The 98,738-nt window shown below is 72.2% G+C and carries 97 protein-coding genes and 1 pseudogene (1 of these 98 running past the window's edge); 52 read left to right on the forward strand and 46 right to left on the reverse strand.

Going from position 1 to position 98,738, the window contains the following annotated elements:
* The 4 genes in view from ACIHAD_RS16420 to ACIHAD_RS16435 are tightly spaced (at most 53 nt apart) and all read left to right on the forward strand, a layout consistent with a single transcriptional unit that may run on beyond the window.
* On the forward strand, window positions 1-505 hold the 3' portion of the coding sequence (locus ACIHAD_RS16420; RefSeq protein WP_397355270.1) for a GH1 family beta-glucosidase. It extends 905 nt beyond the left edge of the window; only the last 505 of its 1,410 coding nucleotides appear in the window; its start codon lies beyond the left edge, outside the window; the stop codon is at window positions 503-505.
* A complete protein-coding gene (locus ACIHAD_RS16425; protein ID WP_397355271.1) occupies window positions 486-1,484 on the forward strand; it encodes a LacI family DNA-binding transcriptional regulator in 999 nt (332 codons plus the stop codon). The genes ACIHAD_RS16420 and ACIHAD_RS16425 overlap by 20 nt, the downstream gene beginning before the upstream one ends.
* A 53-nt stretch (window positions 1,485-1,537) precedes the next feature.
* A complete protein-coding gene (locus ACIHAD_RS16430; protein WP_397355272.1) occupies window positions 1,538-2,365 on the forward strand; it encodes an aldose 1-epimerase family protein in 828 nt (275 codons plus the stop codon).
* Between the two features lie 17 nt (window positions 2,366-2,382).
* The gene (locus ACIHAD_RS16435) at window positions 2,383-3,375 is read left to right on the forward strand and encodes a phosphotransferase family protein (RefSeq protein WP_397355273.1); all 993 of its coding nucleotides are present in this window, start codon (window positions 2,383-2,385) and stop codon (window positions 3,373-3,375) included.
* Here ACIHAD_RS16435 and ACIHAD_RS16440 read toward each other — a convergent pair.
* Window positions 3,322-5,565 carry a M64 family metallopeptidase gene (locus tag ACIHAD_RS16440; protein WP_397355274.1) on the reverse strand — a complete coding sequence of 748 codons (2,244 nt, stop codon included), beginning with the start codon at window positions 5,563-5,565 and terminating at the stop codon, window positions 3,322-3,324. The two genes, ACIHAD_RS16435 and ACIHAD_RS16440, sit on opposite strands and share 54 nt — an antisense overlap.
* 77 nt (window positions 5,566-5,642) lie before the next feature.
* Between ACIHAD_RS16440 and ACIHAD_RS16445 the strand changes: the two genes are divergently transcribed.
* The 4 genes from ACIHAD_RS16445 (at window position 5,643) to ACIHAD_RS16460 (ending at window position 10,206) form a co-directional block, all read left to right on the forward strand.
* On the forward strand, window positions 5,643-6,590 hold the full coding sequence (locus ACIHAD_RS16445) for a LysR substrate-binding domain-containing protein (protein ID WP_397355275.1): 948 nt from the start codon (window positions 5,643-5,645) through the stop codon (window positions 6,588-6,590).
* 89 nt (window positions 6,591-6,679) lie between these two features.
* Window positions 6,680-7,876 carry an FAD-dependent oxidoreductase gene (locus tag ACIHAD_RS16450; RefSeq protein WP_397355276.1) on the forward strand — a complete coding sequence of 399 codons (1,197 nt, stop codon included), beginning with the start codon at window positions 6,680-6,682 and terminating at the stop codon, window positions 7,874-7,876.
* Between the two features lie 68 nt (window positions 7,877-7,944).
* The gene (locus tag ACIHAD_RS16455; protein WP_397355277.1) at window positions 7,945-9,282 is read left to right on the forward strand and encodes a class II 3-deoxy-7-phosphoheptulonate synthase; all 1,338 of its coding nucleotides are present in this window, start codon (window positions 7,945-7,947) and stop codon (window positions 9,280-9,282) included.
* 156 nt (window positions 9,283-9,438) lie between these two features.
* Window positions 9,439-10,206, forward strand: a complete 768-nt coding sequence (locus ACIHAD_RS16460) for an SAM-dependent methyltransferase (protein ID WP_397355278.1) — start codon at window positions 9,439-9,441, stop codon at window positions 10,204-10,206.
* 25 nt (window positions 10,207-10,231) lie between these two features.
* Here the strand turns inward: ACIHAD_RS16460 and ACIHAD_RS16465 are convergent, their stop codons facing one another.
* Complete coding sequence (locus ACIHAD_RS16465) at window positions 10,232-11,152, reverse strand: LysR family transcriptional regulator (RefSeq protein ID WP_397355279.1); 921 nt, start codon at window positions 11,150-11,152, stop codon at window positions 10,232-10,234.
* Between ACIHAD_RS16465 and ACIHAD_RS16470 the strand changes: the two genes are divergently transcribed.
* Window positions 11,115-11,660 carry a hypothetical protein gene (locus ACIHAD_RS16470; protein ID WP_397355281.1) on the forward strand — a complete coding sequence of 182 codons (546 nt, stop codon included), beginning with the start codon at window positions 11,115-11,117 and terminating at the stop codon, window positions 11,658-11,660. The two genes, ACIHAD_RS16465 and ACIHAD_RS16470, sit on opposite strands and share 38 nt — an antisense overlap.
* On the opposite strand, the gene ACIHAD_RS16475 is transcribed toward ACIHAD_RS16470, so the two are convergent.
* Both ACIHAD_RS16475 and ACIHAD_RS16480 read right to left on the reverse strand, forming a co-directional pair.
* Window positions 11,626-12,000 carry a thioredoxin family protein gene (locus ACIHAD_RS16475; protein WP_397355282.1) on the reverse strand — a complete coding sequence of 125 codons (375 nt, stop codon included), beginning with the start codon at window positions 11,998-12,000 and terminating at the stop codon, window positions 11,626-11,628. The two genes, ACIHAD_RS16470 and ACIHAD_RS16475, sit on opposite strands and share 35 nt — an antisense overlap.
* Before the next feature lie 150 nt (window positions 12,001-12,150).
* Window positions 12,151-13,863 (reverse strand): ExeM/NucH family extracellular endonuclease, encoded by a 1,713-nt coding sequence (locus tag ACIHAD_RS16480; RefSeq protein ID WP_397355283.1) that lies wholly within the window; start codon window positions 13,861-13,863, stop codon window positions 12,151-12,153.
* A 105-nt stretch (window positions 13,864-13,968) separates the two neighbouring features.
* On the opposite strand from ACIHAD_RS16480, the gene ACIHAD_RS16485 reads away from it, so the two are divergent.
* Both ACIHAD_RS16485 and ACIHAD_RS16490 read left to right on the forward strand, forming a co-directional pair.
* Window positions 13,969-15,339: a pentapeptide repeat-containing protein gene (locus ACIHAD_RS16485; protein ID WP_397355284.1), complete on the forward strand. Its 1,371-nt coding sequence runs from the start codon at window positions 13,969-13,971 to the stop codon at window positions 15,337-15,339.
* Window positions 15,340-15,388: 49 nt separating this feature from the next.
* On the forward strand, window positions 15,389-16,555 hold the full coding sequence (locus tag ACIHAD_RS16490) for a hypothetical protein (protein WP_397355285.1): 1,167 nt from the start codon (window positions 15,389-15,391) through the stop codon (window positions 16,553-16,555).
* A 109-nt stretch (window positions 16,556-16,664) separates the two neighbouring features.
* On the opposite strand, the gene ACIHAD_RS16495 is transcribed toward ACIHAD_RS16490, so the two are convergent.
* From ACIHAD_RS16495 to ACIHAD_RS16505, 3 genes are read right to left on the reverse strand one after another with little or no spacing between them, the layout of a single operon-like run.
* Entirely contained in the window at window positions 16,665-17,096 is a 432-nt protein-coding gene (locus ACIHAD_RS16495) for an SRPBCC domain-containing protein (protein ID WP_397355286.1), read from the reverse strand.
* The gene (locus ACIHAD_RS16500; RefSeq protein WP_397355287.1) at window positions 17,089-17,415 is read right to left on the reverse strand and encodes an ArsR/SmtB family transcription factor; all 327 of its coding nucleotides are present in this window, start codon (window positions 17,413-17,415) and stop codon (window positions 17,089-17,091) included. Before ACIHAD_RS16500 ends, ACIHAD_RS16495 begins: the two co-directional genes overlap by 8 nt.
* Window positions 17,412-17,765, reverse strand: coding sequence for a VOC family protein (locus tag ACIHAD_RS16505; protein ID WP_397355288.1), 354 nt, complete (start codon window positions 17,763-17,765; stop codon window positions 17,412-17,414). Before ACIHAD_RS16505 ends, ACIHAD_RS16500 begins: the two co-directional genes overlap by 4 nt.
* A gap of 105 nt (window positions 17,766-17,870) precedes the next feature.
* Here ACIHAD_RS16505 and ACIHAD_RS16510 point away from each other — a divergent pair, with 105 nt between their 5' ends.
* Entirely contained in the window at window positions 17,871-18,554 is a 684-nt protein-coding gene (locus ACIHAD_RS16510; protein ID WP_397355289.1) for a permease prefix domain 1-containing protein, read from the forward strand.
* On the opposite strand, the gene ACIHAD_RS16515 is transcribed toward ACIHAD_RS16510, so the two are convergent.
* Window positions 18,546-18,881, reverse strand: a complete 336-nt coding sequence (locus tag ACIHAD_RS16515) for a helix-turn-helix transcriptional regulator (RefSeq protein WP_397355290.1) — start codon at window positions 18,879-18,881, stop codon at window positions 18,546-18,548. The genes ACIHAD_RS16510 and ACIHAD_RS16515 overlap by 9 nt on opposite strands.
* Before the next feature lie 89 nt (window positions 18,882-18,970).
* On the opposite strand from ACIHAD_RS16515, the gene ACIHAD_RS16520 reads away from it, so the two are divergent.
* From ACIHAD_RS16520 to ACIHAD_RS16555, 8 genes are all read left to right on the forward strand, one after another.
* Window positions 18,971-20,140 carry a cytochrome ubiquinol oxidase subunit I gene (locus tag ACIHAD_RS16520; RefSeq protein WP_397355291.1) on the forward strand — a complete coding sequence of 390 codons (1,170 nt, stop codon included), beginning with the start codon at window positions 18,971-18,973 and terminating at the stop codon, window positions 20,138-20,140.
* Between the two features lie 10 nt (window positions 20,141-20,150).
* Window positions 20,151-20,915, forward strand: coding sequence for a cytochrome d ubiquinol oxidase subunit II (locus ACIHAD_RS16525; RefSeq protein ID WP_397355292.1), 765 nt, complete (start codon window positions 20,151-20,153; stop codon window positions 20,913-20,915).
* A 7-nt stretch (window positions 20,916-20,922) separates the two neighbouring features.
* The gene (gene cydD, locus ACIHAD_RS16530; protein ID WP_397355293.1) at window positions 20,923-22,647 is read left to right on the forward strand and encodes a thiol reductant ABC exporter subunit CydD; all 1,725 of its coding nucleotides are present in this window, start codon (window positions 20,923-20,925) and stop codon (window positions 22,645-22,647) included.
* A complete protein-coding gene (gene cydC / locus ACIHAD_RS16535; protein ID WP_397355294.1) occupies window positions 22,644-24,323 on the forward strand; it encodes a thiol reductant ABC exporter subunit CydC in 1,680 nt (559 codons plus the stop codon). Before cydD ends, cydC begins: the two co-directional genes overlap by 4 nt.
* Window positions 24,324-24,404: 81 nt before the next feature.
* Window positions 24,405-25,025: a hypothetical protein gene (locus ACIHAD_RS16540; RefSeq protein WP_397355295.1), complete on the forward strand. Its 621-nt coding sequence runs from the start codon at window positions 24,405-24,407 to the stop codon at window positions 25,023-25,025.
* Entirely contained in the window at window positions 25,022-25,345 is a 324-nt protein-coding gene (locus ACIHAD_RS16545; RefSeq protein ID WP_352328377.1) for a transcriptional regulator, read from the forward strand. The genes ACIHAD_RS16540 and ACIHAD_RS16545 overlap by 4 nt, the downstream gene beginning before the upstream one ends.
* On the forward strand, window positions 25,342-26,244 hold the full coding sequence (locus tag ACIHAD_RS16550; protein WP_397355296.1) for an ABC transporter ATP-binding protein: 903 nt from the start codon (window positions 25,342-25,344) through the stop codon (window positions 26,242-26,244). Before ACIHAD_RS16545 ends, ACIHAD_RS16550 begins: the two co-directional genes overlap by 4 nt.
* On the forward strand, window positions 26,237-26,977 hold the full coding sequence (locus ACIHAD_RS16555; protein ID WP_397355297.1) for an ABC transporter permease: 741 nt from the start codon (window positions 26,237-26,239) through the stop codon (window positions 26,975-26,977). Before ACIHAD_RS16550 ends, ACIHAD_RS16555 begins: the two co-directional genes overlap by 8 nt.
* 70 nt (window positions 26,978-27,047) lie before the next feature.
* Here ACIHAD_RS16555 and ACIHAD_RS16560 read toward each other — a convergent pair whose 3' ends face one another.
* The 6 genes from ACIHAD_RS16560 to ACIHAD_RS16585 all read right to left on the reverse strand — a co-directional run bounded on the left by ACIHAD_RS16560 (window position 27,048) and on the right by ACIHAD_RS16585 (window position 33,751).
* Window positions 27,048-28,283, reverse strand: coding sequence for a S1C family serine protease (locus tag ACIHAD_RS16560; protein ID WP_397355298.1), 1,236 nt, complete (start codon window positions 28,281-28,283; stop codon window positions 27,048-27,050).
* 253 nt (window positions 28,284-28,536) lie between these two features.
* Window positions 28,537-30,072 (reverse strand): AMP-binding protein, encoded by a 1,536-nt coding sequence (locus ACIHAD_RS16565; RefSeq protein ID WP_397355299.1) that lies wholly within the window; start codon window positions 30,070-30,072, stop codon window positions 28,537-28,539.
* Between the two features lie 117 nt (window positions 30,073-30,189).
* Complete coding sequence (locus ACIHAD_RS16570; RefSeq protein ID WP_397355300.1) at window positions 30,190-31,017, reverse strand: MetQ/NlpA family ABC transporter substrate-binding protein; 828 nt, start codon at window positions 31,015-31,017, stop codon at window positions 30,190-30,192.
* 9 nt (window positions 31,018-31,026) lie between these two features.
* Window positions 31,027-31,683, reverse strand: coding sequence for a methionine ABC transporter permease (locus tag ACIHAD_RS16575; RefSeq protein WP_397355301.1), 657 nt, complete (start codon window positions 31,681-31,683; stop codon window positions 31,027-31,029).
* The gene (locus ACIHAD_RS16580; RefSeq protein ID WP_397355302.1) at window positions 31,680-32,642 is read right to left on the reverse strand and encodes a methionine ABC transporter ATP-binding protein; all 963 of its coding nucleotides are present in this window, start codon (window positions 32,640-32,642) and stop codon (window positions 31,680-31,682) included. The genes ACIHAD_RS16575 and ACIHAD_RS16580 overlap by 4 nt, the downstream gene beginning before the upstream one ends.
* A gap of 296 nt (window positions 32,643-32,938) precedes the next feature.
* Window positions 32,939-33,751 (reverse strand): SAM-dependent methyltransferase, encoded by an 813-nt coding sequence (locus tag ACIHAD_RS16585; protein WP_397355303.1) that lies wholly within the window; start codon window positions 33,749-33,751, stop codon window positions 32,939-32,941.
* Window positions 33,752-33,790: 39 nt separating this feature from the next.
* Here ACIHAD_RS16585 and ACIHAD_RS16590 point away from each other — a divergent pair, with 39 nt between their 5' ends.
* Complete coding sequence (locus ACIHAD_RS16590) at window positions 33,791-34,210, forward strand: MarR family winged helix-turn-helix transcriptional regulator (RefSeq protein WP_397355304.1); 420 nt, start codon at window positions 33,791-33,793, stop codon at window positions 34,208-34,210.
* A 162-nt stretch (window positions 34,211-34,372) separates the two neighbouring features.
* Here ACIHAD_RS16590 and lon read toward each other — a convergent pair whose 3' ends face one another.
* Window positions 34,373-36,745 carry an endopeptidase La gene (lon, locus tag ACIHAD_RS16595; RefSeq protein ID WP_397355306.1) on the reverse strand — a complete coding sequence of 791 codons (2,373 nt, stop codon included), beginning with the start codon at window positions 36,743-36,745 and terminating at the stop codon, window positions 34,373-34,375.
* A gap of 176 nt (window positions 36,746-36,921) precedes the next feature.
* Between lon and ACIHAD_RS16600 the strand changes: the two genes are divergently transcribed.
* From ACIHAD_RS16600 to ACIHAD_RS16610, 3 genes are all read left to right on the forward strand, one after another.
* On the forward strand, window positions 36,922-38,391 hold the full coding sequence (locus ACIHAD_RS16600) for a sensor histidine kinase (RefSeq protein ID WP_397355307.1): 1,470 nt from the start codon (window positions 36,922-36,924) through the stop codon (window positions 38,389-38,391).
* A complete protein-coding gene (locus ACIHAD_RS16605; RefSeq protein WP_397355308.1) occupies window positions 38,388-39,044 on the forward strand; it encodes a response regulator in 657 nt (218 codons plus the stop codon). Before ACIHAD_RS16600 ends, ACIHAD_RS16605 begins: the two co-directional genes overlap by 4 nt.
* Window positions 39,045-39,327: 283 nt before the next feature.
* The gene (locus ACIHAD_RS16610; protein WP_397355309.1) at window positions 39,328-40,662 is read left to right on the forward strand and encodes a phenylacetate--CoA ligase family protein; all 1,335 of its coding nucleotides are present in this window, start codon (window positions 39,328-39,330) and stop codon (window positions 40,660-40,662) included.
* A gap of 167 nt (window positions 40,663-40,829) precedes the next feature.
* Here ACIHAD_RS16610 and ACIHAD_RS16615 read toward each other — a convergent pair whose 3' ends face one another.
* The 6 genes from ACIHAD_RS16615 to ACIHAD_RS16640 are packed head-to-tail and all read right to left on the reverse strand — an operon-like array spanning window position 40,830 to window position 46,663.
* Window positions 40,830-42,419: a SpoIIE family protein phosphatase gene (locus tag ACIHAD_RS16615; protein WP_397355310.1), complete on the reverse strand. Its 1,590-nt coding sequence runs from the start codon at window positions 42,417-42,419 to the stop codon at window positions 40,830-40,832.
* The gene (locus ACIHAD_RS16620) at window positions 42,412-44,094 is read right to left on the reverse strand and encodes a hybrid sensor histidine kinase/response regulator (RefSeq protein ID WP_397355311.1); all 1,683 of its coding nucleotides are present in this window, start codon (window positions 44,092-44,094) and stop codon (window positions 42,412-42,414) included. The genes ACIHAD_RS16615 and ACIHAD_RS16620 overlap by 8 nt, the downstream gene beginning before the upstream one ends.
* Entirely contained in the window at window positions 44,081-45,082 is a 1,002-nt protein-coding gene (locus tag ACIHAD_RS16625) for an ATP-binding protein (protein WP_397355312.1), read from the reverse strand. Before ACIHAD_RS16625 ends, ACIHAD_RS16620 begins: the two co-directional genes overlap by 14 nt.
* Window positions 45,070-45,453 (reverse strand): anti-sigma regulatory factor, encoded by a 384-nt coding sequence (locus ACIHAD_RS16630; RefSeq protein WP_397355388.1) that lies wholly within the window; start codon window positions 45,451-45,453, stop codon window positions 45,070-45,072. Before ACIHAD_RS16630 ends, ACIHAD_RS16625 begins: the two co-directional genes overlap by 13 nt.
* An 8-nt stretch (window positions 45,454-45,461) precedes the next feature.
* Entirely contained in the window at window positions 45,462-45,827 is a 366-nt protein-coding gene (locus ACIHAD_RS16635) for an STAS domain-containing protein (protein ID WP_221762408.1), read from the reverse strand.
* Window positions 45,827-46,663 carry an STAS domain-containing protein gene (locus ACIHAD_RS16640; protein WP_397355313.1) on the reverse strand — a complete coding sequence of 279 codons (837 nt, stop codon included), beginning with the start codon at window positions 46,661-46,663 and terminating at the stop codon, window positions 45,827-45,829. The genes ACIHAD_RS16635 and ACIHAD_RS16640 overlap by 1 nt, the downstream gene beginning before the upstream one ends.
* Window positions 46,664-46,918: 255 nt before the next feature.
* Here ACIHAD_RS16640 and ACIHAD_RS16645 point away from each other — a divergent pair, with 255 nt between their 5' ends.
* Window positions 46,919-47,569, forward strand: a complete 651-nt coding sequence (locus tag ACIHAD_RS16645; protein ID WP_397355314.1) for a heme oxygenase (biliverdin-producing) — start codon at window positions 46,919-46,921, stop codon at window positions 47,567-47,569.
* On the opposite strand, the gene ACIHAD_RS16650 is transcribed toward ACIHAD_RS16645, so the two are convergent.
* From ACIHAD_RS16650 to ACIHAD_RS16665, 4 genes are read right to left on the reverse strand one after another with little or no spacing between them, the layout of a single operon-like run.
* Complete coding sequence (locus tag ACIHAD_RS16650) at window positions 47,566-49,578, reverse strand: APC family permease (protein ID WP_397355315.1); 2,013 nt, start codon at window positions 49,576-49,578, stop codon at window positions 47,566-47,568. The genes ACIHAD_RS16645 and ACIHAD_RS16650 overlap by 4 nt on opposite strands.
* Window positions 49,579-49,600: 22 nt before the next feature.
* A complete protein-coding gene (crcB, locus tag ACIHAD_RS16655) occupies window positions 49,601-49,978 on the reverse strand; it encodes a fluoride efflux transporter CrcB (RefSeq protein WP_397355316.1) in 378 nt (125 codons plus the stop codon).
* A complete protein-coding gene (locus ACIHAD_RS16660; RefSeq protein WP_397355317.1) occupies window positions 49,975-50,367 on the reverse strand; it encodes a fluoride efflux transporter FluC in 393 nt (130 codons plus the stop codon). Before ACIHAD_RS16660 ends, crcB begins: the two co-directional genes overlap by 4 nt.
* Window positions 50,367-51,584: an ammonium transporter gene (locus ACIHAD_RS16665; protein WP_397355319.1), complete on the reverse strand. Its 1,218-nt coding sequence runs from the start codon at window positions 51,582-51,584 to the stop codon at window positions 50,367-50,369. Before ACIHAD_RS16665 ends, ACIHAD_RS16660 begins: the two co-directional genes overlap by 1 nt.
* A gap of 222 nt (window positions 51,585-51,806) precedes the next feature.
* Between ACIHAD_RS16665 and ACIHAD_RS16670 the strand changes: the two genes are divergently transcribed.
* The 9 genes and pseudogenes from ACIHAD_RS16670 to ACIHAD_RS16710 all read left to right on the forward strand — a co-directional run bounded on the left by ACIHAD_RS16670 (window position 51,807) and on the right by ACIHAD_RS16710 (window position 59,742).
* Window positions 51,807-52,739 (forward strand): urea transporter, encoded by a 933-nt coding sequence (locus ACIHAD_RS16670; protein WP_397355320.1) that lies wholly within the window; start codon window positions 51,807-51,809, stop codon window positions 52,737-52,739.
* Between the two features lie 9 nt (window positions 52,740-52,748).
* Window positions 52,749-53,054, forward strand: coding sequence for an urease subunit gamma (locus tag ACIHAD_RS16675; RefSeq protein ID WP_397355321.1), 306 nt, complete (start codon window positions 52,749-52,751; stop codon window positions 53,052-53,054).
* A 31-nt stretch (window positions 53,055-53,085) separates the two neighbouring features.
* A pseudogene (locus tag ACIHAD_RS16680) lies at window positions 53,086-53,391 on the forward strand (urease subunit beta); the annotation flags it as partial.
* A gap of 208 nt (window positions 53,392-53,599) precedes the next feature.
* Window positions 53,600-55,324, forward strand: coding sequence for an urease subunit alpha (gene ureC / locus ACIHAD_RS16685; RefSeq protein ID WP_397355322.1), 1,725 nt, complete (start codon window positions 53,600-53,602; stop codon window positions 55,322-55,324).
* Window positions 55,321-55,992 (forward strand): urease accessory protein UreF, encoded by a 672-nt coding sequence (locus ACIHAD_RS16690; RefSeq protein WP_397355323.1) that lies wholly within the window; start codon window positions 55,321-55,323, stop codon window positions 55,990-55,992. The genes ureC and ACIHAD_RS16690 overlap by 4 nt, the downstream gene beginning before the upstream one ends.
* Window positions 55,993-56,008: 16 nt before the next feature.
* Complete coding sequence (gene ureG / locus ACIHAD_RS16695) at window positions 56,009-56,689, forward strand: urease accessory protein UreG (protein ID WP_397355324.1); 681 nt, start codon at window positions 56,009-56,011, stop codon at window positions 56,687-56,689.
* A complete protein-coding gene (locus ACIHAD_RS16700) occupies window positions 56,671-57,612 on the forward strand; it encodes an urease accessory protein UreD (protein WP_397355325.1) in 942 nt (313 codons plus the stop codon). The genes ureG and ACIHAD_RS16700 overlap by 19 nt, the downstream gene beginning before the upstream one ends.
* Window positions 57,613-57,679: 67 nt before the next feature.
* Window positions 57,680-58,279 carry a TetR/AcrR family transcriptional regulator gene (locus ACIHAD_RS16705; RefSeq protein ID WP_397355326.1) on the forward strand — a complete coding sequence of 200 codons (600 nt, stop codon included), beginning with the start codon at window positions 57,680-57,682 and terminating at the stop codon, window positions 58,277-58,279.
* Window positions 58,280-58,335: 56 nt separating this feature from the next.
* Complete coding sequence (locus ACIHAD_RS16710; RefSeq protein WP_397355327.1) at window positions 58,336-59,742, forward strand: MFS transporter; 1,407 nt, start codon at window positions 58,336-58,338, stop codon at window positions 59,740-59,742.
* On the opposite strand, the gene ACIHAD_RS16715 is transcribed toward ACIHAD_RS16710, so the two are convergent.
* Window positions 59,732-60,961 (reverse strand): cytochrome P450, encoded by a 1,230-nt coding sequence (locus ACIHAD_RS16715; protein WP_397355328.1) that lies wholly within the window; start codon window positions 60,959-60,961, stop codon window positions 59,732-59,734. The two genes, ACIHAD_RS16710 and ACIHAD_RS16715, sit on opposite strands and share 11 nt — an antisense overlap.
* 136 nt (window positions 60,962-61,097) lie before the next feature.
* On the opposite strand from ACIHAD_RS16715, the gene ACIHAD_RS16720 reads away from it, so the two are divergent.
* On the forward strand, window positions 61,098-62,477 hold the full coding sequence (locus ACIHAD_RS16720; protein WP_397355329.1) for an FG-GAP and VCBS repeat-containing protein: 1,380 nt from the start codon (window positions 61,098-61,100) through the stop codon (window positions 62,475-62,477).
* A gap of 113 nt (window positions 62,478-62,590) precedes the next feature.
* Here the strand turns inward: ACIHAD_RS16720 and ACIHAD_RS16725 are convergent, their stop codons facing one another.
* Genes ACIHAD_RS16725 through ACIHAD_RS16750 form a run of 6 tightly spaced genes read right to left on the reverse strand, consistent with a single transcriptional unit; the run spans window position 62,591 to window position 68,386 of the window.
* Complete coding sequence (locus ACIHAD_RS16725; protein ID WP_397355330.1) at window positions 62,591-64,048, reverse strand: ATP-binding protein; 1,458 nt, start codon at window positions 64,046-64,048, stop codon at window positions 62,591-62,593.
* Window positions 64,045-64,737, reverse strand: a complete 693-nt coding sequence (locus ACIHAD_RS16730) for a response regulator transcription factor (protein ID WP_397355331.1) — start codon at window positions 64,735-64,737, stop codon at window positions 64,045-64,047. Before ACIHAD_RS16730 ends, ACIHAD_RS16725 begins: the two co-directional genes overlap by 4 nt.
* Entirely contained in the window at window positions 64,734-65,267 is a 534-nt protein-coding gene (locus tag ACIHAD_RS16735) for a hypothetical protein (protein WP_397355332.1), read from the reverse strand. The genes ACIHAD_RS16730 and ACIHAD_RS16735 overlap by 4 nt, the downstream gene beginning before the upstream one ends.
* A gap of 23 nt (window positions 65,268-65,290) precedes the next feature.
* Window positions 65,291-66,547 (reverse strand): ABC transporter permease, encoded by a 1,257-nt coding sequence (locus tag ACIHAD_RS16740; protein ID WP_397355333.1) that lies wholly within the window; start codon window positions 66,545-66,547, stop codon window positions 65,291-65,293.
* Window positions 66,534-67,289, reverse strand: a complete 756-nt coding sequence (locus tag ACIHAD_RS16745; RefSeq protein ID WP_397355334.1) for an ABC transporter ATP-binding protein — start codon at window positions 67,287-67,289, stop codon at window positions 66,534-66,536. Before ACIHAD_RS16745 ends, ACIHAD_RS16740 begins: the two co-directional genes overlap by 14 nt.
* Window positions 67,286-68,386 (reverse strand): efflux RND transporter periplasmic adaptor subunit, encoded by a 1,101-nt coding sequence (locus ACIHAD_RS16750; protein WP_397355336.1) that lies wholly within the window; start codon window positions 68,384-68,386, stop codon window positions 67,286-67,288. The genes ACIHAD_RS16745 and ACIHAD_RS16750 overlap by 4 nt, the downstream gene beginning before the upstream one ends.
* 176 nt (window positions 68,387-68,562) lie before the next feature.
* Here ACIHAD_RS16750 and ACIHAD_RS16755 point away from each other — a divergent pair, with 176 nt between their 5' ends.
* Window positions 68,563-70,377: an efflux RND transporter periplasmic adaptor subunit gene (locus ACIHAD_RS16755; RefSeq protein WP_397355337.1), complete on the forward strand. Its 1,815-nt coding sequence runs from the start codon at window positions 68,563-68,565 to the stop codon at window positions 70,375-70,377.
* Window positions 70,378-70,457: 80 nt separating this feature from the next.
* Here ACIHAD_RS16755 and ACIHAD_RS16760 read toward each other — a convergent pair whose 3' ends face one another.
* The 3 genes from ACIHAD_RS16760 to ACIHAD_RS16770 all read right to left on the reverse strand — a co-directional run bounded on the left by ACIHAD_RS16760 (window position 70,458) and on the right by ACIHAD_RS16770 (window position 73,520).
* A complete protein-coding gene (locus ACIHAD_RS16760) occupies window positions 70,458-72,014 on the reverse strand; it encodes an alkaline phosphatase D family protein (protein ID WP_397355338.1) in 1,557 nt (518 codons plus the stop codon).
* Between the two features lie 97 nt (window positions 72,015-72,111).
* Window positions 72,112-72,702: an HAD family hydrolase gene (locus tag ACIHAD_RS16765; RefSeq protein ID WP_397355339.1), complete on the reverse strand. Its 591-nt coding sequence runs from the start codon at window positions 72,700-72,702 to the stop codon at window positions 72,112-72,114.
* Complete coding sequence (locus ACIHAD_RS16770; RefSeq protein WP_397355340.1) at window positions 72,699-73,520, reverse strand: hypothetical protein; 822 nt, start codon at window positions 73,518-73,520, stop codon at window positions 72,699-72,701. Before ACIHAD_RS16770 ends, ACIHAD_RS16765 begins: the two co-directional genes overlap by 4 nt.
* Window positions 73,521-73,679: 159 nt before the next feature.
* On the opposite strand from ACIHAD_RS16770, the gene ACIHAD_RS16775 reads away from it, so the two are divergent.
* On the forward strand, window positions 73,680-73,946 hold the full coding sequence (locus ACIHAD_RS16775; RefSeq protein WP_397355341.1) for a helix-turn-helix domain-containing protein: 267 nt from the start codon (window positions 73,680-73,682) through the stop codon (window positions 73,944-73,946).
* A 48-nt stretch (window positions 73,947-73,994) separates the two neighbouring features.
* Here the strand turns inward: ACIHAD_RS16775 and ACIHAD_RS16780 are convergent, their stop codons facing one another.
* Complete coding sequence (locus tag ACIHAD_RS16780) at window positions 73,995-74,774, reverse strand: hypothetical protein (protein ID WP_397355342.1); 780 nt, start codon at window positions 74,772-74,774, stop codon at window positions 73,995-73,997.
* A gap of 145 nt (window positions 74,775-74,919) precedes the next feature.
* On the opposite strand from ACIHAD_RS16780, the gene arfB reads away from it, so the two are divergent.
* On the forward strand, window positions 74,920-75,330 hold the full coding sequence (arfB, locus tag ACIHAD_RS16785; protein WP_397355343.1) for an alternative ribosome rescue aminoacyl-tRNA hydrolase ArfB: 411 nt from the start codon (window positions 74,920-74,922) through the stop codon (window positions 75,328-75,330).
* Window positions 75,331-75,342: 12 nt separating this feature from the next.
* Here arfB and ACIHAD_RS16790 read toward each other — a convergent pair whose 3' ends face one another.
* The 5 genes from ACIHAD_RS16790 to ACIHAD_RS16810 form a co-directional block, all read right to left on the reverse strand.
* A complete protein-coding gene (locus ACIHAD_RS16790) occupies window positions 75,343-75,876 on the reverse strand; it encodes an NADPH-dependent FMN reductase (protein ID WP_397355344.1) in 534 nt (177 codons plus the stop codon).
* A 96-nt stretch (window positions 75,877-75,972) separates the two neighbouring features.
* Window positions 75,973-77,940, reverse strand: a complete 1,968-nt coding sequence (locus ACIHAD_RS16795) for an ABC1 kinase family protein (protein WP_397355345.1) — start codon at window positions 77,938-77,940, stop codon at window positions 75,973-75,975.
* Window positions 77,941-77,985: 45 nt separating this feature from the next.
* A complete protein-coding gene (locus ACIHAD_RS16800) occupies window positions 77,986-78,915 on the reverse strand; it encodes an acyl-ACP desaturase (RefSeq protein WP_397355346.1) in 930 nt (309 codons plus the stop codon).
* Between the two features lie 79 nt (window positions 78,916-78,994).
* A complete protein-coding gene (locus ACIHAD_RS16805) occupies window positions 78,995-79,183 on the reverse strand; it encodes a hypothetical protein (protein ID WP_397355347.1) in 189 nt (62 codons plus the stop codon).
* A 168-nt stretch (window positions 79,184-79,351) separates the two neighbouring features.
* A complete protein-coding gene (locus tag ACIHAD_RS16810) occupies window positions 79,352-80,131 on the reverse strand; it encodes an HAD-IIA family hydrolase (RefSeq protein ID WP_397355348.1) in 780 nt (259 codons plus the stop codon).
* A gap of 61 nt (window positions 80,132-80,192) precedes the next feature.
* Between ACIHAD_RS16810 and ACIHAD_RS16815 the strand changes: the two genes are divergently transcribed.
* From ACIHAD_RS16815 to ACIHAD_RS16850, 8 genes are all read left to right on the forward strand, one after another.
* Window positions 80,193-81,386 (forward strand): M20 family metallopeptidase, encoded by a 1,194-nt coding sequence (locus ACIHAD_RS16815; RefSeq protein ID WP_397355350.1) that lies wholly within the window; start codon window positions 80,193-80,195, stop codon window positions 81,384-81,386.
* Window positions 81,386-82,351 carry a zinc-dependent alcohol dehydrogenase family protein gene (locus tag ACIHAD_RS16820; protein ID WP_397355351.1) on the forward strand — a complete coding sequence of 322 codons (966 nt, stop codon included), beginning with the start codon at window positions 81,386-81,388 and terminating at the stop codon, window positions 82,349-82,351. The genes ACIHAD_RS16815 and ACIHAD_RS16820 overlap by 1 nt, the downstream gene beginning before the upstream one ends.
* Before the next feature lie 182 nt (window positions 82,352-82,533).
* Window positions 82,534-84,366 carry an ABC transporter substrate-binding protein gene (locus ACIHAD_RS16825; RefSeq protein WP_397355353.1) on the forward strand — a complete coding sequence of 611 codons (1,833 nt, stop codon included), beginning with the start codon at window positions 82,534-82,536 and terminating at the stop codon, window positions 84,364-84,366.
* A 3-nt stretch (window positions 84,367-84,369) separates the two neighbouring features.
* A complete protein-coding gene (locus ACIHAD_RS16830) occupies window positions 84,370-85,377 on the forward strand; it encodes an ABC transporter permease (protein WP_397355354.1) in 1,008 nt (335 codons plus the stop codon).
* Window positions 85,374-86,279 (forward strand): ABC transporter permease, encoded by a 906-nt coding sequence (locus tag ACIHAD_RS16835; RefSeq protein WP_397355355.1) that lies wholly within the window; start codon window positions 85,374-85,376, stop codon window positions 86,277-86,279. Before ACIHAD_RS16830 ends, ACIHAD_RS16835 begins: the two co-directional genes overlap by 4 nt.
* Window positions 86,280-86,282: 3 nt before the next feature.
* Window positions 86,283-87,269 carry an ABC transporter ATP-binding protein gene (locus ACIHAD_RS16840; RefSeq protein ID WP_397355356.1) on the forward strand — a complete coding sequence of 329 codons (987 nt, stop codon included), beginning with the start codon at window positions 86,283-86,285 and terminating at the stop codon, window positions 87,267-87,269.
* Window positions 87,266-88,276: an ABC transporter ATP-binding protein gene (locus ACIHAD_RS16845; RefSeq protein WP_397355358.1), complete on the forward strand. Its 1,011-nt coding sequence runs from the start codon at window positions 87,266-87,268 to the stop codon at window positions 88,274-88,276. The genes ACIHAD_RS16840 and ACIHAD_RS16845 overlap by 4 nt, the downstream gene beginning before the upstream one ends.
* Window positions 88,276-89,130 (forward strand): GNAT family N-acetyltransferase, encoded by an 855-nt coding sequence (locus ACIHAD_RS16850; RefSeq protein ID WP_397355359.1) that lies wholly within the window; start codon window positions 88,276-88,278, stop codon window positions 89,128-89,130. The genes ACIHAD_RS16845 and ACIHAD_RS16850 overlap by 1 nt, the downstream gene beginning before the upstream one ends.
* Window positions 89,131-89,132: 2 nt before the next feature.
* On the opposite strand, the gene ACIHAD_RS16855 is transcribed toward ACIHAD_RS16850, so the two are convergent.
* Complete coding sequence (locus ACIHAD_RS16855; protein WP_397355360.1) at window positions 89,133-90,245, reverse strand: exo-beta-N-acetylmuramidase NamZ domain-containing protein; 1,113 nt, start codon at window positions 90,243-90,245, stop codon at window positions 89,133-89,135.
* A gap of 57 nt (window positions 90,246-90,302) precedes the next feature.
* Here ACIHAD_RS16855 and murQ point away from each other — a divergent pair, with 57 nt between their 5' ends.
* The 3 genes from murQ (at window position 90,303) to ACIHAD_RS16870 (ending at window position 92,829) form a co-directional block, all read left to right on the forward strand.
* Complete coding sequence (murQ, locus tag ACIHAD_RS16860) at window positions 90,303-91,202, forward strand: N-acetylmuramic acid 6-phosphate etherase (RefSeq protein ID WP_397355361.1); 900 nt, start codon at window positions 90,303-90,305, stop codon at window positions 91,200-91,202.
* An 84-nt stretch (window positions 91,203-91,286) separates the two neighbouring features.
* The gene (locus ACIHAD_RS16865; RefSeq protein ID WP_397355362.1) at window positions 91,287-92,447 is read left to right on the forward strand and encodes a serine hydrolase domain-containing protein; all 1,161 of its coding nucleotides are present in this window, start codon (window positions 91,287-91,289) and stop codon (window positions 92,445-92,447) included.
* 4 nt (window positions 92,448-92,451) lie between these two features.
* On the forward strand, window positions 92,452-92,829 hold the full coding sequence (locus tag ACIHAD_RS16870) for a VOC family protein (RefSeq protein ID WP_397355363.1): 378 nt from the start codon (window positions 92,452-92,454) through the stop codon (window positions 92,827-92,829).
* Here the strand turns inward: ACIHAD_RS16870 and ACIHAD_RS16875 are convergent.
* Complete coding sequence (locus tag ACIHAD_RS16875) at window positions 92,826-93,722, reverse strand: TIGR03619 family F420-dependent LLM class oxidoreductase (RefSeq protein WP_397355364.1); 897 nt, start codon at window positions 93,720-93,722, stop codon at window positions 92,826-92,828. The genes ACIHAD_RS16870 and ACIHAD_RS16875 overlap by 4 nt on opposite strands.
* An 18-nt stretch (window positions 93,723-93,740) precedes the next feature.
* On the opposite strand from ACIHAD_RS16875, the gene ACIHAD_RS16880 reads away from it, so the two are divergent.
* Window positions 93,741-94,595: a phosphotransferase family protein gene (locus tag ACIHAD_RS16880; RefSeq protein WP_397355365.1), complete on the forward strand. Its 855-nt coding sequence runs from the start codon at window positions 93,741-93,743 to the stop codon at window positions 94,593-94,595.
* A 59-nt stretch (window positions 94,596-94,654) separates the two neighbouring features.
* Window positions 94,655-94,909, forward strand: a complete 255-nt coding sequence (locus ACIHAD_RS16885) for a zf-TFIIB domain-containing protein (protein WP_125638842.1) — start codon at window positions 94,655-94,657, stop codon at window positions 94,907-94,909.
* Between the two features lie 99 nt (window positions 94,910-95,008).
* On the opposite strand, the gene ACIHAD_RS16890 is transcribed toward ACIHAD_RS16885, so the two are convergent.
* The 3 genes from ACIHAD_RS16890 to ACIHAD_RS16900 all read right to left on the reverse strand — a co-directional run bounded on the left by ACIHAD_RS16890 (window position 95,009) and on the right by ACIHAD_RS16900 (window position 98,442).
* Window positions 95,009-95,989, reverse strand: coding sequence for a hypothetical protein (locus ACIHAD_RS16890; RefSeq protein WP_397355366.1), 981 nt, complete (start codon window positions 95,987-95,989; stop codon window positions 95,009-95,011).
* Window positions 95,990-96,026: 37 nt separating this feature from the next.
* The gene (locus ACIHAD_RS16895; protein ID WP_397355367.1) at window positions 96,027-97,682 is read right to left on the reverse strand and encodes an ABC-F family ATP-binding cassette domain-containing protein; all 1,656 of its coding nucleotides are present in this window, start codon (window positions 97,680-97,682) and stop codon (window positions 96,027-96,029) included.
* 232 nt (window positions 97,683-97,914) lie between these two features.
* The gene (locus ACIHAD_RS16900; protein WP_397355368.1) at window positions 97,915-98,442 is read right to left on the reverse strand and encodes a CGNR zinc finger domain-containing protein; all 528 of its coding nucleotides are present in this window, start codon (window positions 98,440-98,442) and stop codon (window positions 97,915-97,917) included.
* 25 nt (window positions 98,443-98,467) lie between these two features.
* Here ACIHAD_RS16900 and ACIHAD_RS16905 point away from each other — a divergent pair, with 25 nt between their 5' ends.
* Complete coding sequence (locus tag ACIHAD_RS16905; protein WP_397355369.1) at window positions 98,468-98,650, forward strand: hypothetical protein; 183 nt, start codon at window positions 98,468-98,470, stop codon at window positions 98,648-98,650.
* Window positions 98,651-98,738: the final 88 nt, after the last annotated feature.

The raw sequence follows: 98,738 nt of genomic DNA on the forward strand, positions 1-98,738 counted from the left end.
GGTCTCCGGCGCGCCCGGCGGCAAGGCGTCGGCGGCGGCGGCCCCCACGGACACGGCCTCGCCCTGGGTGGGCAGCGAGCACGTCTCGTTCGTCAACGGCGGCCGGCCGGTCACCGCGATGGGCTGGGAGATCGACGAGGGCGGTCTGGTGGAGATCCTCACCCGGGTGGCGCGGGACTACCCGCCGATCCCGATGGTGGTCTCCGAGAACGGCGCCGCCTTCGACGACGTGCTGGCCGACGGCCGGATCCACGACGCGCGGCGGCAGGCGTACGTGGAGGCGCACCTCGGCGCGTGCCGGGAGGCGATCGACGCGGGCGTGCCCCTGGAGGGCTATTTCGCCTGGTCGCTGATGGACAACTTCGAATGGGCCTGGGGCTACGGCAAGCGTTTCGGTCTGGTCCACGTCGACTTCGACACCCAGGAGCGGCTGCTGAAGGACAGCGCGCACTGGTACTCGGAGATCATCCGGCAGAATAGGCGACATGAACCGACCGACTCTTGAGGCAGTCGCGGCTCGGGCCGGTGTGGGCCGGGGCACGGTGTCGAGAGTCATCAACGGCTCGCCGAACGTCAGCGCCAAGGCCCGCGAGGCCGTCGAGCTGGCCATCCGCGAGCTGGGCTACGTGCCCAACAGGGCGGCGCGTGCGCTCGTCACGCGCCGCACGGACACGGTCGCCCTGGTGGTGTCCGAGTCCCAGTTCCGGGTCTTCGACGAGCCGTACTTCGCCGGCACCATCCGCGGCATCGGCTCGGCGCTGGCCGAGACCGGGCTGCAGCTGATCCTGGCGATGGCGCGCTCCCCCGAGGAGCACGAGCGGCTGGAGACCTACCTGACGGGGCAGCACGTCGACGGCGTGCTGCTGCTGTCGCTGCACGGCGCCGACCCGCTGCCGGGCAGGCTGGAGGAGATGGGCGTGCCGACCGTGCTCGGCGGCAGGCCCGTCGGCCTCGACCCCTACAGCTTCGTGGACATGGACAACAGGGCGGGGGCCCGGCAGGCGGTCAAGCACCTGCTGAGCCTCGGCCGTGCCGCGATCGCCACGATCGCCGGTTCCCAGGACATGGGCGTGGGCGTCGACCGTCTGGCCGGCTACCGCGACGCCCTGCTGCCCTCGGGCCTGCCGGAGATCGTGGCCTTCGGCGACTTCTCCGAGGAGAGCGGCGCCACCGCCATGCGGGAGCTGCTGGACAGCCATCCCGATCTCGACGCGGTCTTCGCCGCCTCCGACCCGATGGCCCTGGGCGCGATGCGCGTGCTCAAGGCCGCGGGCAAGGCGATCCCGGGCGACGTGGCGGTGATCGGGTTCGACGACTCCAAGGCCGCGCTGCACGCCGACCCGCCGCTGACCACCGTCCACCAGCCCACCGAGGCCATGGGCCGGCAGATGGCCCAGCTCCTCGTGGCCCGCATCAACGGCGAGGAGCTGCGCCAGCCCGTGGTGATCCTCGACACGCACCTGGTTCGCCGAGAGTCGGCCTGACCAGGGATATCCTGGCCCGGCTGCTCGCACGCCCGATCGAAAGGACCTTCTCCGTGCCCCAGCTCGAAGGCGGCGGCTACACCGCGCAGATCAGCCCGCGCGGCGCCGCGCTCAGGACGCTCAGGCACGGCGGGCGCGACCTGGTGACGACCTGGCCCGAGCAGGGCCCGGTGCCCTACTTCGCGGGCACCGTCCTGGCTCCCTGGCCCAACCGGGTGGGCGGCGCCCGATACACCTTCCAGGGCCGCTCGCACCGGTTGGAGGTGACCGAGCCCGACCGCGGTCACGCGCTGCACGGCCTGGTCGCCGTCGTCGACTGGAAGGTGGCCGAGGCCGAGGCCGATCGGGCGCGCCTGACGTACGAGCTCGCCGAGGCCCCCGGCTACCCGTTCACGCTGGCGCTGTCGGTCGAGCACCGGCTCGGGCAGGGCGGGCTGACCACGACGGTCACGGCCCGCAACACCGGCGAGGCCGACGCCCCCTACGGCTGCGGGCCCCACCCGTGGCTGCTGGGCGAGGAGCTGGAGCTGCCCGCCGGGCGTTACCTGAAGACCGACGACCGGCTGCTGCCGGCCGGCCTGGCCGACGTCGCCGGCACCCCGTACGACTTCAGGAAGCCGCACCAGGTCGGCGACACCGTGATCGACCACGCCTTCACCGGGCTCGACCGCGGCGAGGTGCGGGTCGGCGGGGTGCGGCTCGGCTGGGACCCGGCCGTGCTGCCCTGGGTGCAGGTCTGCACGAGCCGGCAGCTCGGCTACGAGGGCGTCGCGGTCGAGCCGATGACCTGCCCGCCCGACGCCTTCAACTCCGGCACCGACCTGGTCGTGCTGCGGCCGGGCGACGAACACGTGGCGAGCTGGACGATCAGCGCCGCCTGAACCCGGAAGGGGCCCGCGTGGACAGTAGGACCAAGCGCCGCTTATCACCCGCCGAGCTCGACGCGCTGGCCAGGCGGGCCGTGGGGGCGGGCGTCTTCACGGCCACCGAGCTGACCGACGGCTTCGCCAACGCCGTGTGGCGGCTGACCCTGGAGGACGGCCGCGAGGTGGTGCTCAAGCTGTCGCCCTCCCCCGACCTCGACCAGCTCAGCTACGAGCGCAACCTGCTGCGCATGGAGGCCGACGCCTACGAGCTGGCCGCCACCGCCGGCGTGCCGATGGCGGAGCTGCTGGTGGCCGGGTTCGACGACCCGGTGCTCGGCGGCGACTACCTGATGCTGACCGCGCTCGACGGCGTCTCCTGGAACGACGTCAAGCCCGAGGGCGAGCAGGCGCTGCGCCGGGAGCTGGGCCGCCATCTGGCCGCCTTCAACGCGGTGACCGGCGAGGTGTTCGGCTACCCGCACGCCGGGATCGTCGGCTCGACCTGGCGGGAGGCGTTCCTGGCCATGGCGGGCGCGCTGCTGGCCGACACCGAGCGCTACCCGACGCCGCTGCCCCGCCCGGCCGCCGAGATCATGGCGGTCTTCGAGCGGGCCGCGCCGGTGCTGGACGAGGTGACCACGCCGTGCCTGGTGCACTTCGACGTGTGGGCCGGGAACGTGTTCCTCGACCTGACCGGCGAGCCGCGCATCCAGGCGATCATCGACCACGAGCGGGCGTTCTGGGGCGACCCGATCGCCGAGTTCGTCACCCCGACGATCTTCGACGAGCTGCGCGAGGACGACCCGCTGCTGGCCGGCTACCGCGAGGTGACGCCGCTGGAGCTCACCTTCTCGGCCCGCGCCCGGCTCGACCTCTACCGCGCCTATCTCTACCTGATCCTGCTGGTGGAGAACGGACCCCGGCAGTACCCGGAGTCCGAGTACGCCAGGGTCCGCGATCTGGCCGTCAGCTCACTGTCGGAGGTCCTGGACCGCCTCGTAAGGCTTCCCCTTGACGCCCGCTGACAGCTTGCCGCACTGACCGCCGCCCGAGCCGTTCACCTGGTTCGGCACGCCGAGGTCGGCCGGCGCCGGGGTGTTGCCGGTGCAGGCGAGCGCGCCCTTGACCGTGGCGCCCGACAGGATCGGCGCGGTGTTGCCGGTGAGCACGGCCGCGCCGCGCAGTTCGGCGCCCACCACTGTGAGCCGCGCCGCGCCCGTGACGCTGAGCGCGCCGTCCACGCGCGTCCTGATCAGGTGCACGGCGGCGGGCCTGGCGGCGGTGAGCGTGCCGCTGATCCGGCCGCCGTCGGTCACCAGCGAGGCGCCTGCCTTGACCGTGACCGGGCCGGTGACCTCGGCGTCCTTCAGGCAGGTGACGCCGCCGGCCACGGTGAGCGGGCCCCGGTGCGCGCCGGTGACCGTGCGGTCGCAGGCGGGCGGCGGGGCGATGGTGGTGACGGTGAAGCTCTTGGCCTGCCCGTAGTTGCCGGCGGCGTCGATCGAGCGGTACTCGACGGTGTGCCGGCCGCGCGGCAGCTTGCCGTAGACCAGGGAGTCGATGACCGTGCCCTCCTCGGTGAACGTCCAGGGCAGTTCGGAGGAGGTGGGCCAGCCGAAGTAGTTGAACCAGCCGTCGCCGTCCACCCGGGACTCCGAGACCACGTACCCGTCGCGGTCGTCGCCGCCGGTGAGCTTCATCGTGAACGGGCCGTTGTAGACGTAGGTGTCGCCGGAGCGCGCGAGCGGCTCGGACAACTCGTACCCGGTGGTGGGCTCGGTGGCGTCGACCTGCCAGGTCAGCGTCGTGGCGCCGAGGGTGGCGGTGAGGGTGTGGGCGCCGGGCGTCAGGCCGGCCGCGCCCAGGTCGAACTCGGTGCCGGTGCCCGCCTGCCGGCCGTCCAGCGCCCAGGTGACGGCGGGGAGGGAGGCCGCGGGGTGGGTGGTCTCGACGTACACGACGGTGGCGCGCCCGGCAGGGCGGTCCGTCGGCGTGGACGACACGATTCCGGCCTGGACGCCGTCGGGCGGCGTGGTGAGCGTGGTGTCCACGGTCCAGGTGCGGGTCCTGGTCATGGCGGCCCGGACCGCCGGGTCCCGGACGAACTCCGTCGGGTCGGCGACCGTGGCCGTGACCGTGTGCGTGCCGGGGGCCAGGCCCAGGGTGCGCAGGTCGAGGACGTCGGCGTCGCCGGGCAGGTTCTTGCCGTCCACGGCCCAGGTGGTGGTCAGCGAGTGCCCGGCCGGGCGCATCGGCTCGATCCAGAGCACCCGGTCCGCCCCGACGGGCGTGGACGTGGGCGCGGAGTCCTGGATCAGCATGGTCTTGGCGGTGATGCGCTGGGTCATGACCTCGCGGCTGACCTGGTCGAAGTAGTAGCCGAGGGTCTTCATCATGGAGTGCCTGCTCGGCCGCCACACGCCGCTCGTGTAGTACATGCCGCCCTCGTAGCGGGCGATCGGGCCGCCGGACTCGCTGTCCTCGCCCAGCCACCGCCACCACTTCCTGCGCTGGTCGAGCATCTGCTGCTCGGTCAGCAGGCTGTGGTGCGCGCTGGACGGCTCGGAGCCGCCGTAGGTCCCGCCGGGGACGCCGCGCTGGTAGTAGTCGTACTCGTCCTGGAGGCCGCCCAGGGAGTGGCCGAGCTCGTGCGGGCTGATCAGGGCGGACATGGAGTTGCTGCCGGAGGCGGTGGCGTAGCTGCCGCCCGCGCCGCCGTAGGTGCCGCTGTTGGCCAGGGCGAGGATCTGCCGGTTGCCCGACGTCGTCCCGGTGACCGAATTCGCGAAGCGGGTGGCCGCGGAGTTGTCCATGGTGATCAGGCGCTGCACGCTGCCCGGGTTGCACCCTCCCCAGAAGCCCATGCTCAGCGGCGTCGTACGGCGGGGCGCGTCCAGGCCGGGGTCGCAGCTCACGCCGGACTCGCCGGAGACGATGTCGATCCGGTAGACGTTGATGTAGTCGCGGTAGGTCTTGAACGGCTCGATCGACCACATCACGTTGAGGTGCCGGTCCACGTCGGCCCGGAACTTCGCCTGCTCGGCCTCGGTGTAGCCGTCGCCCATGACGATCAGGTTGAACCGCTTGGCCGGGGCGCCGGTGACCTGGACCGGCACGACCGTGGCCGCGCCGGGCCCGTCGGCGGCCGTGGACGCGTGGGCGGATGGGACATATAAGACGGCGGCGGCCAGCACCAGGGCCGCGAATCTACGCATGTCATGCACTATCGGGCCGATGGATGCGGCAGTCTCATCCCATAAGGGCATAACTCCGGAGTGATAGCTTCTGCGGGATGCAGCTCGAACTGAGACATCTCAGGACGCTGCGCGCCATCGCCGACCAGGGCAGCGTGACCAGGGCCGCGGCGGCGCTCGGCGTCTCCCAGCCCGCGCTCACCGCCCAGCTCGGGCGGATCGAGCGCCTGCTCGGCGGGGCGGTCTTCACCCGGGACCACCGCGGGGTGGCGGCCACCGCGTTCGGGGAGTTCGTGCTGGCCAGGGCGCGGGTGGTGCTCGCCGGGGTGGACGATCTGCTCGCGGCGGGGCCGTACGAGCTGGCCGGGCAGTCGATCCGGGTGGGCAGCTTCGAGAACCCCGTCGTCGTGCCCCTCGTCGCGAACCTGGCGGGCGCGCTGCCCGAGGCGCGCATCACGCTGCAGACCGAGCACTTCGTCCGGGTGCTGGTGGACATGGTGGCCAACGGACGGCTCGACGTGGCGCTGGTGGCCGACTACCCCGATCACGAGCTGCGGCCCAGCCCGGCCATGGGGATGGGGGTGGTGGCGGTCGAGCCGGTGTTCGTGGCGCTGCCCGCCGCCCATCCGCTGGCCGGGCGTACGGAGGTGGAGCTGGCCGAGCTGGCGGGCGAGCCGTGGGTGCTGCCGCCGCCCGACGGGATGGGCTGGCCGGAGCACCTGCTGGAGACGTGCGGGCGGGCCGGGTTCACGCCGCGCGGGCGGTACCAGCTCGTGGAGGCCGGGGTGCGGCGGGAGCTGATCGCGGCCGGGCACGCGGTGTCGGCCTGCCAGGCGCTCTACGAGGCGGGCGAGCGGGTGGCGGTGCTGCCGCTGCGCGGCAATCCGCTGTGGATGCGGCAGGTGCTCATCTGGCGGTCGTCGTTCGCGGCGCACGCGCCGGCGCTGCTGGAGAGCGCCCGCGCCGCCCACGCCGCCGTCGCGGCCCGCAGCCCGGCGTACACCGCCTGGACCACCCGCTACGGCCGCCCGCCCCTCCCTTCCTGACCCCGCCCCCCTTCGGTACGGACGCGCCGGAGGCGTGGGGCCTTGCTCATTTCCCCGGACGGGGAGACAATCTCACTGGGTGATGAATTATGACTTGCGTGATAGCCGGAGGCGGCCCCGCCGGGGCCGTGCTCGGACTGCTGCTGGCCAGGGCCGGCGTCGAGGTGACGCTGCTGGAGAAGCACGCCGACTTCCTGCGCGACTTCCGCGGCGACACGATCCACCCCTCCACCCTGCGCGTGCTCGGCGAGCTCGGGCTGGCGGAGGAGTTCCTCGAACTGCCCCACCGCAAGGCGCACGAGCTGAGGCTGGTGACCGACGCCGGTGACATCAGGCTCGCGAGCCTGCGCGGCCTGCCGGGCGGCTACGACTACATCGCGTTCGTGCCCCAGTGGGACTTCCTCAAGCTGGTCACCTCGGCCGCGAGCGCGTACCCGAACTTCAGGCTGCTGATGAACGCCGAGGCCCACGACCTGATCCGCGAGGACGGCGCCGTGCGCGGGGTGCGTTACCGCGACCCGTCCGGCGAGCACGAGCTGAGGGCCACCCTGACCGTGGCGGCCGACGGGCGGCACTCGGTGCTGCGCGCCCGCGCCGGCCTGGTCCCCCGGGACCTGCACGCGCCGATGGACGTGGTCTGGTTCAGGCTGCCCCGGCACGACAGCGACCCCGACGACACGTTCCTGCGCATCTCCAACGGCCACATGATGGTCGCCATCAACCGGGAGACCTACTGGCAGCTCGCCTACCTGATCCCCAAGGGCGGTTTCGGGCGACTGACCGAGCAGGGCATCGACGCCCTCAGGCGGCCGGTGGCCACGCTGCTGCCGTACCTGGCCGACCGGGTGGGGGAGATCGAGGGCTTCGACGACGTCAGCGTGCTCACGGTCGCGCTCAACCGGCTGCGCCGCTGGCACCGCCCGGGGTTCCTGTGCATCGGGGACGCGGCGCACGCCATGTCGCCGGTCTTCGGGGTGGGCATCAACCTGGCCGTCCAGGACGCGGTGGCCGCGGCCAACCTGCTGGCCGCGCCGCTCGCCGCGGGCCTGCCGATCCCGGAGGCCACGCTGCACCGGCTGCAGCGGCGGCGCATGCTGCCCACGCGGGTCACGCAGGCGGCCCAGCGGGTGGTGCAGAACCGGGTGATCAGCGCGGCGCTGGGGCGGCGGTTCGACCCGTCCAGGTTGCCGCGCGACGTGACCAGGATTCCGCTGCTCAACCGGCTGCCGCGGCGGTTCATCGGCCTGGGGGTGCTTCCCGAGCACGTCAAGTCTCCCGAAAGCTGATAAATGCATTCTCACAACGTGGACAAGAGGGTCGGTGGGGCCGGGTCAGTGGAATACCCTCGTATCTCGTGAGCAGCAATCTCGTGGATCTCGATTCCTGGCGAGCCCTCCCCGCGGCCCAGCAGCCCGACTGGCCCGATCGCGGTGAGCTCGACAAGGTCGTCGCCGAGCTCGGCGGCCTGCCCCCGCTCGTCTTCGCCGGCGAGTGCGACCAGCTCAAGAGGCAGCTGGCGGCCGTCTCGCGCGGGGAGGCGTTCGTCCTTCAGGGCGGCGACTGCGCCGAGACCTTCGCCGGCGCGACCGCCGACAACGTCCGCAACAAGCTCAAGACGTTGCTGCAGATGGCGATCGTGCTGACCTACGCGGCGAAGGTGCCGGTCGTGAAGATCGGCCGCGTGGCGGGCCAGTTCGCCAAGCCGCGCTCCAAGGGCACGGAGGTCCGCGACGGCGTGGAGCTGCCGGCCTACCGGGGCGACATGGTCAACGGGTTCGATTTCACCCCCGAGTCGCGCCGGCCCGACCCGTGGCGGCTGCTCAAGGCGTACCACTCCTCGGCGGTGACGCTCAACCTCGCGCGCGCCTTCACCAAGGGCGGCTACGCCGACCTGCGCCAGGTCCACGCCTGGAACCAGGACTTCGTGGGCGAGTCGCCCGCCGGCCGCCGCTACGAGCAGCTCGCCCGGGAGATCGACCAGGCGCTGGCCTTCATGCGGGCCTGCGGGGCCGAGCCCGAGGAGTTCCACACGGTCGAGTTCTACTCCTCCCACGAGGCGCTCATCCTCGACTACGACCGGGCGCTCACCCGCATCGACTCGCGCACCGGCCTGCCCTACGACGTCTCGGCGCACATGGTCTGGATCGGCGAGCGCACCCGCCAGCTCGACGGCGCGCACGTCGACTTCTTCGCCGGCATCCGCAACCCGATCGGCGTCAAGCTCGGGCCGACGACCTCGCCCGAAGAGGCGCTCGCGCTGATCCAGAAGCTCAACCCGGACAACGAGCCCGGCCGGCTCACGTTCATCACCCGGATGGGCGCGTCCAAGATCCGCGAGCACCTGCCCACGCTGGTCAAGGAGGTCACGGCCGCCGGCGCCCAGGTGGCCTGGATCTGCGACCCGATGCACGGCAACACCTTCGAGGCGCCGAGCGGGCACAAGACGCGCCACTTCGACGACGTGCTCGACGAGGTGGCGGGGTTCTTCGAGGTCCACCGCGCGCTCGGCACGCACCCGGGCGGCATCCACATCGAATTCACCGGCGACGACGTCACCGAGTGCGTGGGCGGCGGCCACGAGATCGTCGAGGGCGACCTCGGCACCCGTTACGAGACCGCCTGCGACCCGCGGCTCAACCGCGGCCAGTCGCTCGACCTCGCCTTCCGGGTGGCCGAGCTGTACCGGGGCTGAGCACGACGCCCTCCCGGGGCTGAGTGCGGCCTCCTGCCGGGCTGAGCGCGGCGCGTCCTTCCGGGGCGTGCCGCGCGGGCAACCGAACCGAATTCCAGTGCGGGCGGGGTCGGCAAAGCTATGATCACCCGAAAGACCGAAATTTCGGGAGAAATCGTGGATAGTGCCCCCGAGGGGGTCGACCCCAACGTCCCCAACGTCGCGCGGATGTACGACTACTACCTCGACGGCAAGGACAACTTCGCGGCCGACCGCGCCGCGGCTGAGCAGATCCTCAAGGTGTTCCCCAACACCAAGGAGGCCGCCCGCTCCAACCGGGCGTTCCTGCAACGGGCCGTCCGGCACCTGGTGGACTCGGGCGTACGGCAGATCGTCGACCTCGGGGCCGGGCTGCCGACGCAGGGCAACACCCACGAGATCGCCCCCGAGGCGCGCGTGGTCTACGTCGACTACGACTCGGTCGTGTGCGTCCACGGCCGGGCGCTGCTGGCCCGTACGGAGAACGTCGACTTCCTCCAGGCCGACATCCGCGAGGTGGACCTCCTGCTGGACAAGCTGGGCGCCCTGGTGGACTTCGACCAGCCGGTCGCCTTCCTCATGCTGGCGATCCTGCACTTCATCCCCGACGAGCAGGCCCACCCGATCGTGGCCGGGCTGCGCGAGGCGAGCGCTCCCGGCAGTCACCTGGTGATCAGCCACGCCATCGACGCCAAACCCGACACCACCCCGCAGGCGCTGGAGGTCTACAACCAGGCCACGGCCGCGCTGAGCCTCAGGACCGACAAGGAGATCCTGCGCTTCTTCGAGGGCTACGAGCTGGCCGACCCCGGCCTGGTGTTCCCCCAGGACTGGCGGCCCACCGAGCCGCCCGGCCTGACGAACGGCACCGACGTCGGCTACGTCGGCGTCGGCCGCAAGCCCTGACGAACGGCCGGGTCGCGGCCTGCGCTCAGGGCAGGGCCGCCAGAAGCCGCCGCACCCGGGCCGTCGGCGGCCCGGCGGGCACGGCCAGGTGGGTGAGCACCTCGGGCTCGTCCAGGCCGATGTAGGCCACGCCGCGGATGGGCGGCAGCTCGTCGAAGACGGGGTAGAACAGCGTCCACGACGGCGGCCCCGAGGCCAGGTCGATGAGCGTGTCGTGCAGCCCGGTGAAGGCCGGGCCGCGCGGCGGGTCCACCCCCGCCCGTGCCAGAGCCCCGGTGACCAGGTCGTGGAAGGGCGCGTTGCGCTCGCGGGGGGCGAGCCGTACGGGCAGGTCGCCCAGGTGGGCGAGGGTGAGCGTGCCGGCCGTGGCCAGGGCGTGGCCGGCGGGCAGCGCCACGACCAGCGGCTCGGTCCAGGCGGGGAAGAACTCCAGGCCGGGCGCGCTGTCCACGAGCCGGACGAGGGCGGCGTCCAGGTCGCCCGAGCGCACCGCCGCCAGCCGCTCGGCGAGCCCCTGCTTGCTGAGCCGGACCCGCAGGGCGGGGTCGAGCCGGTCGAGCATCGGGTACAGGCGGGTGCCGGGCGCGCGGGACACGCCGAGCCGCAGGGTGGCTCCGGCCAGGTGGCCGGTGACCGCCCGGCGGGCGCGTTCGGCCGCGGCGAGCACCTCGCGGGCCTCGGGCAGCAGCCGCTCCCCCGCCTCGGTCAGCCGTACGTGCCGGGTCGAGCGGTCGAACAGGCGCGCGCCCAGCTCGCGTTCGAGCCGGCTCACCTGCTGGCTGACCGCGGGCTGCACGATGTGCAGCCGCTCGGCGGCCCGGCCGAAGCCGCCCTCGTCGGCGACGGCGACGCTCGTCCAGTCGGCCAATCTCGGGCTGGCGTGGCCGGTCGCGGCGCTGGCCGGGGCGGTGGCGGCGCTCGCGGGGGCCGCGCTGGTCCGGCGCACCCGTACGGTCGCCGCCGGGTTCGTCCCGCCCGACCTGCCCGCCGACCGCGTCTTCCGCCGGGCCGCGCTGGCGGGCGTCGGCGTGTACGGCGGCCTGTTCGCCACCATGTGGGCCGCCCCGCAGCTCCTGGCGGGCGTGCACGGGTGGAGCGTGCTGACGATCGGGGCCTGGCTGCTGCCGGGTGCGCTGGTGGGCGTGGTGCTGGCCAGGATCGCGGGCGCCCGGTCCTGGCTGCTGCCCGCCGTGGCCGCCGCCTTCGCCGCCTGCCTGGTCGCGGCGGGGCTCGCCGGAGTGCTCGCCGGAGTGCTCGGCGGCGGGCTGACGGGCGCGGTGCTGCTGGTGGTGGCCGCCTCGCTCGGGTTCCCGGCGTTCTCGCTGGCCCAGGTGGTGATCGCGGCGTTCCCGCTGGCCGCCGCCCTGACTCGGGGCGGGGAACGCGAAGGCCCCGCCGTGCAGGCGGGGCCCGCCGGAGTCAGTTCTGCTCGGCGTTCTTCAGTTCCTCGCTGAGCTCGGCCCTGATCGCGTCCATGTCGAGGGCCCGGACCTGGCGGATGAGGTCGTCGAGGGCAGGGGCCGGGATCGCGCCGGCCTGGGCGAAGACCACGATGCCGTCGCGGATCGCCATCAGCGTGGGGATCGAGGTGATGTCGAAGCCCTGGGCGAGCGCCTGCTCCGCGTCGGTGTCGATCTTGCCGAAGGTGATGTCGTCGTGCTTGTCGGAGGCCGCTTCGAAGATCGGCCCGAACTTCTTGCACGGCGGGCACCAGGTCGCCCAGAAGTCGAGCAGCACGATGCCCTTGTCGGCGATGTCGTTGAAGTTCTTCCCTGTTACTTCGATGGTCGCCACAAGTGGCTCCTCGCTCTTCGGTGAAATTGCAACCGTGTCAACCACGTACCCCTCACCAGCATTCCATGCCGTGGCGGCCCTCAAGCCCGACACGGCAGGCCATCTGGAACGCCGGAAGGCGCGGCCCGCGGGCCGCGCCTCGGGCTCGGGTCAGTGGCCGCCGGGCAGGGTCAGGCCGATGACCAAGGGGTCGTGGTCGGAGGAGCGGTAGGCGTCCGGCTGGTAGAGGCCGGGCGGGTTGAACTCGGTGTTGTAGTCGCGGATGCGCGGCTCGTCGGAGTTGATGTGCCAGATCGTGGTGCTGGTCACCCGCTTGAGCAGCTGCTTGCCCGCGAAGGCGTGGTCGAGCTCGCCGGCCAGACCGTCGAACAGGTAGCTGTAGCGCTGGGACTCGGGCACGAACCGCTTGGTGAGGCTGGTCAGGCCGCCGGCCTCCAGCGTGTCGATCGGGTCCTCCTCGCCGTAGGCGTTGAGGTCGCCGAGCACGAGCGGGTTGGGCAGGTCCTGGTCGCCGATGATGCCCAGCAGGGCCTGAGCCTGCTTGACGCGGGTGGCGTTCCAGCAGCTCTGGCCGTCGCCCTGGTCGGCGTCGGGGCCGCCGGCCGGGCAGGTGCCCTTGGACTTGAGGTGGTTGACGATCATGGTGAACGGCTGGCCGCCGCCCTTCCTGCGGAAGGTCTGGATCAGCGGCGGGCGGCTGAAGACGGGGTCCTGGGAGGCCCTGGTCTCGCCGACCGGGGTGAGCTTGCCCGGCTTGTAGATCAGCCCGACCTGGATGACGTCCGTGCCGGGGTAGGGGTGGGTGAGCGCCGCGTACGTGCTGGCGCCGACCTCGGCGTTGACGGCGTCCACGAGCGCCTGCAGCGCGGTCTGGCCGTTGTTCTCGACCTCCATGAGGGCGACCGCGTCGGCGTCCAGGCCCTTCAGCGCGGCCACCAGTTTGGCGAGCTGCCGCTGCTGTTCGTTCGCGTTGCTCGCGCCGCGTGAGCCGATGGTGGTGAACCAGTTCAGGGTGTTGAACGAGGCCACCTTCACGTTGCCGGCCACCGGGAACGGGCGCGGCGTGCGCGGGTTGGCGTCCAGGTAGGTGATCGGCTTGGTGGGCTGGAGGCGGTACTCGCCGAAGCCGTACCCGAGCACGCCGGTGACGCCGGCGGCCACCGTCCCCGCCCGCGTGACGGGGGGCAGGGTCGCCGGGTTCTCCCGGTTGGAGCCGTCGTCGATGAGCAGCGAGCGGCGCAGGTCGCCGGCGGGGTCCACGCCGGGCCGGTCGGTGGGCTGGTACAGGCGGCCGTGCGCCGAGACCGTGACCTCGCCGAAGCGGCCCAGGTTGTAGTTGTCGTCCGCGGTGAGCGGCTGCGGGAAGGTGAGCAGCATGTTCTCGACGGACTCCAGCCCGTCCGGGGCTCCGGCCGGGGGCTCTATCGGCAGGGTGTACGGCTGCGCCGCCACGCTCCCGGTGCCGCAGACGTCCACGGCGGTGACCGGGGACAGCTCGGTCCAGCCGTTGTACTCGACGGCCTTGCCGGTGACCAGGACGCGGTCGCCGGCCTTGACGTCCTTGAAGGACTCGCGGGCGAAGACGAACAGGCCCTCGGACGTCCGCGGGTCGGCGTCGGGTCGCGGGTCCTGGAGGAAGAAGCCGCTGAGCTGGTCGGTCCGCTGGAAGTCGCCGGTCACGACGCCTTCGACCCGTACGGTCTGGCCGGCCAGGGGGCTGGCGTCGCCGCTGCCCTGCACCTCGGCGACGCGGCGGTCGGCCGGGGTGTCACAGGGCGCCGCCGCCGTCTCGGCGAGGGCCGGGGTGGCGGTCAGGGCGCCCGCCACGAGGGCAGCGAGTGCTGCTCGGGATAAAACGCGCATGACCGGCACTTTAGAGGGATTATTGCCCGCATATTTCCACACAAAAGTGGATAGAACATTAAATCATCGAACCTTGACATTGGCGCGCGCGGGTATGACCAGTGCATGGACTGGGTCACCTGCGCGTTTTCTGCTGCCTGCCCCGGAATCGCCCAACAGCCGTCGGGCCTGTGCCTGGCGCATCTGCCGGCCGAGGAACTGCCCGCCGTCCTCGCCCGGCTGTCCCCCGGCAGGCTGCTCGACCTCCGCGGCACCACCGTCACCGCCGACCTGCTGTCCCGGGTCCTGGAGGCGACGAGTTGCAGGCCGGGCCGTGCCCGGCTCGATCGGGCCAGGTTCACCGGCGACGTCAGGCTGTCGGACGTGACGTTCGCCGGTGACGTGTCGCTCGACGGGGCCCGGTTCGAGCGGCTGGCCTCCTTCTTCGGGGCGCGCTTCGAGGGCAACGTGTCGCTGGCGGCGGCCAGGTTCGCCCGCGAGCTGTCCTTCCACGGCGTACGCGTCCGGGGGCACGTCTCGCTCGACCGGGCCGTGATGTCCCGCGACGCCCTGTTCGGCCAGGCCGTCTTCGAGCGCGGGCTCTCGTGCGAGGGCGCCCGGTTCGACGGGTACGCCACCTTCGACGACGCCCGCCTGGGCACCGGCGGCACGTTCCGCGGCGCCAGGTTCGGCCGTACCCTCTCCTTCCGCAAGGTGCGCGGGCAGGCGGGGTTCGAGTACGCGCACTTCGCCGGCGACGCGTACCTGTCGGCCACCGGCAGGCTCACGGCCGCGCGCGCCCGCGCCGACGGCCTGCTCGACGTGACGGTCGCGCGCTGCGGGGTGGACCTGCGGCGGGTCGAGGTCTCGGGGGCCGCCACCGTACGGCTGACCGACTCCAGCGCCGACCTGGAGGGCGCCGTGCTGCACGGGCCCGCCTCGGTGACCGGCAAGGGCCTGTCGACGCTCAGCTCGCTGCGCCAGGTGGACGCCGCCAGCCTCACGCTGACCGGCCTCGACCTGTCGGGGTGCGGCTTCGCCGGGCTCACGCGTCCGGCCGGGGTGCGGGTCAGGGACTGCACGTTCGCGCTCACGCCGCGCGGCGTGCGGGTCAGCCTGCGCCGTCCGATGTTGCGCTGGTTCTCGCGGCGCAGCGCGCTGGCCGACGAGCACGCCCTGCGCGGCTGGGACGCCTCCCTCGGCTCCCCCACCACCCCCGACCGGCTGGCCGCCCTCTACGCCGAGCTCCGCGGCCGGATCGAGGACCGCGACACCTCGGCGGACTTCGCCTTCGCCGCCATGGAGATGCGCCGCCAGGCCGGTGAGCACTGGTGGCTGTCCCTGTCGTGGCTGCTGTGGGGGTACGGGATGCGGCTCGGGCGCGCGGTGGCCTGGTGCACGCTGCTCGCGGCGCTGACGGCGGCGGCGGTGTTGTGGAGCTCCACTTCGCACGCGGCCCGCCAGGCGGTCCACCACAACCCGGTCGTCCACCAGTAGCCGGAAACCCGGTGGCAGGCGGCGGATCGGGCCCGCTAGGGTCGCGCCGGTGAGCATCGATCCGCTGCCGCTGCTGTGGTTGTCGGGCCCCACGGGCGCCGGGAAGTCGTCGGCCGGGTGGGAGATCTTCGCCCGGCTCGGCCGCGGCGGCGTCAAGGCGGCCTTCCTCGACGCCGACCAGATCAGCCTCTGCCATCCGGCGCCGGAGGGCGGCACGCATCGCCTGCGGGCGCGCAACCTGGCGGCCCTGTGGCCCGGGTTCCGGCGCGAGGGGATGCGCTGCCTGGTCCTGGCCGGTTTCGTGGACACGCCCGAGGAGGTCCGCGAGTACACCGCGCTGCTTCCCGGCGCGGCGTTCACCGTGTGCCGGCTGCGGGTCCCCCACGCGGAGCTGAGGGAGCGGTTCCTGGGGCGGGGCTGGCGTCCGGACCTGGTGGAGGAGGCCGTGGCCGAGGCCGCGGCGCAGGACCGCAGCCGGTACGCCGACCTGTGCGTGGACACCGGCGGGCTGACGGTGCCGGAGACGGCCCGGCTGGTGCTCGACCGGCTCGGCGGCTGGCCGGCGGCCGTGCCCGCCCCGGGGCCCGTGACCGTGCCCGGCCCGCCCGTGCCAGTGCCCGGCCCGGGGCCGGAGCCCGCGCCGCTCGTCGGCGGGGAGGTTCCCCTGCTGTGGTTCTCGGGCGCGACGGCGGCCGGGAAGTCGACGGTGGGCTACGAGGTCTTCAGCCGCATCCACCGGTCGGGCGTACGGGCCGCCTACGTCGATCTCCGGCAGATCGCCGCGCTGCGCCCGTCCACCGGGGACGAGGGCCGCCGGCTCAAGGCGCACAACCTCGCCGCGCTGTGGGCCGGGTACCGGGCGGCCGGGGCCGGGTGCCTGGTCGTCTCCGGCGGGGCGGACTCCGACGAGACCGTCCGCGGCTTCGCGCGCCTGCTTCCCGGCCTGGCCCCGACCGTGTTCCGGCTGCACGCCTCCCCCGCCACGCTGCTCGAACGCGTGCTGCTGCGCGGCCGGGGAGGCGGCCCGGCGACGCCGGGCGACGAGCTGAGAGGGCTGAGCGCCGACGCCCTGCGGGCCGTGGCCGGGCGGGCGGCGCGGGAGGCCGCGGCCCTCGACCGGGCGGGGGCGGGCGACGTGCGCCTGGACACCGACGACCGCCCGCCGCACGAGCTGGCCAGGCAGGTGCTGGCCTGCCTCCCCTCTCCGATCCGGTGACGGACCCGGTCGTCATGCGGCTCACCGGCGGCGCGTTCCTGCCGGGCGGCCCCTGGTGCCCGGGGAGCTCGCGCCCGACCCGCGAGCTCCCCGCCATGCAGGAGCCGGCTCAGAGGGCGGCGGCCAGGGCCTCGATCGTGGCGAAGTGCCGGGGCCAGCCGCCGCCCATGATCCGGCGGGAGAGCTGCTGGGTGGGGTCGTCGGGGTCGAAGCCCTCGTGGTCGAGGAACAGCCGGGTCCCCCGGCCCTCCGGCACCAGCCGCCAGGTGACCGTCCAGTCGGCCTGCTTGCGGTCGCTCCAGCTGATCCGCAGCAGCTTCTCCTCCTCGAACTCCAGCACCTCGCAGTGCACGGTGCCGTCGAACCCCACCGCCTTCCTGGGCTGGGTGGTGAACGTGAACCGGTGGCCCACCTCCAGCCGGAAGTCGTTGGGCATGAGCCAGCGGGCCATCAGCTCCGGGTCGGTCAGCGCCCGCCACACCTTGCCCGGCGGGTGCGCGAGGAACTCGTCCAGCCGGATCGCTCTCCTGTCCTCAGCCATCTTCTTCTTCCATCTCGTCGAGCAGTGCGGACAGTCCGGCCAGCTTCTCGCGCCAGAACCTCTCGTACGGGGTGAGCCAGTCGCGGATCTCCATGAGCGGCTCCGCCTCCAGCCGGTAGTGCCGTTCCCGCCCCTTGCGGGCCTCGGCCACCAGCCCGGCGTCCCTGAGCACCTTGAGATGCTCCGAGACGCTGGGCCGGCTCATGTCGAACCGCTCGGCCAGCCGCCCGGCGGGCTGGGGCCCCTCCTGGAGCAGCAGGCGCAGCAGTTCGCGCCTGGCCGGGCTGGCCAGCGCGGTGAAGACGTGGTCGGCGGTCATGCCTGGCTGACCACGAACCCATTGCCGAAGGGGTCGCTGAACAGGAGCTGGCGCCCCCACGCCTCGTCGCTCGGCCCCTCGAAGGCGATCTCGCGGGCGGAGAGCCGGGCGGCCAGCGCGTCGAGGTCGGGCGCGGCCACCACGAGCCCGCCGACGGGGGCCATGCCGGGGAACCAGGAGGCGAGCAGCAGCGCGGTCGCCGCCCCCTTGGGCGCGACGGTGAGCCAGCGGCCCATCGGGAACGGATTGTCGGTGCGCACCTCGAAGTCGAGCACGCCGGTGTAGAAGTCGAGCGCCCGCGCCTGGTCGGCGACGGGCACGGTGACGGTGAGGATCCCGGAAATCAGCATGTGGGCCACTATACGTAGGATTTTTCCGACATATCAAGCCGGGGCGCGGAATATCGGGGACTTCCCTGATAGGCCAACGGCGGCGCACTCCGTAGACTGGGGATCATGCGGATCGACGACTACGTGGCCGACCTCGACCGCGCGCTGTCCGGCCCCTCCGGCGCGAAGCGCGACCTGGTCGTCGAAGCACGCGACAGCCTGTCCGACACCGCCGACGCCCTGGAGGCCGACGGGCTCGAACGCGCCGAGGCCGAGCGGCTGGCGGTCGCGGAGTTCGGCCCGGTCACCGAGATCGCCCCCGGCTACCAGAGCGAACTGACCGCCGTGGCCGGGCGGCGCCTTGGCCTGCTGCTGTTCATCAGCGTCCCGCTGACCGCGCTCATGTGGTCGCTGGTGTGGCGCGTCCATCCCGCCGACCCGGCGTTGTGGGTGGGCAGGCCGGCCTGGTACCACCTGCTCTCGCGGCTGCTGGACATCTGCCAGCTCGCGACCGGCCTGTACGGCGGCCTCGCCCTGCTGGCGCTGGGCCGGGGCTCCCGCTGGATCCGCCGTCCGCGCCTGGTGACCAGGTCGCTGGGCATCCTCGTGTGGGGCATGCTGCCGGTCTCGGGCGCCATGAGCCTCGTGCTGTCCTACAGCCCTCCCGGGCCGGGCTCGATGAGCGACTACCTGCCCGCGTTCCTGGCGAACCTGGTCACGACCGCGTTCTGGGGCCTGCAGATCTACGGCGCGACGCGCTGCCTGCGGGTCAGCCGCACCCGCCGGCCCGCCACGGCCCCGTCAGCCTGAGGCCCGCGCGTCGCCCTGGAGCACGCCGCCGATCACGCTGGTGAACTCCCGCCAGGCCGACCGTTCCCCTTCGAGCTGCTTCCTGCCCGAGTCGGTCAGCCGGTACGTGCGCCGCTTGCGCCCGCCCACGGTCGCCCACTCGCTGGCCAGGTAGCCGATGCGCTCCAGCCGCCGCAGCGCCGGATAAACGGTGCCGGTGGGCACGCTCAGCGCGCCCCCGCTGCGCTCCTGGAGCGCCTCGATGATCGCGTAGCCGTGCAGCGGCTCCCGCTCCACCACCGAGAGCAGCAGCGCGTCCATGTGCCCGCGCAGCGCGTCTGGATTCATGCCCTTGATCCTAGACAACCGTTTCGCATGTAGCCAGTCTACATGTAGGCTGCCTATATGTAGGTAGACACAACAACGGAGTCGAGGGAATGGACGTACTCGAACTCGCCCGCACGCAGTTCGCGGTGACGGGAAGCCTGCACTTCCTGTTCGTCGTGCTCACGCTCGGGCTGGCGCCAGTCGTGGCGCTCATGCACACCCGCCACGTGGTCTCCGGCAGCGCGCTGCACGGGGGCATGACCCGGTTCTGGGGTCAGATCTACGTCATCAACTACGCCCTGGGCATCGTCACCGGCCTGGTGATGGAGTTCCAGTTCGGGCTGTCGTGGAGCGGGCTGTCCCACTACGCCGGGGACGTGTTCGGCGCGCCCCTGGCCATGGAGACCCTGGTGGCCTTCTTCCTGGAGTCCACGTTCCTCGGATTGTGGATCTTCGGTTGGGGACGGCTGCCCAAGTGGCTGCACCTGGCCTGCATCTGGCTGGTGACGCTGACCGCGTACGCCAGCGCGTTCTTCATCATGGTCGCCAACTCCTTCCTGCAGAACCCGGCGGGCTCGGTGGTCAGGGGCGGCCGGCTGGCGCTGGTCGACTTCGGCGCCCTGCTCACGAACAAGACGCTGGTGTTCGCCTTCCCGCACGTCATCGGCGCGGGGCTGCTGGCCGGCGGCATGGTGGTGGCCGGAGCGAGCGCGTACCAGCTGCGCCGCCGTACGTCGGAGGCGCTGTTCTTCGGCAAGTCGCTGCGCACGGGGATCGCCGTGGCCTCCCTCGGCGCCTTCCTGGCCCTGGGGTTCGGTTACGCGCAGTTCGGCGGCGTCCAGGAGGGCAAGTTCGACGGCGACACGGGCGCCGGGGTGCCGCTCGCGCTCATGATCGAGATCGGCCAGCTCCTGGCGTTCGTGCTGCTGTTCCTGCTCCTGCCGCTCATCTACTGGCTGCCGCGCTGGCGGTGGACGCACGTGGTGCTGATGCTGATGACGCCGGTGCCGTTCGCGCTGGCGATCCTGGGCTGGATGGCCAGGGAGCTCGGCCGCCAGCCGTGGATGGTGTGGCACAAGCTCACCGTCGCCGACGCCCTGACGCCGGGGCTGACCTCGGGCATGGTCACGGCCTCGCTGATCGGGTTCGCCGGCGTGCTGGGGCTGCTGGCGGTCGTCGACTACGTCCTCATCGCCCGGGTCGTCCGGCGGGGCCCGCGCGACCTCGACCTCGGCGCGGTCCCCGCCGGCGCCCGGCCCGCCCCGGCGATGACCTTCTAGGAGTGCTGACATGGAAGTGATCTGGTTCCTGTTCTTCGCGGTGCTGCTGGCCGGGTACTTCGCCCTGGAGGGCTTCGACCTCGGCGTCGGCCTGCTGCTGCCGGTGCTGGGCAGGACGCGCGGCAACCGCGACCGCATGGTGGCCGCGATGGCGCCGTTCGTGCTGGCCAACGAGGTGTGGCTGGTCGCGGTCGCCGGGACGCTGTTCGGCGTGTACCCGCGCCTGGAGGGCGAGGTGCTGTTCGGGTTGTATCCGCTGGTGGTGGCCATGCTGCTGAGCTGGGTCGTGCGCGACGCCGGCCTGTGGTTCCGGCGGCGGCTGGACGGCGCCCGGTGGCGCGGCTTCTGGGACGCGATGATCGCGTTCGGGTCGCTGGGGCTGTCGTTCGGCTGGGGCATGGCGCTGCACGCCGCCGCCACCGGGTTCACCTCCTCGCCGGTGCATCCGGTCGGGGTGCTGCTGGGCGTGCTGACGACCATGCTGTTCGCCTTCCACGGGTGGACGTTCCTGGCCTGGCGGGAGCCGGGCGCGTTCGGGGGCGTGCGGTCGGGGCGGGCGCTGCTGATCTCGGGCCTGGTGTCCGCGCTGCCGGTGATCGGCCTGCTCCTGGGGGCGATGCCGTACTTGCTGGAGCACAGTGCGCCGGCGGCTACGTTGAATGTGCTCAGTGTCATGGCGCTCCCGTTCGCGCCGATCATGCTGGGCGCGCAAGTATGGGTATGGCGGACTTTCCGGCCAGGTAAGGGCGCCGTCCCACTCCCCTCGTTCTTCTGAAGGCCACGTGCACAAGGATCTTCTGCGGCTCATGCGGGCCGAGCGCTCGGTGCGCCGCCACCTGACCGTCACCATGGTCGCGGCCGTGCTGGCCGGGCTGCTCGTGCTCGCGCAGGCCGAGCTGCTGGCCGGCGTGCTGTCCGGCCGGTTCACCGCCGCCGCGCTGGGCGCGCTGGCCGCCGTCGTGGGCGTACGGGCGCTGCTGGCCTGGACGCAGGGCGTCTTCGCCGGGCGCACCGCGACGGGCGTGAAGTCCGCGTTGCGCCACCGGCTGCTGGCCCGCCTGGGCGAGCTGGGCCCGTCCAGGCTGACCGGTCACCGGTCGGGCGAGCTGGTCACGCTGACCGGCCGGGGCCTGGACGGCCTGGACGCCTACCTGACCGGCTACCTGCCCTCGATCGCGGTGGCGGCCGTGGTGCCGGTGGCCGTGCTGGTCCGGCTGTTCGCCGCCGACCTGGGCAGCGCGGTGATCGTCCTGGTCACGCTGCCGCTGATCCCCGTCTTCGGCGCGCTGGTCGGCATGACGACCAAGGCCGTCACCGAGCGGCAGTTCCATGCCCTGTCGCGGCTCGGCGGGCACTTCCTCGACGTCGTGCGCGGGCTGCCCACGCTGCGCGCCTTCGGGCGGGCCCGCTACCAGGCGACGGTCATCCGGGAGGTCGCCGACGCCCACCGGAGCGCGACCATGCGCACGTTGCGGGTGGCGTTCCTGTCGTCGCTGGTGCTGGAGCTGTGCGCGTCGTTGTCGCTGGCGCTGGTGGCGGTGCCCATCGGGCTGCGGCTGCTCGGCGGGTCGCTGGACCTGACGACGGCGCTGCTGGTGCTGCTGCTGGCGCCCGAGGCGTACCTGCCGCTGCGGGCCATGGGGACCCGCTTCCACGCCTCCATGGAGGGGGTGGCCGCCGCCGACGCGGCCTTCGCCGTCCTGGACGACGCCGCCGGTGACCCGCCCGGCGCGACCCGCCCGTACGACGGGCACGGCGCGCCGGAGATCCGCCTGGAGAACGTGACCGTCCGCTACCCCGGCAGGGACGAGCCCGCCCTGGAGAACGTGACGCTCACCATCGCGCCCGGAGAGCGGGTGGCGCTGGTCGGCGAGAGCGGCGGCGGCAAGAGCACGCTGCTCCACCTGGTCCTCGGCTTCCTGCGGCCGTCCGAGGGGCGCGTCCTGGTCGGCGGCGCCGACCTGCGCGAGCTGGACCTGGACAGCTGGCGGGCGGCCCTGGCGTACGTGCCGCAGCGCCCCCACCTGTTCACCACGTCCGTCGCCGACAACATCCGGCTCGGCGCGCCCGGCGCCACCCTGGAGGAGGTGCGCCGGGCCGCGGCCGCCGCGCACGCCGACTTCGTGGACGGCCTGCCCCAGGGGTTCGACACCGTGGTCGGCGAGCGCGGCGCGAACCTGTCGGCGGGCCAGCGGCAGCGCGTGGCGCTGGCCCGGGGCTTCTGCCGCCCGGACGCCACGGCGCTGCTGCTCGACGAGCCCACCGCCCGCCTCGACGGCCGCAGCGAGGCCGCCGTCGTGACGGCCACCGCCGAGCTGGCGCGGGGGCGCACCGCCGTCATCGTCGCCCACCGGCCCGCCATGATCGACCTGGCCGACCGGATCGTCCGGGTGCACGAGGGCCGCGTCGTCTCCGACACCACCCGCGACCGTCCGGCCCGCCCAGGCGGCGACGGTCACAGGGAGCCGCGGAGCGTGGCCTCCCTTCCCGAGGGGAGCGCGCGATGAACCGGCGCATGGGCACTCGGCTGGCCTGGGCCGTGCTGGCCGGGGCGGCCGCCGACCTGGCCGGGCTGGGGCTGATCGCGGCCGCCGCCTGGCTGATCACCCGGGCCGCGCAGCAGCCGTCCCTGGCCGCGCTGAGCGTGGCCATCGTGGCGACCAGGGCGTTCGCGACCGGCAAGGGCGTCTTCCGCTACGCCGAACGGCTCACCGGCCACGACGTGGCCCTGCGCGCCCAGGCGGGCACCCGTGAACGGCTCTACCAGGCGCTCATCCCGCCCCAGCGTCCCCGCCATGGCGGCGCGGACCTGCTCAGCCGCATGGTGGACGACACCGAGGCCGTCCAGGACCTGCTGGTCCGCGCGCTGCTCCCGGCTGCCGCCGCCCTCCTGACCGGCCTGGCGGCGGTCGTCATCGGGCTGTTCGTGCTGCCGGTGACCGCGCTGGTGCTGGTGGCCGGGCTCGTGGTGGCGGGCGTGCTGCTGCCCGCCGCGACCGCCGCCGCCGCGCGCCGCTGGTCGGCCCGGATCGCCCCGGCCCGGGCCACGCTCGCGGCCCGCGTGGCCGACCTCGTGCACGGCTCGGCCGACCTGGCCGCCTATGGCGCGGGCGAGCGGGCGCTGTCCGGCGCGCTGGCCGCCGACGAGTCGCTGGCCGCGCTGGAGCGCCGCCAGTCGCGCGTGCACGCCGCCGCCCTGGCGGTCGGCACGCTGGCCCAGGGCCTGACGGTGGCGGCCATCGTGCTGCTCGCCCAGGGCGCGGGCGCGGGCTCGGTCGCCACGGCGGTGCTCGCGCTGACCGCGCTGGTGTCGTTCGAGCCGGTGCTGCCGCTGGCGGCGGCGGGCGAGCGCATGGCCGGGATCACCGCCGCGATCCGGCGGCTGCGCGAGGTCCGCGCCGCCGCCCCGGCGGTCACCGAGCCCGCCGCGCCCGCGCCGGTGCCGTCCGCTCCCTTGACGGTCGAGGTCGACGACCTCGTCGTACGCCACCCCGGCGCCGCCAGGGCCGCCCTCGACGGCGTCTCCCTGCGCCTCGCCCCCGGCCGCCGGGTGGCGATCGTGGGCCCGAGCGGCGCGGGCAAGAGCACGCTGCTGGCCGCGCTGATGCGACTGGTCGAGCCCGAGTCGGGAAGCGTCCGCGTCAACGGGGCCGACCTGCGCGACCTGTCCGGCGACGACGTCCGCACGCTGATGACCGGGCTCACCCAGGACCCGTACATCTTCCGCACCTCCCTGCGCGACAACCTGCGCCTGGCCGGGCCGGACGCCGATGACGAGCGCCTGGCGGCGGCCGTACGGGAGGCCAGGCTCGGCCCGTGGGTCGAGCGCACCGGCTGGGACGCCGAGCTCGGCGAGGACGGCAGGACCGTCTCCGGCGGCCAGCTCCAGCGCCTGGCCCTGGCCAGGGCGCTGCTGTACGACCCGCCCGTCCTGCTGCTGGACGAGCCCGCCGAGGCGCTCGACGAGGAGACCGCCGACCGCCTGATGGCCGACCTGCTGGACGTCATCCGCGACCGCACCACCGTGCTGGTGACCCACCGGCTCAAGGGCCTGGAGTCGGTCGACGAGGTCGTGGTGCTCGACGAGGGCCGCGTCGTCCAGCGCGGGCGGCACGACGAGCTGGTGGCCGTGCCCGGCTATTACCGCGACCTGTGGGAGTCCGAGGCCCTGACCAGGCGGTAGCCGTTCCGTTCGTCCTGCTGTAGAGTTTGCGCCGTCATCAGGTTTATGATGCAAACCTGTTTGCGGATAAGAGGAGCTGGCATGGTGGACGACGATCAGGCGCGCACTCCGGAGGAGACGCTGCGGCTGATCGAGCAGCAGCGCACCGCCACGGTCAGGCGGCTGCACGGCGACCCCGTGCTGCTCTACGTGCCCTGGGGCGTGGCCTGGCTGCTCGGCTTCACGGCGCTGTTCCTGCACTACGGGCTCGACGGCGTCCCCTACGCGCCGATCTCCCGCCCGCAGGCGCTGGCGGTGCTGTTCGCGGGCATGTCGCTGGCCGGGGCGATCGCCGTCTTCGGCATGGTGAAGATGGGGGCGCAGGTCCGCGGCGAGACCTCGGCCAAGGGCATGATGTACGGCTACGCCTGGGCGGCCGGCCTGGTCTCCATGACGGTGATCGCCATCCGCCTGAGCCCCCAGCTCTCCGCCACCGAGAGCGGCCTGTTGTGGGGCGGCGGCTTCATGATGCTCGTCGCGCTGCTCTACATGGCCGGCGGCGCGATCTGGACGTACTGGCCGATGTTCTTCATCGGTGTGTGGACGGCGGTCGTCAACGGGGTGGGCATCGTGCTCGGCGCCGGCTGGCACGCGCTGCTGACGGCCGTGCTGACCGGCGGCGGCTACATCGCGGCCGGCATCGTGCTGCGGCGGCGGGTGTGAGCCCCGACGGGGCCGTCCCCGAGCTCGACCCGGTGATCCACGCGCAGGCCAGGCTGCGGGTGGTCGCCACGCTCAACACCCTCGGCGGGCGCGACGAGATCGCGTTCCCCTCGCTGAAGGACCTGCTCGGGATGACGGCCGGCAACCTCTCGGTGCACCTGACCAAGCTGGAGGACGCCGGTTACGTCCGCATCACCAAGACCCACAAGGGCCGCACCCCCGTCACGTACGTGGCGCTCACCCAGCGCGGACGGCTGGCCTTCGAGGACTACACCAAGGCGATCCGCGCCTTGCTCGACAACGCTGGAGGAACCCCATGACGGCCCTCGCCAGAACGGTGGAGGTCACCCGCCGCTACGGGGACGTGCTCGCGCTCGACCGCGTCTCGCTCGACATCCGGGCGGGAGAGCTGGTCGGCCTGCTCGGCCCGAACGGCGCGGGCAAGTCCACCCTGATCAACCTGTTCGTCGGGCTGCGCCGTCCGACCTCCGGCACGGTCGAGCTGCTCGGCGGCTCGCCCCAGGACCCGGTGATGCGCCGCGGCATCGGCGTGACCCCGCAGGAGACCGGCCTGCCGGAGTCGCTGCGGGTCGGCGAGATCACCGACTTCGTGCGCGCCCACTTCCCCGACGCGCTCGGCAAGGACGAGCTGCTCGACCGCTTCGGCCTGAGCGACCTGGCCAAGCGCCAGGTGGGCGGGCTGTCCGGCGGGCAGAAGCGGCGCCTGGCCGTGGCGCTGGCCTTCGTCGGCCGGCCGCGCCTGGTGTTCCTGGACGAGCCGACGACCGGCCTCGACGTCGAGGCCAGGCGGACGCTCTGGGACGGCATCCAGGCCTTCCACGCCGAGGGCGGCACGGTCGTCCTGACCAGCCACTACCTGGAGGAGATCGAGGCGCTGGCCCAGCGTGTGGTCGTCGTCGGCCAGGGACGCGTGCTGGCCGACGACACCGTACGGGCCGTGCGCGACATGGTGGGGGTGCGGCGCGTCTCGCTCGACGCCGAGGACCTGCCCGAGCTGCCCGGCGTGCTCAGCACCGAACGCCAGGACGGCAGGATCAGCCTGCTGACCACCGATCCCGACCGGCTGGTGGTCGAGCTGGTGCGCAGCGGCACGCCGTTCTCGGGGCTGGAGGTCAGGCCGACCACGCTGGAGGAGGCCTTCCTCACCATCACCTCGACCTCGGCTTCGCCCGATTCCAAGGAGGACGCGCATGTCTAACCTGATCGTGGCCCACACCCGGCTGCAGCTCGTCGAGCAGTTCAGGGTGCCCATCGGGATCCTGGCCAGCTCCATGTTCCCGGCCATCTCGATGCTGGCGTTCGTGGTGCCGTTCGCGGGCGGCGACCCGGCGGCGGCGACGGCGGCGACGGGGGCGCTGATGTTCTTCGGCGCGATGTCCTCGGCGGTGATCGGGCTCAGCGCCTCGGTCTCCCAGGATCGCGAGCAGCCGTGGGACCCCTACACGCGCACACTGCCCGCCGGGCCGTTCCCGCGCCTGGCCGGGCGGATGTTGTCGACGGTGGTCCTCATGCTGCTGTCGGTGGTTCCCGTGCTGGTGGTGGCGGCGCTGCTGACGGAGGCGGTCATCACGCCGGTGCGGCTGCTCCTGGGGCTGGCGGCGCTGGTCGGCGGGGGTGTGCCGTTCATGCTGATCGGGCTGTTCCTCGGCCTGACGCTGCCGTCGAAGGCGGCGCTCGCGGTGGCCCAGATCGTCTTCTTCCCCGTGGCGATCGTGGGCGGGCTGATCCTGCCGCCGCAGATCCTGCCGGACATCGTGGAGGCGGTCTCGCCGTACGTGCCGTCCAGGGGTGCGGCCGAGCTGATCTGGGCGGCCATCTCGGGGGTGCGGCCCGACGGGATCGCGCTGGTCATGCTGGGCGTCTGGACGGTCATCGCGGCGGCCGCCGCCACGTGGGCCTACCGCCGTGACGAGGGCCGCCGTTTCGCCTGATGGGGGGGTGTGCCGCCGAGTCCGCAGCGATCTCAACGGCACACCCGTCTCCGGGAGGGGGTCCTTGTGTTTACTTCTTCTCTTGGAGGGTGACGGTGAGCTCGCCGGACTGACCGTCCCTCATATATGTGATCTTGACCTGTTGGCCCGGTTTGAAACCTCTGACCTGTCCAACAACGGTATCGCCTGAGTCAACAGGTGTGTCCCCAATCTTGGTGATCAGGTCGCCCTCCTTCAGTCCGGCCTTGTCCGCCGGGCTGTTCGCGGTCACCTGACGGACAAGCGCGCCGGGCACGTCGCCGGTGGCGTCGGTGACGCTCACGCCGAGGAAGGCGTGACTGACCTTGCCGCTCTTGATGAGCTGCTCGGCGACCTGCTTGGCGGTGTTGACCGGGATCGCGAAGCCGACGCCGCCGCCGGCCGCGTCGGAGGCGATGGCGGTGTTGATGCCGACGAGCGCGCCGGCCGCGTTCACCAGCGCGCCGCCGGAGTTGCCGGGGTTGATCGCGGCGTCGGTCTGGATGACGTCGCCGATGGTGGTGCCCTGCACCGGGCTCTGCTGCTGCTCGCCGCCGAAGCCGGGCGGAAGCTGCTGACGCTGCTCGCCGCCCAGGTTGAGCGTACGGTTCAGGGCGCTGATGATGCCTCTGGTGACCGATCCGTCCAGGCCGAGCGGGCTGCCGACGGCCAGCACGTCGTCGCCGACCTTGAGCTGGTCGCTGTCGCCGAGCGTGGCCTTGGTCAGCCCCGAGACACCCTCGGCCTTGATGACCGCGAGGTCGGTGGCCGGGTCGGTGCCCACGACGCCGGCCTTGGCCGTCTTGCCGTCGCTGAACTTGACCGTCATCTGCCCCCCGCCCTGCGAGGCGCCGACCACCACGTGGTTGTTGGTGAGGATGAGGCCGTCCTCGGAGAGCACGACGCCCGACCCCTCGCCCGTCTGCCCCTGGATCATGACCACCGACGGCTGCACCCGCTCGGCCACCTCAGCGGTGGAGAGCTGGTTGGAGGCGGGCCGCAGCACCGGGCTGGGCGCGCTGACCACCTGCTGCTGCTCGGGCTGGAACGCGGTCGCGACGGCGGCGCCCACGACCCCGCCGCCGATGGCCATCGCGGCCAGCGCGAGCCCGGCCACGGCCTTCTGCCCGGCGCTCAGCCGCGCCTTGACGGGGGCGGACGGCGGAGGAGGAGGCGGCTGCTCCATGACGATCGTGTCCCGCCGGGGGAAGCCCCCGGCGGCCGGCGGGGTGGCGCCGAACTGGCTCCACCCACCGGTGCCCTGCTCGCGAGGCTCGTTCGCGTTCATCTGTCATCTCCCTCAAGTCCCTATGGCTCAAGGGTGCCAAGGACGGCGTAAGAGCTGGTTAAGCCGTTGATCGGAACTCTGTGAGACGACTCACTCACGCCTTATCTGCGCTGCTCAAGGGCCGGTCTTGTCCGCACAAAACCAGCAAAAAGATCTTCAGACCGGTTGCATGCGGGTGAAGGACGGCTTAAGCAGCGCTGCTCAGCTTATGCAGAATGCCGGGTTCGTCGTACCGCTCCAGGGCGGGGAAAGGTCAGGTGCGGGTGGGCCAGTATTCGTCCCTCAGTAGGCGTTTGTAGAGTTTGCCGGTCGGGTGGCGGGGGAGTTCGTCGCGGAAGTCGACCGACTTCGGGCACTTGTAGTGGGCCAGGTGCTCCCGGCAGTACGCGATCAGCTCCGCCTCCAGCGCCGGCCCCGCCTCCGCGGCCGTCATCGGCTGGACCACGGCCTTGACCTGCTCCCCCATCTCCTCGTCCGGTACGCCGAACACGGCCACGTCGGCCACCTTGGGATGGACCGCCAGCACGTTCTCGGCCTCCTGCGGGTAGATGTTCACCCCGCCGGAGATGATCATGTACGAGCGGCGGTCCGTGAGGTACAGGAAGCCGTCGGCGTCGAGGTAGCCGATGTCGCCGAGAGTGGTCCAGCCCCGGCCGTTCGGGTCCTGCGCCGAGCGGGTCTTGTCGGGGTCGCCGTGGTACTCGAAGCGGGCGCCGTTCTCGAAGTAGACAGTGCCGTGCTCGCCCGGCGGCAGGTCCTCGCCCTCCTCGTCGCAGATGTGCACGACGCCGAGCAGCGAACGGCCGACCGTGCCCTTGTGCTCCAGCCAGTCCTGGGAGCCGACGTAGAGGAAGCCGTTGCCCTCGGTTCCCGCGTAGTACTCGTGGATCACCGGGCCCCACCAGGAGATCATCTGCTCCTTGACCGGTACGGGACACGGCGCGGCGGCGTGGATGGCACAGACCAGCGACGACAGGTCGTACGTCTTCCGGGTCTCTTCGGGCAGCTTGAGCATCTTGACGAACATCGTCGGCACGAGCTGCGAGTGCGTCACCCCGTACCGCTCGACCAGCCGCAGGTACTCCTCGGGGTCGAAGCGTTCCATCACCACCACCGTGGCGCCGAGCCGCTGGAAGGACAGGCAGTAGCGCAGCGGCGCGGCGTGGTACAGCGGCGCGGGCGAGAGGTAGACGCTGTCCGCCGACGGCGCGAACAGCGCCTGGATGAGCCGGACCAGCGTGTTCGACTCGGTCAGCGGGGCCAGCGAGGCGGCCACCTTGACGCCCTTCGGCCGGCCGGTCGTGCCGGAGGAGTAGAGCATGTCGGCGCCCTGACACTCGTCGGCGATCGGGGTGACCGGGCAGCCGGCCACGGTCTCCTCGTAGGAGACGAAGCCCTCGGCGACGCCGTCGAGCATGAGCCGCAGCTCCACCCGCGGCGTGGCGGCGGTGATCGAGGTGGCCACCTCGGCCAGGTTCGCGCCGGAGATGAAGACCCGGGCGCCGCAGTTGTCCACGATGTAGGCGAGTTCGTCGGTCTGCAGGCGGGAGCTGATCGGCGTGTAGTACAGGCCGGCGCGGTGCGCGGCCCAGGCGATGGCCAGGAAGAGCGGGTGGTTGGCGAGCATGAAGGCGACGTGGTCGCCGGGCTTGAGCCCGGCCTCGCGGAAGGCGTGGGCCAGGCGGTTGGACTCCTCTTCGAGCTCGCGGTAGGTGAGGACCTGCCCGGAGCCCGCCATGATCACAGCGGGCTTGTCGGGGGTGACGGCTGCGATGGCTCCCGGGTACATTTTAGAACAGTATTCTGTCGCCCGGCGGCGGCGCTAGATCGCGCCGAAGCCGCGGCCCCTCCCCTGGAGGCGCCGCGGCTTCGGTACCGCTTCAGGCCGTCACCAGCGGGGTGTACGTCACTCGGCGGGGATCACCGAGCCCTCGTACTTCTGCTTGATGAAGTCCTTGACCTTCTGGTCCTGGAGCAGCTTGCCGAGGGTGACGATGTTCGCGTCCTTCTCGTGGCCGGCCTGGACGACCAGCCCGTTGACGTACGGGTTGCCCTCGGTCTTCTCCAGCACCAGCGCCTGGCTCGCCGGCTTGAGCCCGGCCTCGATGGCGTAGTTGCCGTTGATCACCGCGGCGTCCACGTCGTCCAGCGAGCGCGGGAGCTGGGCCGCCTCAAGGGGCTTGAACTGCAGCTTCTTGGGGTTGTCCGTGACGTCGCGCTCGGTGGCCGCGGTGCCCGCGCCGTCCTTGAGCTTGGCCAGGCCGTTGTCGGCGAGCAGCTTGAGCGAGCGGCCGAGGTTCGTGGCGTCGTTGGGGACGGCCACCGTGGCGCCGTCGGCCAGCGCGGACAGCGAGGTGATCTTCTTGGAGTACAGGCCGAGCGGCTCCAGGTGGACCGGGGTGACGAAGCTCAGCTTGGTGCCCTTGGAGGCGTTGAAGTCGTCCAGGTACGGCTTGTGCTGGAAGAAGTTGGCGTTCAGCTGGCCCTCGTCGAGCTGCACGTTCGGCTGCACGTAGTCGGTGAACTCGACGATCTCCAGCTTCAGCCCGGCGGCCGGGGCCAGGTTGTCCTTGACGAACTTCAGGATCTCGCCGTGCGGGACGGGGCTCGCGCCGACCTTCAGCACCGTGTCGGCCGACTCGACCGCGGGGGTGGAGGTCGCGGACTGCGACGTCCCGCATGCGGCGAGCAACAGGGACAGCGCGGCAGCACCCAATATCGAACGAATCTTCATGATTTTTCCTTACTTATGCGAAATGCGCCGAGCGACCCAGTCGCCCAGACTCTGCAGAATTTGCACGATGACGATGAGCAGGACGACGGTCACGATCATCACGAGCGTCTCGAACCGCTGGTAGCCGTAGCGCACGGCCAGGTCGCCGAGCCCGCCGCCGCCGACGGTGCCGGCCATGGCCGAGTACCCGATGAGCGCGACGATCGTGACGGTCAGCCCCGACACCAGGCCCGGCAGCGCCTCGGGCAGCAGGACCTTGCGCACGACGGCCGTCCGGCTCGCGCCCATGGCCTGCGCGGCCTGGACGACGTCGGTGCCGACCTCGCGCAACGCCGTCTCGACCAGACGGGCGAAGAACGGCACGGCCCCCACGGTCAGCGGCACCACCACGGCCGCGGTGCCGATCGTGGTCCCGATGACGAACCGGGTGAACGGGATGATGGCGATCATCAGCACGATGAACGGCAGCGACCGCCCGATGTTGACGACGATCCCCAGCGCGGACTTCAGCGCGGGCAGCGGGCGCAGCCCGTCCCGGTCGAAGGCCACGAGCGCCACGCCGAGCGGCAGCCCGAACAGCACGGTGAACAGCGTGGCCCACCCCACCATCTGGGCGGTCTCCCACGTGGCCGGCCACAGCAGCGGCACGATCTCTTCCCAGGTCATGCGGCCTCCCCCGCGACTTCGACGAGCAACCCGGACTCCCGCAGGAACGACAGCGCCGAGGACGACTCCGCGCCGGTCAGCGACACGCGCAGGCGTCCGACCGAGCCGCCGGCCAGGTCCTCGATCGAGCCGCCGAGGATGTTGACGTCCACGTCGAACCTGCGCACCATCTCCGAGACCAGCGGCCGGCCCGGGTCGCCGGTGAAGGTGAGCGTGACCGCGCCGGCCGGGGCGGGCTCGGGCAGCGGGAAGATCTCCCTGGTCAGGCGGGATCCGGGGGTCCTGATGAGGTCGGCGATCGCGCCCGACTCCTCGACGCGGCCGCCGGACATGATGGCGACCGAGTCGCAGACACTCTTGACGACGTTCATCTCGTGGGTGATGAGCAGGATCGTCAGGCCCAGCTCGGCGTTGAGCCGCTTGAGCAGGGCGAGGATCGACTGCGTGGTGGCCGGGTCGAGCGCGGAGGTGGCCTCGTCCGACAGCAGCACCGACGGGTTGCCCGCCAGCGCCCTGGCGATGCCGACGCGCTGCTTCTGGCCGCCGGAGAGCTGGTGGGGGCGGTCGCCGCCGCGCCCCTGGAGGCCGACGAGTTCGAGCAGCTCGGCCACGCGCCGCTGCCGTTCGGCCCTGGGCACGCCCATGACCTCCAGCGGGAAGGCGACGTTGCCGGCCACCGTGCGCGAGGACAGCAGCGCGAAGTGCTGGTGGATCATGCCGATGCGCTGCCTGGCGCGGTTGAGCTCGCGGCCGGGCAGGGCGGTCAGGTCCTGCCCGGCGACGGTGACCGTGCCCTCGGTGGGGCGTTCGAGCAGATTGACGCAGCGCAGCAGCGTGCTCTTGCCGGCGCCGCTCTGACCGAGCACGCCGTAGATCTCGCCCTCGCGCACATGCAGGTCGACGCCGTCGAGCGCGACGGTCTGGCCGTACTGCTTGCGCAGGCCGGAAGCCTGGATCACGAAATTTCCCCACGACTGAGAGCGGCCGGTGGCGGGCCGCTTCCTGACACGAACATCACCGTCGAAACGGTGGGATCTAGTGGCTGCCCGGAGGGAACGGCAGGTGGCTCAGCCTGCGCAGCACGAAGCAAGGGGTGTGGATCATGGTGACCTTCGAGGAGAACGGGCGGGATCTGGTCTCTAGCGGGCCGGCATTCGCCCCATACGCATGCGACAACACATGGCGTCCCGGTGGGCGCGGTGGTCGTTCGCGTATGCCTCGTTCACGCCGGTGCTAACGCCGCCTTTACATACTCCTATTCCGGGGAATTGCGGTGATCTGCGTCACTGCGGACGGCGGTGAGGAAGCCGCCGCTCGGGGCGCGGCGGCCGTATCGGGTGGCCAGGGTGGACGCGTCGACCGTGCGCGCCCGCCAGCCGTCGGCCTCCAGCCGGGCGACGGCGTCCTCGCCAGGGCCGCCCTTCCACAGCGTGGCGATGCGGCGCAGCTCGGGCATCGCGGTCACCCGCTCGGCCAGCGCGGCCGCCGCGCCGGGGGCGTACTCGAAGGCGAGCCTGCTGCCCGCCGCCGACAGCGCGCCGATGCCGTCGAGCAGGCGTCCCGCCTCGGCCGGGCTCAGGTAGATCAGCAGGCCCTCGGCCAGCCAGGCCGTCGGCCGCGCCGGGTCGAACCCGGCCGCGCGCAGGCTGCCCGGCCAGTCCTCGCGCAGGTCCACCGGCACCGGGACGCGCTCGCACCGCGCGGTCGTGTCCAGCTCCCGCAGCACGCCGTCCTTGAACGCCAGCAGTTCGGGCAGGTCGAGCTCGAACAGCCGGGTGCCCGCCGGCCAGTCGAGCCGGAAGGCGCGGCTGTCGAGCCCGGCGGCCGGCAGCACCACCTGGTCACAGCCGGACCCGCTCAGGTAGTCGTCGAAGAACCTGGTCCTGAACACCAGGTGGTCACTGAAGAGATCGCCCGCCCCGCTCCCCCGCCCCGCATCCGCCTGCCCGGCGTCGGCCGCCGCCACGAAGGCGCCCGCGTACGGGTCGTCGAACAGCCGGTCGGGCCGTTCGCTCTCGCGCGCCCGTAACCGCGCCGCGCCCACCGCCGTCCTCGCCACTCCATTCATATCGCTGACGATACATCTCCAGCGATATGATCGGCGACCATGAACGTGGCGCGGATGCGAAGACTCGGACGGCGGCTGGTGGAGCTGTCGAAGACGGCGGCGGGCGAGACCAAGGGGCCGCCCCTCACCCCCGGCGAGGAGGCCGTCTTCGAGGACGTGCTGCGCCACCCTGGCGGCACCGTCGGGGAGATCCAGGCCAGGACGGGTTTCGTCCAGAGTCACGTGTCGGCCTCGGTGGCCAGGATGCGCGAGCGGGGCCTCCTCCGGACCGCGCCCGACCCCGGCGACGGGCGGCGTACCCAGGTCACGGTGACGGAGGTGGCGCTGAACGCGGTCCACCGCCGGGCGGTCAGGCCGGTGGAGGAGGCCGTGCGCGCGGCGGTGGGCGACGACCCCGAGCGGGCCGCCCGGGTCGTGGCGCTGCTGGAGGAACTGGAGACACTGCTGGTCACGACCTGAGACCCGCTCTCCGGACCCGCGCCCGGCCCCTTTCGGGACCCACGTTTACTTGTCCGGACTCGCGCCCGCTTTTCCGGACCCGCGCCCGTGCATGGAGCCGCCCCGCCGCATCCGGAGGGCCGGGTGCGGCGGGGCGGTGTCGAGGGAGCGGGCCGGGCCGGGTCAGGCCGCGACCTCGGTGGCGACCTCGGTGGCGACCTCGGCCGGGGTGAGCGCGATGTCGAGGACCTCGCGCACGTCGCTGACCGCGTGGATGGTCAGCTCGTTGCGGACCTCCTCGGGCACGTCGTCCAGGTCGGGCTCGTTGCGCGCCGGGATGAGCACCGTGGTGATGCCCGCCCGGTGGGCGGCCAGCAGCTTCTGCTTGACGCCGCCGATCGGCAGGACCCGCCCGGTCAGCGAGATCTCGCCGGTCATGGCCACGTCGGAGCGGACCTGGCGGCCCGACAGGAGCGAGGCCAGCGCGGTCGTCAGCGTCACGCCCGCCGAGGGACCGTCCTTGGGGACGGCGCCCGCGGGGAAGTGCACGTGGACCGACCGGTCCTTCAGCGCGGTGACCGGCAGCTCCAGCTCCGCGCCGTGCGAGCGCAGGTAGGACAGCGCGATCCGGGCCGACTCCTTCATCACGTCGCCGAGCTGGCCGGTCAGGGTCAGGCCGGTCTCGCCGGTCTCCGGGTCGGCCAGCGACGCCTCCACGTAGAGGACGTCACCGCCGGCCCCGGTCACCGCCAGGCCCGTGGCCACGCCCGGCACCGAGGTGCGCTGGGTGGACTCGGGCAGCGACGACTCCGGCACGAACCGCGGCCGGCCGATGTAGCCGACCAGGTCGTCCGCGCCGACCGTGACGGGCAGCTCGTCCTTGGCCGCCACCTTGCGCAGGATCCTGGCGACCGCCCGCTCCAGCGAGCGCACCCCGGCCTCGCGGGTGTACTCGCCGGCCAGCCTCCGCAGCGCGGCGTCCTCGACCTTGACCTCCTCGGGGGTCAGCCCGGCCAGCTCCAGCTGCCGGGGCAGCAGGTGGTCGCGGGCGATCGAGACCTTCTCGTCCTCGGTGTAGCCGTCGAGGGTGACGACCTCCATGCGGTCGAGGAGCGGGCCGGGGATGGCCTCCAGCACGTTGGCCGTGGCCAGGAACAGCACGTCGGACAGGTCGAGCTCGACCTCGAGGTAGTGGTCGCGGAAGGTGTGGTTCTGGGCCGGGTCGAGGACCTCCAGCAGCGCCGCCGTGGGGTCGCCGCGGTAGTCGGCGCCGACCTTGTCGACCTCGTCGAGCAGGACGACCGGGTTCATCGAGCCGGCCTCGCGGATGGCCCGGACGACGCGTCCCGGCAGGGCGCCGACGTAGGTGCGCCGGTGTCCGCGGATCTCGGCCTCGTCGCGTACGCCGCCGAGCGCGACCCGGACGAACTTGCGGCCCATGGCGCGGGCCACCGACTCGCCCAGGGACGTCTTGCCGACCCCGGGAGGACCGGCGAGGGCCAGGACGGCGCCGCTGCGCCGGCCGCCCACCACGCCGACGCCCTTGTCCTGGCGGCGCTTGCGCACGGCCAGGTGCTCGATGATGCGGTCCTTGACGTCGTCGAGGCCCGTGTGGTCGGCGTCGAGCACGGCCCGCGCGCCCGCGATGTCGTAGTTGTCCTCGGTACGCTCGTTCCACGGGATGTCGAGCACCGTGTCGAGCCAGGTGCGGATCCAGCCGCCCTCCGGGGACTGGTCGGAGGTCCGCTCCAGCTTGTCGACCTCCTTGAGCGCGGCCTCGCGCACCTTCTCCGGCAGGTCGGCGGCCTCGACGCGGGCCCGGTAGTCCTCCTCCTCGCTCTCGGCCGTGTCGCCGTTGAGCTCCTTCAGCTCCTTGCGGACGGCGGCGAGCTGCTGGCGCAGCAGGAACTCGCGCTGCTGCTTCTCCATGCCCTCCTGGACGTCCTTGCGGATCGTCTCGGCGACGTCGAGCTCGGCGAGGTGCTCGCGGGACCACTCGATCAGCCTGGCGAGGCGGTCGGCCGGGTCGGCGGCCTCCAGCAGCTCGACCTTCTGGGCGGTGGTCAGCCAGGGGGTGTAGCCGGAGCTGTCGGCCAGCACGGAGGGGTCGTCGATCTGGTTGACCTGGTCGACGACCTGCCAGGCGCCGCGCTTCTGCAGGATGGTGGTGGCCAGGGCCTTGTACTCCTTGGCCAGCTCCTGGGCGCCCTCGCCGGCCGGAACCGTGTCGACCGTGTCGGCCTCGACCCAGAGTGCGGCGCCGGGGCCGGTGGTGCCGGTGCCCACGCGGACGCGGTCGACGCCGCGGACCACGGCGGCGGGCTCACCGCCCGGCAGCCTCCCGACCTGCTCGACCACGGCCTGGACGCCGACGGCGCCGTAACGGCCGTCGATCCGGGGAACGAGGAGGACCCGCGGCTTGTTACCACCGGACGCGCGGGCCGCGTCGATCGCAGCACGCACCTCGGAGTCGGACAGGTCCAGCGGAACCACCATGCCCGGCAGGACGACCTCGTCGTCAAGCGGCAGCACCGGGAGGATCAAGCTCTCACTCATGCGAACTCCAAAGGGTTGAGTTATACCGACTCAATTCATTGGAGCGCAGCATTGTTCCCAACCTTGCCGATGTTCGCTCACGGCGATCGTAATGATGTAAGCGATACCTGAGAGTGACGCCGCGATCAGACCTGGGTCTGACGCCGGGCCACCCGGCTTTCCGTATTCTTGACCAGGTGAATCACCGTGACCGCAGCTCCGCGCCCCCCGCCCCCCGGGGCGACGCGCGCGCCGGCACGTCCCCGGTCCCCGGCGGCCGGCCCGCTGAGCCGGAGGATCGGTTCGGAGGGGCGGCCGTGCGGTTCGCGGTCGCGCTGGGCCGGGCTTCGCTGGCCGTGCCGCGGCCGTTCACGCTCGCGCTGCTCACGGGCAGCGCCGATCCGCCGCCCCGGCCCCGTTCCCGATGGCTGCGGATGCCGGTGCCGCGGTGGCTGGCGCCGGTGGTCCCGGTCAAGACGTACAGCCTGCTGCAGGTGGCCGAGCTCCTGCTGGCCGTGGAGCTGTTCGGCGTGACGCTGTCCACGGCCATGGACTGGAACGAGCAGGCCGCCGCCACGCCTGGCGATCCCCTGCCGCTCTGGGGCGGCGTCGTCGTGCTCACGGCCCTGGCCGCCGGCCTGCCCGTGGCCTTGCGCAACCGGTGGCCGCTGGCGGCCTGGCGGGTGGCGGCCGTCCTGACCCCCGTCGCCGTCTGCGCCCAGCTCACGATCGGGCGGGACGAGGGTTACGCCCCCTACCCGATCGCGGTGGGGGCGGCGTACCTGCTGGCGCTCTATTCCGTGGGCGTGCGCTGCGAGCGGCGGATCACGCTGGGGGCCGGGATCCTCACGGTCCTGTTGTGCCTGGCCGTCGACGCCGACTCGATGCCGGTGATGGCGGGCGTGGCCGGGATCGTCCTGCTGTTCGGCTACAACGTCCGCGCCCGGCGCAGCGCCACGGCCAAGCTCATCGAGGAGGAACGGCGCACCCGGCAGGCCGAGGGCGCGCAGGCGGTGCTGGAGGAGCGCGCCCGCATCGCCCGCGAGCTGCACGACGTGGTGGCCCACCACATGTCGGTGATCGCCATCCAGGCGGAGGCGGTGCCGATGAGGGCGGCGGGCGACTCGTCGCAGCTGGAGGCCGGGCTGGCCGAGATCCGCGTGCTGTCCCTTGAGGCCATCACCGAGCTGCGCCAGGTCCTCGGCGTGCTGCGCGACCCCGACGGCCGCACCGACACCGCGCCGCAGCCCGGCCTCGACCGGCTGGAGGAGCTGGTTGCCAACGCCCGCAACGCGGGGCTGACCGTGGTGGTCGGGCCGCGGCAGCCGATCGGCCGGCTGCCGCAGGCGGTGGGGTTGTCGGCGTACCGGATCGTGCAGGAGTCGCTCAGCAACGCCATGCGGCACGCGCCGGGGTCGAGCGTCACCGTGGAGATCACCCGTGACGACGGCACGCTGCGCCTGCGCGTCGCCAACGGCCCCGGCCTTTCCCTCGCCGCGGCGCCCGGCGCCGGACAGGGGCTGGTGGGCATGCGGGAACGCGCGGCGCTGCTCGGCGGCACGCTCGACGCCGGGCCCGCGCGGGGCGGCGGCTACCAGGTGAGCGCCGCGTTGCCCGTCGAGCCGCCGATCGCGTCACTGATCGAGGAGAGGGAGGGCGCCACGTGATCCGCGTGCTGATCGCCGACGACCAGGGAATGGTCCGCACGGGGTTCACCGTGTTCCTGAGCGGGCAGCCGGACATCGAGGTCGTGGGCGAGGCGGCCGACGGCCGCGAGGCGGTGACGCGGGCCGTCGCGCTGAGCCCCGACGTGGTGCTGATGGACGTGCGCATGCCGGTCATGAACGGGCTGGAGGCGACCCGGGAGGTGCTGGCGGCGTGCCCCGCGTCGAAGGTGCTCATCCTGACCACGTTCGACCTCGACGACTACGTCTACGAGGCGCTGCGGGCGGGGGCCAGCGGATTCCTCCTCAAGGACGCCTCGGCGGCCCAGCTCGCGGAGGCCGTCCGCGTGGTCGCCGCCGGCGACGCGCTCATCGCGCCGGCCATCACCAAGCGGCTGATCCACGAGTTCGCCCGGCTGGGCGGTCCCCGTCCGCCGTCGGGCCGGCGGCCGGAGGAGCTGACCGAACGCGAGACGGAGGTGCTCAGCCTGGTCGCCCAGGCCATGTCCAACCAGGAGATCGCCCAGAAGCTGTTCGTGGCCGAGCAGACGGTCAAGACGCATGTGGGGCGGGTGCTGACGAAACTCGGGCTGCGCGACCGCGCCCAGGCCATCGTCTTCGCCTACGAAACCGGCCTCGTCCGCCCCGGCGAATAGCCCCAGCCCCACCACCGTTGCGGAAGCCGACGACGCCAAGAGCACAGCGAGCTCAGTGAGCACCGAGGAACGACGCTGGTCGGGAGGACGACGGGGGCCCTGAGCACGGCGGGCTCGCGGGAGCGGAGTGCTTGGAGGGGTGGCGGGTCGGGAGGGGGGTGTCACCATGGGGGTGGAGACGATCAATCTTTGGAGGGAGGAGAGCGTGGAGGGCGGTCCGGGGCCGAGGTCCTGGGCGGTTGGCCGCGCGTACCCCATGGATCCTCTTGAGCTTTTCCATCAGGTGGCCGCCACCGTCCCCGCCTACCGCTCGTTCCTGGCCGAGCACGGGGTCGAGCCCGCGAGCGTGACCGGTCCGGAGCATTTCAGCCGGCTGCCGATGACGTCCAAGGACACCTACATCCGCCGTCACCCGCTCCCCGACCTCTGCCGGGACGGCGTGATCGGGGACATGATCGCCGTGTCGTCCGGTTCGACGGGGACGCCGTCGTTCTGGCCGCGTACGGTGGCGGACGAGCGGGTGATCGCCGCCCGCTTCGAGGAGGTCTTCCGGGACTCCTTCGGCGCCCGCGAACGCCGTACGCTGGCCGTGGTCTGCTTCGCACTCGGCACCTGGGTGGGCGGCCTGTTCACCATCGAGTGCTGCCGTCACCTGGCCGAACGCGGCTACCCGATCACCGTCGTCGCGCCGGGCACCGACCGCGGGGAGATCGCCCGGGTGCTGCCGGAGCTGGCGCCGCACTTCGACCAGGTGGTCCTGCTGGGCTATCCGCCGTTCCTGAAGAACGTCATCGACACCGAGCCGCTCCCCTGGGCCGACTGGAACGTCAAGCTGGTCACGGCGGGCGAGGTGTTCAGCGAGGAGTGGCGCACGCTGGTGGCCGAGCGGGCCGGGATCGCCGACCCCGTGCGCGGGATCGCCTCCCTGTACGGCACCGCCGACGCCGGGGTGCTCGGCAACGAGACGCCGCTCTCGGTCGAGTTGCGCCGTTTCCTGGCCGGACGTCCGGACACGGCGAGGGAGCTGTTCGGGGAGTCCCGCCTGCCGACCCTGGTGCAGTACGACCCGCGGGTGCGCTTCTTCGAGGAGCACGAGGGCACGTTGCTGTTCTCCGGCGACAACGGTGTCCCCCTGATCCGGTACCACATCGCGGACGAGGGCGGGGTGATCCCGTACGAGCGCATGCTGGGGTTCGCCGAGCGGCACGGTTTCCGGGCCACCGCCTCGGGCCCGCGTCACCCGTTCGTCTACGTGTTCGGCCGCAGCCACTTCACGCTGTCCTACTACGGCGCGAACGTCTACCCCGAGAACATCGCGGTGGGGCTGGAGCAGCCCGAGGTCAGCGGGGCGGTGACGGGCAAGTTCGTGATGGAGGCGGCGGAGGACGCCGACCACGACCGGCACCTGACGGTCACGGTGGAGCTGATGCCCGGCGAGAAGCCGTCCGACGAGGTCGCCCGGGCGGTGGGCGCGTCGATCCTGGCCCAGCTCCTGCGGCTGAACAGCGAGTTCGCGAACTACGTGCCGGTGGCGCAGCAGATGCCGTTCATCCGGTTGCGCGAGGCCGGGGACGCCGAGTACTTCCCGCCCGGAGCCAAGCACCGCTACACCCGCTGACGTGACCCCCGGGGCCCCGCCAGGGCCGCCAGACGTCCCTGAGCGCCACCAGACGCCGCAAAGCACCGCCAGGCGTACAGAGGAGCCAGAGTGCCGTCAGACGTCGCGGAGTGCCGTCAGGCGTCGCTGAGCACCGTCAAAGGCGTCGCCGGGCGTCCTAGGCGTCGCTAGGCGCCCGTGGAGTCGGCGTCGAGGGTGCGGCGGACGACGACCAGTGCCACGTCGTCCTCGCGCGCCCCGAACGCCGCCAGCATGCGTTCGGCGAAGTCCTCAAGGTCGTCCTCGACGGTCTCGGCGAGCTGCCTGGCCTTCTCCATGCTGTCGTCGAGCAGGACGTGCCGGTCCTCCAGCAGCCCGTCGGTGAACAGCATCATCGTGCCGCCGGGCGGCAGCTTCAGCCGGTCCACCTGGTACCGCTCGGGCACCGCCCCGAGCAGCAGGTTGCCCAGCGTGTGGTACGAGCTGCCGGGCCCGGCGAACAGCGGCGGCATGTGCCCGGCGTTGGCCAGCTCGATCTCGCCGGTGGCCGGGTCGATGAGCATCAGGCACACGGTCGCGGTCAGGCCGCGGTGGTAGCGCCGCATCATCTGGTTGAGCAGGTCGAGCGACGCGCTCAGGTCCACCTGGGCGATGAGCGAGGCGCGCAGGGCGTGGCGCACCTCGGCCATGACGGTCGCGGCGTGCAGGGAGTGGCCCTCCACGTCGCCGACCGCGACCAGGACGCGTCCGTCGACCGGCAGCACCTCGTAGAAGTCGCCGCCGACCTCGACGTTGTCCACGGCGGGCTGGTAGCGCAGCGCGACCTGAAGGCCCGGCACCTCGGGGATGCGGCTGGGCAGCAGGCTGCGCTGCAGGGTCAGCGCGATGTCGTGCTCCTCGGTGTAGGCGCGCAGCGCGCCCAGCGCCAGCGCCAGCTCCTGGCCGAGCTGGCGCAGCAGGTTCACCTCGTCGGCGTCGAGCGGCACGACGGCCTCGACCCCCAGGTAGACCGGCGACGGGGAGTTCTTGGTACGGCAGAGCACGCCGGTGGTGGAGTCCTCGGCGCGCACGTCGGGCAGCAGGCCCTGCCACTCGCTGGTGGCCAGGGTGAACACCCGTGCCCTGGCCGCGTCCTTCAGTGCCAGCTCCGACAGGCGGTCCAGCACGTCGGGGGCGGCGGGCTGGGCGCCGGCGGGCTCGCCCGGCCGGGCGCGGAAGCGCCGCACCCGCCCGTCGGGCAGCATGGCGAGCGTGCCGCAGTAGCGGCCGAGCAGCTCGGCCGTGCCCTCGACGGCCACGGTCAGCAGCTCGTCGAACGTCTCGGCCTCGTTCATCCGCAGCGTCACCTCGGCGAGCTTGGCCAGGCGCTCGGCCATCAGCTCGGCCCGCCAGCGCGCCCGGTAGTAGCGCAGCATGGCCTCGACGGTGGCGGCGAACTCGGTGGGCTCGATGGGCTCGCTCAGGTAGGCGTCGGCGCCGCGTTCCAGCCCCTCGGTGCGGTCGGCGGGGGTGATCGCGTTGGCCGACACCTGGATGACGGGGATGGAGGCGGTGGCCGGATTGGCCTTGATCAGCTCGCAGACCTCGTAGCCGCCGATGTCGGGCAGGCGGACGTCGAGGACGACCAGGTCGATCTGGCCGCCGACGAGCATGCCGAGGGCCTCCTCACCACCGCTCGCCTCCAGCACCTGGTGCCCCGACCGGCGCAGCCAGCTCGACAGGATGTAGCGCTTGGTGGGGGTGTCGTCCACCACCAGCACACGTGCGGACTCAGACATTCTGGTCCTCTCCAGCACCGCCGTTCTCGCCCTGGCGGGCACTGCGGATCGCCTGCAGGAGTTGTTCCCTGCGCAGCCCGTGCTTGGACAGTACCGGCCGGTTGCCCGGGGCGTGTTGCGGAGCGATGGTCACGATGACGACCGGGATGTCGCTCAGCCGCTCGTCCTCGGCCATCTGGTGCAGCAGCACGTGGCCGTCGACGCGGGGCATGAGCAGGTCGACCAGGATCACGTCGGGTGGGGAGGCGGCCATCACGTCGAGCGCGGCGGCGCCGTCGGCGGCCTCGTCCACGTGGACGGTGAAGCCGTAGAGCATGCGGCGGGCGCTGGCGCGGAACACCTCGTCGTCGTCGGCGATCAGTACGCGTTCCACCTCGGGCGTGCCGCTCTGGTGCGGCAGCCGCAGGGTGGCGGCGGTGCCCTCGCCCTGGGTGCTGGTGAGTTCCAGCGTGCCGCCGAGCGCCTCGGCGAGCCTGCGCGCGTAAGGCAGGCCGAGGCCGGTGCCCTTCGCCCTGACCTGCAGCGAGCCGGGAACCTGGTAGAAGTCCTCGAACACGCGCCTCAAGTGTTCCTCCGAGATGCCGATGCCGGTGTCCGTGACCGTGATGACGATCTCGCTCTTGGCTTCGTCGGCATGCGCGGCCAGCACTACCTGCCCGCTTTGCGTGAATTTGAGCGCGTTCGAGAGCAAATTACGCAGAATTCTGATGAGCATGCTCTCGTCGGCGTACAGCTCGGTGGCCTCCGGCGCGATCTCGTGACTCAGCGTCACGCCGAGGCGCTCGCTGGTCGGGCGCATCGTGACGTGCAGCTGCCCGGCCATCCGGGCCAGGTTGACCAGCGTGGGCTGCGGGTCCAGGCGGCCGGACTCGGCCTTGGCCATGTCGAGCAGCTCGCTGACGAGTTCGAGCAGCGTCTTCGCCGAGTCGCCGATCAGCCCGATCTGGTGGGTCTGCTCCTGGGTCAGCGGCTCGCCGCCCGGGCCGGTCAGGAGCCGGACCAGGCCGATGACGGAGTTCAGCGGGGTGCGCAGCTCGTGGCTGACGGTGGCCCAGAAGCGGTTGCGCGCCTCGATCGTCTCGCGGAGCTGGGCGGACTTCTCGTCCAGCTCGGCGTACAGGGCGACGACTCCCCTGTTGGTCTCCTCCAGCTCGGCCGAGAGCTGGTTGTACATGGCCAGCACGCCGGTGTTGGTCTCCTGCAGCTCGGAGTTGAGCCGCAGCACGTCCTCCAGGGTCTCGGCGAGCTCCCTGTTCTGCTCGCTCAGCTCCTCCAGCGCGCTGATCGGGGCCAGCTTGGCGAGGTCGGCGCGGATGGCCTCCAGCGGGACGGCGGCCACGCGCGGCCGGAGCCGCTTGGTGATCGTGATGTGGCCGTCGCCGAGGGTGATGTCGTCGACGAGCCGGCCTGCCAGCGTCACGCCTTCGGAGCGGTCCAAGCCGGACGGCCGGGTGTGCCGGATGGTGATCAGGAGCACGTCCCGGCCGAGCGTGATCACGGCGGCGGCGCCCTTGCCGAACGCCTCCCTGCCCACCTCGCTGAGGGCGGTGGCAACCCTGATCTGGTCCTGCGACTCCAACCCGACCAGCTCGGCGGCGGCCCGGCCGACGCGGCGCAGGACGAAGACGTCCTGGTCGATGTCGAGCCTGACCCTGATGAGCTCAGCTCCCGCCATCGCCGGGCCTCACCGTCACCACGCAGGCGTCGTCACGCCTGGTGCCGGCCTCGCGCAGCAGGCCCGCGGCGATGACCGCGGGGGTGCGCGCGAACAGCCCCGGCACGTTCCCGGGGTCCCATCGGTCGGTCAGGCCGTCGGAGTGCATGACGACGGTGGCGTACGGAGGGATCCGGTACTCGTACTGGCGAAGGGTGCGTCCCTGGTGGCCGGCGATGCCGGGCAACGAGATCATGCCCTGCCGGCCGGCCGCGTCGGCGACCCAGCCGGAGACGTTGCCGAGCCCGGCGTAGGTGACGGTGTCCGGCCCGACCCTGGCCACCGCGACGGCGCCGCCGCGGGTCCCGCCGAGCCCGCGGTGCAGGTGTTCCAGGATCGACACCGGCTCCTGGTCGTGGACCTGCTGGAACAGCTCGACGGCGGTATGCGCGACGACGGCGGCGATGTGGCCGTGACCCAGCCCGTCGCACAGCAGCACCGTCGTCGTCTCGCCGTTCTCGGCGATGGCGAAGCCGTCCCCGCAGCTCACCTCCTCGCCGATCGGCCGGGTGAGGCCGCTGGCGCGCAGCGGCGGGCCGGGCGTGCCCTCAGCGGTGAAATGCATGACAAGCACAGTGCCCATACCGGGCACCGAGTGAACGTCGTACCCGGTGGCGATGCGGGCGATCGCGCCCATCCCGATGCCGAGCGTGCCGGAGGTGGAGTAGCCGTCGCGCAGGGCGCGGGCCACGTCGGCCATGCCGGGGCCCTTGTCCACCGCGACGAGCTCCACGCCGGCCGGGTCCTCGGGGTGCGGGCGGACCAGGACGACGCCCTCCACGGCGTGCTTGACCAGGTTGGACACGGCCTCGCTGACGGCCACGGCGATCTGCCCGGTGCGGGTGGTGCCGAAGCCGGCCGCCTCGGCCAGCTCGACCGCCCGCCGCCGGACGGCGCCGACGGCACTGGGGTCCTCGGCGCGCACCCAGGCCGGGGTCACCTGGCCCATTTGGTCACCGTCACGGTCGTGCCCTTCCCGGGAGCGGAGATCAGGTCGAACTCGTCGACCAGCCGGCGCGAGCCGCCGAGGCCGAGGCCCATCCCGCCGCCGGTGGTGAACCCGTCGGTGAGCGCCTTGTCCAGGTCGGGGATGCCGGGGCCCTCGTCGCTGAAGATCAGCTTCAGGCCGCGTTTCCTGCCGTTCTCGACGAGGTCGATGCGCACGTCGCCGCCGCCGGCGTAGACGAGCGCGTTGCGGGCCAGCTCACTGGCCGCCGTGACGATCTTGGTCTGGTCGACGAGGGACAATCCGGCCTCGATCGCGAGGGTCCGCACGATCTGCCGCACCATCACGACGTCCGCGCTGCCCGCGATCGTCATCGTCTCGGTCACGTGGCGGCGCCCCTGACGTGGTCGAGGAGCGCCACTCCCTTCTCCAGGTTGAGGGCCGTACGCACACCGCCCAGCGACAGGCCCAGCTCGACCAGGGTGATCGCCACCGCGGGACGCATGCCGACGACCACGGTCTGGGCGTCCAGCATGCGGCACATGGTGGCGATGGTGGCCAGCATGCGGCCGATGAAGGAGTCGACGATCTCCACCGCGGTGATGTCGATGATCACGCCTCTGGCCCCGGTGGCGACGACCCGCTCGGCCAGGTCCTCCTGGAGGGCCAGCACGCTCTGGTCCTCCAGGTCGATCTGGATGGAGACGATCAGGATGTCGCCGAGCTTGAGGACGGGCACCCGGTCCATCAGGCGTCCTCCGCCCGTACGGCGATGCGGGCGTTGCGCGACTGGGTCACCTGCACGCCGCTGCGCCTGAAGGCGTGGGCGAGCGCGTCGGCCAGCGACGCCTTGGTGACGATGTCGCCGAACTCGATGCCGAGGGTGACGATGGTGTGCGCGATCTGCGGACGGATGCCGGAGATGACGCATTCGGCGCCCATCAGCCTGGCGGCCACCACGGTCTTGAGGAGGTGCTGGGCCACCTGGGTGTCCACGGCGGGCACGCCGGTGATGTCGATCACAGCGTGCTCGGCCCCGGTGTCGACCAGGGTCTGCAGCAGCTTCTCCATCACGACCTGGGTCCTGGCGGAGTCGAGGGTGCCGATCAGCGGGACGGCGACGATGCCGTCCCAGAGCTTGACCACCGGGGTGGACAGTTCGAGCAACTGCTCGGCCTGGTCCAGGATGATCTTCTCGCGGGCGTCGGCGAAGGTCTCGAAGGTGAGCAGGCCGAGGTCGTCGATGAGCCGGGAGAACCAGAGGAAGCCGCGCAGGGCCTCGGATTCGCCGTCGGTCTCGACGACCTCGTACAGGGCCTCCTTGAGACCGAAGATGGCACGGGCGGTGTCGGCGGGCGCGTGGCCCGCGCGGGCGCGGGTGCGGGAGAGCTCCGCGAGCAGGCCGCGGACGTCGGCGAGGTCTCCCATGCCCTGGTCGAGCGCGGACCGCAGGGCCCGGTAGATGTCGAAGAGCTCTCCCGACGGGGCCTTGGCGAGCTGCACCCAGCGGGCGAGGATCTGCTCCTCGTGCTCCCGGAGCAGCTCTTCTACGCGTCGCCTGGCGACGTCGGCTTGGACGGTCAAGGATCACTCCGGGGTTGGCTAGCGAGTGACGGTGTCAACGTATGTTAGAGCGATTTTTCCAGGTAGCGGACCGTTTGACGTCCGCCACTGTACGCGACGGGCGCCCCCGTCGGGCGTGACCTCTTGAGCTCCCCCTGCCTGGGTAGGTGAACGACGAGGCGAGTTTTGCTGACATGCTGTCGCCATCGCCTTGACGGAGTCTCCGGGGGTTTGTGACACTGTGTCAGAAACATTCGCGCGAGTTGGGGAAGTGCTGTGACGACGTCTTTCTCCGAGACCTTGAGGGCCGCCACCTGGGGCGATCACGAGTCGGCCGAGTCCGAGGGCTACCTCGCCGAGCTGATGGGCGGCCGGTTGAGCGAGCACGAGTACGGCGAGATGGTCGCCCAGCACTACTTCGCCTACCTCGCGCTCGACGGCGTCTCGAAGGAGCTGGCCGCCCACCCGGTCGCCGGCCGCTTCGTCTTCCCCGAGCTGTACCGCGAACCCGCCCTGGAACGCGACCTGGCCACGATCTACGGCCCCGCCTGGCGCGAGCGCGTCACCCCCTCCAAGGCCACCCGCACCCTCCAGGCCCGCATCGAGCAGATGGCCACCTGGCCCGGCGGCTACGTCGCCCACCACTACACCCGCTACCTCGGCGACCTGTCGGGCGGCCAGTTCATCCGCATGGAGCTGCAGAAGATCTTCGGTTACCAGCCCGGCGGAGGCGTCGACTTCTACATCTTCGACGAGGTGGGCAGCCTGCCGCGGTTCAAGACCGAGTACCGCGCGCGGCTCGACGCCCTCGGCGCGCAGCTCGACGAGCGCGAGCGGCGGCGGATCATCGGCGAGGTGCGGCTGGCCTACCAGCTCAACACCGAGGTCCTGGCCGAGCTCATGCACGTCGTCAGGGCCGCCGCCTAACCGTCGTCGGCCGGGCCGTCGTCGCGGGCCGTGTCGTCGCCGGCCGGCTGCATGGCCAGGACGGCCAGGCGCGTGGGCTGGCGCGGGCGGCGCTCGGCGCGGCGTCGGCCCGAGGCCAGCCGGTAGGGCACCAGGGTGACCATGACCCCGGGAACCAGCAGCAGCTGGTCGCGCAGCCGGGCGGTCAGCCGGTTGTGCAGGGCCGGCTCCCACCAGCGGCCGGTCACGTAGTCCACGATGTAGACGATCACGATGTGGCCGGGGTCCAGGGCCAGCCGGTCGCGTACGTGCCGCAGGATCGGGCCCACGGTGGTCCGGTACGGCGCTTCGATCATCGTCAGCGGCACGGAGGAGGGGGCGTACCGCTCCCATCCTTCGCGCAGCTCGCGGGTCACCTCCTCGTCGGTGCACACGTGCACGGCCTCCAGCCCGGCCGGGCGGGTGGCCTCGGCGTAGGCGACCGCCTGGAGCGCGGGGCTGCCCAGCCGGGAGACCAGCACCATGGCGTGGGCGCCGCCCGGCAGCTCGACGGGCGTGTCGGGGGTGGTGGCCGCCGCTACGTGGTCGTAGTGCCGCCTGATGCCCTTCATGAGCGCGAACAGCCCCGGAATGGCCAGGCAGACGAGCCAGGCGCCGTTCATGAACTTGGTGACCAGGACGATCACCAGGACGGCGGCGGTCACCGTCGCGCCGGTCGCGTTGACGGCCTGGCGCCACCGCACGCCGGGCGAGCGCGAGCCGGTGCGCTGCCAGTGCCGGACCATGCCGGCCTGGCTCAGCGTGAAGGAGATGAAGACGCCGATGATGTAGAGCTGGATGAGCCGGGAGCTGTTGGCGTCGAAGACGACGAGCAGCACGGCCGCGGCCGTCGCGAGCAGCAGGATGCCGTTGCTGAAGACCAGCCGGTCGCCGCGCTTGTGGAGCTGGCTGGACAGGTAGGAGTCGGCGGACAGGATCGAGGCCAGCATGGGGAAGCCGTTGTAGGCGGTGTTGGCGGCCATGATCAGGATCGCCGCGGTGCTGGCCTGGAGAAAGGCGTACAGGACGCCGCGGCCGAGGACGGCGTCGCCGATCTGGGCCAGGGCGGTGGGCTCGACGTACCCGGCGGGCATCCCGGCGAGCCTGCCGGGGTGGTCGGGGTCGGTCATCCGTACGTGGGTGAGCAGGGCCAGCACGGTGATGCCGGAGAACATGGTGACCGAGAGCACGCCCATGATCGCCAGGGTGTTCGCCGCGTTCCTGCTCTTGGGCCGGCGGAAGGCGGGCACGCCGTTGCTGACCGCCTCCACCCCGGTCAGCGCCGTGCAGCCGGAGGCGAAGGCGCGCAGCACCAGGAAGACCGCCACGAAGCCGACGGGCTGGTAGAGCGGTTCGATGGTGAAGCCGGCGCTGATCGCACGGGGGCGCTCGCCGGTCAGCAGCCGCCAGGCGGCGACCAGGAACATCAGGTAGACCGAGGCGATGAAGGCGTAGGTGGGCACCGCGAACCCGCGGCCGGACTCGCGGGTGCCGCGCAGGTTGACCAGGGTGAGCAGCGCGACGCAGGCCACGCTCAGGGGCGCCGACCAGCGGTCCAGGCCGGGCGCGTAGGAGGTGATGGCGTCCACCCCCGCGGCGACGGAGACGGCCACGGTCAGCACGTAGTCGACCAGCAGCGCGCTGGCGGCGACCAGGCTGGCGTTGACGCCCAGGTTCTCGCGGCTGACGACGTACGCGCCGCCGCCGCCCGGGTAGGCGTAGCAGGTCTGCCGGTAGGACACGATGATGATCACCAGCATGGCCACGATGGCCGCCGCGATCCAGCCGGTCACGTGCAGCAGGGCGAGGCCGCCCAGCGTGAGGGCCATGATGATCTGCTCGGTCGCGTACGCCACCGACGAGATCGGGTCGCTGCAGAAGACGGGCAGCGCCAGCCGCTTCGGCAGGAGCTGCCGTTCCAGGTGCTTGGTCCGCAGCGGCCGGCCGACCAGGGCCCGCTTGGCCCGCTCCCACGGGGAGGCGACGGTCATGGGCGTTCCCGCCTCCTTCCGGTCAGCCGGCCAGCGCCCTGCCGAGCAGGTATCCGAGGCTGACGACGGCCAGGCCGAGCACCAGGTTCATGGCGATGTTGGCCAGCGCCCGGCCGGTGGACCCGGCGGCCAGCAGCTTCCAGGTGTCGGTGCTGAAGGTGCTGAACGTGGTGAGCGCGCCGCAGAACCCGGTGCCGACCAGCGACAGCACGGCCGGCGGCAGGGAGCCGCGCGAGGCGATGCCCATCAGGACGCCGAGCACGGCCGAGCCGATGACGTTGACGGCCAGCGTGCCCCACGGCATCGCCTTGCCGGCCGCCCTGGTGACGCCGGCGTCCACGAGGTAGCGGGCGGGCGCGCCGATCAGCCCGCCGACGAAGACGACCAGGACGAGGATCATCGCCGGCCGCCCAGCTTCAGCCCGGCCCAGACGGCCAGCAGGCCCAGGACGACGCTGAGCACGAGGTAGACCGCCGCCCAACCGGCCGCGCCGCCCACGGTCAGCTCGCGGACGCCGTCCACCAGGTGCGAGAAGGTGGTGAAGCCGCCCAGGAAGCCCGTGCCGAGCAGCGCCTTGACCGGCATGCGGTGCAGCGGGTGCCGGGTCAGCTCGCCGGTGAGCAGGCCCATCAGCAGGCAGCCGACGACGTTGACCACCAGCGTGGGCCAGGGCAGCGGGTGGTCGGCGCCCATCAGGGTCTGGGTGAGCAGGTGCCGGGCGACCGCGCCGACGCCGCCGCCCACCCCCACCAGGGCGAGGGCGCGGGCCGGGTGCCGGGTGGCGGCCATCAGTCCTCCGTCCCGAGCTGCACGTCGGTGCCGGCGAGCTGTTCTGCCTCGGTCTCGCGCATCCGGCAGACCCGGTCCACGATCCGGCCGATGAGGTAGGTGACGATGAAGGAGTAGAGGCCGACCACGATGATCGCGGCGATCTGCTTGAGCAGCGGCTCGATCGAGCCGCCGTACAGCAGGCCCTTGGTCTTGGTGGCGCTGACGCCGGTCGCGAGCAGGCCGATGAGCGCCGTGCCGACGACGCCGCCCGCGCCGTGCACGCCGACGACGTCCAGGGTGTCGTCGTAGCCGAGGACGAGCTTCCAGGTGACCGCGAACGACACCACGACGGCGGCCACGATGCCGATGATCAGGGCGCCCTCGGCGTTGACGAAGGCGCAGGACGGCGTGATGGCCACCAGCCCGGCCAGCGCGCCGGTGGCCGAGCCGAGCCGGGTGAAGTGCCGGTACCGGAACCACTCCAGGACGAGCCAGGTGAGCATCCCGGCGGCCCCGGCGATCATGGTGGTCAGGAAGGCGTTGACCGCGATGCTCCCGTCGGCCATGGCCGAGCCGGCGTTGAAGCCGAACCAGCCGAACCACAGCAGGCCCAGGCCGAGCATGACGAACGGGATGTTGCTCGGCCGGGGCGGTTCCTTCCTGCGGAAGCGCACCCCGGGACCGAGCGCGAGGGCCAGGGCCAGGCCGGCCATGCCGGAGTTCAGCTCGACGACCAGGCCGCCGGCGAAGTCGAGCACGCCCCACCGGCTGATCCAGCCCTGCCGGTCGAACACCCAGTGCGCGATCGGGAAGTACACCAGCGTCACCCAGACGACGGAGAAGACGATCCACGGCCCGAGCCGGGTCCGGCCGGCGACCGATCCGCTGATCAGGGCCACCGTGATGATGGCGAAGGTGAGCTGGAACAGCGCGAAGGCGTAGGTGGGGACGCGGCCGTGCAGCATCGTGGGCGTGATGTCGGAGAAGCGCAGGTCGCCGAAGCCGATCACGCCGGCGCCGCCCACGTCGGGGCCGAAGACGAGGCCGTACCCGTAGCCGAACCACAGGATCGTGACCAGGGCTATCGAGACGAAGCTCATGAACAGCATGCTGAGCACGTTCTGGGCGCGGACCATGCCGCCGTAGAAGAAGGCCAGGCCGGGCGTCATGAGCAGCACCATGGCGGCGCTCACGAGCACCCAGGCCGAATCCCCGGTGTTGAGCCCTGGTGGCATCGCTCGACCTCGCTTCCTGTCCCCAGACAGGATGATCGGCCGGAGTGTGCGCAAAACGCCCTGGTCAAGCGCCTTTGCCGGGCCTGTCCATTGTTGGGGCACTCTTAGTCCTCGACGGCCTTTGCAAAGAATGTCCATCGAACCGCCGCCGCCGCGTGGTCCGCCGGCGCCGGGGAATGTTGTCGCTCGTCGACCCGGTTCCGGTGAGAAAGGCAGGCGGACATGCGCGCCGAGATGCCCGACCTGCCGCTCGCCACGCTCCGCGGCGTCAGCCAGGTGGACCTGCAGAACAACCTGGGGACCGCGATCTGCTTCGTCGTCGCGCTGCTCGCCGCCGGATGGCGGTTCGCGCTCTTCGGCCTGATCGGCGCCGCCGTGGGCACGCTCACCGCCTGGTTCCTCGGCGCGCCGCGGGAGAGCGTGACCGCGGGGCTCGAAGGCTTCAACGGCACGCTGATCGGCGTCGCGCTGGTGCTGTACTTCCAGGCCCGGTGGATCACGCTGCTGCTGGTCGTCGTCGGCGCGATCATGGGCAGCGTCCTGACGTCGGCGCTCAAGACGCTGCTCGGGCCGCACGGCCTGCCGGGGCTCACCGCGCCGTTCTGCGTGGTGGCCACGATCATGGTGGTCGGCGGCCCGTCCTACGAGCGGGTCTGGCGCGGGCACACCCTGGCGGCGCCGCCGTCGGCCACGTCCCCGGGGACCACGGTGACGTTCCCGGACCTGTGGCAGGGCCTGCTCAACGGCGTCGGCCAGGTGTTCTTCCAGGGCAAGTGGTACGTCGGGCTGATCTTCCTGATCGGCCTGGCGTTCGCCGGCTGGCGGGTCGCGGTGGCCGCGCTGGCCGCCAGCGCCGTCGGGATCGTGGTGGCCGTGCTGCTCGGCGCGCCCGCGGCCGACATCGGCGCCGGCCTGTACGGCTACAACGCGGTGCTCACCGCCATCGCGCTGTGCTGCGCGTTCGTCGTGCCGACCGCCCTCGGCCTGCTGTACGCCCTGGCCGGCGTGGTGTCGGCCACCGTGCTGACGGCGTTCGTCGGCCATCTGTTCGCGCCGGTCGGCGGGCACACCCTGACCTGGCCGTTCGTCCTGGTCACCTGGATCTTCCTGGCGGCGGTCCCGGCGTTCTCCGGCGTCCGGCGCGCGTCCACCTAAGGAGAGCTCATGAACCTCGCACCGCGCGAAATCGACAAGCTGCTGATCTACGTGGTCGCCGACCTGGCCGCCAAGCGCCGCGACCGCGGCCTGAAGCTGAACTACAGCGAGGCCGTGGCGCTGATCAGCGTCGCGGTCCTGGAGGCGGCGCGGGACGGCCGGACCGTGGCCGAGTGCATGGAGCTCGGCAAGCAGGTGCTCGGCGCCGGGGACGTCATGCCCGGGGTGCGCGAAATGCTCAAGCTGATGCAGGTCGAGGCGTCGTTCAAGGACGGATCCAAGCTCGTTTCCTGCCACGACCCCATCGGCGGCTGACACCGCCGCGACCAGAAAGGAGCGGTTCGCCATGACGGACACGGACCGGATCATGTACGGGGACGACCCGATCGAGATCAACGCCGGTCGCGCGACGGTCACCCTGACCGTGCGCAACACCGGCGACCGGGCCATCCAGGTCGGCTCGCACTTCCACTTCTTCGAGGCCAACCGGGCGCTCAGCTTCGACCGCGAGAAGGCGTACGGCATGCATCTCGACATCCCGGCCGGCACCGCCGTGCGCATCGAGCCGGGTGACACGCACCAGGTCACGCTGGTCGAGTTCGCCGGCGGCATGCGCGTCGTCGGCTTCGCGGGCATGGTGGACGGCGGCCTGCGGGCCAGGGACAGCCGTACGCGCGCCCTGCGCCGCCTGGCCGAGCTGGGGTACGCCGACCAGCCGGAGCCCGGGGCCGCCGTCCGCGCGCCAGGCGAGGAGAAGCCGGCGCGGAAGGCGCCGGGCGAGGAGAAGCCGGCGCGGAAGGCACCCGCCAAGAAGGCCGCCGCGAAGAAGCCGGCCACCGGGAAGAAGAAGGCCTGAGCCGATGAGCACCATGAACCGCAAGCAGTACGTCGCCATGTTCGGCCCGACCGTGGGCGACCGGGTCCGGCTGGCCGACACCAACCTGGTGATCGAGATCGAGAAGGACCACACGGCCGGCTTCTACGGCGACGAGGCCGTCTACGGCGGCGGCAAGACCGCCCGCGACGGCATGGCGGCCGACCCCGGCTCCCAGAACGCCACGATCGCGCTCGACCTGGTGATCACCAACGCGGTCGTGCTGGACCCGGTGCTCGGCGTCGTCAAGGGCGACATCGGCATCAAGGACGGCCGGATCGTCGGCATCGGCAAGGCGGGCAACCCGCACACCCAGAACGGCGTGGACCGCCGGCTGGTGATCGGCGCGGGGACCGAGGTGCTGGCGGGCGAGCACATGATCGCCACCCCGGGGGCCATCGACCCGCACGTGCACCTGATCGCGCCCCAGCAGGCCCAGACCGCGCTCACCAACGGCATCACGACGCTGATCGGCGGCGGCACCGGCCCCACCGACGGCACCCGCGGCACCACCTGCACGCCCGGCCCGTGGAACATCGGCCGCATGTTGCAGGCCGTCGAGGCGCTGCCGGTCAACATCGGCATCATGGCCAAGGGCAACGGCAGCCTGCCCGCAGCGCTCGCCGAGCAGATCGAGGCCGGGGCGTGCGCGCTGAAGGTGCACGAGGACTGGGGTTCCACCCCGGCGGTGGTGGACTGCGCGCTGCGGATCGCCGACGAGTACGACATCCAGGTGGCGCTGCACGCCGACAGCCTCAACGAGGCCGGCTACCTGGAGGACACGATCAGCGCCATCGACGGCCGCGCGATCCACACCTTCCACACCGAGGGCGCGGGCGGCGGGCACGCGCCGGACATGATCCGCATCGCCGGCGAACCGAACGCGCTGCCGTCCTCGACGAACCCGACGCTGCCGTACACGATCAACTCGGCGGACGAGCTGCTCGACATGGTGATGGTCTGCCACCACCTCAACCACGACATCCCCGAGGACGTCTCCTTCGCCGACAGCCGGGTCCGGGTGGAGACCATCGCGGCCGAGACCGTTCTCCAGGACATGGGCGTGATCAGCATGTTCTCCTCCGACTCCCAGGCGATGGGCCGCATCGGGGAGACCTTCACCCGCGCCTTCCAGACCGCCCACCACTGCAAGGACCAGCGCGGCCGGCTGCCTGAGGACTCCGAGCGCAACGACAACGCGCGGGTGCTGCGCTATCTGGCCAAGCTGACCATCAACCCGGCCCGTACGACCGGCATCGCCGAGACCGTCGGCTCGCTGGAGGACGGCAAGCTGGCCGACATCGTGCTGTGGCCGTTCACGTCGTTCGCGGCCAAGCCCGCGCTGGTGGTCAAGGGCGGCCTGATCAACTGGTCGCAGATGGGCGACCCGAACGCCTCGCTGCCCACGCCGCAGCCCGTCTACTACCGGCCGATGTTCGGCGCGATGGGGATGGCGCAGCGCAAGAGCAACGTGACGTTCCTGCCGGACGCCGCCATCGCCGCCGGGGTGCCGGAGCGGCTCGGCCTGCAACGGCTGATCGCCAAGGTCCGCCACACCCGGACGGTGGACAAGCGGCACATGATCCGCAACAACGCCCTGCCGAGGATCACCGTGGACCCGGAGACGTACAAGGTCACGGTGGACGGCGAGCACGCGACCATCGCACCGGCCCGGGAGCTGCCGCTGAACCACCTGTTCTTCCTGGCATGACCCTGCTCGCCCAGCTCCAGCTCACCGACTCGGCCTTCCCCGGCGGCCTGTACACGCTCTCGCACGGTCTGGAGGCGTACGCGCAGGCCGGGCCGGTGGACGTCGCCGCGCTGCTGGAGGACGTGCTGCTGCACGCGGCGGGGCCGGGCGACGCCACCGCCCTGGTCCTGACCCACCGGGCGGTGGCGGCCGGCGACTGGGACGCGGTGGCCGAGGTCGACCGGCGGCTGCACGCCGTCAAGCTCGGCCGGGAGATCCGGGCCGCCGCCACCAGGACCGGCAACCAGGTCCTGCGCACGGCCGCGCTGGTCTTCGCGACGCCGGAACTGGCCCGCCTGTCGGAGCTGGTCGACGCCAGGGCCACGCCGGGCAACCACGCCGTCGTGCTGGGCACGGCCTACGCCGGGCTCGGCGTCCGGGAGGCCGACGCGGTGACCGGCGACCTGTACGCCTTCGCCGCGAGCTGGGTCAGCGCCGCCGTACGGCTGCGCCGGCTGGACTTCCGGCAGGCCCAGGCCACCCTGTACGGCGCGGCCGGCGCGATCGGACGGGCCGCCGCGCACGCCCTGGACGCCCGCGGCCCGCTCGACCTGCACGCCGCCACCCCGCTCGCGGACACGATGAGCGCCGCCCACGAACGGGCCGAGGCCCGGCTCTTCACCACCTGAGAAAGAGAGCGTCCACATGCATCACCACCACCACCCGCACCCCACCGTGAACCCGCCCGCGAGCACCGCCATGGAGCAGGTCTTCAAGATCGGCATCGGCGGCCCGGTCGGCTCGGGCAAGACCGCCCTCATCGAGGCGCTGGTGCCCGTCCTGCTCGAACGGGGACGCGACGTGGCCGTCGTCACCAACGACATCTACACCCAGGAGGACGCCCAGCACGTCCGGCGCACCCTCGACGGCGTGCTGGACCCCGCGCGGGTCGTGGGCGTCGAGACCGGCTCCTGCCCGCACACCGCCGTGCGCGACGACCCGACGATGAACCTGGCCGCCGGGGCCGAGCTGCTGGAGCGCTTCCCCGACATCGACACGCTGCTGTTCGAGAGCGGCGGCGACAACCTGACCCTCACCTTCAGCCCCGTCCTGGCCGACGTCTACGTCTTCGTCCTGGACACCGGCGAGGGGGACAAGATGCCGCGCAAGCGGGGGCCCGGCATCACCGACTCGGACCTGCTGGTCATCAACAAGATCGACATCGCGCCGTACGTGCGGGCCGACCTGGAGGTGATGGCCCGCGACGCCGACCGGGTCCGCGACGGGCGGCCGGTCGTCCTCACCGACGCCCTGCGGGGCACCGGCGTGGCCGAGGTGGCCGACTTCGTCCTCAGCGGCGCGCCGGCATGCTCGCCGGCCCGGTAGACCGGCTGGCCGCCGGCCACTACACGATCGACTCCGTCCCGGCGGACGTGGCCCGGCACGCCGACGTGCCCGACACCCTGCCGGTCGGCAGCCCCGGCAAGGTCGGCGTGCTGGACCTGGCGTTCGAGCGGCGCGGCGGGCGCACCGAGCTGACCGGCCACTTCCAGAAGGCGCCGCTGCAGATCATGCGGCCGCACTACTACGACCCGGCCCGGCCGGACCTGCCGTACGTGATGGTGATGTCCACCGGCGGCGGGGTGCTCCAGGGCGACCGCTACCGGCTCGACGTGACCTGCGGCGCGGGCGCGTCCGTGCACGTCACCACGCAGGCGGCCACCAAGCTCTACCGGATGGAGCAGGACTACGCCACCCAGCTCGTCTCGCTCGCCGTGGGGCCGGACGGCTACCTGGAGTACCTGCCGGACCCGGTCATCCCCTTCGCCGGCTCCCGCTTCTACCAGCGCACCCTGGTGAACGCCGGGCCCGGCGCCACGGTGATCCTCGGCGAGACCGTGCTGGCCGGGCGGCTGGCCCGGGGCGAGCGGCACGCCTACACCGCGTACTGCAACGACCTGGACGTCCACGACGCGGGCGGCCGGCTGCTGTTCGCCGACCCGATCAGGCTCGTGCCCGCCCGCGCCCCGGTCACCGGCCCGGCGATGTTCGGCGAGCACGGCGTCCTGTCCACCCTGTACGTGATCACCTCCGCCGTGCCCGCGGACGAGCTGGCCGGGGCGCTGCACGAGACGGCGGCGGGCAGCGGGCTCGCGGGCGGGGCCAGCACGCTGCCCAACGGGGCGGGCGCCTGGGCGAGGGTGCTCGGCCCGGAGTCGCCGCCCGTCCTCGCCGTCCTGGAACGCCTGTGGGACCTCGCCCGGCGCGCCGTCACCGGCGACCCGGCCCCGGACCGGCGCAAGCCCTGAGCCCGGAACAGGGGCTCCCGGGGGCCGTCACGGGTGCGCCGGCGGCGATCCGGCCTACCATGGGCCCATGCCCCGCATCTCGGCCGCCACGATCGGCGAGCATCGCGCCCAGACGCGCGACCGCATCCTGCAGGCCGTCTCGCGCCTGTCCAGGGCCCAGGGCATCGACGCCATCTCCCTGACGGACGTGGCCCACGAGGCCGGCATCACCCGCACGGTCCTGTACAACTACTTCCCCGACAAGGCCGCCCTGCTGCTGGCCTTCACCGAGCGCGTGACCAGCTACTTCATCGAGAGCTACGAGCGGGAGCTGCCCGAGGGGGCCTCACCCGCCGACCGGTTGCGGGCCTTCGTCCGGCTCCAGCTCGCGGGGCTGCTCGCCCATCCCCACCCGGGCGCGGCCGACCTCGGCGCGGCGCTCGGGCCCGACGCCTACCAGCAGCTCGCCGAGCATGTCGCGCCCATGCAGCGGGTGCTGGTGGAGATCCTCGACGACGGTGTGCGGTCGGGCGACTTCCAGGTGCCCGAGGTGGGGGCGACGGCGCGCATGGTGCTGGCCGTCATCGGGGCCGAGCGGGTGCCGCTGATCAGCGGCGAGGTCACGGTCGAGACGGCCGAGCGGGCGGTGTCGGGGTTCGTGCTCCGGGCCCTCGGGGCGCGCTCTTAGGGCCGAACTCCGGGGTGGCCGCCGGAGGCCGCCGGGACCGGTGACAAGATTGTCGGATGGGACAGAACGGTCACGTCCAGGTCAAGTCGGCGCGGGGGCGGTGGATCCTGGGCGCGACCGTGCTCGGGTCCGGGCTGGCCCTGCTCGACAGCACCGTCGTCAACGTCGCGCTGCCGTTCCTCGGCAAGGAGCTGCACGCGGCCATGGACGGCCTGCAGTGGACCGTCAACGCCTACACCCTCACCCTGGCGGGCCTGATCCTGCTGGGCGGGTCGCTGGGCGACCGCTACGGGCGCCGCAAGATCTTCCTCATCGGCACGGTGTGGTTCGCCGTGGCCTCGGCGTTGTGCGGCCTGTCGCCGAACATCGAGTTCCTGGTGGGGGCGCGCGCGTTGCAGGGCGTCGGCGGCGCGCTGCTCACCCCGGGGTCGCTGGCCATCATCCAGGCGTCGTTCGTCAAGGAGGACCGGCCGCGGGCCGTCGGCGTCTGGTCCGGGCTGGGCGGCGTGGCCAGCGCGATCGGTCCGCTGCTCGGCGGCTGGCTGGTGCAGACGGCGGGCTGGCGGTGGGCGTTCCTGATCAACCTGCCGTTCGCGGTGCTCGTGGTGCTGGTGACGCTGCGGCACGTGCCGGAGAGCCGTGACGAGGAGGCGGCCGGGCGCTTCGACGTGCTGGGGTCGCTGCTGGCCGCGCTGGCGCTGGCCGGGATCACGTACGGGCTGATCGAGAAGGGCGCGCCCGTGCCGCTGATCGCAGGGGTGCTGCTGGGGGCGGCGTTCGTGGTGACCGAGCGGCGCAGGTCGCCGCAGGCGCTGGTGCCGGTCGCCATCTTCAAGAACCACGTCTTCACGGCGGTGAACGTCGTCACGCTCATCATGTACGCCGCCATGGGCGTGGTGTTCTTCCTGCTGGTGATCCAGCTCCAGGTGGTCTCCGGGTTCTCGCCGATCGCGGCGGGGCTGGCGATGTTGCCGACCACGATCCTCATGATGCTGCTGTCGTCGCGGGCCGGGGAGACGGCCCGGCGGTTCGGGCCGCGCTGGCCGATGACGATCGGCATCCTGCTGGCGGGGGCCGGGTTCGTGCTGATGAGCATGATCGGCCCGCACGCCTCCTACCCGCTGCTGGTGCTGCCCGCGGTGACCGTCTTCGGGCTCGGCCTGTCGGCGGCGGTCGCGCCGCTGACCGCGACGGTGCTGGCCACCGCCGACGAGCGCTACGCCGGCACGGCCAGCGGCGTCAACAACGCCGTGGCCCGCACCGGGAGCCTGCTGGCGGTGGCCGCCGTGCCGCCGCTGGTCGGCCTGGTCGGCGACGCGTTCCAGAACCCGCCGGTGTTCAACGCCGGGTTCCGGGCGGCCATGCTGATCAGCGCCGTCATGATGGCGGTCGCCGCGGTCATCACCTTCTTCACCATCAGGACGAACGTGCTGGCCGGAGAGCCCGAAGCCGTCAGTACGTGAACGCCTGGCTGCGCACGCTGTTGTCGAAGTTGGACAGCAGCAGGTCGGGCTCGCCCACCGAGCGGACGTCGGGCAGCCGGGTCAGCAGCTCCCTGAACATCGTGCGCATCTCCTGCCTGGCCAGGTTGGCGCCGAGGCAGAAGTGCGGGCCCGGCCCGCCGAACCCGACGTGGGGCTTGGTGTCGCGGGTGATGTCGAAGGTGTCGGGGGCGGGGAAGACCGACTCGTCGCGGTTGGCCGAGCCGTAGAACAGCACGACCTTGTCGCCCTGCTTCAGTTCCAGCCCGCGCAGCGTGTAGTCCTCGGTGACCGTGCGGCGGAACTGCATGATGGGCGAGACGTGGCGGACCATCTCCTCGATCGCGCCGTTGATGTGGGCGTCGAAGTCGGAGGTCAGCAGCTCGCGCTGGGCCGGGTTCTCGGTCAGCAGCCGGATGCCGTGGGCCATGGTGTTGCGGGCGGTCTCGTTGCCCGCCACCAGCAGCAGCGAGAAGAACGAGCCGAGCTCCTTGTCGGTCAGCTTCTCGCCGTCGGGGTTGGCGTTGACCAGGAGCGAGACCAGGTCGCCCTTGGGCTCGGCGACGCGCTCGTGGCCGAGCTTGATGACCATGCGCTGCAAAGCCAGCAGAGCCAGCATGTTCTGGCCGGCCATCTGGACGCTGCGGGCCAGGCTGGGGCGCACGCCGGTGTAGGCGGTGGAGATGTCGACGTGCTGGTGGACCTTGGCGCGCAGCTCTTGCGGGATGTCCAGCATGTCGCAGATGACGTGGATGGGGAGCTTGGCGGCCACCTGCGGGACGAAGTCGCGCGGGCCCTCCTTGACGACGTCGTCGACGATGCGGGCGCAGGCGGCCTCGATGTCGCCCTGGAGCCCCGCCAGCATCTTCGGGCTGAACGAGCGCGTCACGATGCGGCGCAGGCGGGCGTGGCGGGGGTCGTCCATGTTGACCATGGACTCGCCGAACACCTGCTTGACCCAGCCCGGCGGCTCGGGGTTGGTCACGGCGGGCTCGCTGGAGAAGATCTTGGCGTTGCGGCTGGCCTCGACCACGTCCGCGTGCCGGACCAGGGCGTAGAAGCCCTTGCCGGAGCGGAGGAAGGGCACTTTCTTCTCCGGGAAGAACACCGGGTGCTCCAGTTGCCGGAGCCGGGCGAATGCCTCATTCCGCTCTTTGAGCGGTTTGCGCCAGAAGTCCAGATCAGCGAGGTCGATGTCCACCCGTCTATCCTGGCACGCTCCCGCTCCCCGGCGGACGGGCCGAAAGTCCCCTCCGAAGCGGATGTGCATCGTGCCCTCCTGGCCCGTTCTCGTGGCGTTAAGTCCGGGTTCGACCTGGACGGAGATGACTGTCCGTATGAACGCGTTGCTCGCCGTCTGCCTGGTCGCCCCCCTCGTGTCCGGTGCCGTACAGGCCGCCGCGCCCGCGTGCGGCGGGCACCCTCTCGACTTCGACGGCGACGGCCGCGCCGACATCGCCGTCGCCGCCCCCTACGACGACTCCAGGGCCGGTTCGGTCACCGTCATGTACGGATCGGGCCGGACCGTCAAGCTCACCCGGCCCGGCGCGGAACCCGGGGACGCCTTCGGCTCCGCGCTGGCCGTCGGCGACTTCGACGGCGACCGCTGCGCCGACCTGGCGGTCGGGGTGTCGGAGGAGTTCGACGGGGCGCGGGTGCCCGGCGCGGACGGCAACGGGGTCGTGCAGATCTTCGACGGCTCCCCCGGCGGCCTGGTCGCAGGCCGGGAGCTGGCGCCGGCCGGGCGGGGCAGCGACCGGTTCGGCGCGGCGCTGGCGGCCGGCGACTTCGACGGCGACGGCCGCGACGAGCTGGCCGTGGGCTCGCCCAGCCACGCCTCGGGCGGGGCGGTCACCGTCTTCGGGATGAAGGGGCGGGGGACGTACCGGGTCAGCCAGAAGACGTCGTGGGTGCGGCAGGCGGCGAACGTCACCGACCAGTGGGGCGCGGCGCTGGCGGCCGGCGACTTCGACGGCGACGGCCGCGACGAGCTGGCGGTCGGCGCGCCCGCCGACAGCGTGCGCCTGGACGGCCAGGGGTCGGTGACCGTGCTCGACCCGCGCGCCCGCCGGGCCCGGCTGCTCACGCAGAGCTCGCCCGGCATCGCCGGCGCCTCGGAGAAATGGGACGCCTTCGGCGCGGCCCTGGCCACCGGCGACTTCAACGGCGACGGCCGCGACGACCTGGCGATCGGCGTCCCCGGCGAGGGCCTCAGCGCGAACCAGCGGGCCATGGACTACGGCGACGGCACCGTGGACGTCCTGTACGGCTCGCGCGCCGGCCTGCGCACCCACGGGAGCGAGGCGTGGTCGCAGCGCTCGCTGAAGGGCGAGCCGCGCTACTACGACCGGTTCGGCGCGGCGCTGGCCGCCGGGGACTTCACCGGCGACGGCAAGGACGAGCTGGCCATCGGCGTACCCGGCGAGCACGCCGTCCAGGTGCTCCAGGGGCGCGCGTCGGGCGGGCTGACGCGGGCGGGGAACCTGCTGATCAAGGGCAAGGGGCGCGACTTCGGCGCCTCGCTGGCCGTGCTGCCCGGCGGGGGCGGCCGCCACCGCACGCTGACCGCCGGGCGTCCCCTGGACGGGCTGCTGGTCGCCGCCCCCGACCAGGGCCTGGTCATGTACGCCCCCGGCATCCGCGAGACCGGCCTGCGCCTGGGCCCGCTGCGCCAGGTCTCCCAGGGCACCGGCCTGTACGGCTACACCTTCGGCTGACCCTCGGGCGACGCAGGCCGAGCCGGGCCCGGCGGCGGCGGCCCGGCGGCGGCGGCCCGGCGGCGGCGGCCCGGCGGCGATCCGGCGGCGATCCGGCGGCGGACAGGCCCGGCCTACTTCCGGGGCGCGGGCGGCAGGAGCACGCGGAACAGGGCGCCCTTGCCCGGCTCCCCCTCCGCCATGATGACGCCGCCGTGCGCCTCCACCAGCGTCGCCGCGATCGACAGCCCCAGCCCGGCCCCGCCCGCCCCGCGCGCCGGATCGGCCCGGTAGAAGCGCTCGAACACCCGCTCGGCCACCTCCGGCGGGAACCCCGGCCCCTCGTCGGCCACCTCCACCACGGCCCGCTCGCCGTCCACGCCGACGCGCACCTCGAACGGCGTCCCCGGCGGCGTGTGCTGCAACGCGTTGCTCACCAGGTTCCCGAGCACCTGGCCCAGCCGCGACTCGTCGCCGGTCACCAGCACCTCGCCCTCGCCGCCGTCCAGGCGGACCAGCTCGATCCGCCGGTCCGGGGCGAGCGTCTGGGCGTCGATCACCGTGGTCGCGGCCAGGCTGAGCAGGTCCACCGGCCGCCGCGCCAGCTCCCGGCGCTGGTCCAGCCTGGCCAGCAGCAGCATGTCCTCCACCAGCAGCCCCATGCGCGCGGCCTGCCCCTCGATCCGGCTCAGCAGCCGTACGGCCTCGGCCAGGTCCTTCTCCTCGCCCAGCCGGAACAGCTCGGCGAACCCCCTGATCGAGGTCAGCGGCGTGCGCAGCTCGTGCGAGGCGTCGGCCATGAACCGGCGCATGACCTCCTCCGAACGCCGCGCCGCCGTGGCCGACGCGCGCGCCGACTCCGCCGCCGCCTCCCGCTCGCGCACGGCCGACTCGATCTGGGCGAGCATGCCGTTGAGCGAACGGCCGAGCTTGCCCACCTCGGTGGTGCTCGCCCACATCGGCACCCGGCGCGACAGGTCGCCGCCCGCGATGTCCTTGGCGGTGCGGCCGATCTCGCGCAGCGGGCGCAGGCTCCGCCGGACCAGCCAGTAGCAGGCGACGCCCAGCACGACCAGCGTGCCGCCGCCGGCGGAAGCCACGATGAGGGCGAGCCGGCGTACCGTGCCCTCGACGTCGCCGAGGCTGATGGCGATCACCCGGCTGCCGCCGTCGCGGCCGGGCACGGCGACCACCCGCCAGTCGGGCCCGCCGGGCGCGATCGACTCGACGGTGAACGGCCGCCCGCCGCGCGCGGCGACGTCCGCGCCGGTCAGCCGGGGCAGCCTGGGCGTGTGCTCCTCGGTGGACTCGCTCATCACCCGTACGGTGGTGCCGCCCGCGTCCACCAGCACCGAGTGGAACAGCCCGAAGAAGCGCTGCGGCTGCCGCCCGGCCGGCCACGACTCGGGCGGCGGCGGCATGTCGCGCGGCGCGCCGGCCGCCACCAGTTGCCGGTCCACCCGCTCGACCAGGTACCCGCGCAGCAGCCGCACGGCGAACAGGCCGGTCAGCGTGATGGCGAGGGTGACCAGCAGCAGCGTCGCCGAGACCAGGCGCAGCCAGAGCGGCGCTCGGGCGAGGTGCTTCCTCATATGCGGGGCGGGCGCAGGATGTAGCCGACCCCGCGCAGCGTGTGCAGGTACTTCCGGTCGCCGTTGTCGATCTTGCGGCGCAGGTAGGACACGTACGACTCGACCAGGCCCACGTCGGTGCGCCAGTCGCCGTTCCAGACGTGGTCGAGGATCTGCGTCTTGGACAGCACCCGGCCGACGTTCAGCATGAAGTACCGCAGCAGCCGGAACTCCGTCGGCGACAGCCGCACCGGGATGCCGTCGCGCCAGACCTCGTGGCTCTCCTCGTCCAGCTCCAGGTCGGCGACGCTCAGCCGGTTGGGCGGCGGCGCGCCCCTGCGGGTCCTGCGCAGCACCGCCCGGATCCGGGCGATGACCTCCTCCAGGCTGAACGGCTTGGTCACGTAGTCCTCGCCGAGGCCGAGGCCCGCGATCCGGTCCTCCGGCGCGTCCTTGGCGGTGACGAACAGCACCGGGACCCGGCGGCCGCGGGACCGCAGCCTTCCCGCGACCGCCAGGCCGTCGATGTCGGGCAGCATCACGTCGAGCATCACCAGGTCGGGCGTGCTCTCCTCGGCCACCCGCAGCGCCTCCCGCCCGTCGGCGGCGGTCAGCACCTCGAACCCGGCCATGCGCAGGCTGGCCGAGAACAGCTCCCTGATGTTGGGTTCGTCGTCGACCACCAGCAGCCTGGCCTCGGGTTCGCTCATCGCGGGCCCCCTCCCTGCGTGCCCTGCGTGATCGTGGTCGCGGTGACCGAGCCGTCGCCGGACTGCTGCCCGCGCACCACGACCGTGGTGCCGGCGGCCAGGTCGGCGACCTTGCCGGGCTTGGAGATCTGGACCGTGGTCTGGTCGCTGGTGGTGACCGTCACCGTGGAGCCGTCCATGGTCTTGAGGTAGACCTTGTCGCCGTCGACCTTCTCGACGGTGCCGACCGTGCCGCCGCCCACGCGCTGCCCCAAGCCGCCGTTCTGGCCGCCGCCGGGCTGGCCGCCGTTGCCGCGCTGGCCGTAGCCGCCGCCGGAGAACTGGCCGTTCGGACGTTGGAGCTGCGCGGCGGCCGGCGCGCCGGAGGACGTGCCGAACAGCTTGCCCGCCTGGATCCCGATGAGGACGCCCGCCACCAGCAGGACGCCGGCGGTCAGCCCGAGCGTCAGCTTCGAGACGCCCCCGCGCGGCTGGACGGCGAGCTCCTCCCCCAGGTCGTCGGGGAAGGGCGAGGAGTCGAGCCTGTCCATGTCATTCTCCTTACTCATGCCGCCTACTCATGCCGCAGGGCCTGGATCGGCCGGAGCTTGGCCGCCCTGTTGGCGGGATAACTGCCGAAGAACAGCCCGATCCCCACCGACACGCCCAGCGCCAGCGCGACGGACGACGGCACGAGGACCGGCTCGATGCCGGCCACGGTGAACCTGGTGCCGAGGAAGGCCACCAGCACCCCCAGCAGCCCGCCGACCAGGCTGAGCAGCGTGGCCTCCATCAGGAACTGGCCCAGGATCGCGCCGCGCGGCGCGCCGATCGCCTTGCGGATGCCGATCTCGCGGGTCCGCTCGGTCACGGTGACCAGCATGATGTTGGTGATGCCGATGCCGCCCACCAGCAGCGAGATCGCCGCCACCGCCCCGAGCAGCACGGTGAAGGTGCCGGTCGCCTCGCTCACCGTCTCCTGAAGCGTGGCCTGGTTGAGTACCCGGTAGTCGGGGTTGCCGTCGGTGATGCCGTGCCGCTGGTTGAGGATGGCGGTCACCTCCGACTGGGCCGCCGTGGTGGCCTCCGCGCCGGTGGCCTGCACGACGATCGAGCCGAGCGAGCCGAACCCGCTCAGGCTCTGCTGCACGGCCGGCAGCGGCGCGACCGCCACGTCGTCGGCGTCCTGCATGCCGGTGGAGCCGCTCTCCTTGAGCACGCCCACCACCGTGAACGGCACCCCGGACACGCTGACCTGCCGGCCGATCGGGTCCACCGTGCCGAACAGCTCCTCCACCACCGTCTGCCCGAGCACGACGACCTTCCTGGCGGCCAGCACGTCGTCGTTGAAGAAGTACGTGCCCTTGGCCACGGGCTTGTTCATGGCCTCGAAGTAGCTGGGGTAGGTGCCGACGAACTGCGCGATCGTGTGACTGGCGGCGCCGTACGCGGCGGTGGAGGAGGAGGCGTTGACCACCGGCGAGACGGACCTGACCGACGGCGCGAGCGTCCGGTCGGTCAGCGCCTTGGCGTCGGCCAGGCTGAGCTGCCTGGCCTGGGTGCGCGGCCCGGTGTTGCCGCCGCCGCCCGGCGCGCGCCCGCCGAAGCCGCCCCCGCCGCCCCCGCCCGAGAAGGACGGGGAGATCGTCAGCGTGTTGGCGCCGAGGCGCTGGATGTTCTTCTGGATGCTCTGCGAGGAGCCCTCGCCGACCGCCACCAGCAGGATGACCGCGGCGACGCCGATGAGGATGCCCAGCGTGGTCAGGGCGCTGCGCATCTTGTTGGCCAGCAGGCCGCGCAGCGCGAAGCGGAGGATCTCAAGCTGGTTCACTGGCCGCCGTCCTCGGGGGCTGTCCGTCGACCGGCGCCTGGCGGCGGTCCTCCACGATCTCACCGTCCACCAGCCGGATCACCCGTTTGGCGTGCGCGGCCACGTCGTCCTCGTGGGTGATGAGCACGATCGTGCGGCCCGACTCGCTGAGCCGGTCGAGGATCTGCAGCACGTCGCGGGTGGAGGCGGTGTCCAGGTTGCCGGTGGGCTCGTCGGCCAGCAGCAGCGCGGGCGCGGTCACCAGCGCCCTGGCCACGGCCACGCGCTGCTGCTGGCCGCCGGAGAGCTGGTTCGGCTCGTGGCGCACGCGGTCGGTCAGCCCGACCTGCTCCAGCGCGGCCAGGGCGCGTGAGCGCCGCTCGGCCGGGCCGACGCCGCCGTACACCAGCGGCAGCTCGACGTTGGCCAGCGCGCTCATGCGCGGGATCAGGTTGAAGGACTGGAAGACGAACCCCACCCTGCGGTTGCGCAGGATCGCGAGCTGGCGCTCGGCCAGCCGTCCCACGTCCGCGCCGTCGATCTGGTAGGTGCCCGAGGTGGGCACGTCGAGGCAGCCGAGGATGTTCATCAGGGTGGACTTGCCGGAGCCGGAGGCGCCCATGATGGCGACGTAGTCGCCGCGCTCGACGTCCAGGCTGATGCCGCGCAGGGCGTGGACCTTGGCGTCGCCCTGGCCGTACTCCTTGACGAGGTTCTTCACCCGCAGGACCGGGGCCGCCGTCGCGGTGGCCGGGGCCGTCATCGCCCGCCTCCCGGCACGCCGCCGCCGGGGAACCCGCCGCCGCCGAACCCGCCGCGCTGGTTGTTGCCCTGCGTACCGGTCACCGGAGGCACGAGCCGGTCGCCCTCGGACACCCCCGACCTGATCTCGGTGAGCGCCGTGCCCTGGACGCCGACCTCGACCGGGGTCCTGACCTGGCTGCCGTCCCCCCTGAGCAGGGTGACCGTGGTCTGGCCGCCGCTGGTGGAGACCGCGGTGGAGGGGACGGTGACGACGTCGTCCGCCTTGCCGACGACGACCTGGACGGTGGCGGTCTGGCCCAGCCTGACCTGGGCCGGGACCTTGGCGAAGGTGACCGTGACCGGGTACTGGACGACGTTGTTGCTGGTGGAGGCGACGGGCTGGATCTGGGTGACCTTGCCGTCCGCGGTCACCCCCGGCAGGGCGTCGAAGGTGACGGTGGCCTTCTGGCCCTGCTTGAGCTTGCCGACGTCGGACTCGGTGAAGGTGCCCACGAGCTGGAGCCGTCCGGTGTCGGCCAGGTCGACGAACCCGCCCGAGCCCGTGCCGCCGCTCTGGGACTGGCCCTGGGACTGGCTCTGGCCGCTCCCGCTCCCGCTTCCGCTTCCGCCCGAGCCGGAGGCGGTGCCTCCGACGGATCCGTTCACCGCCGTGACCGTGCCCTTGAACGGCGCCCGCAGGACGGTGGCCGCGACCGTGCGCTCGGCCTCGCGGTAGGCGTTGCGCGCCTTGACGTAGGAGGCGTACAGGGCGGCCGTGCCGGTGCCCTCGTCGATCGCGCTCCGGTACGTGGCCTTGGCCGCCGACAGGCTCTCCTGGGCCGCGGAGTCGTCGAGCCTGGCCAGGATGTCGCCCTTGTCGACCTTGTCCCCGGCCTTGACGTAGATCCGCTCGACCGTGCCGCTCGTGCCGAACGACAGGGCCCTGGTCTTGGAACTGGCCACCGCGCCCGACGCGGACACCGACGCGGTCACCGAGCCGCGGCTCGCGCTCACCGTGCGCACGGCCGTCTCGCCCGCAGCGCGGTCCGTGCCGAGCTGGACGTAGGCGAGCGCGGCACCGCCCAGCAGGAGCACGCCCAGTGCTCCGTTGGTCATCAGCGCTCTGCGCCTTGTCGACACCTTCACAGCCGGTGACCCTTGCACACCAGCCTGCGCCGCAGCCGTGACGTAGCTGAACGTTCGCTGACAACCTGGGCCCGCGCCGGGTCACACAGGGAACTCTCAGGCTGCTCGCAGGCTGCCGCGAACCTGGTCGGCCAGGATGGGCGGCCATGAGACCGACTATCGCGCTGGGCGGGCTCGCCCTGGCCGTGCTCGTCGCCGGGTCGGGCCTGGCGCTGGCACTCCGCGACGACGCCCCTCCCGCCGTCCGGGTACGGCTCGCCGCCGCTCAGCGGGGCCCGGTCACGGCCCTGGTCAGCGCCGCCGGCAACACCGTGGACGGGGCCCGGCGGGACCTGGCGTTCGGCTCGTCCGGCCCGCTGACCAAGGTGTCCGTCAAGGTCGGGACCAAGGTGACCAAGGGCCAGGTGCTGGCCAGGATCGACGGGCGGGGGGCGCGGGAGGCGTACGCGGCCGCCAAGGCCGACCTGGCCGCCGCCCAGGAAGCCCTCAGCACGGCCTCCACCTCCACCGGCACCCCCACCCCGGCCACCCGCACCGGCGGCACCCCCACCACCGGCAACCCCGGCTCGCCGAACCCCGCCACCACTGGCAACCCGGGTTCACCGAACCCGACCACCACCGGCACCCCCGGCTCGCCGAACTCCGCTGCCTGCGCCACCTCGTCGGTCTCCCCGAAGCCCACCCCGAGCCCCGGCGGCACGGGCCCCACCTCCTCCCCCGGCACCGCCGCCACCCCCTCCCCCGGCACGGCGACCGGCCCCGACGCGACCGTGAACACGACCACCGGCAGGGACTCCACGGGCGAGGGCGTCCTCGGCCCGACCATCCCTCCCACCCCGACCTCTGACGCCCCCGTCACCAAGTCCCCCACCCCCAGCGGACCCCGGGCTCACAACAAGCCCCTCACCGCCACACCGCCCCCACCCCCCACCCCCACCCCCACCCCGACCCCGACCGACGACACCCCCGAGCCTGACCCCACGGTGACAGCCACGGTCACCGCCACCGTGACGGCCACGGTGACCGTGACGGCGACCCCGCCCGGCGGCGGCCACCCCGGAGGCGGCCACCCGTCCACTCCCGGCACCTCGTCCACCCCCGAACCCCCCACCCCGGCCCGGCCCTCGACCACCCCGACCCCGTCCACGAGCCCCAAGACCTCGCCCAAGCCGCACGCGACGGCCTCCGCCCGCCCCACCACCTCCTGCGCCCCCGGCACGACCTCCCGGAGCACCACCACCAGGACCGCCACCACGAACCCCGCCACCGCCACGAACGCCAAGAACGGCGGCACCGGCGCCAAGGCCGGGATCACCGAGGACCAGGCCGCCGCGAACGTGGACCGCGCCGAAGCCGCCCTGGAGCAGGCCGCCGACGCCGTACGCGCCACCCGCATCGTGGCCCCCGCCTCGGGGACCGTCCTGTCGGTGGCGGGCGCGGTCGGCGACACGGCAGGCACCGGCGCCTTCATCAGCCTCGGCAACCTGAACGAGCTCCAGGTCCAGGCCATGGTCACCGAATCCGACGTCAACCGCCTCAAACTCGGCCAGAAGGCCACCATCACCCTGGCCACCCGCCCCGGCGAGCACCACGGCGGGACGGTCACCGCCATCGCCCCCACCGCCACCGTCGAGAACCAGCTCGTCCGCTACTCCGTCACCCTGGCCTTCGACGAGCCGCCCGCGGGCCTCATGCTCGGCCAGACCGCCACGGTCTCGGTGACGACCGCCGAGGCCAAGGACACGATCTACGTCCCGGCCGCCGCCGTCCGCGGCCGTTCCGACGGCGCCCAGGTGGTCACCGTGCGCTCGGGCGGGCACGACGCCGCGAAGGTCGTCGCCACCGGCGTCCGCGGCGACCAGTACGTCGAGATCACCTCAGGTCTGGGCGAACGCGACCAGGTCGTCATGTCCGGCACCTCCGCCGGCGAGTTCCCCGACGCGACCTGGCCGGGCGCCTGACCGCCGTCACCGGCTCCCAGCCGATCCTCAGCCCGCTCCCAGCGAACCTTCAGCCGGCGACGGCGGTGCCCCGCCGTCCCTCAGCCACGGCGGGGCACGGGACGGACGGCGGCCCGCGCGGCGGCCGAGCGGGGTGGTTCGGCGGGAACGGTGATCCGGTGCGCGGTGCGGGCCCGCGCGCCGCGGCGGGAGATGTGGTCGAGCGTGCGGAAGTCCACCGACAGCTCGTCCCGGGTCAGCCGCGCCATGAGGTATCCCCGCCGCTGGTCGATGAAGGAGATGTGCGGGTTCTCCTGGAGGGCCTCGGCGATCCACGTCCGGTCCCGGTAGCCGTCGCCGTCGCTGGCGATCGACGACGTCACCAGTTCCCTCGCCACCACCGGCGAGTCCGGGTCGTCGAAGTCGGTCTTGAGGTCGGCCAGGTGGTGCATGTGCGCGTCCCCGGTCAGGACGACGGGGTTCGAGGTGGTGGACAGCGACCCGAGCAGGCGGGTGCGCTCGGCGGCGTAGCCGTCCCAGGAGTCGAGGTTCACCTCGCGGCCGGGCCCGACCTTGTAGTCTCGCTGGGCCATCAGGATCTGCTGGCCCAGCAGGTTCCACCGGGTGCCGGACCCGCTCAGCCCCTCCTCCAGCCACTGCCACTGGGCCGAGCCGAGCAGCGTGCGCCGCTCGGACAGCCGCTCGTCGCAGCCGGCCCGCACCCCGTCCAGGCAGGCCTGGTCGTCGCGGAACTGGCGGGTGTCCAGCAGGTGGAAGCGGGCCAGCGTCCCCCAGGAGACGCGCCGGTTGATGCGCAGCACCGCTCCCTGGAGGCTGGCGCGGCGCAGCGGCATGTTCTCGTAGTACGCGCGGAAGGCGTCGGCGCGGCGGCGGGCGAAGCCGGGCGCGCCGGTGCTGGAGACGGGACCGGCCCAGTTGTTCTCCACCTCGTGGTCGTCGAAGGCCACCAGCCAGGGCGCGACCGCGTGCGCGGCCTGGAGGTCGTGGTCGCTCTTGTACTGGGCGTGCCGCAGCCGATAGTCGGCGAGCGTGGCGCACGTGCCCGGCGTGTGCGTGCGCACCCGTCCGGCCAGGGCGGTGTAGCCGCTGGGGCCGTACTCGTACATGTAGTCGCCGAGGAAGACGACCAGGTCGGGCTCCTGCTCGGCCAGGCGGCGGTAGGCGGTGTAGTAGCCGTGCTCGTAGTGCGCGCAGGCGGCCACGGCGAAGGCGAGCGGGCTCTCCCCGGTGGGCGTCGTCCTGGTGCGGGCGGCGGGCGAGAGCCTGCCCTGGCTCCTGAACCGGTAGAAGTACTCGCGGCCGGGCTCCAGCCCGTCCAGCTCGACGTGCACGCTGTGGGCGTCGCGCGGCCGGGCGGTCGCGGTGCCCGACCGCACGACCGAGGAGAAACGCTCGTCGGTGGCGACCTGCCAGTCGACCTCCACGTCGCGCGCGGGCATGCCGCCGCGGCCGTCGCCGCTCAGCGGGTCGACGGCCAGCCGGGTCCACAGGACGAAGCCGTCGGCGGAGGGGTCGCCGGAGGCCACGCCGAGGGTGAACGGGTCGGACTTGAGTCTCGTGGCGGAGGCGGGCAAGGTGACGGCGCCGGGCGCGAGGAGGCCGGCCGCCGCCGCTGTCAGGAACGTTCTGCGGTCCACGCTCCAGGTATGTCCGCCCGCGCTGACCCCGTCGTGGCCCCGTCGTGACAGTGGAGTCAAGCGTGGGTGAACAGCGGCGGTCCGTCCCGCCGGGAGGTCAGCGGGGCAGCTCGCGCAGGGACTTTCGGAGCGCGGCGGCACTGGTGAACAGCACGCCGGTCATGCCCGCGCGCTCGGCGCCCTCGACGTTCTCGGCGCGGTCGTCGATGAAGACGATCTCGGACGGGTCGGCGGCCAGCTCACGGGCGACCGCGTCGAAGATCTCCCGGTCGGGTTTGACCAGGCCCATCCTGCCGCTGTAGAAGCGGTGGCCGATGGCGGCGATCCAGGGCAGCTCGTCGAGTCCGTCGGCCATGCAGACGGGCATGTTGGACAGCAGCGCCACGCCGCCGCCCGCGTCGAGGATCTCGCCCAGGACGGCGACCGTGCCCTCGTCGGGGTAGGCCCAGCTCGCGACGTCCATGGCCACCAGGCGGGCGACCTCGGACGGGGTCACGGGCCTGCCCAGCACGGCCGACCAGTAGGCGACGGGGCCCAGGCTCGCCCGGTCGAACTCCAGGCGGTGCTCCCAGTAGCCGCGCGCGAAGCCCTCCGGCTCGGCCCCGACGGCCCGCGCCATGGCCTCGTTGTCGGCCTCGGACTGGGGAAGGGACAGGACGCTGCCGTAGTCGAACACAATCCACGTCATGCAAGGAATGGTCGCAGATGCGGGTCGAGCGCCGGGCAACCCAGGTATTTCTCGGCCGTGTGGAAGTCGATCCAGTCCAGGTTGACCAGTTCTTCGACGTCCACGCCGGAGAAGCTGGCGCGCAGCTCGGGCGGGATGGCGGCGATGTCGTCCTTGTCGGCGATGTTGACCCAGCGGGCGACGTTCTTCGGGCGTTCGCCGAGGCCGTTGACGGGGGCGGGCAGGAGGCGTTCGAAGACGACGTTGCGCATGCCGAGCGGGCTGCCGAGCGTCAGGAGCAGGTCCACGGGCAGGTCGGGGTTGGCCCACAGGGCCTCGTACGCCACCACGCTGCCGAGCGAGTGGGCGATCACCACCCGGGGCCGGTTCCTGCGGATGGTGTCGGCCACGGCCCGCCGGCACCTCTCGCGCCTCTCCTGGTCGGTGAGGTAGACCGCGACCTCGGGCGCGAACAGCTTGGCGAACGCCGCTGACCTGCTGTCGAGCTTGCCGAGCAGCCACCCGGTGAACGACTTGAGCGCGCCGGTGACGTGCTCGCCGAGCCCGAGGTCCTTCGCCCATTCGACGAGCACCTGCTGCGTGGCGGCCTCCACGCGCGCCGCCGCCTGCGGGGAGCTCTCCCCCGGCTTGGGGTCGCGCAGGAGGTGGGAGAAGTAGGCGACCTCGCTGAAGTAGGCCCCGGTCCCGCCGCCGAGCGCCGCGTGCAGGTAACGGTCCCATTTGAGGCGCATGGCCTCGGCGGCCCCGGCGGCCGACCCGCCGGCCTCCAGGAAATAGTTGTACTTGCCGATCCCGTGCACGCCCACGATGGCCGTCACAGCGCCTCCCCCACCCCTGACCGCTCGATCTTCCGCGGATATTGGCATACGCCGCCCGTCTCCGCGCGTCAAGAGCGGTCCGGGTTTAGGCTTGCCTAAAGGTTTAGGTAGAGCTAAAGTGGAGTCACGAGGACGGACAGCGTCGAGAGCGAGACCGAGATGGCCTTCCGCCGGAACTCCCGCGACGAGGTGGGCGGTCTCGCCCAGGAGATCGTCGACGAGATCACCTGGTACATGCGGGAGCACAAGATCACCCGCGCCGATCTCGCCACGTCGCTGGGCGTCTCGCCCGGCCGGGTGAGCCAGATACTCTCCGGCGACGAGAACCTCACGTTGCGCACGCTCGGCGCGGTCGTGGACGCGCTCGGCGCCCGCCTGGAGCTCACGCTCGGCGACGCCGAGGGCTCCCCCACCGCACTGACCTGAGCCCGTTCGGCGCACCCTTCTCGGCGCACCCTTCTCGGCGCACCCTTCTTAACGTGCCCGCATGATGTGCTCGCCGCCGCGGGCCCGTGACGGCGGCACGTACCCCTGCAGCGAGCGGTAGCCGGCCCGATAGGCGGCGGCCAGCAGGCGCAGCACGTCGTTCTCGGCGTCGTGCCGCAGCACGCCGTGCAGGCGGTTGAGGTTGCCGAGGTAGCGCTCGTACCTGGGGGTCCTGGTGTGGCGGGAGAGGGTGAGCGCGGTGGCCACCTTCGAGCGGGCGGCGCCGTCCTCGATCAGGGCGGCCACGTCCAGCCTGCGTTCGACGGCGTCCAGCCGGGCGTGCACCCGTTCGCGCCGCCGGTCGTCGGCGGACAGGCGGTCGCGGATGCGCTCGTGGTAGCGGGCGGCGGCCAGGCTCAGCTCGTAGACGTTCCAGGACGGGTCCACCCGCCTCTCGCACCAGACGCGCTCGTCCTCGGCCATCGCCTGGTCGAGCCGGGCCAGCAGCGACACCAGCCAGAACGTGGCCGCCTCCCGGGCCAGCGAGCGCCGCTCGTCCTGCCTGGCCCGCATCTGGCTGAGCCACAGGCCGCTCGGCCCCGCCGCGCCCAGGACGGTGGCCAGGGAGTCGCTCAGCAGCGCGTGCCCGGCCAGCGCGACGGCGGCGGACAGGCCGCCGGTGAGCAGGCTGATCGCGACCGCGAGCCGCCGCCCGGCGGGCCCGAAGGGCCGGCCTCTTCCCTGGCACCTCAGCAGCAGGAACACGACGGCGGAGATCACGGCGAGTCCAACGGTGAGCGCCGCCTGCGCGACCCACTTCGGGTCCATGGAATTAGCCCCTCCCGCGGAATGTTCTCTCCATATTCGCAGCGAGGACAGGCAATGAAAATGCCGTTGCGAACGGCATATGTCGCTCATATACGGTGACAATCATCTCGACAAGGCGCATCCACCTGGAACAGGAGCCCCACCCATGCCCGGCCCACTGGTCGTCAACGACTCGATCGTCATCCCCGACGTCGAGCTCGTCTGGCGTTTCTCCCGCTCCTCAGGTCCGGGCGGCCAGGGCGTCAACACCACCGACAGCCGCGTGGAGCTGGTCTTCGACGTGGCCGCGAGCACCGCGATCCCGCCCGCGCTCAAGGCCCGCGCGCTCGACCGCCTGGGCGCCACCACGATCACCGTCGTGGCCTCGGAGTACCGTTCCCAGTTGCGCAACAGGGAGGCCGCAGGTCACCGGCTGGCCCAGCGCGTCAGGGAGGCCGTCGCGCCGCCGCCCAAGCGCCGCCGTCCGACCAAGCCCAGCCGTGGCGCCGTCGAACGCCGCATCGCGGGCAAGAAGCACCGTTCCGACGTCAAGCGCCTGCGCCGCGACCCCCACTGAGCCCGCGCGCGATCACAGCGAGAACGCCGGCTCCCTGACCCCCGCCGGGCAGAGCTGCCCGATCACCGCGCGCACCTGGCCGCGCAGCACGGGGTCGTTGAGGTGGCCGTCGTCGTCGAAGTGCGGGCAGACCGGCGAGATGACCAGCTCGGCGCCCATCACGACCGCGTCCGCGCCCTGGAGACGCTTGTAGAGCTCCGCCTGCGCCCACATCGCGCCGCACGCCCGCGCGCTGGCGCTCATCACCGCCACGTGCTTGCCGGACAGCACGTCGCCGGCCGACAACCACTCCAGCGTGTACGTCAGCTCCATCGGCAGCAGGCTGTGCTCGGGGGCCGTCAGCAGCACCGCGTCGGCCCCGGCGACCAGTCCGAGCAGCTCCCTGGCCGCCACCGGCACCTTGCCCGGCTGGTACGGAGGGACGTCGCCCATCCCCGTCCAGATCTCGAACCGTACGCCCTCCGGCAGTTCGCCGCCCGCTGCGTCCAGCAATCTGTTGATGAAAGACCCCGCGTGGAGACTGGCGGCGATCCCGATGATTTTCACCTACTGCTCCCCAGGCGTTCCGGTGTCACCTGGAAACTTCCCGATGCCTCGGATGTCCAAGACCAGCTCACGGTCAAAAGGAGCTCTGTCTTCGCCTCAGCGCCGGTGACGCTCCTGGTCAGGCGGGCGGCGGAAGATCAGTGCGAGCACCCGCAGCACCATGATCGCCGCGATCACCAGCAGGTTGTAGCCGAGGAGCTGGTACAGGCTCGTGGTGCCGATCACGACGGGACCGCCCTCGATGCCGAGCAGCAGCACCGCCATGAGCCCGGCCGTGGCGCCCAGCACGGTGAGCAGTACCTGGTGGACCAGCCCGGTGACGTAGCGGCGGTCGCGGTCGTCGGCCAGCAGCCGGACGTTGAGGCTGAACCTGCCGTGCTCGGCGGCGCTGGCGATGCGCTCGACCCGGCGCGGCAGGCGGCGCAACATCGGCAGCAGCGCCGCCAGCTCCTGGCCGACGGCCTCCTTGACGGACTCGGGCCCGGCCCGCTCGGCCAGGTAGCGGCCGGCGAACGCGCGGGCCTCGCCGATCAGGTTGAAGCCGGGCGACAGGCGCACGAGCGTGCCCTCCAGCGTCGCCAGGGCGCGGAAGACGGCGGCGACCTCGGGCGGGATGGACAGCCCGTACTCCGAGACGATCCTGAACAGGTCGGTGAACATCTGCACGCTGTCCATGCCGGGCCCGAGGTGCCGGGCCATGAACTGGCCGAGCGCCCGTTCCAGCGCGGCCTCGTCGATCTCCTCCGGCCGCGGCACCACCTCCAGCAGCGCGTCGGTGACGCCGAGCGGGTCCTGCCGGTTCATCGCGAGCAGGAAACGCTGCAGGGCCGAGCGGACGGAGGCGTCCAGCCGGCCGACCGAGCCGAAGTCGAGCAGGCCGAGCGTGCCGTCGTCGAGCAGCATGAGGTTGCCCGGGTGGGGGTCGGCGTGGAAGACGCCCTCGACGAGGATCTGCCTGAGCAGGCAGTCGAGCAGGTCGCGGGCCAGCGCGGGGCCCTGCTCGGGCGCGGCCGCGGTGACCGGCCCGCCCGACAGGCGCCGCATGACCAGCACCTGTTCGGTGCAGAGCGCGGGGAACGGCTCGGGGTAGGTGACGCCGCCGCTGCCGGAGGCGGCCACGGCGGCCATGTTGGCGGCCTCGACGCGGAAGTCCAGCTCCTCGCGGATGGCGGCGGCGAACCCCTCGGCCAGGTCGCACAGCCCCAGCGAACGCCCCCACCGGGTCCTGGACTCCAGCGTGGCGGCCAGGCGGCGGACGATGTCGAGGTCCTGGGCCACCACGCCCTCGATGCCCGGTCTGCGGACCTTGACCACGACGCTCTCGCCGGTGTGCAGGCGGGCGGTGTGGGCCTGGCCGATGGAGGCGGCGGCCAGCGGCGTACGGTCGAAGGCGGCGAACACCTCCTCGACCGGCCCGCCCAGCTCGGCGGCGAGCACCGGTTCGACGCGCTCCCACGACGCGGGGGCTACGTGGTCCTGAAGGCGGCCCAGCTCGTCGATGAACTCGGCCGGCAGCAGGTCGCGCCGGGTGGACAGGACCTGGCCGAGCTTGACGAAGGTGACGCCGCCGTCGTCGAGCGCCTCGCGCAGCGACCTGGCCAGGCGCACCTTGCCCGACCTGTCCGCCAGGCTGTCGCCTCGGCCCCGCAGGTAGGGGCCGAGGCCGTGCCGGAACGCGATCCTGGTGATCTGCGAGTAGCGCCTGGCCCGGCGGATCCGGCCGCGCAGCGAGCGCAGCACCTCCAGCGGCCCCGGCACCGAGCCCGGCGGCACCAGCGCCTCGGCGAGCACCAGGATCACCATCGGGATGAGCACCATGCACATGACGACCAGGAGCAGCAGCCCGAGCGCGCCCGCGTCGGGCGTGGTCTCCGGGTCGACCGGGCCGAACGAGGCGATCACCGGCGTCAGCATCGGCTGGGCCAGGCCCCAGGCCACCATCGCGGCCAGGAAGGTGCGTAACGCGCCGAACCTGACCCCGAGCAGGCGTTGGGCCGCCGTCGCCAGCAGCAGGATCATCACCAGGATGGCGAGCGAGACGAACAGCGTGCCCAGGAGCTCCATGAGGAGGGATCATGCCACGGCCGCGCGGGCGGCGGCGGGCCCGCGTCAGCCCCTGGCGGCGGCGCGGGCGCGGCGCTCGTCGCGGCGCTCGACGAACCGGGCCGCGGTCACCTCGGTCTTGGCCAGGAACGCCGACAGCTCCTCGCGGGCGGCCTCGCCCTCGGCGTCGAGCCCGGTCTTGTCGAAGACCGCCCACTGCCGCAACACCGGCATGAGCACGTCGTCGAGGTGCAGGCGCAGGTCGTAGATGCCCTCGTACGCGATGATCATGGCCTTGCGGGCGAAGCCGTCCATGCCCGTGCCGGGCATCTGGAAGGTGGTGACGACGTCGGTCACCGCGCGCATGGTCTGGTTGGGGTCGAGCTCGAAGGCCGCCTTGAGCAGGTTGCGGTAGAAGAGCATGTGCAGGTTCTCGTCGGCGGCGATGCGGGCGAGCAGGCGCTCACAGCCCTCGTCGCCGGAGGCCCGGCCGGTGTTGCGGTGGGAGATGCGGGTGGCCAGCTCCTGGAAGGAGACGTAGGCGAGCTGCTGGAGCATGGTGCCGTACGCGGTGATGAAGCCCTGCTCCATGTGGTACATGCGGGCCCGCTCCAGCGCGACCGGGTCGACCGCGCGGGTGACGGTGAGGTAGTCGCGCAGGGCGGTGCCGTGACGGTCCTCCTCGGCGGTCCAGCGGTGGACCCAGGTGCCCCAGGCGCCGTCACGGCCGAACGTGGTGGCGATCTCGTGGTGGTAGCTGGGCAGGTTGTCCTCGGTGAGCAGGTTGACGATGAGCGAGATCCGGGCCGCCTCGGGGATCTTCGAGTCGCCCTCCTGCCACGCCTGACCGCCGTAGATGCCGTCGAAGTCGCGCCCTTCGCTCCACGGGATGTACTCGTGCGGGAACCACTCTTTGGCGACCGAGTTGTGGCGATCGAGCTCCACGCCGACCACAGGCTCAAGCTCGTGCAGCAGTTCCGTCTGAGACATCGCCATAAAGATCTTCTCCTTCAGGTTACGGGACCGTAGGTTAGGCTACCCGAAGGACATGTGATGCGCTGTCTACCTCGTTGTCCTAAATGCCAACGCGTTGCGACAGCCGGTCCAGCTTGATGTTCAGGTCGAGGATCTCCGAGCGCAGCGAGTTGAACTCCTCGGCCATCGCCGCCCTGACGAACTTGAGTTCCTCGGTCACCTCGACCCGCAGCGTCGCCAGCTCCCGTGCCGCCTCCGCGTCCTTCTCCTCGGGCTCGTCACGCCACACCACTGCCTCCCCGAAATCGGTAAGTCACCTTCCGCCACCAAGGATCGCAGCCGTACGGGAGCCGCGCCGCCGGACGGGGGGCGCCGGGAGTGGTTTTCTTCTCCCGCGCCGCGATCCTTCGCGCCCCGGGAGAAGAGTTGTCACACCGTGCGCGCTCCCCGCCGGGGCTCAGATCAGGTCGATGAGATCGGCGACCGACTCGACGACCAGGGAGGGACGGTAGGGGAAGCGGTCGATCTGGTCGCGCTGGGTGACGCCGGTCAGCACCAGGATCGTGAACAGCCCCGCCTCCATGCCGGAGACGATGTCGGTGTCCATCCGGTCGCCGATCATGGCGGTGGTCTCGCTGTGGCCCTCGATGGCGTTGAGCGCGCTGCGCATCATGCGGGGGTTGGGCTTGCCCACGAAGTACGGCTCGACGCCGGTCGCCTTGGTGATCATCGCGGCGACGGCCCCGCAGGCCGGCAGCGAGCCCTCGGTCGAGGGGCCGATCGGGTCGGGGTTGGTGGCGATGAAGCGGGCGCCGGCCTCGATGAGGCGGATCGCGCGGGTGATCTGGGTGAAGCTGTAGGTGCGGGTCTCGCCGAGCACGACGTAGTCGGGGTCGAGGTCGGTGAGGACGTAGCCGACCTCGTGCAGGGCCGTGGTGAGACCGGCCTCGCCCACCACGTACGCCGAGCCGCCGGGGCGCTGGTCGTCGAGGAACTGGGCGGTGGCCAGGGCGGAGGTCCAGATGGACTCGGCGGGCACGTCGAGACCGGCGCCGGCCAGGCGGACGGACAGGTCGCGCTGGGTGTAGATGGAGTTGTTGGTCAGGACACGGAACTTCTTGTCGGACTCCTTGAGCCGTTTGATGAATTCGTCCGCACCGGGGATCGGCCGCCCCTCGTGGACGAGGACGCCGTCCATGTCGGACAACCAGGAGTCGATCCGCTTACGCTGAGTCACCCGTTCATGGTATCGAGCGTGCCTTGTCGACTTCTCGCCGCACACGTGAACAATGTTCATCATGTCGTTCACTGAATCCGCCCTGGACATGCGGGACGAACTCATCCAGCTCCGCCGCTCCCTGCACACCACCCCCGAGCTCGGCCTGCATCTGCCGAGGACGCAGGAGAAGGTGCTGGCCGCGCTCGACGGGCTCCCCCTGGAGATCACGACCGGCAGGACGCTCAGCTCGGTCACCGCGGTGCTGCGCGGCGGCCGGCCGGGTCCCTCTGTGCTCCTGCGCGGCGACATGGACGCCCTGCCGGTGGCCGAGCGCAACGACCTGCCCTACATCTCCCAGACCCCCGGCCAGATGCACGCCTGCGGCCACGACCTGCACACCGCCATGCTGGTCGGCGCGGCCCGGCTGCTGAGCGCGCGGCGCGAGGACGTCGCCGGTGACGTGATCTTCATGTTCCAGCCGGGTGAGGAGGGGCACGAGGGCGCCAAGCACATGATCGGCGAGGGCGTGCTCGACGCGGCCGGCGCGCGGCCGGTGGCGGCGTACGGGATGCACGTGGTGTCGGCCATGCTGCCGCCGGGGCTGTTCGCCTCCCGGCCGGGCCCGATGATGGCGGCGGCCGACGTGTTCTGCGTCACGGTGAAGGGCACCGGTGGGCACGGGTCGAGCCCCCACCGCGCCAAGGACCCGATCGCGGCCGGGTGCGAGATGGTCACGGCGCTGCAGACGATGGTGACGCGCACGTTCGACGTGTTCGACCCCGTGGTGATCACCGTGGGCACCTTCCACGGCGGCTCGGCCGACAACGTGATCCCCGACGAGGCGCGCTTCGAGGCGACCGTGCGCACGTTCAGCAAGGAGCACCGGGTGCTGGTCAAGCGGCGGCTGGTGGAGGTGGTCGAGGGCATCGCGGCCGCGCACGGGCTCGGGGTCGAGACGTCGTTCGGCACCGGCTACCCGGTGACGGTCAACGACCAGGGCGAGGCAGGGTTCGTCTCGGCGACCGCCGACGAGCTGTTCGGCCCCGGCCGCTACTTCGTGGCGCCGCAGCCGGTGATGGGGTCGGAGGACTTCTCGTACGTGCTGGAGCAGGTGCCCGGCGCGTTCGTCTTCCTGGGGGCCTGCCCGCCCGACCGCGACCCGGCCACGGCGCCCTATAACCACTCGCCGGACGCCGTCTTCGACGACTCCGTGCTGTCCGACGGCGCCGCGCTGTACGCCTCGCTGGCCTACGAGCGCCTGTCGGGTTCGTGATGCGCGCCTGGGTGGTGGACCGGCCGGGGCCGATGGCGGCCGGCCCGCTCGTACCGGTCGAGCGGGACGTCCCCGAGCCCGGCCCCGGCGAGGTGCTGGTACGGGTGGAGGCGTGCGGCGTGTGCCGGACCGACCTGCACCTGGCCGAGGGCGACCTCGCGCCGCGCCGGCCGCGGACCACCCCCGGGCACCAGGTGGTGGGCCGGGTCGAGGGCTCCGGCGAGCGGGTGGGGGTGGCCTGGCTGCGTTCGACGTGCGGCCGGTGCCGCTACTGCCTGCGCGGCACGGAGAACCTCTGCCCGGACTCCACCTACACGGGCTGGGACGCCGACGGCGGCTACGCCGAGTACGTCGTGGCCCCCGCCGACTACGTCTATCCGCTGCCCGGCGACGTGCCGGCCGAGCGGCTGGCGCCGCTGCTGTGCGCGGGCATCATCGGCTACCGGGCGCTGGCGCGCTGCGACCTGCCGCCGGGCGGCCGTCTCGGCATCTACGGCTTCGGCTCCTCGGCCCACCTCACCGCGCAGGCGGCCATCGCGCAGGGCGCCACGGTCCACGCGGTGACCAGGTCGGCCGCCTCCAGGGAGCTGGCGCTGGAGCTGGGCGCGGCCTCGGCGGGCGACCGGCCGCCCGAGCCGCTGGACGCGGCCATCCTGTTCGCGCCGGTCGGCGACCTGGTGCCGCCCGCGCTGGAGGCGCTCGACCGGGGCGGGACGCTGGCGATCGCCGGCATCCACCTGACCGACGTGCCCGCGCTGAACTACGAGCGGCACCTGTTCCAGGAGCGCACGCTGCGCAGCGTGACCGCCAACACCAGGGCCGACGGGCGGGCCTACCTGGAGCTGGCGCTGGCCCATCCGCCGCGGGTGGCGACCACGCTCTACCCGCTGGAGGCGGCCGGCCGGGCGCTGGCCGATCTGGCCGCCGACCGCGTCAGCGGCGCCGCCGTGCTGGTCGTGGACTGAGCCCTGGGAACCCGTCGTACGAGGTCGCACGATGGAGATTGGCGCCATGCCGGACCTCTATGAAGGAAAGTTACATTACACTCACAACATCTGGAGATTATTGACGCTGCCTGCTGGCGACCGTAGGGTCCGGTCAATTCCCTACAGATCCTCAACAGGTCCGACATCCCCCGGAGCGGCAGATGAAGCGACTGGCAGCGGTAGTGGCGTTGCTGGGCCTCGCCACCGCCACAGCGGCGTGCAGCGGTGGTACTAACAACAAGTCCGGCGGCTCGAGCGGTGGTGGTGGCGGGCTCTTCACCACGATCGACGTCAACAGGCCCGGCCTGGAGGCCACGGCCCCGGCCAACCCGTACAACCCGAAGGGCAACTCCTTCCCCGGCTACACGGCGATGAAGCTGGGCTGGGTCAAGAACCACCTGACCGACCCCAACCAGGCCCTCCCCGGCATCGCGGAGAGCTGGGAGATCGCGCCGGACAACTCGGCGATCACCCTCAAGCTCCAGCCGAACGCCAAGTGGTCCGACGGCAAGCCGGTCACCGCCGATGACGTCAAGATGTCCATCGGCATCGCCTACACCCAGGGCAGCACGGCGTTCTCCATCACGCCGGGCGCCGCGGGCGCGGCGGCGGACGTGACCGTGGTCGACCCCCACACCCTGAAGATCACTCAGGACATGGCGAACCCGAGCCCGAAGTTCGCCCGCGGCGTGCTCGACACGTTCATCCTCCCCTCCCACGTGTGGAGCAGCGTGCTCCCCGCGGACTTCTGGGACCAGCTCAAGGCCTCCAGGGGCGAGGGCGCCGACGCCGACAAGGCCCGTGAGACGATCACCGGCCTCGGCGAGAAGGTGCTCACCTTCGCCCCGCCGAAGGACACCTCGGCCGGCCCGTTCGTGCTGGAGCGGGTGAACCCGTCCGAGGCGCTGCTGGTCAAGAACAAGTACTTCTACAACGCCGCGAACGTGGCGCCGGCGCAGGTGAAGTTCCTCAACTACACCGGCAACGAGCAGATCTGGAACTACCTCACCGCGGGCAAGCTCGACCACGCCGGCTTCACCGCCGCGCCGTCCGACGTGATGAACCGGATCAAGGCCGCCGCCGGCAACGAGGTCATCAAGGGCTACTCGCCGGTCGCGGTGAGCATGGCCTTCAACCAGTCCAAGAAGCCGTACGACAACGTGCACGTGCGCCGCGGCCTGGCCTACCTGATCAACCGCGAGGAGGTCACCAAGGTCGCCTCGCCCGAGGGCGGCACGGCGGCGGTCACCACCAGCGGCATCCACCAGAAGGCCGCGCAGGCGTGGATCCCCGACGAGCTGCCCAAGCTGGAGCCGTACGCGCCCGACGTGGCCAAGGCCGAGGCGGAGTTCAAGGAGGCCGGCCTCACCAAGAAGGACGGCAAGTGGACGCTGGCCGACGGCTCGGCGTGGAAGGTCTCCATGCACGCGCCCTCCGGCTTCTCCGACTGGCTGTCGGCGCAGGAGAACATCAAGAGCCAGCTCGTCAAGGCCGGCGTGGACGCCGAGGTCGTCACGACCGCCGACTACCCCCTCTACCTGGAGGAGCTGGCGGCCGGCAAGTACGACGCGGGCTTCTGGCTGATGGCGCTCGGCCCCGCGCCGTACGACATCTACCAGCGCCTGTACGGCGCCTCCAACGGCTGGACCAACGTCGCGGGCAAGGTCAAGCACTCCGAGCCCGGCAAGGCCGGCAACTGGATGGGCGGCCCCGAGGAGATCGAGGTCGACGGCGCCAAGATCAACCCCGGTGAGCTCACCGGCAAGCTGAACTCGGCCACCGAGGACCAGGCCAAGCCGATCATGGCCCAGCTCGCCAAGGCGGCCAACCAGGACCTCCCGGTCATCCAGCTCTGGGACTACGTCAACACCCAGTTCGTCAACAACAGCCGCTTCACCGGCTGGCCGCACGACGACGAGATCCTGCGCATGGGCGCCGGCGTCCTGCCCTCGGGCGTCTGGATCCAGCTCGGCATGATCAAGGCGAAGTCGTAGTTCATGGCGCTCATCGCACGACGACTCGCGGGCCACCTGGCCCGCGGGTTCGTCATGATCCTCGTTGTCGCGACGATCAGCTTCTTCATCATCAACAACATCCCCGGCGACCCGATGGCCGCCCGCTACGAGAAGCTGGTCGAGCAGGGCATGTCGCCCGAAGCCGCCGCGCAGGCCGTGAAGGTCCTGTACGGCTTCCTGCCCGACGGCACGATGTGGCAGCAGTACACCGACTACATGACCGGCCTGCTCCACCTCGACCTCGGCATGTCGGTCAGCAGGCCCGGCACCTCCGTGCTCGACGTGCTCACCGACGCGGCCAAGTGGACCGTTCTACCGGTGCTGGCCGGCACGCTGCTGAGCTTCCTCGTCGGGATCGTCCTCGGCGTGTACGCCGCCATCAAGCGCACCGGCAAGCTGGGCGACGCCCTGGCCATCTCCGGCTCGCTGCTGCACGGCATCCCGCAGTACGTGCTGGCGATGCTGCTCGTGGTGATCTTCGCGACGCTCATCCCGATCCTGCCGGCCGACGGCTCGGTGGACATCCTGTTCGAGCCGGGCTTCAACGCCGGCTACATCGGCTCGCTGGTCGAGCACGCCGTGCTGCCGGTCGTCACGTACGCGCTGTCGGCCTACGGCGGCTGGATCCTGGCGATGAAGTCGAGCGTGGTCACCGTGCTGGGCGACGACTTCATCCTGGCCGCCGAGCTGCGCGGCATGAAGCGCTCGATCGTGTTCCGCTACATCGCGCGCAACGCGATCCTGCCGCTGTTCACCATGCTGGCCCTGTCGCTGGGCCTGCTGCTGGGCGGCGCCGTCTTCATCGAGAAGATCTTCAACTACCCGGGGCTCGGCTGGCTGCTGATCAGCGGCGTGCAGGACCGCGACTACGGCCTGATGGGCGGGGCGTTCCTGCTGATCACGGTCGGCACGATCATCGCCAACATCGTCGCGGACCTGTTCTACACGGTCATCGACCCGCGGGTGCGCAGCGGAGAGGAGGGCTCGTGAGCGCCACGCTCATCCCGGAGGCCGCGCCGGCCGCCTCGGCCATGCGCCGCAACTTCTGGCACGGCGTGTGGCGGGTGATGAAGCGCAAGCCCAGCCGCATGGCCGGGGTCGTCATCATCGTCGGCTTCATCGTCATGGCGGTGATCGGGCCGATGCTGCTGCCCGAGCACCTGCCGGGCAACGCCGGCGCGATCACCCAGCCGCCGAGCTGGGAGCACTGGTTCGGCACCGACCCGCAGGGCCGGGACGTGACCGCGCTGGTGATCAAGGGCTCGCGTTACGTCCTGCTCACCGCCCTGGTCACCGCGATCATCACGGTCGTCGCCGGCACCGCGATCGGCCTGTTCTCCGGCTTCAAGCGGGGCCGCTGGGACACCGTGCTCATGCGGCTGACCGACATGAAGCTCACCATCCCCGGCCTGCCGCTGCTGCTGGTGCTGGCGACGGTGTGGAAGTTCGGCAACCCCTTCCAGATGGGCCTGGTGCTCGGCCTGCTCGGCTGGGGCGGCGTGGCGCGGGCGGTGCGCTCGCAGACGCTGTCGCTGCGCGAACGCGGGTTCATCGAGGCGGCCCGCGGGCTCGGGCTGTCCACCACGCACATCATCGGCAAGGAACTGCTGCCGAGCATGGCGCCCTACATCGCGATGAACATGCTCATCGCGGTCACCGGCGCGGTCTACTCGCAGGTGGGCCTGTTCTTCCTGGGCGTGCTGCCGTACGAGTCGGACAACTGGGGCGTGATGCTCAACCTCGCCGTGTTCCAGGCGGGCGCCATGATCACGCCGAACGCGCTGGGCTACCTGCTGGCGCCGCTGCTGGCGATCCTGCTGCTCACGCTCGGCATCGTGCTCGTGGTGGACGCCATGGACGAGATCTTCAACCCCCGGCTGCGCGAGGAGTAGCAAGTGGCCGAACAAGCGCCGGGAGTGCGCATCGACGGCCTCACGGTCGTCTACAAGACCCCCGCGGGCGAACTGCCCGCCGTCCGGGACGTCACGCTGACGCTGGAGCCCGGCACGATCACCGGCATCGTCGGCGAGTCCGGCTCGGGCAAGTCCACGCTGGCGTTGTCGCTGCTCAACGCGGTGCAACCGCCGGGCAGGATCGCCGCGGGCAGCGTCGAGATCGACGGCCTCGGCGACGTGACCGGTTTCGCCGGCGAGGAGCTGCGCAAGGCCCGCGGCCGGCACATCGGGTACGTCTTCCAGGCTGCCCAGAACTCGCTCAACCCGCTCAAGACGGTCGGCAAGCAGCTCCTCGACCTGGGCCGCTCGCACGGCGTGGAGGACCTGCGCGGCCTGGTCCGCGAGGCCAAGGAGCTGCTGGGCCGGATGGGCCTGGACGGCGCGCGCGTGCTCGACTCGCACCAGCACGAGCTGTCCGGCGGCATGCGGCAGCGGGTCGGCATCATGCTGGCGCTGGTGCTCAACGCCCACCTGGTGGTGCTCGACGAGCCGACGACCGCCCTGGACATGATCACTCAGGCGAACATCCTGAAGATCGTCCGCGAGGTGCACGCCGAGCGCGGCCTGACCACGCTGGTCATCACGCACGACATCGGCGTCGTGGCCGAGGTGGCCGACCGCCTGGTCGTCATGTACGGCGGCCGCCTGGTCGAGCAGGGCCCCACCCGTGAGGTGCTCGGCTCCCCCAGCCACCCCTACACCAAGGGCCTGATCAAGGCCATCCCCCGGCTCGTGGGCGACATCGCCGAGGCCAGCGCCCTGCCCGGCCGGCCGCCGACGCTGGCCACGGTGCCGAAGGAGGGCTGCGTGTTCAGGGAGCGCTGCGCGCTGCGCATGGACGTGTGCGACACCGTCGACCCGCAGGTCGTGGCGCATGGATCGAGGATCGTGGCCTGCCACGCCGTGACCGTGAAGGAGCACGCGTGATCACCGGGACCGGCATCGTCAAGACGTACAAGCAGCGCGGCAACGTGCTGGCCGGGCGGGAGGTGCGGGCGCTGCGCGGGGTGGACTTCTCCATCCCCAAGGGCGGCGCGGCCTCCTTCATCGGCGAGTCCGGCTGCGGCAAGACCACGCTGGGCCGGATCATCGCCGGGCTGGAGACCTACGACGAGGGCGAGATCGTCATCGGCGACGTGTCCATGTCGGGGATCAAGCAGAAGAGGCGCCAGCCGTACTTCCGCAAGATCCAGATGATCCACCAGGACCCGTACTCGGCGCTCAACCCGACCCGGACCATCCACCAGACGCTGCACGCGCCGCTCAGCCTGCGGGCCGGGCAGACCGGGCGGTCGAAGGAGTGGATCGAGGAGCGGGCCGCCGAGGTGCTGTCGATGGTGGGCCTCGACCCGGGCTCGGTGCTGGCGCGCTACCCGCACCAGCTCTCGGGCGGCATGCGGCAGCGGGTCGTCATCGCCCGCGCGCTGACCGTCGACCCGGAGATGCTGGTCGCCGACGAGGCCGTCTCGATGATCGACGTCTCGCTCCGGCTGGGCATCCTGGCGCTGCTGAAGGACCTGCGCGAGCGGCTGGGCGTGAGCGTGCTGTTCATCACCCACGACGTGGCCACCGCCCGCTACATCGGCGACGACGGCGAGCTCTACGTCATCTACCGCGGCCAGGTCGTCGAGCGCGGCCCGGTGGACACGGTCATCGCCGACCCGGTGCACCCGTACACGCAGTCGCTGCTGTCGGCCATCCCCGTGCTGCACGGCCTGGAGGAGCCCGGCGCGCAGCCGGTGTCGCCGCTGGAGTCGCTGGACGAGAGCAAGGCCGACGAGGGCTGCCTGTTCGCCCGCCGCTGCCCCTTCCGCGGCGAGCGGTGCGCGGGCGAGCGTCCGCTGCTGCAGATCACCGAGGACGTGCCGCAGCAGCACGCGTGCTTCTACCCCGAGCGGCGTGACGTGATCGCGCGCCCGATGAGCGAGGTGTGATGTCGCCCACCGTCCGCGGCGCGGACCTGGCCGAGGCCGCCCGGGTGGCCGCCGCGGCGCTGACCCTGGACGCCCCCGAGGCTCCCGACCTGGTCCGGCGCCTGGCCGAGCCGCCCGCCGGACGCCGCTGGACGGCGCTGGCGACCGACGGCGGGGTGGTGATGACGTCCGTCTCGTCGCAGGATCCCGAGGTCGGGCATGTCGACCTGCTGGCCGTGCACCCCTCGGCCCAGGGCCGCGGGCACGGGCGGGCGCTGGTGCGGGCGGCCGAGGAGTGGCTGCGGGGGCACGGCGTCCGGCAGGCCCGCTTCGCCGGGCACCCGCCCTGCTACGCCTGGCCCGGCATCGACGTGCGCTACACCGCCGCCGCCTGCCTGGCCGAGAGCCTCGGCTACGAGCGTTACCACGTCGCCTGGAACATGACCGCCGACCTGCGGGCCGACCTGTCCGTCGAGGACGACCTGCGGCGGCTGGAGCAGGCGGGCGTGACGGTCAGGGCGGCGGGCGCCGACCGGTCGGCCGTGGCCGCGTTCGTCGAGGAGCACTGGAACGAGCGGTGGGCCTGGGAGGCGTCCAACGCGACCGGCCTGCACTACGCCGAGCGCGACGGGCGCGTCCTGGCCTTCGCCGCCTGGGGGGCGCGGCCGGCCTGGTTCGGCCCGATGGGCACCGCTCCGGACGCCCGCGGGCTCGGCCTCGGCGGGGTGCTGCTGCGCCGGTGCCTGGCCGACCAGCGGGCCGCCGGTCAGAAGAGCGCCCAGATCGGATGGGTGGGGCCGTTGCGGTTCTACTCGCGCGCCGTGGGCGCGCGAGCCGAACGCGTCTTCTGGCTCTACCGGCGCGATCTGGCCTGATGTCAGCTGTAGAGCAGATGTCCTTCGGGACGGCCGGGCGGCGGGCACAGCCCGCGCGGGTCGTCCCCGGCCTCCAGGCGGCGCGTGAGCGCGTCGGAGCCCCAGAGCAGGTCGAGGAACAGGTCCTCGCCCTTCCAGACCAGGTCGTCCGGGTAGAGGACGCGGGCCGTGTGCAGCATCGACAACCCGGTCAGCACCGGTCGGAAGGCCCGCGGGTCGTGCACGTGGAGCTGCACCCCGCGTACGGGGACGCCCGCGTGCTTGTGGAACGTCGGCGTGAACCAGGTGTCCCTGAACCGCACGCCCGGCAGGTCCAGCCCGTTCAGGGCGGCCGCGTAGCGCTCGTCCGCGTACGGCGCCCCGACCAGCTCGAAGGGCCGGGTGGTGCCGCGTCCCTCGGAGAAGTTCGTGCCCTCGAACAACCCGGTGCCCGGGTAGACCAGCGCGGTGTCGGGGGTGGGCATGTTGACCGAGGGCATCACCCAGGGCAGGCCGGTCTCCGCCCAGCCCATGTCCCGCCGCCAGCCCTCCATCGTGACCACCCGCAGGTCGGCGTCGAAGCCGAACAGCGCCGCCAGCTCCCCCGCGGTCCTGCCGTGGCGCACGGGCAGCGGGAAGCGGCCCACGAAGCTGGCGAACGCCGGGTCCAGCAGAGGGCCCTCCTCGACCGTCCCGCCCAGGGGGTTGGGCCGGTCCAGCACCACGAACCGCAGGCCCAGCCGGGCGGCCGAGGCCAGCAGGTCGTACATGGTCCACACGAAGGTGTAGAAGCGGGTTCCCACGTCGGCGATGTCGAAGACCAGCGTGTCCACGCCGGAGGCGGCGACCACGCGGTCCAGGTCGTCACCCGACAGCTCGTGGGTGTCGTGGACCGGCAGTCCTGTCCCGGGGTCCACCGCGTCGCGCTCGCTCGACCCCGCCTGGGCCGTGCCGCGCAGGCCGTGCTCGGGGCCGAACAGCGCGGTCAGCGGCACGCCCGCGGCCAGCAGGGCGTCGGTCGTGGGGGTCAGGTCGGGCAGGACGCCGGTGGGATTGGTGATCAGGCCGAGGCGGGCGCCGCCGGCGAGCGCGGGGTCCGCGGCCAGCCGTTCGGCTCCGGTGCGTACGTATGACATGGATCCATTCTCTGAAAGATATTTACAACTGAGAAGTAAAGGGTGGAAATTAGCGTCATGATTGATCCGCTGCCCGAGCTGTCCACCGAGCAGAGCGATCCCCGCTACAGCCAGATCGACCGGCTGCCGACGGAGCAGATCGCCCGACTGATGAACCAGGCCGACGCCGAGGTGCCCGTGGCCGTGGCCGCGGCCGTCCCGGCCATCTCGGCGGCCATCGACGCGATCGCCGCCCGGATGGCCGAGGGAGGCAGGCTCCTGTACGTCGGCGCCGGCACCTCGGGACGCCTGGCCGTGCTCGACGCCAGCGAGTGCCCGCCCACGTTCGGCACCGACCCCTCGCTGGTGCAGGGCGTCATCGCGGGCGGGCCCGAGGCGCTGACCCGGTCGGTCGAGGGCGCGGAGGACGACGCCGAGGCGGGCGCGGCGGCCATGAAGGACCTGGAGGTGGGCGCGCTCGACTCGGTGGTGGGCGTGTCGGCCAGCGGGCGGGCCCCGTTCGTGCTGGGCGCGCTGGCCGAGGCCGCCGGCCGGGGGGCGCTGACGGCCGCGCTGTCGTGCAACACGGGCGCGCCGCTGTCGGCCGCCGCCGAGCACGGGATCGAGGTCGTGGTGGGGCCCGAGGTGGTGGCGGGCTCGACCAGGCTGAAGGCGGGCACGGCGCAGAAGCTCGTGCTCAACATGATCTCGACGATCTCCATGGTCAGGCTGGGCCGGACCTACGGGAACAAGATGATCGAGATGTCGGCGATGAACAGCAAGCTCGCCTCCCGCGCGCTGCGTATGGTGAGCGAGATCACCGGGGCCGACGCCGCGACGGCGGAAGCGGCGCTGGAGGCGGCCGGCGGGCAGGCGAAGACGGCCGTGGTGATGATCCAGCACGGGCTGGACGCCGACGCCGCCCGCGCGCTGCTGGAGTCGCACGGAGAGCGGCTCAGCGACGCGCTCAGCGGCTGACGTCCGGGGCGGGACTCACGAGGACTCACGAGGACTCACGAGGACTCACGAGGACTCACAAGGACTCACAAGGGGGGAACGGGGATGTCGGACCGGCTGGAGCGCCTGCTGGCCAACGCGGTGCCCGAGGTGTGCCCGGCGGCGGTCGCTCTGATCGCGGCGCACGGCACGGTGACCGCCGCCGCGGCGGCCGGCGAACTGGTCAGATACGCCGACGCCGGGCAGGACACCGTACGGGACGTCGGAAAGGACGCCAGGCCGGACGGCCCCCCGGACGGCGGGCGGGACGGGCCGGGGAGGCTCGCCGCCGGACGGCCCCCCGCGCGCCGGGACTCGGTGTTCGACCTGGCCTCGGTCAGCAAGCTCTTCACCACCGCGGTGGTGCTCTCGCTCACCGAGGAGGGCCTGCTCGACCTGGACGAGCCGGTCGCGGCGTGGATCCCCGGGACCGACCCGCGGATCACGTTGCGCCGCCTGCTCACGCACACGGCGGGCCTGACCCCGACCCGCCGCGTCGACCTGGAGCTTCCGCACGCCGGGCCGGACGAGCGCATGGCCGCGATGCTCACCACGCCGGTCACCGGCCCGGTCGGCGGCCCCTACCTCTACAGCGACGTCGGCATGGTGATGGCCGGCCGGATCGCCGAGCTGGCCGCGGCCGCCTCCCTCGAAGCCCTGGTCCGCGCCCGGATCACGGACGTGCTCGGCCTCCCCGGCACCGCCTACCGCCCGCTCCCCGGCCGCGGGCGGGCCGAGCGGGAAGTCGCGACCGGGATTCCGGTCGACCGGGTCGCCGCGACCGAGTTCAAGCCCGAACGTCCGGGCCCCGGCTGCGTGCGCGGCGAGGTGCACGACGAGACCGCCCACGCCCTGGGCGGGGTGGCCGGGCACGCGGGCCTGTTCGCCCCGGCGGACGACCTGCTGGCCTTCGGGGAGGCGCTGCGGCTGGGCGGGGGCCCGATGCTGAGCCCGTCGAGCGTGGCCGAGATGGCCCGCGACCAGGGGGCCGAGGGAGCCGCGTTCCGGCACGGGCTCGGCGTCAGGATCGGCGACCCCGGCATCGTGGGCCCACTGAGCGGCGCGTACGGCCACTCCGGGTTCACCGGGACGTCGCTGGTGGTCGATCCGGCGCGCGGGCTGACCGTGGTGCTGCTGACCAACGCCGTCCATCCGGTGCGCGGGCGGCCGGGGATGCGCGAGCTGCGGTGCGCGGTGGCCGCCGAGGCGCTGCGGCACGTAGCGTGAGTGCATGCCCGTCCAGCTGAACCACACCATCGTCGCCGCCACCGACCGGGACGCCACGGCCGCCTTCCTGGTCGACGTCCTCGGTCTGGAGCCCGCGCCGGTCTACGGCCCGTTCCGCGTCGTGACGCTGGCCAACGACGTCTCGCTCGACGTGATGCGGGCGCCCGGGAAGGTGACTCCCCAGCACTACGCCTTCCTGGTCGGCGAGGAGGAGTTCGACCAGATCTGGGGCCGGATCAGGAGCCGCGGCCTGACGTTCTGGGCCGATCCCGGGCACAGCAGGCCCGGCGAGATCAACACCCACGACGGCGGCCGCGGTCTCTACTGGTCGGGCCCCGACGGGCACAACCTGGAGATCATCACCGTCCCCTACGGCGGTTAGGGCGCCAGCGCCTCCAGGGCCTCCTCGGCGCGGCGCATCGCCTCCTTCGCGTCGGCGGTGACGATCTCCTGGTCGAAGTTGAGGTCGTGGAAGACGTCCGTGACGCCCTCGGCGGCCAGGGCGGCCACGTCCCGCCGGATCTGCTCGTACGTGCCGGTCAGCGGCCGGCGCCCGTCCTCGGCGCCCTCGGGCCGTACCTGCGTGACGCCGCGGCACACGAAGCGGAAGGTGGCCGCGTCCCGCCCGGCGCCGGCGATCGTCTCCTTGATCAGCCCGATCCGGCCCGCGACCGCCGACAGGTCCTCCCTGCTGGAGCTGATCCAGCCGTCGGCCAGCCGCCCGGCCCGGCGCAGCGCGACCTCGGCGGTGCCGCCGAGCAGGATCTGCGGCGGGCCGGGCGCCGGCTTGGGGTCGATGTGCGAGGCCGGCACCCGGTAGAACTCGCCGTCGTGCTCGACCACGTCGTCCGCCCACGCCTTGCGCAGCAGCTCGACGAACTCCTCGCCCCTGCGCCCGCGCCGCTCCATGCCGACGCCCGCGGCCTCGAACTCCTCGGGCACCCAGCCGAGCCCGATCCCGGCGCTGACCCGGCCGCCGGAGACGGTCTGCAGGGTGGCGAGCTGCTTGGCCAGCACGACCGGCTGCACGTACGCGTTGACCACGGCCACGCCGAGCCGGATCGTCCCGGTCACGCCCGACAGGTGCGCCAGAGTGATCAGCGGGTCGTGCACGCTCCGGTAGGTCGGTCCCATGGGATGCCCGACCGGGTACAGCACCCGCTGGAACGTCCAGAGCTCGTGGTAGCCCAGCTCCTCGGCCCGGGCGGCGACGCGACGCATGTTCTCCGGCGTGGCCCACGGCCCTGACTGGGGTACGGCGAAACCGATTCTCATGCCCCCTAGTCTGTACGAGTGGGTCTAGAGGAGGAGCTTGCGGGTATCGCCGCGGCGTACGGCGGCACGGGCGAACCCGTGCGACACCAGACGCGCACCGACGTGGTCGTGTTACGGATGGGCGAGGTGGTGGTCAAGGCCCACTCGGCCCGCGACGAGGTGGAGCCGCTGCGCGCCCGCCTCAGGGCCGCCGCCGCGGCCGCGGTCAACGGCGTGCTGCTGGCCCCGCTGGAGTCCGAGGTGCTGGCGGCGGCGGGCCGCGCGGTCTCCGTCTGGCCGGCCGGCCGCCCGGTCCCCCACGACGATCCCGGGTCCGCCCCCTGGGAGGAGGGCGCGCGGCTGCTGGCCCGGCTGCACGCCGTCCCTTTGACGCTGGTGCCGCCGATGCCGCCCGCCGGGGGCCCGGCGCGGGCCGCCCGCGCGGTGTCCAGGATGAGCGGCGACGGCCCGGTCGAGCAGCTCGTCAGGCACGCGTTCAAGGAGCTGCCCGAGCCCGCCCTCGTGCACGGTCTGCTCACCCACGGTGACTGGCACCTCGGCCAGCTCGTCTGCCGCGACCGGTGGCTGCTCATCGACGTCGACGACCTGGGCGTCGGCGACCCGGCCTGGGACCTGGCGCGACCGGCCGCCTGGTACGCGGCGGGCCTGCTCGAACCGGCCGTCTGGGAGCGGTTCCTCGGCGCCTACCTGGCCTCGGGCGGGCCCGCGCTCGGCCAGGGGGACGATCCCTGGCAACGACTCGACCTGCCGGCCAGGGCGCTGACCGTGCAGCTGGCCGCCGTGGCCGTCCTCAACGCCGAGCGCGAGAACCGGGAACTGGACGAGGTCGAGCATTCGTTAATCGAATCGTGCAGCAGAATCGTCAGAGCGTGACGGGGGCCGCACGCGGTAGGTTTCAGCCTGAGACCCCGGATCCAAGGAGAGCGACTTAGATGCAGTGCCCGAAGTGCCGCGGCAACATGCGGACATATGAGCGCAACGGCGTCCACATCGAGCAGTGCGACAACTGCCGTGGGATCTTCCTCGACTATGGCGAGCTGGAGACCCTGACCCGCATGGAGTCGCAGTACAACGCCGCTCCCCCGCCTCCCGCCCCCGGGCCGGCCTGGGGCGCTCCCCACCACGGCGGCCACCACTACGGCCACCACCGCCAGCGCAGCTGGGTGGGCATGCTGTTCTCGACCTGATCGCCCCGACGGGCGGAAAAGGGCCGCGCCTTCGCGCGGCCCTTTCGTGTGCCCGGGGTCAGCGTGTCTGGGGTCGGCGCTGGGGGTCAGCGCTGGGGGTCAGCTCGGGAAGTCGTCGGGGTTGACGGGCGCGGTGCGGGCGTTGCCGCCGGAGATGGCGTGCAGGGTGACCCGCCAGTCGTGCCAGAGGATCTGGGTGGCGGTGACCGTGGTCTTGAACTTCACCGACTTCTGGAAGCGCTCGAAGCTGCACTGGCGGGTGAAGGACTTGCTCTTGCCGTCCCAGTCCACGCCGTGGGTGAAATAGATCTTGTACGAGCCGTCGGGCACGCCCCTGACCTTGAACTTGGCCCTCTTGCGCACGTACACGCTGAACGTCTTGCTGCCGCCCTTGACCACCGTGACGACGGCGTCGCGGCTGCCGCCGTTGTCGACCTCCAGGGAGCTGCGTCCGCCGAGGGAAGTCCTGCGGATGAACGCACCGTTCTTCAACCGTCTGTTCTGCTTGCCGCCGGCCTTGACGGTGACGATGTCGGCCGGGTAGTCGCCGGCGCCCTGCAGCGCCTCGCCCGCCTTGTTCAGGGCGGTGAGCTTGGTGCCGAGGTCGCTCAGCACGGCCGAGGAGGTGCACAGCTCTCGGCTGCCGACCTTGCCCGCCGTGGAGCCGAGCTCGGCGGCGAAGTCGCGCAGGCTGGTGACGTACGCGTCGTGCTGGGCTCGTACGTCGGCGGGCGGGCTGATCGCGGACAGGGCGTCGGCGGCGCCGCTCAGCGCCTGCTCGGCCTTGTCCACGCGCTGGTTGAGCGACTGGACCCCGCGGGCCCCGGCCAGCCCGTTGATCGCGCCGAGCATCGTCTTGTGCCTGCTGTCGAGCTCGCCCTTGTACGCCTCCGGCGTCAGGGCGCTGACGCTGGGGCCGGCCCCCGTGGTGGGGTCGCCGCCGGGCGCTCCGCCACCCTTGCCGTCCGCCACGCCGCTGACCTTCGGCTCACCGCCGGTCAGCGGTGGAGGGGAGGAGCAGGCGGCGAGCGTCACCGTCGCCAGGGCGAGAACGCAGGAGATCAACCGGGGTGAAGCCACCTGCACCACTATTGCCCGGTTGATCCCCAGACGTCAATTACGATTCGGCCAGTCCCTCATCGCGATCCTGTCGCAGCCACCGGGTGATCCCCAGCGTCTCCAGGAACGGCACGTCATGGCTGGCCACGACGAGCGCGCCCCGGTAGGCCGCCAGCGCCTGGGAGAGCTGCCGCACGCTGGACATGTCCAGGTTGTTGGTCGGCTCGTCCAGCAGGAGGAGCTGCGGCGGCGGATCGGCCGACAGCAGGGCGGCCAGGGTCGCGCGGAAGCGCTCGCCGCCCGACAGCGTGCCCACGGGCCGGTCGGCCCGCCCGCCGCGGAACAGGAAGCGGGCCAGCCGGGCGCGCACCTCGTTGACCGAGGCCGCCGGCGCCACGGCCCGGACGTTGTCCACCACGCTCAGGGCGTCGTCGAGCACGTCGAGCCGCTGCGGCAGGTACCGCACCGGGACGTGCGCGCCGTGCTCGACGATCCTCCTGAGCAGGGTCGTCTTGCCCGATCCGTTGGGCCCGAGCAGCGCGATGCGTTCGGGCCCCCGGATCACCAGCCGGTCCAGCACCTTGAGCCCTTCGCGTCGGGGAGTGCCGTCGGCGCGGTCGGGCGCCGCGGGCCCTTCGCGGCCGTCCGCGCCGTCCGCGCCGTCCGCGCCGTCCGGGTGGTCGAGCGGCAGCGTCAGCAGGGTGCGGCCGGCCGGGACGGCGGTGGCGGGCAGCTCGACGCGGATCTCGGCGTCGTCCCGCACGGCCAGCTCGGCCTCGCTCAGTCTTCCCCTGGCCTCCTCCAGCCGCTCCTGGTGCAGCGCGCGGTGCTTGCCCGCCGACACCTGGGCCTTCATCTTGAGCCCGCCGGCCACGATCTTGGGCACCTTCTTGTTCTCGAACGCCTTCCTCGCGTTGCGCCCACGCCGGTCGAGCCTGGTCCTGGCCTCTATCAGCTCGCGCTGCTGCCGCCGTACCTCGCCCTCGGCGGTCCTGACCGTGCGCTCGGCCGCCTCCTGCTCGGCGGCGACCTGCTCCTCGTAGTCGTCCAGGTTGCCGCCGTACAGGTGCACGGCGGCGTCGCGGAGCTCGGCGATCTGGTCGACGAGCCCGAGCAGCGCCCGGTCGTGGCTGACCACGACCAGCACCCCCGGGTACGCCGAGACCGCGGCGTACAGCCGCCGCCGGGCGTCCAGGTCGAGGTTGTTGGTGGGCTCGTCGAGCAGCAGCACGGCGGGGCGCTTGAGGATCTGCGCGGCCAGCGCGACCATGACGGCCTCGCCGCCCGACAGCGTCGCCACCGTGCGGTCGAGCCCGACGTGGGCGAGGCCGAGCCGGTCGAGTTCGGCGCGCGCGCGTTCCTCGACGTCCCAGTCGTCCCCGATGACGGTGAAGTGCTCCTCGGCGACGTCGCCGCTCTCGACGGCGTGCAGCGCGGCCCGCTTCCCGCTGATCTCCAGCAGGTCGGACACGGTAGCGCTGCCTTCGAGCGGCACGTTCTGCGGCAGGTACCCCACCTCGCCGGTGACCGAGACCGCGCCCGATCCCGGGATCAGCTCCCCGGCAATGACCTTGAGCAGGGTGGACTTGCCCGACCCGTTCGCCCCGAGGAGCCCGGTACGCCCGGCGGGGAAGGCGGCGTCGAGACCGTCGAGCACCATGGTCCCGTCGGGCCAGCCGAAGGACACATGATCGACGACAATGGAAAAAGACATCAGGCGGCTCCCATCACAAAAACCGAAATTTCGTGACTTGGCGGGAACACCGCTGCGCGCGCGACAACCAGGCAGCCGGAGCTGGGAAGACTGGGGCGAAGAGGTCGCCGAGGTCGAGGTGTGCGCGCGACAGAGCCCGTGACCGGGCGGAAAGGCGCGGTGCCCGCGGCCTCAGATCCTCACGTCAACTGCCCCCATGGGTCGGCGATACGACCTGGACATATTACCCGAATCACGACAGCCGGGCAACGCCCCGCGCCCGATGAGCGGCCACGTTGACCCGGTTCGCGCAGGTCAGCGAGCAGAACCGGCGGCGGCCGTTGCGCGAGGTGTCCACGTAGACGGTCTCGCATCCCGTCCGGTCGCAGCGCCCGAGCCGCCGCCCGTCGGAGAAGCACACGGCCATGGCCAGGCCGCCCGCGGTGGTGTCCATGGCCCTGGAGACGATGTCGGCCTCCGTGGAGAAGAAGTGCAGGTGGGGCTCCAGGCCGTCGTGGGTGCTGATGTGCGGCTTCGAGGCGGTGATCTCCAGGAGCTCGTTGATCAGGCCGACCTGGACGCCGAGGTCGGGCTCGCCGAAGACGGGGGCCAGCCGGCGCGCCCAGGCGGCCAGCTCGGCGGCCTGGGCCGGGGTGACGTCCGTGCGCCACATGGCGTTGGCGGTCAGCGTCTCCCGTACGGCGGCCGGGCTGAAGTCGCTCGCGTTGACGAGCGCCGCCGCGAGTTCGGCCCCGTTGCCGCCGTAAGTGTTGAAATGCATAAGGCCATTACATCAGGTTGGAGTCATGCATCACGGAGAGCCGCACGACCCCTTCGCCATGACCCTCGTCTCCTCCCATCGCACCTCCGAGGGCCTGGTCTGCTACCTGCGCTGCGCCTGCGGCGCGTGGGAGGTGCGCACGTCCCGGACGGTCGCGTGCGCCGGCCCGCCCCCGGGCGGCGGCAGGTCGATCACGGCCATCGACTAATGGGACCTACCGGGTCGGCCTCGCTGGCAGACTCGGTGCCTGGTAGCCGCTGGTGAGTGAGCACTCTCGTCGACCGGACTTCGAGTCC

It is taken from the genome of Nonomuraea sp. NPDC052265 (assembly GCF_044547985.1).
Taxonomy (GTDB): Bacteria; Actinomycetota; Actinomycetes; order Streptosporangiales; family Streptosporangiaceae; genus Nonomuraea.

Bases quoted from the DNA above. Each gene is read 5' to 3' on its own strand.
- ACIHAD_RS16425 (WP_397355271.1), top strand. From the start codon at position 486: ATGAACCGACCGACTCTTGAGGCAGTCGCGGCTCGGGCCGGTGTGGGC.
- ACIHAD_RS16440 (WP_397355274.1), bottom strand. From the start codon at position 5,565: ATGCGTAGATTCGCGGCCCTGGTGCTGGCCGCCGCCGTCTTATATGTC.
- ACIHAD_RS16445 (WP_397355275.1), top strand. From the start codon at position 5,643: ATGCAGCTCGAACTGAGACATCTCAGGACGCTGCGCGCCATCGCCGAC.
- ACIHAD_RS16450 (WP_397355276.1), top strand. From the start codon at position 6,680: ATGACTTGCGTGATAGCCGGAGGCGGCCCCGCCGGGGCCGTGCTCGGA.
- ACIHAD_RS16480 (WP_397355283.1), bottom strand. From the start codon at position 13,863: ATGCGCGTTTTATCCCGAGCAGCACTCGCTGCCCTCGTGGCGGGCGCC.
- ACIHAD_RS16485 (WP_397355284.1), top strand. From the start codon at position 13,969: ATGGACTGGGTCACCTGCGCGTTTTCTGCTGCCTGCCCCGGAATCGCC.
- ACIHAD_RS16495 (WP_397355286.1), bottom strand. From the start codon at position 17,096: ATGGCTGAGGACAGGAGAGCGATCCGGCTGGACGAGTTCCTCGCGCAC.
- ACIHAD_RS16500 (WP_397355287.1), bottom strand. From the start codon at position 17,415: ATGACCGCCGACCACGTCTTCACCGCGCTGGCCAGCCCGGCCAGGCGC.
- ACIHAD_RS16505 (WP_397355288.1), bottom strand. From the start codon at position 17,765: ATGCTGATTTCCGGGATCCTCACCGTCACCGTGCCCGTCGCCGACCAG.
- ACIHAD_RS16510 (WP_397355289.1), top strand. From the start codon at position 17,871: ATGCGGATCGACGACTACGTGGCCGACCTCGACCGCGCGCTGTCCGGC.
- ACIHAD_RS16515 (WP_397355290.1), bottom strand. From the start codon at position 18,881: ATGAATCCAGACGCGCTGCGCGGGCACATGGACGCGCTGCTGCTCTCG.
- ACIHAD_RS16520 (WP_397355291.1), top strand. From the start codon at position 18,971: ATGGACGTACTCGAACTCGCCCGCACGCAGTTCGCGGTGACGGGAAGC.
- ACIHAD_RS16525 (WP_397355292.1), top strand. From the start codon at position 20,151: ATGGAAGTGATCTGGTTCCTGTTCTTCGCGGTGCTGCTGGCCGGGTAC.
- cydC (WP_397355294.1), top strand. From the start codon at position 22,644: ATGAACCGGCGCATGGGCACTCGGCTGGCCTGGGCCGTGCTGGCCGGG.
- ACIHAD_RS16540 (WP_397355295.1), top strand. From the start codon at position 24,405: ATGGTGGACGACGATCAGGCGCGCACTCCGGAGGAGACGCTGCGGCTG.
- ACIHAD_RS16550 (WP_397355296.1), top strand. From the start codon at position 25,342: ATGACGGCCCTCGCCAGAACGGTGGAGGTCACCCGCCGCTACGGGGAC.
- ACIHAD_RS16555 (WP_397355297.1), top strand. From the start codon at position 26,237: ATGTCTAACCTGATCGTGGCCCACACCCGGCTGCAGCTCGTCGAGCAG.
- ACIHAD_RS16560 (WP_397355298.1), bottom strand. From the start codon at position 28,283: ATGAACGCGAACGAGCCTCGCGAGCAGGGCACCGGTGGGTGGAGCCAG.
- ACIHAD_RS16565 (WP_397355299.1), bottom strand. From the start codon at position 30,072: ATGTACCCGGGAGCCATCGCAGCCGTCACCCCCGACAAGCCCGCTGTG.
- ACIHAD_RS16570 (WP_397355300.1), bottom strand. From the start codon at position 31,017: ATGAAGATTCGTTCGATATTGGGTGCTGCCGCGCTGTCCCTGTTGCTC.
- ACIHAD_RS16575 (WP_397355301.1), bottom strand. From the start codon at position 31,683: ATGACCTGGGAAGAGATCGTGCCGCTGCTGTGGCCGGCCACGTGGGAG.
- ACIHAD_RS16585 (WP_397355303.1), bottom strand. From the start codon at position 33,751: ATGAATGGAGTGGCGAGGACGGCGGTGGGCGCGGCGCGGTTACGGGCG.
- ACIHAD_RS16590 (WP_397355304.1), top strand. From the start codon at position 33,791: ATGAACGTGGCGCGGATGCGAAGACTCGGACGGCGGCTGGTGGAGCTG.
- lon (WP_397355306.1), bottom strand. From the start codon at position 36,745: ATGAGTGAGAGCTTGATCCTCCCGGTGCTGCCGCTTGACGACGAGGTC.
- ACIHAD_RS16615 (WP_397355310.1), bottom strand. From the start codon at position 42,419: ATGTCTGAGTCCGCACGTGTGCTGGTGGTGGACGACACCCCCACCAAG.
- ACIHAD_RS16620 (WP_397355311.1), bottom strand. From the start codon at position 44,094: ATGGCGGGAGCTGAGCTCATCAGGGTCAGGCTCGACATCGACCAGGAC.
- ACIHAD_RS16625 (WP_397355312.1), bottom strand. From the start codon at position 45,082: ATGGGCCAGGTGACCCCGGCCTGGGTGCGCGCCGAGGACCCCAGTGCC.
- ACIHAD_RS16630 (WP_397355388.1), bottom strand. From the start codon at position 45,453: ATGACGATCGCGGGCAGCGCGGACGTCGTGATGGTGCGGCAGATCGTG.
- ACIHAD_RS16635 (WP_221762408.1), bottom strand. From the start codon at position 45,827: ATGGACCGGGTGCCCGTCCTCAAGCTCGGCGACATCCTGATCGTCTCC.
- ACIHAD_RS16650 (WP_397355315.1), bottom strand. From the start codon at position 49,578: ATGACCGTCGCCTCCCCGTGGGAGCGGGCCAAGCGGGCCCTGGTCGGC.
- crcB (WP_397355316.1), bottom strand. From the start codon at position 49,978: ATGATCCTCGTCCTGGTCGTCTTCGTCGGCGGGCTGATCGGCGCGCCC.
- ACIHAD_RS16660 (WP_397355317.1), bottom strand. From the start codon at position 50,367: ATGGCCGCCACCCGGCACCCGGCCCGCGCCCTCGCCCTGGTGGGGGTG.
- ACIHAD_RS16665 (WP_397355319.1), bottom strand. From the start codon at position 51,584: ATGCCACCAGGGCTCAACACCGGGGATTCGGCCTGGGTGCTCGTGAGC.
- ACIHAD_RS16670 (WP_397355320.1), top strand. From the start codon at position 51,807: ATGCGCGCCGAGATGCCCGACCTGCCGCTCGCCACGCTCCGCGGCGTC.
- ACIHAD_RS16675 (WP_397355321.1), top strand. From the start codon at position 52,749: ATGAACCTCGCACCGCGCGAAATCGACAAGCTGCTGATCTACGTGGTC.
- ureC (WP_397355322.1), top strand. From the start codon at position 53,600: ATGAGCACCATGAACCGCAAGCAGTACGTCGCCATGTTCGGCCCGACC.
- ACIHAD_RS16690 (WP_397355323.1), top strand. From the start codon at position 55,321: ATGACCCTGCTCGCCCAGCTCCAGCTCACCGACTCGGCCTTCCCCGGC.
- ureG (WP_397355324.1), top strand. From the start codon at position 56,009: ATGCATCACCACCACCACCCGCACCCCACCGTGAACCCGCCCGCGAGC.
- ACIHAD_RS16700 (WP_397355325.1), top strand. From the start codon at position 56,671: ATGCTCGCCGGCCCGGTAGACCGGCTGGCCGCCGGCCACTACACGATC.
- ACIHAD_RS16705 (WP_397355326.1), top strand. From the start codon at position 57,680: ATGCCCCGCATCTCGGCCGCCACGATCGGCGAGCATCGCGCCCAGACG.
- ACIHAD_RS16710 (WP_397355327.1), top strand. From the start codon at position 58,336: ATGGGACAGAACGGTCACGTCCAGGTCAAGTCGGCGCGGGGGCGGTGG.
- ACIHAD_RS16720 (WP_397355329.1), top strand. From the start codon at position 61,098: ATGAACGCGTTGCTCGCCGTCTGCCTGGTCGCCCCCCTCGTGTCCGGT.
- ACIHAD_RS16725 (WP_397355330.1), bottom strand. From the start codon at position 64,048: ATGAGGAAGCACCTCGCCCGAGCGCCGCTCTGGCTGCGCCTGGTCTCG.
- ACIHAD_RS16730 (WP_397355331.1), bottom strand. From the start codon at position 64,737: ATGAGCGAACCCGAGGCCAGGCTGCTGGTGGTCGACGACGAACCCAAC.
- ACIHAD_RS16735 (WP_397355332.1), bottom strand. From the start codon at position 65,267: ATGGACAGGCTCGACTCCTCGCCCTTCCCCGACGACCTGGGGGAGGAG.
- ACIHAD_RS16745 (WP_397355334.1), bottom strand. From the start codon at position 67,289: ATGACGGCCCCGGCCACCGCGACGGCGGCCCCGGTCCTGCGGGTGAAG.
- ACIHAD_RS16750 (WP_397355336.1), bottom strand. From the start codon at position 68,386: ATGACCAACGGAGCACTGGGCGTGCTCCTGCTGGGCGGTGCCGCGCTC.
- ACIHAD_RS16755 (WP_397355337.1), top strand. From the start codon at position 68,563: ATGAGACCGACTATCGCGCTGGGCGGGCTCGCCCTGGCCGTGCTCGTC.
- ACIHAD_RS16765 (WP_397355339.1), bottom strand. From the start codon at position 72,702: ATGACGTGGATTGTGTTCGACTACGGCAGCGTCCTGTCCCTTCCCCAG.
- ACIHAD_RS16775 (WP_397355341.1), top strand. From the start codon at position 73,680: ATGGCCTTCCGCCGGAACTCCCGCGACGAGGTGGGCGGTCTCGCCCAG.
- ACIHAD_RS16780 (WP_397355342.1), bottom strand. From the start codon at position 74,774: ATGGACCCGAAGTGGGTCGCGCAGGCGGCGCTCACCGTTGGACTCGCC.
- arfB (WP_397355343.1), top strand. From the start codon at position 74,920: ATGCCCGGCCCACTGGTCGTCAACGACTCGATCGTCATCCCCGACGTC.
- ACIHAD_RS16795 (WP_397355345.1), bottom strand. From the start codon at position 77,940: ATGGAGCTCCTGGGCACGCTGTTCGTCTCGCTCGCCATCCTGGTGATG.
- ACIHAD_RS16800 (WP_397355346.1), bottom strand. From the start codon at position 78,915: ATGGCGATGTCTCAGACGGAACTGCTGCACGAGCTTGAGCCTGTGGTC.
- ACIHAD_RS16815 (WP_397355350.1), top strand. From the start codon at position 80,193: ATGTCGTTCACTGAATCCGCCCTGGACATGCGGGACGAACTCATCCAG.
- ACIHAD_RS16820 (WP_397355351.1), top strand. From the start codon at position 81,386: ATGCGCGCCTGGGTGGTGGACCGGCCGGGGCCGATGGCGGCCGGCCCG.
- ACIHAD_RS16825 (WP_397355353.1), top strand. From the start codon at position 82,534: ATGAAGCGACTGGCAGCGGTAGTGGCGTTGCTGGGCCTCGCCACCGCC.
- ACIHAD_RS16830 (WP_397355354.1), top strand. From the start codon at position 84,370: ATGGCGCTCATCGCACGACGACTCGCGGGCCACCTGGCCCGCGGGTTC.
- ACIHAD_RS16850 (WP_397355359.1), top strand. From the start codon at position 88,276: ATGTCGCCCACCGTCCGCGGCGCGGACCTGGCCGAGGCCGCCCGGGTG.
- ACIHAD_RS16855 (WP_397355360.1), bottom strand. From the start codon at position 90,245: ATGTCATACGTACGCACCGGAGCCGAACGGCTGGCCGCGGACCCCGCG.
- murQ (WP_397355361.1), top strand. From the start codon at position 90,303: ATGATTGATCCGCTGCCCGAGCTGTCCACCGAGCAGAGCGATCCCCGC.
- ACIHAD_RS16865 (WP_397355362.1), top strand. From the start codon at position 91,287: ATGTCGGACCGGCTGGAGCGCCTGCTGGCCAACGCGGTGCCCGAGGTG.
- ACIHAD_RS16870 (WP_397355363.1), top strand. From the start codon at position 92,452: ATGCCCGTCCAGCTGAACCACACCATCGTCGCCGCCACCGACCGGGAC.
- ACIHAD_RS16875 (WP_397355364.1), bottom strand. From the start codon at position 93,722: ATGAGAATCGGTTTCGCCGTACCCCAGTCAGGGCCGTGGGCCACGCCG.
- ACIHAD_RS16885 (WP_125638842.1), top strand. From the start codon at position 94,655: ATGCAGTGCCCGAAGTGCCGCGGCAACATGCGGACATATGAGCGCAAC.
- ACIHAD_RS16895 (WP_397355367.1), bottom strand. From the start codon at position 97,682: ATGTCTTTTTCCATTGTCGTCGATCATGTGTCCTTCGGCTGGCCCGAC.
- ACIHAD_RS16900 (WP_397355368.1), bottom strand. From the start codon at position 98,442: ATGCATTTCAACACTTACGGCGGCAACGGGGCCGAACTCGCGGCGGCG.
- ACIHAD_RS16905 (WP_397355369.1), top strand. From the start codon at position 98,468: ATGCATCACGGAGAGCCGCACGACCCCTTCGCCATGACCCTCGTCTCC.